The organism is Streptomyces sp. CA189 (assembly GCF_056428985.1).
In genome coordinates, this window is record NZ_JBWJVM010000036.1 from 1 (window position 1) to 82,352 (window position 82,352).

At 70.7% G+C, this 82,352-nt stretch carries 59 protein-coding genes and 1 pseudogene; 27 read left to right on the plus strand and 33 right to left on the minus strand.

Annotated elements, in window-relative coordinates; genetic code table 11:
* Positions 1 to 247 precede the first annotated feature (247 nt).
* The 4 genes from AC061S_RS24820 (at position 248) to AC061S_RS24835 (ending at position 5,688) form a co-directional block, all read left to right on the plus strand.
* Positions 248 to 1,717: an MbnB/TglH/ChrH family RiPP precursor modification enzyme gene (locus AC061S_RS24820; protein ID WP_478688106.1), complete on the plus strand. Its 1,470-nt coding sequence runs from the start codon at positions 248 to 250 to the stop codon at positions 1,715 to 1,717.
* Complete coding sequence (locus AC061S_RS24825) at positions 1,714 to 2,787, plus strand: TIGR04222 domain-containing membrane protein (protein ID WP_478688107.1); 1,074 nt, start codon at positions 1,714 to 1,716, stop codon at positions 2,785 to 2,787. Before AC061S_RS24820 ends, AC061S_RS24825 begins: the two co-directional genes overlap by 4 nt.
* An 84-nt stretch (positions 2,788 to 2,871) precedes the next feature.
* Positions 2,872 to 3,654 (plus strand): TIGR04222 domain-containing membrane protein, encoded by a 783-nt coding sequence (locus AC061S_RS24830; RefSeq protein WP_478688108.1) that lies wholly within the window; start codon positions 2,872 to 2,874, stop codon positions 3,652 to 3,654.
* A gap of 81 nt (positions 3,655 to 3,735) precedes the next feature.
* A complete protein-coding gene (locus AC061S_RS24835; protein WP_478688109.1) occupies positions 3,736 to 5,688 on the plus strand; it encodes an alpha/beta hydrolase in 1,953 nt (650 codons plus the stop codon).
* A gap of 105 nt (positions 5,689 to 5,793) precedes the next feature.
* On the opposite strand, the gene hemQ is transcribed toward AC061S_RS24835, so the two are convergent.
* Both hemQ and hemG read right to left on the minus strand, forming a co-directional pair.
* Positions 5,794 to 6,507: a hydrogen peroxide-dependent heme synthase gene (hemQ, locus tag AC061S_RS24840; RefSeq protein ID WP_274550050.1), complete on the minus strand. Its 714-nt coding sequence runs from the start codon at positions 6,505 to 6,507 to the stop codon at positions 5,794 to 5,796.
* Between the two features lie 4 nt (positions 6,508 to 6,511).
* Complete coding sequence (gene hemG / locus AC061S_RS24845; protein ID WP_478688110.1) at positions 6,512 to 8,005, minus strand: protoporphyrinogen oxidase; 1,494 nt, start codon at positions 8,003 to 8,005, stop codon at positions 6,512 to 6,514.
* A 175-nt stretch (positions 8,006 to 8,180) separates the two neighbouring features.
* Here hemG and AC061S_RS24850 point away from each other — a divergent pair, with 175 nt between their 5' ends.
* Both AC061S_RS24850 and AC061S_RS24855 read left to right on the plus strand, forming a co-directional pair.
* Positions 8,181 to 9,233, plus strand: coding sequence for a DUF4349 domain-containing protein (locus AC061S_RS24850; RefSeq protein WP_478688111.1), 1,053 nt, complete (start codon positions 8,181 to 8,183; stop codon positions 9,231 to 9,233).
* 64 nt (positions 9,234 to 9,297) lie between these two features.
* On the plus strand, positions 9,298 to 10,686 hold the full coding sequence (locus tag AC061S_RS24855) for an FAD-dependent oxidoreductase (RefSeq protein WP_478688112.1): 1,389 nt from the start codon (positions 9,298 to 9,300) through the stop codon (positions 10,684 to 10,686).
* Here the strand turns inward: AC061S_RS24855 and AC061S_RS24860 are convergent.
* From AC061S_RS24860 to hemE, 3 genes are all read right to left on the minus strand, one after another.
* Positions 10,683 to 11,066, minus strand: a complete 384-nt coding sequence (locus AC061S_RS24860; protein WP_478688113.1) for an NADAR domain-containing protein — start codon at positions 11,064 to 11,066, stop codon at positions 10,683 to 10,685. The genes AC061S_RS24855 and AC061S_RS24860 overlap by 4 nt on opposite strands.
* A 343-nt stretch (positions 11,067 to 11,409) precedes the next feature.
* The gene (locus AC061S_RS24865; RefSeq protein ID WP_478688114.1) at positions 11,410 to 11,742 is read right to left on the minus strand and encodes a hypothetical protein; all 333 of its coding nucleotides are present in this window, start codon (positions 11,740 to 11,742) and stop codon (positions 11,410 to 11,412) included.
* 36 nt (positions 11,743 to 11,778) lie between these two features.
* Positions 11,779 to 12,843: a uroporphyrinogen decarboxylase gene (gene hemE / locus AC061S_RS24870; protein WP_478688115.1), complete on the minus strand. Its 1,065-nt coding sequence runs from the start codon at positions 12,841 to 12,843 to the stop codon at positions 11,779 to 11,781.
* 91 nt (positions 12,844 to 12,934) lie between these two features.
* Between hemE and AC061S_RS24875 the strand changes: the two genes are divergently transcribed.
* The 3 genes from AC061S_RS24875 (at position 12,935) to AC061S_RS24885 (ending at position 16,002) form a co-directional block, all read left to right on the plus strand.
* Entirely contained in the window at positions 12,935 to 13,597 is a 663-nt protein-coding gene (locus AC061S_RS24875) for a DUF3000 domain-containing protein (protein ID WP_243331447.1), read from the plus strand.
* Positions 13,598 to 13,893: 296 nt separating this feature from the next.
* Positions 13,894 to 14,556, plus strand: a complete 663-nt coding sequence (locus AC061S_RS24880) for a response regulator transcription factor (RefSeq protein ID WP_214956508.1) — start codon at positions 13,894 to 13,896, stop codon at positions 14,554 to 14,556.
* Between the two features lie 132 nt (positions 14,557 to 14,688).
* Positions 14,689 to 16,002 carry an HRDC domain-containing protein gene (locus tag AC061S_RS24885; protein ID WP_478688116.1) on the plus strand — a complete coding sequence of 438 codons (1,314 nt, stop codon included), beginning with the start codon at positions 14,689 to 14,691 and terminating at the stop codon, positions 16,000 to 16,002.
* 30 nt (positions 16,003 to 16,032) lie between these two features.
* On the opposite strand, the gene AC061S_RS24890 is transcribed toward AC061S_RS24885, so the two are convergent.
* The gene (locus AC061S_RS24890; RefSeq protein WP_478688117.1) at positions 16,033 to 17,217 is read right to left on the minus strand and encodes an alpha/beta fold hydrolase; all 1,185 of its coding nucleotides are present in this window, start codon (positions 17,215 to 17,217) and stop codon (positions 16,033 to 16,035) included.
* 328 nt (positions 17,218 to 17,545) lie between these two features.
* On the opposite strand from AC061S_RS24890, the gene AC061S_RS24895 reads away from it, so the two are divergent.
* The 9 genes from AC061S_RS24895 (at position 17,546) to AC061S_RS24935 (ending at position 34,500) form a co-directional block, all read left to right on the plus strand.
* Complete coding sequence (locus tag AC061S_RS24895; protein WP_112447308.1) at positions 17,546 to 18,772, plus strand: thiolase family protein; 1,227 nt, start codon at positions 17,546 to 17,548, stop codon at positions 18,770 to 18,772.
* A complete protein-coding gene (locus tag AC061S_RS24900; protein WP_478688118.1) occupies positions 18,769 to 20,901 on the plus strand; it encodes a 3-hydroxyacyl-CoA dehydrogenase NAD-binding domain-containing protein in 2,133 nt (710 codons plus the stop codon). Before AC061S_RS24895 ends, AC061S_RS24900 begins: the two co-directional genes overlap by 4 nt.
* A gap of 349 nt (positions 20,902 to 21,250) precedes the next feature.
* Positions 21,251 to 22,312, plus strand: a complete 1,062-nt coding sequence (locus tag AC061S_RS24905) for an LCP family protein (RefSeq protein ID WP_478688119.1) — start codon at positions 21,251 to 21,253, stop codon at positions 22,310 to 22,312.
* Between the two features lie 172 nt (positions 22,313 to 22,484).
* Positions 22,485 to 23,612 carry a PLL family lectin gene (locus AC061S_RS24910; protein WP_478688120.1) on the plus strand — a complete coding sequence of 376 codons (1,128 nt, stop codon included), beginning with the start codon at positions 22,485 to 22,487 and terminating at the stop codon, positions 23,610 to 23,612.
* A 328-nt stretch (positions 23,613 to 23,940) separates the two neighbouring features.
* A complete protein-coding gene (locus tag AC061S_RS24915; protein WP_478688121.1) occupies positions 23,941 to 25,752 on the plus strand; it encodes a stealth family protein in 1,812 nt (603 codons plus the stop codon).
* 11 nt (positions 25,753 to 25,763) lie between these two features.
* Complete coding sequence (locus AC061S_RS24920) at positions 25,764 to 28,502, plus strand: bifunctional glycosyltransferase/CDP-glycerol:glycerophosphate glycerophosphotransferase (RefSeq protein ID WP_478688122.1); 2,739 nt, start codon at positions 25,764 to 25,766, stop codon at positions 28,500 to 28,502.
* 50 nt (positions 28,503 to 28,552) lie between these two features.
* Positions 28,553 to 29,989 carry a glycosyltransferase family 2 protein gene (locus AC061S_RS24925; protein WP_478688123.1) on the plus strand — a complete coding sequence of 479 codons (1,437 nt, stop codon included), beginning with the start codon at positions 28,553 to 28,555 and terminating at the stop codon, positions 29,987 to 29,989.
* A 49-nt stretch (positions 29,990 to 30,038) separates the two neighbouring features.
* Positions 30,039 to 32,780: a bifunctional glycosyltransferase/CDP-glycerol:glycerophosphate glycerophosphotransferase gene (locus tag AC061S_RS24930; RefSeq protein WP_478688124.1), complete on the plus strand. Its 2,742-nt coding sequence runs from the start codon at positions 30,039 to 30,041 to the stop codon at positions 32,778 to 32,780.
* 55 nt (positions 32,781 to 32,835) lie between these two features.
* Positions 32,836 to 34,500 carry a phosphodiester glycosidase family protein gene (locus AC061S_RS24935; RefSeq protein ID WP_478688125.1) on the plus strand — a complete coding sequence of 555 codons (1,665 nt, stop codon included), beginning with the start codon at positions 32,836 to 32,838 and terminating at the stop codon, positions 34,498 to 34,500.
* A 53-nt stretch (positions 34,501 to 34,553) separates the two neighbouring features.
* Here AC061S_RS24935 and AC061S_RS24940 read toward each other — a convergent pair whose 3' ends face one another.
* The 6 genes from AC061S_RS24940 to AC061S_RS24965 form a co-directional block, all read right to left on the minus strand.
* Positions 34,554 to 36,068: an amino acid permease gene (locus tag AC061S_RS24940; protein WP_478688126.1), complete on the minus strand. Its 1,515-nt coding sequence runs from the start codon at positions 36,066 to 36,068 to the stop codon at positions 34,554 to 34,556.
* A 134-nt stretch (positions 36,069 to 36,202) separates the two neighbouring features.
* Positions 36,203 to 38,119: a 1-deoxy-D-xylulose-5-phosphate synthase gene (gene dxs, locus AC061S_RS24945; protein WP_478688127.1), complete on the minus strand. Its 1,917-nt coding sequence runs from the start codon at positions 38,117 to 38,119 to the stop codon at positions 36,203 to 36,205.
* A gap of 252 nt (positions 38,120 to 38,371) precedes the next feature.
* A complete protein-coding gene (locus AC061S_RS24950) occupies positions 38,372 to 39,643 on the minus strand; it encodes a sugar ABC transporter permease (protein WP_478688128.1) in 1,272 nt (423 codons plus the stop codon).
* On the minus strand, positions 39,640 to 40,428 hold the full coding sequence (locus AC061S_RS24955; RefSeq protein ID WP_112447331.1) for an ATP-binding cassette domain-containing protein: 789 nt from the start codon (positions 40,426 to 40,428) through the stop codon (positions 39,640 to 39,642). The genes AC061S_RS24950 and AC061S_RS24955 overlap by 4 nt, the downstream gene beginning before the upstream one ends.
* A 191-nt stretch (positions 40,429 to 40,619) precedes the next feature.
* Positions 40,620 to 41,735 (minus strand): substrate-binding domain-containing protein, encoded by a 1,116-nt coding sequence (locus AC061S_RS24960; RefSeq protein WP_478688129.1) that lies wholly within the window; start codon positions 41,733 to 41,735, stop codon positions 40,620 to 40,622.
* Between the two features lie 118 nt (positions 41,736 to 41,853).
* On the minus strand, positions 41,854 to 43,068 hold the full coding sequence (locus tag AC061S_RS24965) for an ROK family transcriptional regulator (RefSeq protein WP_243331471.1): 1,215 nt from the start codon (positions 43,066 to 43,068) through the stop codon (positions 41,854 to 41,856).
* Between the two features lie 588 nt (positions 43,069 to 43,656).
* Here AC061S_RS24965 and mgtA point away from each other — a divergent pair.
* On the plus strand, positions 43,657 to 46,377 hold the full coding sequence (mgtA, locus tag AC061S_RS24970; protein WP_478688130.1) for a magnesium-translocating P-type ATPase: 2,721 nt from the start codon (positions 43,657 to 43,659) through the stop codon (positions 46,375 to 46,377).
* A gap of 684 nt (positions 46,378 to 47,061) precedes the next feature.
* Here mgtA and AC061S_RS24975 read toward each other — a convergent pair.
* The 5 genes from AC061S_RS24975 to AC061S_RS24995 form a co-directional block, all read right to left on the minus strand.
* Entirely contained in the window at positions 47,062 to 47,988 is a 927-nt protein-coding gene (locus AC061S_RS24975) for a carbohydrate ABC transporter permease (RefSeq protein WP_478688131.1), read from the minus strand.
* Between the two features lie 12 nt (positions 47,989 to 48,000).
* Positions 48,001 to 48,945 carry a carbohydrate ABC transporter permease gene (locus AC061S_RS24980; protein WP_478688132.1) on the minus strand — a complete coding sequence of 315 codons (945 nt, stop codon included), beginning with the start codon at positions 48,943 to 48,945 and terminating at the stop codon, positions 48,001 to 48,003.
* Between the two features lie 43 nt (positions 48,946 to 48,988).
* The gene (ngcE, locus tag AC061S_RS24985; protein ID WP_478688133.1) at positions 48,989 to 50,440 is read right to left on the minus strand and encodes an N-acetylglucosamine/diacetylchitobiose ABC transporter substrate-binding protein; all 1,452 of its coding nucleotides are present in this window, start codon (positions 50,438 to 50,440) and stop codon (positions 48,989 to 48,991) included.
* A gap of 305 nt (positions 50,441 to 50,745) precedes the next feature.
* The gene (gene acnA / locus AC061S_RS24990) at positions 50,746 to 53,460 is read right to left on the minus strand and encodes an aconitate hydratase AcnA (RefSeq protein ID WP_478688134.1); all 2,715 of its coding nucleotides are present in this window, start codon (positions 53,458 to 53,460) and stop codon (positions 50,746 to 50,748) included.
* Positions 53,461 to 53,614: 154 nt separating this feature from the next.
* Positions 53,615 to 54,703 carry a LacI family DNA-binding transcriptional regulator gene (locus AC061S_RS24995; RefSeq protein WP_478688135.1) on the minus strand — a complete coding sequence of 363 codons (1,089 nt, stop codon included), beginning with the start codon at positions 54,701 to 54,703 and terminating at the stop codon, positions 53,615 to 53,617.
* A 92-nt stretch (positions 54,704 to 54,795) separates the two neighbouring features.
* Here AC061S_RS24995 and AC061S_RS25000 point away from each other — a divergent pair, with 92 nt between their 5' ends.
* Positions 54,796 to 56,751 carry an amidohydrolase gene (locus tag AC061S_RS25000; protein ID WP_478688136.1) on the plus strand — a complete coding sequence of 652 codons (1,956 nt, stop codon included), beginning with the start codon at positions 54,796 to 54,798 and terminating at the stop codon, positions 56,749 to 56,751.
* Positions 56,752 to 56,793: 42 nt separating this feature from the next.
* Here the strand turns inward: AC061S_RS25000 and AC061S_RS25005 are convergent, their stop codons facing one another.
* Positions 56,794 to 57,675: a haloalkane dehalogenase gene (locus AC061S_RS25005; RefSeq protein WP_478688137.1), complete on the minus strand. Its 882-nt coding sequence runs from the start codon at positions 57,673 to 57,675 to the stop codon at positions 56,794 to 56,796.
* A 97-nt stretch (positions 57,676 to 57,772) separates the two neighbouring features.
* Here AC061S_RS25005 and AC061S_RS25010 point away from each other — a divergent pair, with 97 nt between their 5' ends.
* A complete protein-coding gene (locus AC061S_RS25010; RefSeq protein WP_478688138.1) occupies positions 57,773 to 58,264 on the plus strand; it encodes a MarR family winged helix-turn-helix transcriptional regulator in 492 nt (163 codons plus the stop codon).
* A gap of 67 nt (positions 58,265 to 58,331) precedes the next feature.
* Positions 58,332 to 59,861, plus strand: coding sequence for a helix-turn-helix domain-containing protein (locus AC061S_RS25015; RefSeq protein ID WP_422519181.1), 1,530 nt, complete (start codon positions 58,332 to 58,334; stop codon positions 59,859 to 59,861).
* Positions 59,862 to 59,951: 90 nt separating this feature from the next.
* Here AC061S_RS25015 and AC061S_RS25020 read toward each other — a convergent pair whose 3' ends face one another.
* Together AC061S_RS25020 and AC061S_RS25025 are read right to left on the minus strand one after the other, a co-directional pair.
* The gene (locus tag AC061S_RS25020) at positions 59,952 to 60,200 is read right to left on the minus strand and encodes a hypothetical protein (protein WP_478688139.1); all 249 of its coding nucleotides are present in this window, start codon (positions 60,198 to 60,200) and stop codon (positions 59,952 to 59,954) included.
* A 58-nt stretch (positions 60,201 to 60,258) separates the two neighbouring features.
* A complete protein-coding gene (locus AC061S_RS25025) occupies positions 60,259 to 60,903 on the minus strand; it encodes an ADP-ribosyltransferase (RefSeq protein WP_478688140.1) in 645 nt (214 codons plus the stop codon).
* A 335-nt stretch (positions 60,904 to 61,238) separates the two neighbouring features.
* On the opposite strand from AC061S_RS25025, the pseudogene AC061S_RS25030 reads away from it, so the two are divergent.
* From AC061S_RS25030 to AC061S_RS25045, 4 genes and pseudogenes are all read left to right on the plus strand, one after another.
* Positions 61,239 to 61,812 (plus strand): annotated as a pseudogene (locus tag AC061S_RS25030) (IS607 family transposase).
* A complete protein-coding gene (gene tnpB, locus AC061S_RS25035) occupies positions 61,809 to 63,317 on the plus strand; it encodes an IS607 family element RNA-guided endonuclease TnpB (protein ID WP_478688141.1) in 1,509 nt (502 codons plus the stop codon). Before AC061S_RS25030 ends, tnpB begins: the two are co-directional and overlap by 4 nt.
* Positions 63,318 to 63,510: 193 nt before the next feature.
* The gene (locus tag AC061S_RS25040) at positions 63,511 to 63,993 is read left to right on the plus strand and encodes an excalibur calcium-binding domain-containing protein (protein WP_478688142.1); all 483 of its coding nucleotides are present in this window, start codon (positions 63,511 to 63,513) and stop codon (positions 63,991 to 63,993) included.
* A 131-nt stretch (positions 63,994 to 64,124) separates the two neighbouring features.
* Entirely contained in the window at positions 64,125 to 65,528 is a 1,404-nt protein-coding gene (locus AC061S_RS25045) for a cytochrome P450 (RefSeq protein ID WP_478688143.1), read from the plus strand.
* A 26-nt stretch (positions 65,529 to 65,554) separates the two neighbouring features.
* On the opposite strand, the gene AC061S_RS25050 is transcribed toward AC061S_RS25045, so the two are convergent.
* Complete coding sequence (locus AC061S_RS25050) at positions 65,555 to 67,006, minus strand: MFS transporter (protein WP_478688156.1); 1,452 nt, start codon at positions 67,004 to 67,006, stop codon at positions 65,555 to 65,557.
* Positions 67,007 to 67,214: 208 nt separating this feature from the next.
* On the opposite strand from AC061S_RS25050, the gene AC061S_RS25055 reads away from it, so the two are divergent.
* Complete coding sequence (locus AC061S_RS25055) at positions 67,215 to 69,305, plus strand: S9 family peptidase (RefSeq protein WP_478688144.1); 2,091 nt, start codon at positions 67,215 to 67,217, stop codon at positions 69,303 to 69,305.
* Between the two features lie 86 nt (positions 69,306 to 69,391).
* On the opposite strand, the gene AC061S_RS25060 is transcribed toward AC061S_RS25055, so the two are convergent.
* From AC061S_RS25060 to AC061S_RS25115, 12 genes are all read right to left on the minus strand, one after another.
* Complete coding sequence (locus tag AC061S_RS25060) at positions 69,392 to 70,417, minus strand: ABC transporter ATP-binding protein (RefSeq protein ID WP_478688145.1); 1,026 nt, start codon at positions 70,415 to 70,417, stop codon at positions 69,392 to 69,394.
* Positions 70,414 to 71,448: an ABC transporter ATP-binding protein gene (locus AC061S_RS25065; RefSeq protein WP_478688146.1), complete on the minus strand. Its 1,035-nt coding sequence runs from the start codon at positions 71,446 to 71,448 to the stop codon at positions 70,414 to 70,416. The genes AC061S_RS25060 and AC061S_RS25065 overlap by 4 nt, the downstream gene beginning before the upstream one ends.
* On the minus strand, positions 71,448 to 72,434 hold the full coding sequence (locus tag AC061S_RS25070; RefSeq protein ID WP_478688147.1) for an ABC transporter permease: 987 nt from the start codon (positions 72,432 to 72,434) through the stop codon (positions 71,448 to 71,450). The genes AC061S_RS25065 and AC061S_RS25070 overlap by 1 nt, the downstream gene beginning before the upstream one ends.
* Positions 72,431 to 73,402, minus strand: coding sequence for an ABC transporter permease (locus tag AC061S_RS25075; RefSeq protein ID WP_478688148.1), 972 nt, complete (start codon positions 73,400 to 73,402; stop codon positions 72,431 to 72,433). Before AC061S_RS25075 ends, AC061S_RS25070 begins: the two co-directional genes overlap by 4 nt.
* 2 nt (positions 73,403 to 73,404) lie before the next feature.
* Positions 73,405 to 75,156: an ABC transporter substrate-binding protein gene (locus AC061S_RS25080; protein WP_478688149.1), complete on the minus strand. Its 1,752-nt coding sequence runs from the start codon at positions 75,154 to 75,156 to the stop codon at positions 73,405 to 73,407.
* A 212-nt stretch (positions 75,157 to 75,368) separates the two neighbouring features.
* On the minus strand, positions 75,369 to 76,079 hold the full coding sequence (locus tag AC061S_RS25085) for a GntR family transcriptional regulator (protein WP_422519208.1): 711 nt from the start codon (positions 76,077 to 76,079) through the stop codon (positions 75,369 to 75,371).
* 56 nt (positions 76,080 to 76,135) lie between these two features.
* Positions 76,136 to 77,140, minus strand: coding sequence for an ornithine cyclodeaminase family protein (locus AC061S_RS25090; RefSeq protein WP_478688150.1), 1,005 nt, complete (start codon positions 77,138 to 77,140; stop codon positions 76,136 to 76,138).
* A complete protein-coding gene (locus AC061S_RS25095; protein ID WP_478688151.1) occupies positions 77,137 to 78,168 on the minus strand; it encodes a proline racemase family protein in 1,032 nt (343 codons plus the stop codon). The genes AC061S_RS25090 and AC061S_RS25095 overlap by 4 nt, the downstream gene beginning before the upstream one ends.
* The gene (locus tag AC061S_RS25100; RefSeq protein ID WP_478688152.1) at positions 78,165 to 79,169 is read right to left on the minus strand and encodes a proline racemase family protein; all 1,005 of its coding nucleotides are present in this window, start codon (positions 79,167 to 79,169) and stop codon (positions 78,165 to 78,167) included. Before AC061S_RS25100 ends, AC061S_RS25095 begins: the two co-directional genes overlap by 4 nt.
* Before the next feature lie 20 nt (positions 79,170 to 79,189).
* Positions 79,190 to 80,119, minus strand: coding sequence for a dihydrodipicolinate synthase family protein (locus AC061S_RS25105; RefSeq protein ID WP_478688153.1), 930 nt, complete (start codon positions 80,117 to 80,119; stop codon positions 79,190 to 79,192).
* Positions 80,120 to 80,206: 87 nt separating this feature from the next.
* Positions 80,207 to 81,643, minus strand: coding sequence for an FAD/NAD(P)-dependent oxidoreductase (locus tag AC061S_RS25110; protein WP_478688154.1), 1,437 nt, complete (start codon positions 81,641 to 81,643; stop codon positions 80,207 to 80,209).
* Positions 81,624 to 81,959: a (2Fe-2S)-binding protein gene (locus AC061S_RS25115; RefSeq protein ID WP_478688155.1), complete on the minus strand. Its 336-nt coding sequence runs from the start codon at positions 81,957 to 81,959 to the stop codon at positions 81,624 to 81,626. The genes AC061S_RS25110 and AC061S_RS25115 overlap by 20 nt, the downstream gene beginning before the upstream one ends.
* Positions 81,960 to 82,352 lie beyond the last annotated feature (393 nt).

An 82,352-nucleotide genomic window follows, 5' to 3' on the forward strand; every position in this document is an offset into this window, starting at 1 on the left:
CGCTGTCGATCGTCCGTCAGTACATTGAGCAGCAGAATCGTCCACTGTGACCTGCGGGTCAGAGCAGTTCTGAGAATCGCTTCACCACCGGGCTGAAGCCCGATGCACTGCGATTAGTCCCGGTAGCCGGGCCGTAGCAGGGCCTGGAACCTCAAATGTTGCTCTGAACGTCCCCCTGGGCGGGTTGGCTCGACTCCGTCGGGGCCATGACATCGGCACACGGACCGATGAGAGGGGGCGAGGGGACATGAAGCCCATGGCACACCTGGGGGTGGGCATCGGCTGGCGGCCGGAGATCGCGGGAGCGGTGGAGGGCCTGCCGGGCTTGGACTGGGTCGAGGTGGTGTCGGAGAACATCTGTCCCGACCATCTGCCGGAGTCCCTGCTGCGGCTGCTCGAACGCGGGGTCCGCGTGGTGCCGCACGGAGTCTCGCTGGGCATCGGCGGCGCGGACCGCCCGGACCCGGCGAAGCTGGCCGCGCTCGGGGAGCGGGCGGTGGCGCTGGGGGCTCCGCTGGTCACCGAGCACATCGCCTTCGTACGGACCTCCTCGGTGGCGCCGGGACCGGTGCTCGAAGCCGGGCACCTGCTGCCCGTGGCTCGGACCCGGGACGCGCTGGACGTGCTCTGCGAGAACGTGCGGATCGCGCAGGACGCGCTGCCGGTGCCGCTCGCGCTGGAGAACATCGCGGCGCTGGTGTCGTGGCCCGGGGAGGAGCTCACCGAGGCGCAGTTCCTGACGGAGCTCGTGGAGCGGACCGGGGTGCGGCTGCTGATCGACGTGGCCAACCTGCACACCAACCGGGTCAACCGGGGGGAGGACCCGCTCGCCGTACTGGACGGGATCCCGCTGGAGGCGCTGGCGTACGTGCACGTCGCCGGGGGCGTGGAGCGGGGTGGGGTGTGGCACGACACGCACGCGCATCCGGTGCCGGCTGCTGTGCTGGAGGTTCTCGCGGAGCTGCGGGCCCGTGTGGACCCGCCGGGGGTGCTGCTGGAGCGGGACGACGACTTTCCGGCGGAGGCCGAGCTGGCGGGTGAGCTCGCCGCGATCCGGGGCGTGCTGGCCGGCCTTGCGGGGGCTGTCCCCTCCCCGCCCTTCCCTCGTTCCCCGGGCGCTGCCCGGACCCGCGCCTCAAACGCCGGCGGGGCTGGGGTGGGGTCCGCCCGGAGCCGCGCCTCAAACGCCGGCAGGGCTGGGGTGGGGTCCGCCCGGAGCCGCGCCTCACACGCCGGCGAGGCTGGATTGGGGGCCGCCCGGAGCCGCGCCTCGCACGCCGGTGGGGCTGGGACGGGGGACGAGCTGGATGGGGCGCGGACGCGGGTCGGGATCGGGCAGGCCGCCTTGTTGTCGGCGCTGGTTGCCGGGACGCCCGTGCCCGAGGGGTTCGACCGGCAGCGGATGCGCGTACAGGCGCGGGCGCTCGCGGCCAAGCGGGCCGGGGTCGTGTCCAAGCTGGCGCCCGAGCTGCCGGGCATCCTGGGCGGGGAGGACGCGTACCGGGAGGCCTTCCTGGGCTACGCCCGGCACCGGCCCATGACCGCCGGATACCGGCGCGACGCGCTGGACTTCGCCGAGCACCTGCTGGTCCGGGACCTGCCGGCCGATCCCGCCGCCCGGCGTCGGCTCACGCTCTGGTGGCGGGACCGGGCCGGGGCCCGGCCGCCGCGCCGGGCCGTGCGCTGGGCCCGCGCCCTGGTGGGGAGGGCGGCGTGACCTTCTTCGACTTCCTCGCCGTGGCCGTCTGGATCGGCGTCATCGCCTCCAGCGTCCTCCTCCTGCGCGGCCTGCGGCGGTCGCGGCCGCCCACGCTGAGCCCCGCCCCCCGCCTGCACGACCTGTCGGAGGCCGCCTTCATGGCCGGCGGACCCGGCGCGGTGGTGGACGCCGCGCTCGTCTCGCTGCTCTGCGACGGGCGCATGCTGGCCGGCGGGCCCGGCATCGTCCAGGTACGGCCCGGGGTGCGGGGCGGCGACCCGGCCCAGCGGGCCGTGCTCCAGGCCTGTCAGGGCGCCCCGTCCGGATGGCTGTACCAGATCCGCTACGCCGCCATGCGGGACCCGGCCGTGCAGGAGACCGGCGACGCGCTGGCCGCCCGCGGGCTGATCGCCACCCCCGGCGGCCGGCACCGCTGGATGCGCCACGGCGTGGCCCAGGCCGTGGTGTGCGGGGTGGTGCTGGTCCTCTCACTGCCGCTGTCCTTCGTCGCCTTCGTGCTCCAGGAGGGGGCCGGATCCGTCGGCGTGCCGTTCGTCGCCGAGGTGCTGCCCGTTCTGCTGGGCGGAATCGTCGTGGGCACCGTCGGCGCCTCCCGGGCCCGGCAGCGGATCACCCCGGCCGGGGCCGCGGCGCTGCGCGCCGTCCGCGCCCACTACGGGGCCGACCAGAGCCCGTACGTCCAGACCTCGCTGTTCGGGCTGCGGGGCCTGAGGGACCCCTACCTGCGCGAGCAGTTGGTGCCCGCGGCCCGCGGGACCCGGCTGGCGGCGGCCCAATCCCGCGGGCGTTCCGGCGGCTCGGGGTCCTCCTGGGGGTCCGGGGCCGAGGCGCTCCCGGTCGTCTGGTGCGCGAGTTCCGACGGCGGCGGGTCCGGCGGGTCGAGCTGCGGCTCCGGCGGGAGCGGCTGCGGGGGCGGCGGATCCAGCGGGTCGAGCTGTTCCGGAGGCTCCAGCGGGTCGAGTTGTTCGAGCGGCTCCAGCGGGTCGAGTTGTTCCAGCGGCTCCAGCGGTTCCAGCGGTTCGAGTTGTAGCAGTTCGTCCAGTTCCAGCTGTAGCAGCAGTTCCTGACCGCCCATCACGGACCCGTCACGAGCTGCTCACACCTCCGCAGAGCCCTGTACCCGCCGGTTCCACATCTTGTAGAACTCGAACATGTTCTGGGTCCTGTTCCTCCTCCTTGCCTGGGCAGGGCTGCTGGTCGCGTGCACCCGCCTCCTGAAGGCCGCCGCCGAACTGGTGGAGCCCCCGGGCACCGCCGCGCGCCACCACCACGACGAGCTGAACCTGTACGAGGCCGCCTACCTGGCCGGCGGCCCGGAGCGGGTGGCCGAGCTGACGCTGCTGTCGATGGAGCGCCAGCGGCGGCTGCTGCTCGCGCACACCGGCTGGGCGACGGTGGTGGACCCGGTGGGCCGCGATCCGCACGAGTGCTCGGTGCTCGGCGCGTTCGGGCCGGACGGGCAGGAGCCGGTGACCTCCGTACGGGCGGTCGCGGCGCGGGATCCGGCCGTACGGGCCCTCGCGGACCGGCTCGGAGAGGCCGGGCTCGCGCTGCGCGACGGGGCCCAGCGGGAGATCGACGCGGGGATCCGGTCGGTCCGGCAGGCCACCGCGCTGGTCCTCGGCATGGCGGTGGCCGCGCTGTGCGTACCCGATCCGGGGACCACGACCACGATGATCCTGTGCTGGTTCGCGCTGCCGCTGATCCTGGCGCTGGGATGCCTGGCCATAGCCCGCGTCGAAGGGCACGCGCAGTCCGCGTGGGCCTCCCCCGCCGGCCGGCGGCTCCTCGTGGAGCTGGGGCGGGAGCGGGGTGTGCGGGGCTCGCTCACCGCGGTGGCGCTGCGGGGGCTGCGCGCGGTCACCGATCCCGAGCTGCGGGCGGCCCTCACGTACGGCAGGCGGGGCCGGATTCCGGGGCAACGGGGGTATTGAGCGCGACACCGGCCGCTGGTCCTGTACAGGAGGCCGCCCGCCGGATCTCATCGGACCGTCCGATGAGATGAGAGGCCCGTCATGCGCCTGCCCCGGGTACCCGCCACGGTCGCGCTGGCCGCCCTCGCGCTGGCCGCTTCCCTGCCGCCGGCCTCCGCCGCCGGGTCTGCCCCCGGACCTGCCGCAGGGGCTGCGGCAGGGGCTGCGGCAGGGGCTGCGGCAGGGGCTGCCGCCCAGGCCTCTCCCCCGGTCCCGCCCCGGCCGCCGTCGGCCGCCCCGGCCCCGCCGGCCCCGCCGGCCGTCGGCCGTGCCACCGAACCGCCCGGCGCCCGGCTCCGGTCGCCGCGCGCCGCCGCGCCCCCGGGACCCGCCGGCGCCGGACCCGCGCCCGGCTCCACCGCCCGGGCGGCCGCCGAGGCCGCCGGCGCCGAGCTCGTGGCCCGGCGGGCCGCGGCCGCCGCCGCGCTCGCGGGGCTGCCGGGACCGGGAGGGACTCCGGCCCCGGGAGGGGCTTCGCCGCCGGATCGTCAGGGTGCCCGCGACGGGCTGGAGTTCGGTCCGTGTCCGGTGGCCGAGGGGCTCGGGCCCGACGCGCGCTGCGGCACGCTCCGGGTCCCGGTCGACTACGCCCGGCCCTACGGTGCTCAGACCGGGATCCTCGTCAGCCGGATCGCCGCCACCGGCGCGGGCGGGGCCCGGCGGCAGGGGGCGCTCGTGTACAACCCCGGCGGACCGGGCGGGAACGGGCTGTTCTTCCCGCTCGTCGCGGGCCTGCCCGAGTGGCGCCGCGTCGGGGCCGCCTACGACCTCGTCGGCTACGCCCCGCGCGGGGTGGGCCGCTCGGAGCACCCGCTCTCCTGCCAGGACCCGGAGCGGTACGCCCCGGCTCCGGCCGAGGCCGTCGGCGCGCGGCCGGACGCCGCCGCCAAGGAGGACCGGATCGCGGCCGCGCGGGCCTACGCCCGCGGCTGCGCGGAGCGGGCCGGGGCCGCCCTCGGCTCGTACACGACCCTGAACAACGTCCGCGACCTGCACGTGCTGCGCGCCGCCCTCGGCGAGGACCGGCTGACCTTCATGGGGGCCTCCTACGGCACCTACCTCGGCGCGGTCTACGCCACCCTCTACCCGGGCCACGTCCGCCGGATGGTCTTCGACTCGGCCGTCGACCCCGATCCGCAGAAGGTCTGGTACCGCAACAACCTCGCCCAGTCCCCCGGCTTCGAGCTCCGCTGGGCCGACTTCCGCGCCTGGGCGGCCCGCCACCACGCCGCGTACGGGCTCGGCTCCACCCCCGGAGCGGTGCAGGCGAGTTACGACCGGGTGCGGGCCGCGCTCGCCCGCGAACCGGCGGGCGGAGTGGTCGGCACCGGGCAGCTGCACTCCGCGTACCTGCGGGCCGCGTACTACGACGAGGTCTGGCCGGGCCGCGCGGCGGCCCTGGCGGCGTTCCTGCGCGGCGATCCGCGCCCGCTCGTCTCGCTCGCCGCCCCGGACCCGGCGGCGGCCGCCGAGGGCGAGAACGCGACGGCCGTGTACACGGCGACCCTGTGCAACGACGCCCCGTGGCCCGCCGACTGGGAGACCTGGGACCGCGACAACACCGAACTGGCCCGCACGGCCCCCTTCGAGACCTGGACCAACGTCTTCCTGAACCTGCCCTGCGCCTTCTGGCCGGTGCGCGAGCGGCAGCGGCCGGTGGACGTGGGGCAACGGCCGGACTCCCCGCTCCCCGGCACGCTGATCGTCGCGGCCGAGCGGGACGGCGCCACCCCGTACGGGGGCGCCCTGGAGCTCCAGCGGCGGCTCGGGCCGCGGGCCGGTCTGGTGACGGAGGAGGGGGCCGGCACCCACGGAGTGGTCGGCGGACGCAACGACTGCGTGGACGCTCACGTGGAGCGGTACTTGCTGACAGGCGACACCCCGGGGCGGAGTGTCACGTGTGCGCCGCATCCGGAGCCCGCACCGGTGTCGCTGGACGACCGGGCAGCGACCGCCCGGGGGCACCCCAGGGCACTGCTGCCGCCAGTCGTCTGAACTTCCGGGCGGGATCTCCGGCTGCGTCGATTCGGGGGCAGGGCCTCCCGATCCCCGGAGGACGCCGGTCAGCGGTCCTCCGGTCCTTCCCCCCAGGGGAGGTCTCTAGGCGAGTCCGGCCACCAGATCGGCGACGGACTTGCGGCGCCCGGTGTAGAAGGGCACCTCTTCACGGACGTGCATGCGGGCCTCGGAGGCGCGCAGGTGACGCATGAGGTCGACGATGCGGTACAGCTCGTCGGCTTCGAAGGCCAGCAGCCACTCGTAGTCGCCGAGCGAGAAGGAGGCGACGGTGTTGGCGCGCACGTCGGGGTAGCCGCGGGCCATCATGCCGTGGTCCTTCAGCATGCGGCGGCGGTCCTCGTCGGGCAGCAGGTACCAGTCGTAGCTGCGCACGAAGGGGTAGACGCTGACGTAGTCGCGCGGCGTCTCGTCGGCCAGGAAGGCCGGGATGTGGGACTTGTTGAACTCGGCCGGGCGGTGCAGGGCCATGTTCGACCAGACCGGCTCGAGCGCGCGGCCCAGCTTGGTGCGGCGGAACAGGTTGTACGCGGTCTGCAGCTCGTCGGAGGTCTCCGCGTGCCACCAGATCATGATGTCCGCGTCGGCGCGCAGGCCGGAGACGTCATAGGTGCCGCGGACGGTGATGTCCTTGGCGGCCAGCTGGTCGAACAGCTCCTGGACCTCGTCGGCGAAGCCGACGCGGTTCTCGGGGAGCACGTCCTTCAGCTTGAAGACGGACCACAGGGTGTAGCGGATGACCTCGTTGAGGTCCTTCGCCTTCTTCCCCGCGTTGGGAATCTTCTCTGGTGCAGTCATGCGTCTATTGTCCCGTGTGCTGATCAGTGGTCGGTGCCAGGGGTGCCCCACCGGTCCCCAACGTGGCGATCACCACGTCTGCGGCCTTGCCCGCGCTGGCGATGCAGGCCGGGATGCCGACCCCGTCGTACACGGCTCCGCACACCGCGAGGCCCGGCAGGGCCGCGACGGCGGAGCGGATCCGGGCCACCCGGCCGAGGTGGCCGACGGGGTACTGGGGCAGGCCGCCGTCCCAGCGGGTGACGGTAGAGGCCGCCGGGCGGACGGTGGGCGCCAGGCCCACGGCCTCGCCGAGGTCGGCGAGGGAGACCTCGACCAGTTCCTCGTCGGAGCGCTTGAGGTCGCCCTCGTCGCCGTGGCGGCCGACGGAGGTGCGCAGCAGGAAGAGGTCGGGATCGCCCCCGGCCCAGGCCCACTTGTTGCTGGAGAAGGTCGAGGCCTTGATCGTCCGGCCGTCCACGGGCGGTACGAGGAACCCGCTCGCGCCGCCGTCGGCGATCCCGGCCGGCAGGTCGGAGCGGTGCAGGGCCATCGTGACCAGGGCCATGGAGGCGTACTCGACCCCGCGCAGCTCGGTGGCGGCGAAGGGCGCGACCCGGTCGAGCAGCCGGGCGGCGGGCCCGGCCTGGACGGCCACGACCACCCCGTCGGCCTCGATGGCCTCGACGCCGCCCGGAACGTCGGCGACCACGCGCCAGCCGGTGGCGGTACGGGTCAGCTCGCGCGCGGGGGCGTCGAGGAGGATCCGGGCTCCGGCCGCCCGGCAGGCCTCGGCGACGGCGACCGGGAGCCTGCCGATGCCGCCGTCGATGCCGGAGAAGACGGGGCCGGTCTGCCCCGCCCGGGCCGCCCGGGCCTGTAGTTCCCGTACGCCCTCGCCCAGGGAGGCGTGGGTACGGGCGGCCTCGAAGAGCTGGGGTACGGCGGCCCGCATCGAGATGCGGTAGGCGTTGCCGGCGTAGACCCCGCCGAGGAGGGGTTCCACGAGCCGGTCGACGACCTCGTGGCCCAGCCGGGCGGCGACGTACTCGCCGAGGGCCACGTCCTCGCCGATCTCCTCCGGCTCCAGGGCGTCTTCGGCCCCGGCCCGGGCCAGGCCCTCGGCGGAGAGCACCCCGGAGGCGGCGAGCGGGCCCATGTCGCCGGGTACGCCCATGACGTGCCCGCCCGGCAGGGGCCGCAGCACGCCGCGGGTCCACAGGCGGGCGGTGGCGGTGGCCGGCGGCTGCAGGGCCTCGCCGAGGCCCACGGCGCGGGCCAGTTCGAGGGCTTCGGGGCGGCGGGCGAGTACGGATTCGGCGCCGAGGTCCACGCGCAGGCCGGCCAGTTCGCCCGAGCGCAGCTTGCCGCCGAGGCGCGGGCCGGCCTCCAGGAGGGTGACGCGCAGGCCCTCGGCGAGCAGCCGGTGGGCCGCCGCGAGGCCCGCGATCCCGCCGCCGATGACGACGACGTGGCCGGCGGTGGCCGGCCGGTCCGTACGCGTGTCCGCTTCATGCATGGACACATCGTCTCAGACCGCTCACCGGGCGATCGCCGAGGCCTGACCGTGACCGCTTCGGGATCACCTCGGGACCATGCGTACGAAACCCGGGACGGGTCCCGGCACGTCGGAACGTCGAGGCACGGATACATGCGCGTCCGACGATTCCGACACTTACCAGGGGGACCCAACGATGCACACCCAGCACAGACGTTACGGGCGGTACGGGCGGCGTTCGGCGACGGCCCTGGCCGCGCTCTCGCTGACGGGGGCTCTCGTCCTCACCGGCTGCGGCTCCGACGGCACCACCTCGGACAAGGCGGCGGTCGCGGAGGGCTCCCAGCGGCAGGACGCCGCCGGACAGGGCGGGGCGGCGGCTCCGGCCCCGGCCGCGTCGGGCGCACCGGCGCCGGGCGCCGACAAGAGCCAGCCGCAGGCTCCCGCCGTACGCACGCAGATCATCCGGACCGCGTCGCTGTCGGTGGAGACGGCCGACGTCCAGAAGGCGACGGCCGGTGCCCGGACGGCGGCGGAGAGCGCGGGCGGGTACGTGGGCAACGAGGCCACCGCGCGCGAACCCGACGGGGCGATGACCTCGACGGTGACCGTGCGGGTGCCGGGCGAGCGCTTCGACGCGGTGCTGGCCGCCCTGGAGGGCAGCGGAAAGCTGCTGGGCCGCAAGGTCGAGGCGCAGGACGTGACGCAGAAGGTCGCGGACGTCGACAGCCGGGTCAAGTCCCAGCAGGCGAGCGTGACCCGGGTGCGCGAGATGATGGAGAAGGCCTCGGGGCTGTCCGAGGTGGTCACGCTGGAGGCCGAACTCAGCAAGCGCCAGGCCGATCTGGAGTCGCTGCTCGCGCAGCAGACGGCGCTCAAGGACCAGACCTCGCTCGGCACGATCACGCTGACGTTCTCGGAGCCGGGGAAGCAGCCCGTCAAGGAGAAGGAGAAGCCGGAGCCGGGCTTCACCGACGCCCTGGCCGGCGGCTGGAAGGTCTTCGCCGCCGCGGTCCTGTACGTGCTGATGGCGCTCGCCGCGGCCTCGCCGTTCCTGCTCAGCGGCGCGTTCCTGCTGCTCGGCTTCCGGCAGTACCGCAAGTGGCGGCCGGCGAAGGAGAAGCCCGGCACGGCGCGGCGCCTTCCCGCGCAGGGCGGGCCGAGGTGGCCGGGGCACACGGCCGCCACTCCGGCGGACCCGGCGGATCCGGCGGACCCGAACGCGACGCCGCCCCAGGTCCAGGACTGACCACCCGTGCGCCCGTAGCGTGGGGCCCGCAGGCACAGGCGGCGGGGAAGGACGGTACGGGCACATGGGGAACGGCACGGAACGGCTGGTGGTGGTCGGCGGTGACGCGGCGGGGATGTCCGCCGCGTCACAGGCCCGGCGGCTCAAGGGCCCGGCGGAGCTGGAGATCACCGCCTTCGAGCGCGGGCACTTCACCTCGTACTCCGCGTGCGGGATCCCGTACTGGATCGGCGGCCTGGTCGACGGCCCGGACGAACTGATCGCCCGGACGCCCGAGGAGCACCGCGCGCGGGACATCGACCTGCGCACGCGCACGGAGGTCGTGGAGCTGGACCTCGCGGGACGGCGGGTGCGGGCCCGGGATCTGGAATCGGGCGCCGAGTACTGGACGGGGTACGACAAGCTCGTCCTCGCCACCGGCGCCCGCCCGGTCCGCCCCCGGCTGCCCGGCATCGGCGCGCACGGGGTGCACGGCGTGCAGACGCTGGACGACGGACAGCGGCTGATGGCGGATCTGGAACGGGCGGCGGGCCGCCGGGCGGTGGTCGTCGGCGCCGGCTACATCGGCGTGGAGATGGCGGAAGCCCTGCTCGGGCGGGGCTTCGAGGTCACCGTGCTGCACCGGGGCGAGCAGCCGATGTCCACGCTGGACCCGGACATGGGCGGCCTGGTGCACAGCGCGATGAACGCCATGGGGATCCGTACGGTCGCCCGCGCCGAGGTGACGGAGATCCTCACCGACGGGGAGGGCCGGGCCCGCGCGGTGGCCACGGCCTCGGGCGAGGAGTACCCGGCGGACGTCGTGGTCCTGGGCATCGGCGTCGAGCCGCGCACGGCCCTGGCCCGCGCGGCGGGCCTGCCACTGGGCGAGTCGGGCGGCCTGCTGACCGACCTCTCCATGCGGGTCCGCGGCCACGAGAACGTCTGGTCGGGCGGCGACTGCGTGGAGGTGCTGGACCTGGTGGCGGGCCGCATGCGGCACATCCCGCTGGGCACGCACGCGAACAAGCACGGCCAGGTCATCGGATCGGGCATCGGCGGCGGCTACGCGACCTTCCCGGGCGTGGTCGGCACCGCCGTGAGCAAGGTCTGCGACCTGGAGATCGCGCGTACGGGGCTGCGCGAGCGGGACGCGCTGGCCGCCGGGCTCCGCTTCGTCACGGCGACGATCCGCTCGACGAACACGGCGGGCTACTACCCGGAGGCGGCGGAGATGACGGTCAAGATGCTGGCGGAACGCCGCACGGGCCGGCTCCTGGGCGTCCAGATCGTCGGCGGCGCGGGCTCCGCGAAGCGGGTGGACATCGCCGCGGTGGCCCTGACGGCCGGTATGACGGTGGACCAGGTCGTCTCCCTGGACCTGGGCTACGCCCCGCCGTTCTCCCCGGTCTGGGACCCGGTGCTGGTGGCCGCCCGCAAGGCGGTCTCCGCGGTGCGGGCGGCGGGGGTCTAGTCGGTCCGGCCCGGGCGCGGGCCCGGGCCCGCCGCGACGAGTTCGGAGCGGATCAGCTCCAGCAGGCGGCCCATCCAGTTCCGGCCGCCGCGGGAGCCCCCGTCGCGCCAGAAGGGGGCGTCGGAGATGCCGGTGTAGAGGATGGCGCCCTCCCCCGTGGCGACCAGCAGCTCCGCGAGTTGCGGGTGCTGCCCGAACTTGGCCCGCAGCAGCGCCGCCATGACGGCGACCCTCCGGGCGGCCCAGTCCGCGCGGCCCGCGGCCGCTCCGCCCAGCTCCCGCACCTCGCGGGCGCTCGCGGCGGCGCGGATCTCGTCGTGGTCGGCCCGGTCGGCGGCGAAGAGGGCCCAGTAGCCGTGCACCACGGTGGGGTTGCTCACTGTTCGTTGAGTAGCGCGCACGAGGTCGGGTTAGCTCGATCGTGTGATGGTCCGCTCTTTGCCTTGCGGGGCCCTGGGCTGGTCGGGTTAACGTGATCGGGCGATCTGGGACGCCGGGTGCGGTGCCAGCGTGCGGGGCCCCTGCTCCACCAGAGTGATGGTTCAGGGCCTCCCCGTCGCCTCTGGCCGTACTCACATGGCCAGGTCGCACAGGGAGCTGGCCTCCCGGGATCGGACCACGTACAAGATGCGTGTCGCCGCCCCGGGGTCGAGTACGCCGGGGACCAGTGCGCTCAAGACCGTTTGGGGCGTGCGGCTGATCGGGCTCACCCCCGCTCAGTCTTCAGGAACGGTAGGTCTCCCCTTCGTACGTGAAGGGGGCGTCGTAGTCGTTGCGCAGCGCGAAGTCTCCGAGCTCGGTCGGCCATCCCCGGGGATACACGGCCTCGTGGAGGACGACCGGGGGCCGCGGAGCGTCGGCCGGTGCGTCCGCGTCCGTGACGGCCCACTGCTGCTCGGCCCTCTCGGTAGCCGCGGACGGCCTCCCGGAGCAGGTCGACGGTCGCGGTCGGCCCGCCAGCCGGGATATCTCGTCGGCGACTTCTACGAGGAAACTCTCGTCGGTCAGCGGCTCGGGGTAGTCGGATATGCGAAACGTCGGCCCGTGCCATGTCATGCACGGCACGGTACCGACGTCGGCGCGGTCTCGGGTCTAGACCGCCGTCTGCGTGTGGACGTAGTCCACCAGGCGGGTCAGGGCGTCCGGGTTCGTCGTCGGGAGGACGCCGTGGCCCAGGTTGAAGATGTGGCCCTCCAGGTCCGCCGCGGCGTCCAGCACCTCGCGGGTCTTGGCCTCCACCGCCTCGGTGGTGGAGAAGAGGACCGCCGGGTCCAGGTTGCCCTGGAGCGCCTTGCCGGGGCCGACCCGGTGCACGGCGTCCTTCAGGGAGACCCGGTAGTCGACGCCCATGACGTCCGCGCCGGCCTCGCCCATGAGGCCGAGCAGCTCGCCCGTGCCCACACCGAAGTGGATGCGCGGGACCCCGTACGAGGCGACGGACTCCAGCACCTTCGCGGAGGCGGGCATCACCGAGCGGCGGTAGTCCGCCGGGGCGAGCGCGCCGACCCAGGAGTCGAAGAGCTGGACCGCGGAGGCGCCGGCCTCGATCTGGACCTTCAGGAAGGCGGAGGTGATCTCGGCGAGGCGGTCCAGCAGGTCGGCCCAGAGCTCCGGGTCCCCGTACATGAGGGCCTTGGTGTGCTCGTGGTTCTTGGACGGGCCGCCCTCGACCAGGTAGCTCGCGAGGGTGAAGGGCGCGCCGGCGAAGCCGATCAACGGCGTGGAGCCGAGTTCACCCGTGAGCATGCCGATCGCCTCGGTGACGTACGAGACGTCCTCCGGGGTGAGGTCGCGCAGCTGTGCGAGGTCCTCGCGGCGGCGGATCGGCTGGGCGACGACCGGGCCGATGCCGGGCTTGATGTCCAGGTCGATGCCGATGGCCTTCAGCGGGACCACGATGTCGGAGAAGAAGATGGCCGCGTCCACGTTGTGGCGCCGGACCGGCTGCAGCGTGATCTCGGTGACCAGGTCGGGCCGCATGCAGGATTCCAGCATCTGCGTGCCCTCGCGCACCTTGCGGTACTCGGGGAGCGAGCGACCCGCCTGCCGCATGAACCACACGGGGGTGTGCGGCACCGGCTCGCGCCGGCACGCCTTCAGGAAGGCGGAATCGTACGTCTGGCTCGGCGTGCCCGTGGGGCGGGTGTTGGCGCTCACGACTCAAATCTTCGCACGTATGAAGAAGTGCCCGGCCCGGCGCGGGTGTCCCTGCGCCGTACGGGCGCTCGTTCCGCCTAGTCTTCCCCGCATGGCTGCGGCTCAGGGACGATTTTCAGATGGCGCTGACGGTACGGACAGCGCGAAGGACAGCTCCGTCCCACTCCCGTTCCGGCGGGCGGTCGACGGCTTGAAGAAAGCGAGGCTGCGGCAGGGGATCGAGATCGATCCCACCAAACCGCCACAGAGACTGGCACCCCACGCGTACGCATTGGAAGCGGCGGTCGTGGACGGCGACGAGGACCTGGCCGACGGCCGGCTCATCCTCTTGCACGACCCGGCCGGGCACGACGCCTGGCAGGGCACCTTCCGGCTGGTGACGCTCGTACGGGCGGAACTGGAGCCGGAGATGGCCGTGGACCCGCTCCTCCCGGAGGTGTGCTGGTCCTGGCTGACGGGGGCGCTGGACGCGCGCGGGCTGACGTACGGGGAGGCGAGCGGGACCGTGACCATGGCCGCCTCGCACTACTTCGGCGGGCTCGGAGAGCGGCGGCCGGCGACACAGATCGAGATCAGGGCCTCCTGGACGCCGCGCGAGGGGGTGGGCGGGGTGCCGGACACCGCCGCACACCTGTCGGCATGGTGCGAACTGCTGTGCCAGATCGCGGGGCTGCCGCCGGTCGGACCGACCGAGACGGTGACCGGCGTGGTCTCGCTGCCCCAGCGGCGCGGTCCGCATCACCCTCAGGGGTAATTCCGCAAGCCCGCGGGCGGCGCCGACCGCGCCGACCCGCACCGACCTGCACCGATCCGTGCCGACCCGGGCCCCGATATCGGGGCCGGATGTCGTTACGGGGCGTCCCTTGCGGGCTTCTGATCACCCTATGATCGATCGTGCGTCCGAATTGCCCGAATTGTTACTCACCAAATCGTGATCATTCCCTAAAGCCGGGCGGGTGACGTGCCGAAGGAGTCATAGACCATCCGCACGGTTCGCACCGGCTTCCTTCCCCGAGCCGGCCGTCCCGCCACTCCCCCCAGGAGGCCTAGGTGTCCGTTCTTCTCGAGCAGCCCGCAAGCCTGGTCGCCTACCGCCCGAACAAGCCGACGGCCATGGTCGTCGTGGCCGACCCGCGCGTGCGTTCCACCGTGACCCGCCATTTGTGGGCCCTCGGAGTTCGCGACGTGATCGAGGCGTCGTCCATCGCGGAGGCCCGTCCACGCATCGGCAGCCCGCGCGACATCTGCGTGGCCGACGTACACCTGCCCGACGGTTCCGGTCTCACCCTGCTCTCCGAGACCCGCGCCGCCGGTTGGCCGAACGGCCTGGCCCTGTCCGCCGCCGACGACATCGGCGCCGTACGCAACGCCCTCGCGGGCGGAGTGAAGGGCTACGTCGTCACCGGCACCCGGACCAACATCGGGCTCCCGTCCCGGCCCGGCGCCGCCCCCATCGGCGCCGCCGCGGCCCGTATGCACCGCCGCCCCCCGGGTGCCCCGAGCCACCCGGGCGGCTACCGAGAGCTCTCCGGCCGCGAGGTCGAGGTCCTGCGCCTCGTCGCGGAGGGCCAGTCCAACAAGGCCATCGGCGTTTCGATGGGCCTGTCCGCCCTGACCGTCAAGTCCCACCTCGCACGGATCGCCCGCAAGCTGGGCACCGGCGACCGGGCCGGGATGGTCGCCGTCGCCCTGCGGACCGGGATCATCCACTGACCCGGCCGATACCCCCGAAGGACCCCGGGAGAACTCCCGGAGAACCCGGGGAAACGTCCGTACTCCCCCTTCGCGCCCGTCGCCGGAACGTTCCGGCGACGGGCGCGTCGTATCCACGGATACCCTTGACCGGTGACCGACGCCCAAGAAACCGCAGCAGACCTGCGCACCACCACCGGGGGCGGCCCCCCGGACGACGAGGTTTCGTCCGACGGGCTGCCGATTCCCTTGCTGGCACCCCGTGAGGGCATCCCTCCGGTGGTCGCCGACGCCGCCGCGCTCGCCGAGGTGGTCGCGGCCTTCGCCGCGGGCACCGGCCCCGTGGCCGTGGACGCCGAGCGCGCCTCCGGCTACCGCTACGGCCAGCGCGCCTACCTCGTACAGCTGCGCCGCGAGGGTGCGGGCTCCGCACTCATCGACCCGGTGGGCTGCCCCGACCTCTCCTCCCTCGGCGAGGCCCTGTCCGGCACCGAGTGGATCCTGCACGCCGCCACCCAGGACCTGCCGTGCCTGCGCGAAATAGGCATGGCGCCCACCTCCCTCTTCGACACCGAGCTGGCCGGCCGCCTCGCCGGCTTCCCGCGGGTCGGCCTCGGCGCGATGGTCGAGGGGGTCCTCGGCTACGTGCTGGAGAAGGGCCACTCCGCCGTCGACTGGTCCACCCGCCCGCTCCCCGAGCCGTGGCTGCGCTACGCCGCGCTCGACGTGGAGCTGCTCGTGGACCTGAGGGACGCGCTGGAGAAGGAGCTGGACCGGCAGGGCAAGCTGGAATGGGCCCACCAGGAGTTCGACGCCATCGCCTCCGCGCCGCCCGCGCCGCCGCGCAAGGATCCGTGGCGCCGTACGTCCGGCATGCACAAGGTGCGCCGACGCCGGCAGATGGCCGTCGTCCGGGAGCTGTGGGAGTCCCGGGACCGGATCGCGCAGCGACGTGACGTGTCACCGGGCAAGGTGCTGGGTGACGCGGCGATCGTCGAGGCCGCCCTCGCCATGCCGCTGACCGTGCAGGCCCTCTCCGCCCTGCCCGGCTACGGGCAGCGCATGGGCCGGCGCCAGCTCGACCAGTGGATGGCCGCCGTGGACCGGGCGAAGGCCCTGCCCGAGGCCGAGCTGCCGCTGCCGGGGGCGACTCCGGCCGGTCCGCCGCCGCCGCGTTCCTGGGCGGACAAGGACCCGGCGGCCGCGGCGCGGCTGGCCGCGGCCCGGACGGCCGTATCGGCGCTGGCGGAGGGGCTGAACCTGCCGCAGGAGAACCTGATCACCCCCGACACGGTCCGCCGGCTGTGCTGGGAGCCGCCCGAGCGCCTGGAGGCCGACGCGGTGGCCGAGGCCCTGGCGGGCTACGGCGCCCGCCCGTGGCAGATCGAACAGGTGACGGACGCCCTGGTCACGGCCCTGGCCGCGACCCCGCCGGCGCCCCCGATCACGCCCGAGACCGAGGACTGACCGGCACGCCGGACCCCGAGGACGGGGCTCTCACTCCAGCGGAGTGAGGGCCCCGTCCTCGTCCCTGTGGAAGCTCCCCTTGCTCTCGCCCTCCACCTTGCCGCGCTTGAGCCAGTGGTCGGACATGGTGTGGATGTCGTTCGCCACGCGTTCCCAGGGCGCCTGGTGCCCCGCGCAGGCCAGCCGGAGCATCAGCTTCTTCTCCTTGGGGATGAGCCGGTACAGCTCCGGGACCGAGAAGTACAGCAGGCCCAGGTTCGACGCGGTGTTCACCACCGAGTCGTGCTCCCCGTACACGATGCACACGGGCACCTTGTCGCCGAGGACGTCGTGCAGCTTCACCGTGGTGGAGTTCCAGCCCCACCAGTACGAGTTCCGGATGCGGCTGAGCCCTTGCGGGGACGGGTCGTCGGGTGACACCGCGGGTCCCCAGTCGACGCCGATCGGGTCGACGGCCATGATCGCCCTCCATACCTCGTCGACCATTCCGGGCTCGCGCTGGTCGGGGCACTTCAGGTCCTTGAGCCACGCCGCGTCGACGCCGTTCTTCGTGCCGACGGTCATCGGGAAGTTGAAGCCCGCTGAGGACACCGGCAGCGGCACCGGCGCGCCGAAGTCGGTCCCGGTTGCGCTCGCGCGGCCGTTCGGCGGGAAGATCGGTGCCAGCAGGAAGAGGCTGCGGACCTTGCCGGGGTTCTGGATGGTGTAGGGCCCGAGCTGCTGGGAGGCCGCCGACCAGCCGATGAGGTCGACCTTGGTGGCGCCGGTCTTGTCGAGGATGAAGTCGACCACCTTGCCGACCTCGTCCCAGTCGCTCTGGGAGTTGTTCAGCTGAGAGGTGTAGATCGGCGGCGTCATGTCCGTGTCCGCGTTCGGGTGGGGCACGAGGAGCTTCCGCTGCGCTTCCGTGGGCTGGACGTTCCTCCAGTCGTCCATCTTCGGGCGGGTCGACAGCCCAGAGCCCTGGAGTTCCATCACGAAGACGTCGTAGTTCTTCTTCGCCAGCGCCTCGGCCCAGCTGTACTTCTTGTACTGCAGGTCGAAGCCCGCCAGCGCCGGGACGCTCCTGCCGTGCAGCATCAGGACGGGCCTGCTCTGCTCTCCGTCGGGCGTGCCGTTGCGCCTGCGCACGAAGAGCTTGACGAGCTCGCCGGTGTTCGCCGGGATGGTCGATTTGTGGTCCACGTAGTAGTCCGTGAGGACAGGTCCCGCCATCGCTGTGCTCCGTTCCGTCGGTCGGGTCCGGGGCGGTGCGCCCGGACCCGAGCCAGAATCCGCAAGGATGTGCGCCCGACGCCGTCGACCCGGCCGGGGAGGCGGATGTCCGACCCGTTCGGGTAGTCCCGGGCGCTCCGATCGGCCGGGCGCACGGCGGGGCGCGAGGGGGCTCACACGGTGCGGGCCGGGTGTGACCTTCGCCGCTCCTCCCAGGGGGGCTGTGCATGCCGGTTACCGGCAAGTAGCATGGAGAGGTGAGCGGGCGCTCAGTCCATGGGAGCGCCCCCGCGCAGCAGTGCACACCCGCACCTGGAGGAGAGCCAACGTGCCTCGTACCGTCAGGGACGTCGTCTTCGTCGACGGCGTCCGCACCCCGTTCGGCAAGGCGGGCCCGAAGGGCATCTACAACGAGACCCGAGCCGACGATCTCGTCGTCAAGGCGATCCGGGAGCTGCTGCGCCGCAACCCGGACCTGGACCCCGCGAAGATCGACGAGGTCGCCATCGCCGCGACCACGCAGATCGGCGACCAGGGCCTGACGCTGGGCCGCACGGCCGGCATTCTCGCGGGCCTCCCGCAGTCCGTCCCGGGCTACTCGATCGACCGCATGTGCGCCGGCGCGCTCACCGCCGTGACCGCCGTCGCGGGCGGCGTGGCCTTCGGTGCGTACGACGTCGCCCTCGCCGGCGGTGTCGAGCACATGGGCCGCCACCCCATGGGCGAGGGCGTGGACCCCAACCCGCGCTTCGTCTCCGAGAAGCTGGTCGACGAGTCCGCCCTGTTCATGGGCATGACCGCCGAGAACCTGCACGACAGGTACCCGACGATCACCAAGCTCCGCGCCGACGAGTACGCCGTGCGCTCGCAGGAGAAGGCCGCCAAGGCGTACGCCGACGGCAAGATCCAGCAGGACCTGGTGCCGATCTCGGTGCGCAACAACAACGAGGCGGCCGGTGAGACGGGCTGGGGCCTGGTCACCGCCGACGAGCCGATGCGTCCGGGGACCACCCTGGAGAACCTGGCGGGCCTCAAGACCCCGTTCCGGGTGCACGGCAACGTCACCGCGGGCAACGCCGCCGGTCTCAACGACGGTGCCACGGCCGCGATCATCGCGTCCGAGGACTTCGCCCGCGAGAACAACCTCCCGGTCAAGATGCGCCTGGTCTCGTACTCCTTCGCGGGTGTCGAGCCGGAGGTCATGGGCTACGGCCCGATCCCGGCCACCGAGAAGGCGCTGGCGCAGGCCGGTCTGACGATCGACGACATCGGCCTCTTCGAGGTCAACGAGGCCTTCGCGGTCCAGGTCCTCGCGTTCCTGGAGCACTACGGCATCGCCGACGACGACGCCCGCGTCAACCAGTACGGCGGGGCCATCGCCTTCGGCCACCCGCTCGCCTCCTCGGGCGTGCGCCTGATGACCCAGCTGGCCCGCCAGTTCGAGGAGCAGCCGGAGGTCCGCTACGGCCTGACCACCATGTGCGTCGGCTTCGGCATGGGCGCCACGGTCGTCTGGGAGAACCCGAACTTCACCGCCGAGGGAGACAGCAAGTGAGCACCACCACCACTGAGCTCCTGAAGGGCGCGGCCGAGCTGTTCCCGGACGAGGTCGTCACGCGCGCGCTCGTACGCCACCTCGACCTGCCCTTCGGCGCCGGGCGCTTCGCGCTCATCACGCTGGACAACGGCCTGGACCACACCAAGCCGACCACCTTCGGCCCGCAGTCCCTCGCCAACCTGAACGCGGCGATCGACCAGGTCGAGCAGGAGGCCCTCGCGGGCTCCATCGTCGGTGCGGGCCTGACCGGCAAGCCGTTCATCTTCGCGGTCGGCGCCGACCTCAAGGGCGTCGAGCTGCTGAAGAAGCACGACGAGGCGCTCGCCATCGGCAAGGGCGGCCACGACGTCTTCAAGCGCCTCGCGGCGCTGGGCGTCCCCACCTTCGCGTACTACAACGGCGCGGCGATGGGCGGCGGTGTCGAGGTCGGTCTGCACTGCACCTACCGCACCGTCTCCAAGGCCATCCCGGCCTTCTCGCTGCCCGAGGTCTTCCTCGGCCTGGTTCCCGGCTGGGGCGGCTGCGCCCTGCTGCCGAACCTGATCGGCGCGGACCGCGCGGTCTCGGTCATCATCGAGAACTCGCTGAACCAGAACCGCCAGCTCAAGGGCAAGCAGGTCTTCGAACTCGGCATCGCGGACGCACTGTTCGAGGGCGCGGACTTCCTGGAGCAGTCGCTCCTGTGGACCGCCCGCGTGCTGAACGGCACCACCGAGGTCGTGCGCGACGAGATCGACCGCGGCGAGGCCTGGGACGCGGCGGTCGCCCGCGGCCGCTTCATCGCCGACTCCAAGGTGCACGGCGCGGCCCCGGCCGCCTACCGCGCACTGGAGATCATCGAGGCTGCCAAGGACGGCGACCTGCAGAAGGGCTTCGACGCCGAGGACACGGCCCTGGCCGACCTCATCATGGGCGGCGAACTGCGCTCCGGCATCTACGCCTTCAACCTGGTCCAGAAGCGCGCCAAGCGCCCGGCCGGCGCCCCGGACAAGAACCTGGCCCGCCAGGTCACCAAGGTCGGCGTCGTCGGCGCGGGCCTGATGGCCTCGCAGCTGGCGCTGCTGTTCCTGCGCCGCCTGGAGGTGCCGGTGGTCCTCACCGACATCGACCAGGCGCGCGTGGACAAGGGTGTGGGCTACGTCCACGCCGAGATCCAGAAGCTGCTGGGCAAGGGCCGCATCAACCAGGACAAGGCCAACCGCCTGACCGCCCTGGTGACGGGCGTCCTGGACAAGGCCGAGGGCTTCGCGGACGCGGACTTCATCATCGAGGCCGTGTTCGAGGAGATGTCCGTCAAGCAGAAGGTGTTCGCGGAGGTCGAGGCGGTCGCCCCGGCGCACGCGATCCTCGCCACCAACACCTCCTCGCTGTCGGTCTCGGAGATGGCTTCCAAGCTCCAGCACCCGGAGCGCGTGGTCGGCTTCCACTTCTTCAACCCCGTCGCGATCCTCCCGCTGCTGGAGATCGTCCGCGGCGAGCAGACCGACGAGGCCTCGCTCGCCACGGCCTTCGGTGTCGCGCGGAAGCTGAAGAAGACCGCGGTCCTCACCAAGGACGCCCCGGCGTTCGTCGTGAACCGCATCCTGACCCGCTTCATGGGCGAGATCCAGAACGTCATCGACGAGGGCACCCCGGTGGTCACCGCCGAGAAGGCCATCGAGCCGCTCGGCCTGCCGATGTCCCCGCTGGTGCTGCTGGAGCTCGTGGGCCCGGCGATCGGCCTGCACGTCTCCGAGACCCTGAACCGCGCCTTCCCGGAGCGCTTCACCGTCTCGCCGAACCTCGCCGCCGTCGTCAAGGCCGGCAAGCGCGGGTTCTACGTCTACGATTCCGGCAAGCCGGAGCTGGACCCCGAGGTCGCCGCCCTCCTCGTGCAGGGCGATGTCGTCCTGACCGAGGAGCAGGTCCGCGACCGCGTCCTGGACGCGGTGGCGCAGGAGATCGGCCTGATGCTGGAGGAGGGTGTCGTGGCCGAGGCCCAGGACATCGACCTCTGCCTCATCACGGGCGCGGGCTGGCCCTTCCACCTGGGCGGCGTCACGCCGTACCTGGACCGCGAGGGCGTCTCCGAGCGGGTCAACGGCAAGAAGTTCCTGGCCCCGGGCCTGGCGAGCGTTCCTGCCTGATCCTTCCGCGCCCCACGCCGGCGCATCCGGATGCCCGTTCGTGGAACCTCCACGGACGGGCATCCGCCCTTCCCTCGGCGGTGCGGATCGCCGGGGGCGGTAGCAGCCGTACCCGGCGGCCAGTTGGCCGGTGACGACGCCTGCCGCCGGTCGCCTCCGTAGGCGCGACAGGGGTACTCCCGTTCGACTTTCGCGTCTGCCTATACTCTTGCCCCGGTGACGCGCCGTGCGGGCGACTCCGGACCCGAACGCGGGTCCACCACACACCAGACCGCCCGCCGCGCCTTCCCCGTGATGGCGGTCACCCTTGCAGGACCGCCAATCTCCGGGACCAGAGGACACCTAAGGTATGACTCAGACGACCGACGCACCGCCGCGTTCCCGCAGGGCTCCCAGCAGGCGAAGCCGCAAGAAGCGGGTGTTCGTCACCATATCGCTGACCCTGCTCGTCCTTCTGCTCATAGCCGGCGGCGTCGGTTGGTGGGGATACAGCCACCTCAACGGCAACATCGACAGCGTCGACCTGGACCAGGCGATCGGCGTCGACAACCGGCCGGCGAAGGTTCCCGACGCCGGGCAGAACATCCTCGTCCTGGGCTCCGACTCGCGCGCCGGCGCCAACGGCGAGCTCGACCACGGTGACGTCAGCGGCTCCCGCTCGGACACCAACATGCTGGTGCACATACCCGAGGGCCGTAAGAAGGCCACCGCCGTCAGCATCCCCCGCGACACCCTCGTCACCCGTCCCGACTGCAAGGACGAGAAGGGCAAGACGGTCGCCGGGGCGAAGCGCGTCATGATCAACGGAGTGATCGGGACCGCCGGACCGGCCTGCCTCGTCAAGACCGTCGAGCAGATGTCGGGCGTCCGCGTCGACAACCTGGTCCAGGTGGACTTCGCCGGCTTCAAGGAGCTGGTGGACGCGCTCGGCGGAGTGACCGTCACCCTGGAGAAGCCCATCAAGGGCGGCCTGGACCTGGCCGCGGGCACGCACCGCCTCAACGGCACCGACTCCCTCAAGTTCGTTCGTACGCGCCACGGTTACGGCGACGGCAGCGACCTCGGACGCATCGACCTGCAGCAGAAGTTCATGCTGGCGATGCTGTCCGAGATCAAGAACCAGGACGCCCTCGGCAACCCGGCCCGGCTCTACAAGCTCGCCGACGCCGGTACCAAGGCGCTGACGACCGACTCCGAGCTCGGCTCCCTCAAGGGTCTGACGGAGTTCGCCCAGAGCATGAAGGGCGTGGACCCCGCCACCATGGAGACGATCATGCTGCCGGTCGACTACGACAAGATCGACAAGTACCGCGTGGTCGCCGTCGAGCCGCAGGCGTCGCAGCTGTGGGAGGCCCTCCGCAAGGACGAGCCGATTCCGGCCTCCGCGAAGAAGTCCCCCGCCAAGGGCTGACAGCCGGCCGAGCCCTCCGCTTCGGGCCGTGCCCCGTCGGCCCGCTCGGGTGGCCGCGCCGTCGTGGACGGCGCCGACGGGCCAGGGAACGTGCGTTCGCTCAGGCTTATGATGTGGAGAATCCCGGAGGCGCCTGCTGGCACCGGGCTGGACTCAGGAGGGAACGGCACAGATGCGCGGCAGAGGTGCGCAGGCGGCGGATCGGCCGTCCCGGTCCGGTGTCGCCGCTCAGGTGCGGCCCGGCAGGCGATCCCTGACGGCGGTGGCCACCGGGACGTGGCTGCTGCGCGGGAACGATGACCGGCTCGCGGTGTACGCGCTCGTCGACGGCGGCGTCAACCGCTGGACGGAGACGGCGGTCGGCAGTGCACGGTGGTCCGAGCCGGCCTTCTTTCCCGCCGAAGGGCTGACCGACCTCGCCGTCGCCCAGGGGGCCAACCACTACGTGCACCTCCTCGGGCGCAAGGAGCTGAGGCAGGCCGGAGGCCCGCCCAAGGTCGAACTCGTCCATGCCGTCCAGTACCAGTCCGGCAGGCCGCTGGTGGACTGGCGCTCCCTGGGCAACCCGTACCGCGACGCGAAGGACGCCGGGACGCTCGGCGTGCCGACCGCCGCCATCGACGGGCGGGGCGTCGTTCACGTCTTCGTCTCCGGTGAGGGCGGCGGGGTCATGATGCGCCGGGACACCAAGCGCTCCTGGGAGGGATGGCGGGACCTGCGCGGCGGCGAGACCGCCGGAGCCCTGGCGGCCGCGGTGAATTCCGCCGGGCTCGTCGAGGTCCTCGCTCCGGGCCGGAGGTCGGTGATGCACTGGATCCAGATGGAGCCGGGCGGCGACCTGCGCCGTACCGAGGACTGCATGCCCGCCCCGGCCCCCGGTTCGGCGGCCTTCCTGGAAACCGCCCCCGGCGTCCTCACCGCGTACTGGACCGAGCAGAGCGGGACGGGCGTCTACGCGCAGCGGCCCGGCGCATGGGCCTTCCCGGTGGGCGGAGCCCCGGGGGACGGATCCCACGCCACGCTCCGGGCGGGCATCGACGGCTACGACTGCACGGTCCTGGCCCACCGGGGACACACGGGCACGGCGCTGCTCGGTCTCTGCGGCACCGGCGCCGAGGCCTCCGGCCTGTGGTGGACCGACACCGGGGTGCCCTGTATCGGTACTCCCGCGTTGGCGCTGGACGGGCACGGACGGGTCGTCATGGCTGCCGTACAAGAGGACCGCAGCATCGTGGTGAGCCGTCAGGGGCTGGAACCCGGTCTGGTCCTGTCCGACTGGGACCGGCTGCCGGAGCACTGAGTCCGTCCGCGCGAAGGCCGGTGACACCCGGCCCGGGGCAGGCCGCACACGGCTCCCGCCCCGCTGAGCACGTGATCTTGAAAAGGTTGTACGGAACGATCAGTGATGATCACCACAGTCCATCCAGCGTTCACTTGGCTTCTTCACCTGGCCTTTAAGTAAACGTTTATGCAAAGCTTTGTCTACTACCCGACGTGCGGGTGTGTCGCAAGGGTGCTGAGCCCGCGAATGTGATGAAGCGAGCTTCTTCCGTTACAGGGAACGGCGTCGTACGACGCGGGCTTCCCTCGAAGGCTGAGCCGCCAGGTATGGACGGGGGAGATCCCTCTTGGGTGGCTCGGGCAATCCCGAAGCCGGTGCGCTGGTTTCGGTGTATCGGTCTACGGTCCCGACCGGAGCGAGGCAGCGTCTGGTTCGCGGTGTGCCGTCACCCGTCCGCCGGGCCGTGAAGTCCTCGCTCGATGCCGCCGACACCATGCGATCGGCAACCGTCGTCTGGGCGATGGGCGGCAAGCGCAAGGCGCCCCGTCACAGTGCGGCCTACAACCAGCGCGTCATCCGTGTGGGACGCCGCCACATGCGTGCGCTGAGCGTCGAGGGCGTGACGGACTGGGCCGCTCGCGCGCGCAATCTGAACATCGTCGTCTCCGTTCTGGAGGCGGCCGGCATCGAGTACTTCTGCGTGCGGGGCACGGCCAGTGGGCTGCCCACCGTGGCGGTACCCGCCGAGTTCCGCTCGGTCGTGGAAGAACTGCTCCAGCTGGCGTTCGAGCAGGCCCCCGGCTACGTGGGCCCGACGGGCGGCAACGAGGCCCGCATGGAGCCCGGCAGCGACGAACGGTCATGGCGGCACCTGCGCAAGCACAAGGTGCTGCGGGTCGCCTGGTACGTGTGCGACCCGACGCAGCAGCTCGTCTTCGGCGCGGCCACCGGATGCGACGTGGAGATGTGGTCCGAGCAGGACGGGGAGCTGCGAGCCCCCCGCCCCAATCGGGTCATCACGGCCGTTCCGGCCAGCACCCCCCGCAAATCGGCGCCGCAGCGGCTCTTCAGCCCCATACCCCCGGCCTACCACACGGGCGACGCCCGGACCCTCGCCGAGTTCGCCGTACGGCTCCCCGAAGACCACGCGTTCCCGATCGACGTCGTCTACACCTGGGTCGACGACTCCGACCCCGTCTGGCGGCAGTCCCGGGACCGCGCGCGCCAGCTGGTCTCCCCGGGCGGGCTGCACGAGCAGGCGGCGAACGACTCGCGGTACACCAGCCGCGACGAGCTGCGCTACTCGCTGCGGTCGATCCACCAGAACGCTCCCTGGGTGCGCAACATCTACCTCGTGACGGCCGGCCAGACCCCGTCCTGGCTGGACACGCGGCACCCGAACCTCCACGTGGTGGACCACCGGGAGATCTTCTCCGACTTCACCGCCCTGCCCACGTTCAACTCGCATGCCATCGAGAGCCAGCTGCACCATATTCCAGGACTCTCGGAATGCTTCCTCTACCTGAACGACGACGTGTTCTTCGGCCGCCCGGTGACCCCCGAGCGCTTCTTCCACCCGAACGGCATCTCTAAATTCTTCACCTCGCCTGCGCTGATACCCGGCGGCGCGGTTTCTCCTTCTGATCTCCCTGTCGACGCCGCGGGAAAGAACAGTCGGTGGCTCATCGCGCAGAAGTTTGGACTTGCCATTTCTCAGAAGATGAAGCACACGCCGCATGCGCTGAGGAAAACCGTCCTGAGGGAAATCGAAGAGGAGTTTCCGCAGGAGTACGCCACCACCCAGCACTCGCGTTTCCGATCTCCGCGAGACGTTCCGATCGCCTCGTCCCTGCACCACTATTTCGCATACCACTCCGCGCGCGCGACCCTGGGTGACATTCAGTACCGCTACATCGACCTCTCGGCCGACCTGGCCCAAAGGCGGCTGAACACCCTCCTCGCCAACCGGAACATGGACACCTTCTGCCTGAACGACACGGTGACCTCGGCCGACCCGCAGGCGCAGGGGGAAATGCTGCAGCGTTTCCTTGACGCTTATTTTCCGGTGCCCAGCCCTTACGAGATCACCGAGCACGAAGATGCTCCTGAACTGGGCGGTTCGCCGGAGAACATGCTCGATGCCGCTGAACGCGAGTGAGTCCTGCCGACATGAATTCCTATGACGTCAGCCTCGTGGTGCCGGTCTACAACGTGGAGCAGTACCTCCAGGAATGCCTGGACTCCATCGAGGCGCAGACGGTGTTCGAGCGCTGCGAGGTCCTGCTCGTCGACAACGGCAGCACGGACGGCTCCTACGGCCTCTGCGCCGAGTTCGCCCGCCGGCATGCCAACGTGACCGCACTCGTGCGCCATGGCGGTGGCGCGGGAGCGGCCCGGAACCTCGGCATGGACTGGGCCACCGGTGCACGCATCACGTTCTGCGACTCCGACGACCTGCTCCCGCCCACGGCCATCGAGCGCATGCTGGACGCCTCGCTTTCGACCGGCGCCCAGGTCGTCATCGGCGCGATGGAGACCTTCCCGAAGAAGACCAACTGGCAGTGGAAGGACCACTTCGGGAACGGCGACCGGGTCTTCGGCAGCATTGCCGAGATGCCTGAACTCGTACACAGCGCCAGTGCCTGCAACAAGCTCTTCGACCTGTCCTACTTGCGGTCCCACGGCATCAGATTCGCAGAGGGCGTCCACTTCGAGGACGCCTACGTCGGCGTTTCCGCGCTCGTTCTCGCCACCCGCCTCGCGCTGGTCGACACGTGTGTCTACAAATACCGCAAGCGCGCCGCGGGGAACTCGACCATGGACGCGATCTGGACGCGGCGGCAGAACTACTGGGACCACCTGTATCTGGTGGAATATCTACACCGCCTGGGAGAGACCCTACCGGATTCCACCCGCGCCGTGTTGAACCTCTTTCTCGTACGGAGCTATCAGGGATTCGCGCTCAGGGCGCCGGAGCTCTTCCAGGGACCAGAACTGGAAGAGCTCTATTCTCGATGCCGGGCGGTCTACTGGAACGTCTCTCCCGAGGTGGTCGCCCGAGCCACTGCCGACGGACGGCACCGGGTGGCCTATTTCGCGTTCATGACCGGCGATTTCGGCCTCTTCGCCGATCGGGCGGCCGTTCTCCACACCGTCTCGGCGCGCGACGGCCGTCCGTACTTCGCCGCCGGTGTTCCGGAGCAGCTGTTCCCCGTGGTGGAAGCCACGCCCTTCACCGCCCATCTCGAGCACGTCCGCGAGGTGCCCGGCACCGGCATGCTGCGGATCTCCGGACGGTTCGAGGTCTGCGGCATGCCCCTGGTCCGGCCCCTGCCCGGGGGCCTCGGCCTGCGCGTGCGGGGAAGTCGCCTCAGCGTGTCCGCCACGCAGGTCCGCCGGCGGGACATGAAGAACATCCGGCCCGACACGGAGTGGGGCGGCTTCACCGCCGACCTGCCCCTGGAATCCCTGCGGCACGGGATGCACGACCTCGATTTCGTCCTCGACACCGGGGACGGCCAGGTGGTCACCCCGTGCCTGGTCGCCGCGGGCTTCCTGCGCGGGGCGCGGGTCGTCGAACACCGCGGGGTGCGGGTAGTGCCGCACTGGAGGGGAAAGAACCGGGCCGTCCTGATGGTCTCCAGCGCGCCGCGGGGGTCCGGCAAGCGGAGCATCCGCAACGGGCTCCTCGTCAAGGACGCCAAGCACGTGCTGCGCAGGCGTCCCTTCTGGAAGCAGCGCCTCGCGCGGCTGCTCACGAAGCCGCTGTTCCTCGGCCGGAACATCTGGCTGTTCGGTGAGCGGGGCGACACGGCGCAGGACAACAGCTCGCACCTCTTCAGGCACGCGCGCACCGACGGGAAGCGGCGCGGGGCGTACTACCTCATCCGGGCCGGCAGCCCCGACCGCGCGCACCTGGCAGGCCTGGGGCACGTCGTCGCCCACAGCTCCTGGAAGCACAAGCTGCTGATGCTGCACGCATCGGTACTGATCAACGCCTATGACGTCGACACCTACATGCTGCCCGACGGATGGGACCGGACCCGCTATCTCAAGCATCTGAACTGGCGCGTGGGTGCCCGCCGGGTGTTCCTCCAGCACGGCGTGACGGACAAGGACGTCAGCAAGGGTCTGCACCGCAACCGCACCGGCGTCGACCTCATCCTCGCCGTCAGCCGGCACGAGGGCCGGTTCCTCTCGGAGGAACTCGGGTACGAGGGCCAGGTGGCCGTCTCCGGCTTCCCCCGCTTCGACGCGCTGGTTCCCGACCGCGGCGGGCGCCGGATCCTGTTCATGCCGACCTGGCGCGCCTATCTCACCGTCCCCTCGTACAGCCGCGCGGGGGGCGGGCGCGAGGAGCAGCAGGCCGTGCGCGAACGGTTCCTCGCCTCCAGCTACCGGAATTTCATGGTCCGCTTTCTGAACGACCCCGGTCTGCTGGCCGCATTGGAGCAATTCGGCTACACGCTGGACTTCCTTCCGCATTACGAGATGCGCGGGATGGTCGGCGAGATGGCGCCCGCGGAACAGCACCGGGTTAGAATCGTGGACCAGAACGAGGTCACGGTGCAGGACGCGATGAGGAGATGTGATCTGTTCATCACGGACTGGTCTTCCACCGCGTTCGACGTCGCATACCTCGGGACCCCTTTGGTGTATGCACAGTTCGACGCCGATGAATATTGGGGCGGGCATTACCAGAAGGGGTACTTCGACGCGCGGCGAGATGGATTCGGACCGGTCGGCGAATCCGTCGGGGAAGTGGTGCGCGAAGTGATTCGCTATATGCAGGTCGGCTGCGAAAGGGAGCCCCAGTACCTGCGGAGAGTGGAGTCATTCTTCGAGCACCAGGACCGGAGGAACAACGTGAGGGCATCGGAAGCGATCGAGCGGCTCGTCCAAAACTGAACTATTCATGCTGCCCGTAAGGAGGAAGTATGTCCCAAGGTAACCCCGACGTGACAATCGTCGTGCCCTTCCGTGATGTCGAGAAGTTCTTCTCAGAATTTCTGGCGTCGGTGGCCGCACAGACGGCTTTCTCACGGGCCCGCGTCATTCTCGTCGACAACGGAAGCACCGACACCTCGGTGGGCATCGCACATGAATTCATGAGCAGCCACGCCAATGTCGAACTGGTGTCGCAGCCTCAGGGCAGGGCCGGCGATGCGCGCAACATGGGTATGGACATGGCCACGACGCCGTACATCGTCTTCTGGGACGCTGACGACGTCGTTCCCGCTCGGTCCCTCGAGGTTCTGCGGAACACCATCGCCAAAACCAGGGCCACGGTGGTCGTGGGCCGCGACAAGCGCATTCCGAGGCCGCTCACGTCGCCCTGGCACAAGTACTTCGGCAAGACCGTCAAAACGGTGGGCAGCGTCGTCGACGTACCCGATCTGATCCACTCGGCATCCTGCTGGAACAAGATCTTCGATCTCGACCTGCTCCGCTCCCGGGGCATCCGGTTCGGCACCGGCACGGCCTTCGAGGACGCGTACGTCTCCATCCCCGCGCTGCTCGCGTCGGAGCGCATCTCGCTGGTCGACGCCCCCGTCTACGAGTACCGCACCCGCGGTGACGGCACGTCCGTCATGGACACCATCTGGGACCTCCCGCAGAACTACGTGGACCATCTGGTGATGCTGGAGTACCTCGGCGGGATGCGCGGGGCGCTCTCGCCCTACCAGCAGGAGACGCTGGAACGATTCCTCATCCGCAGCATGCAGGGCTTTCTCCTGCGGGCTCCGCTGGTCTTCAACGAATCGGATTGCCGACACCTCTTCGAACGCTGTCGCGCGCTCTACTGGGGCATCACGTCCCAGCAGATCGCACTCAGCACGAACGACACCAGGCACCGGCTTCCCTATCTCGCACTGCACTTCGGGGACTTCGACCTCTTCAGTCGGCCGGCTTCCGTCCTCGGAACGCTTTTCGGCCGCGAGGGCGACCTCTACGTCGACTACCCGGGAACTTCCTGGTCCTTGCCCCTCACCAAGATCACGTCGATTTCCGCCCGCATCGAGGAAACGTACGACGCGGACAGGGACGTTGCCGTCATCAACGGTCGGTTCTCGGTCAACGGCCTGCCCGACGAGTCGCTGGAGAAGCTTGAGCTGAAGGTCTGGTTCGAACGGAGCGGAAAGACCATTCCGGCGGTCAACCACGGGCAGTCCCGCAACGCGGCAGGCCAGTCCGGAGGGACCTTCAGCGTGACCGCCGACCTTCGGGAGTTCCCGGCGGGGTCCTTCCCGATCCGGCTCGTGTTCTGCACCGAGGGCAGGGACGTCTCACGGCCCTGTGCCGTGCACCCGGCACTGTCTCAGCAGTCACGCGCCGCGAGGGTCACGGCCAACGGCGCCGGCTCCCAGCTCGTCATCGAGTCCAACCGACTCTGATCAGGATCACTCCAGAAATGGGGTATGTAGCAAGAAACAGGAGTCTTACGTGTTTGATCCCGTCTACGACGTTGCCATCGTCGTACCCATATACAACGTGGAGAGGTACCTCCAGGACTGCTTGGACTCGCTGGCGCAGCAGACGATCTTCGGCCGCACCCAGGTCATCCTGGTCGACAACGGCAGCGAGGACGGTTCCTTCGCGATCGCGGCCGCGTTCGCCGCGGAGTACCAGAACGTATGGGCCTTCATCCACGCCGAGGGGAAGGCCGGCGGCGCCCGCAATGCCGGAATGGACCTGGCCAGCGCCCGGTACATCACCTTCTGCGACTCCGACGACGTGCTGCCCCACGACGCGCTCGAAACCATGTGGCAGACCATGGTCAAGGAGGGCGTGCCGCTCGCCATCGGCCGGATGGAGACCTTCCCGAAGCCGACCAACTGGCCCTGGCTCCGCTACCTGGAGAAGAACGCCCAGGTCCATCCCGGGATCGAGAACATCCCGGAGATGATCCACGCCGGGAGCGCGTGCCACAAGCTGTTCGACGTCGAGTTCCTCCGGGCCAACAACATCCGGTTCCGTGAGGGCGTGCACTTCGAGGACGCGTTCTTCGTGGTCCCGGCCATGCTGCTCGCGGACCGCATCGCGACGGTCCCCAAAACGGTGTACAAGTACCGCAAGCGGGCTACGGCGGACTCCACGATGGACAAGCTGTGGGACCGCAAGGCGAACTACTGGGACCACCTCCTCCTGGAGGAGTACCTGATGACGCTGCGCCCCCGCCTGTCGGGGCACCGCCAGGAGGTGCTCAACCGGTTCCTGGTGCGCAGCTACCAGGGCTTCGCGCTCCGCGCGCCCCAGGTCATGGACGAGGCGGAGCTGTTCCACCTCTTCGAGCGGGCCCGCGCGGTCTACACCCAGCTGACCCCCGACTCGGTCCTCGCCTCCACCATCGACACCCGCCACCGGTTGCCGTTCCTGGCCATGTACATGAACTGGTTCGAGCTCTTCGCCCGCCCGGAGCAGGTGGTCAGCGGGGTCTACGGCCGCGGTGGGGACCTCTATCTCGACCTCTCCGTGCCGAGTGCGCTGATCCCGCTGGCCAAGGTCTCCTCCTCCAGCGTGCACGTGGAGCACATCCAGGCCGACCACGCCTCCAACGGGGTCCTCGTCGCCGGCCGGTTCGTCCTCAACGGCCTTCCGATGAACAGCCCCATGCGCAATCCCATCAAACTGTGGGTGGAGAAGAGCGGCCAGCTGGTGGAGGCCCGTCAGGTCCCGCGCGGCGACCTGAAGGCCACCCGCGAGGACCTGGAGTGGGGCGGATTCGAGGCGGTCATCCCCGTGGGGGCCGTGAAGACCGGCGAGTTCCCCCTGAAGCTGGTGTTCTGCACCTCCGGACGTGACGTCTCGCGCCCCTGCATGATCACCGTCGCGATGCTGCGCGGGGCCCGCGGGATGAAGGTCGCCGGCCGCTGGGTCCTGCCGCTGTCGAAGGGCAAGGACAACGCCGTCCTGGTCGTCCGGGAGGCGCAGGGCGCCGGGGGCGACAAGGCCTGGGAGGACTACCTCGAAGGCCTGGACCGCGACCAGAAGAAGCGCAAGGCCCCCTTCTGGCGCGCCCGTTCCATCAAGCGCGCCACCGCCTCGTACTTCCGGCGCAAGGAGGTCTGGCTCATCGGCGAGCGCAAGGACACCGCGCAGGACAACGGCTTCCACCTCTTCACCTACCTGCGCACGCACGAGCGCCGCCGCAAGGTCTACTACATCATCGACAAGGACAGCGCGGACCACGCGAAGCTCAAGGGCCTGGGCAACGTGGTGGCGCACAGTTCTTGGAAGCACAAGCTGCTCATGCTCCACGCGACACTGCTGATCAACGCCTACGACATCGATTCGTACATGCTCCCCGACGGATGGGACCGTACGAAGTACCTCAAGCACCTCAACTGGCGGGTGGGGGCCCGCAGGGCCTTCCTCCAGCACGGGGTAGCCGACGAGGACCTCAGCCAGGCCCTGCACCGCAACCGGGCCGGCGTGGACCTGTTGCTCACGTCGGGCGAGCGGGAGGCCGGCTACTTCGCCGACCACATGCACTACGGGGACAAGGTCAAGCTGCTCGGCCTCCCTCGTTTCGACGCGTTGCAGCCCGACCGCGGCCGTCGCCGGATCCTGCTGATGCCCACGTGGCGCAAGTACCTGACGATCCCCTCCTACCTCCAGCAGGAGGGGGCCGACCAGGACGCCGTGGACGAGATCTTCCGGGTGTCGACCTACCGGGAGTTCATGGTGCGGCTGCTGCGCGACCCGCGGCTCATGAAGGCGCTGGAGTACTACGACTACGTCCTCGACTTCCTGCCGCACTACGAGATGCGGAACATGATCGACGGGGTCGTGCCGGACCACCACCGCGTGCAGCGCCTGGATCAGACGAAGATCAGCGTCCAGACCGCCCTGCGCCAGTGCGACCTGTTCATCACGGACTGGTCCTCCGTCCACTTCGACGTGGCCTACCTCGGCACGCCGCTCATCTACGCCCGGTTCGACCCGGACGAGTACTGGGCGAAGCACGCCCGGAAGGGGTATTTCGAGGCGGAGCACGACGGGTTCGGGCCGGTGTGCGGCGACGTGGACCAAGTGGTGAACGAAGTGATCCGCTACCTCGGCAACAACTGTGTGCGCGAGCCGGAGTACGACTACCGGGCAAGGTCGTTCTTCGCCTTCGAGGACAGGAACAACTGCGCCCGGGCGACGGCCGCACTCGTAGAACTCGCAGCCTCGGACCGGTGACGCACCGAGCCGCTCCCGTCACCAGTGCTGGGCCGGAACGACAGGGGAGCACGTCTTGAGGGCCTCGTTCGGTACACGGTCCCTGCTGATCGGCCTGTTCGTGGCCGTGGTGGGGATCGTGGCCGCGCTGCTGGTGTTCCCGGATCCGGATCCGCCGGCCGCGAAGTCCACCGCCTACGGCAGCCACATGCCGCTCGGGTCCGATGAGCTGACGACACAGGCGAGTTCGAAGCGGACGCTGGCGCCCGGCGTCAGCTACCAGACGTTCGTCCAGGGCACCGCGTCGGACCGGTGGACCGTCTGGGTGAAGCGCAACGGGGTCGAGACCTTCGGCAGCAAGAGCGCGGCGGAAGCACTGGTCACCGCGCTGGACGCCGCCGACTTCCACGCGACCCTCGCCACGTTCGTCTCCCCCGCGTCCTCCGACACCCCCAGCGCGCTGATCGGCTACGGAGTGCGCGTCGGCTCCTTCTCCCCCGAGGACAAAGCCTCTGGGGAGGAGCTCGCGGACCGGATACGGGACGCGGGGTTCGGCGCCCGGGTCGTCTACACCGCCCTGGACGGCAAGCAGAGCACCGGGCCGTGGAGGGTGCACGTCGTCCGTGTCGCCCCGACGGCCGACGTCGACATCAAGGCGGTTCACGGCAAGGACATCGCCACGTCGGAGACGGTGCGCAAGATGGCGGTGTCGAGCGGGGCTCTCGCGGCCGTCAACGGTTCGGAGTTCGACATCCGCACCTTGCCCGGATTCTCCGGTTACGAAGGAGTGCCGCAGGGGCTGTACGTGAAGGACGGCGTCATCTTGAGTGCCGCCAACAACGGGCGTACGGCCCTGTTGCTCCAGAGCACCGACGCCCGCGTACGGATCACCGAGACCGCGTCCGCCCTCAAGGTCACGTCGCCCGGCGGCGAAGCCCACGCCATCGACGGAGTCAACCGCGTGGCCGGACGCGTCGCGGGGTGCGGTGGGGTGGGAGGGGACCTGTTCGGTCTCGACGGGACCTGGAGCCCGACGCACAAGCCGTGGCGCAACCAGCTGTGTCTGGACGACGACGAGATCGTCATGTTCCGTCCGGAGTGGGGTCGTTCGACCCCGGCTCCGAGTTCGGGAGCAGCCGAGAGCGTGGAAGCCGTCGTGAACGGCAAAGGGGTGGTGACGGACGTGCGTTCACCTGCGGGCGGCACCATCCCCGCCGGATCCCGTGTGCTCCAGGGCATCGGCGCCGGGGCCGAGTGGCTGAAGGCGGAGGCGCCGGAAGGCACCACGCTCAAGTTCGACCAGTCGGTCAAGGACGCCGCGGGGGGTGCGGTGACCGGCCGCGGCCTTTCGGCGGTGGCGGGCGGTGGCCCGGCCTTGGTGAGGGACGGGGAGATCTTCGTGAACACCGCGGCCAACGGTCTGACGCGGTTCACCGGGGAGCCGAACCTCACGCTGGTCCAGCGTCATCCCCGCACGATGGCGGGTGTCACCGCATCCGGCGATCTGCTCCTGGTGACCGTCGACGGACGGGCTGTCGACGGCAGCATCGGTGTCACCTGGCCGGAGGCCGCAGCCGTGATGAAGTGGCTGGGAGCCTCCGACGCGGTCGGGTTGGGCAGTGGCGGCGACGCGGCGATGGTGGTCGACGGGGATCTCGCCAATCAGCCCATGGACGACTGGGGTTCCAAGTCGAACGAACGCAAGCTCAGCAACGCGGTGGTCGTGGTGCCCCGGGGCTGAGGCCCGGGGCCCCACGGCCACCGCAGGGTCGGCGCCGAGGTCCTCCGCCGACGTCAGCGGCCCTCGCGCGCCGGGTTCGGGGTCATGCCCTCGCCCCGGCCCAGCCGGCTGTGCTGCTTCCCGTAGAGGTAGTAGACGGCGATGCCGACGACCATCCAGATCCCGAAGCGCAGCCAGGTCTCGGCCGGCAGGTTCAGCATCAGCCAGACCGACGCGGCGATCGACAGGACGGGCACCAGCGGCACCCACGGGGTGCGGAAGGCCCGGTGCAGGTCGGGCCGGGTGCGGCGCAGGACCATCACGCCGAGCGCGACGACGACGAAGGCGAAGAGGGTGCCGATGTTCACCAGGGTCGCCAGCTCGTTGATGCTGGTGAATCCGGCGACGATCGCGATGACCACGCCGAGCAGGATGGTCGGCCGGTAGGGCGTACGGAACTTCGGGTGGGTCCGCGAGAAGAACCGCGGCAGCAGTCCGTCGCGGCTCATCGCGAAGAACACCCGGGTCTGGCCGAGCAGCAGGATCATGCACACGGTGGTCAGGCCCACGGCCGCGCCGAAGCTGATGATGCCTCCGTAGACCGGATGGCCGGCGGATTTGAAGGCGTCGGCCAGCGGGGCGCTGACGGAGAGCTCCTTGTAGTTCTGCATGCCGGTCACCACGATCGAGACCGCCACGTAGAGCACGGTGCAGATGATCAGCGAGCCGAGGATGCCACGGGGCATGTCCCGCTGCGGGAGCTTGGTCTCCTCGGCGGCGGTGGCCACCACGTCGAAGCCGATGAAGGCGAAGAAGACCACGGAGGCGGCGGTGAAGATGCCCATGACGCCGAAGTTGGTGGGCTCGTAGCCGAAGAGGAGCTGGACGAGCGGGGCATCCAGTCCGGAGCCGCCCGTCTGGGGTTCGGCCGGCGGGATGAACGGCGTGTAGTTGGACTTCGTGATGAAGAACGCGCCCGCGATGATCACGATGAGCACCACCGTGACCTTGATCGCGACGACCACCGCGGTGATCCGCGCGGACAGCTTCACCCCGACGACCAGGATCGCGGTGAGGACCAGGACCAGGACGAAGGCGAGCAGGTCGAAGCTGCCGCCCGGAACGTCGGGTCCTTGGAGCGAGGCGGGCAGGTGGAGGCCGGCGTTGTCCATGAGCGAGCGGACGTACCCGGACCAGCCGACGGCGACGACCGCGGTGCCGAGCGCGAACTCCAGCACGAGGTCCCAGCCGATGATCCAGGCGGGCAGCTCGCCGATGGAGGCGTACGAGAAGGTGTACGCGGATCCGGCCACCGGGACGGTCGAGGCGAACTCGGCGTAGCACAGGGCGGCCAGCGCGCACACGATGCCGGCGGCGACGAACGCGAGGGCCGTGGAAGGTCCGGCGGTCTCCTTGGCGACCTTGCCCGTGAGGACGAAGATGCCGGTGCCGATGATCACGCCGACGCCGAAGACGGTCAGGTCCCAGGAGGAGAGCGACTTCTTGAGCGCGTGTTCCGGCTCTTCCGTGTCCAGGATCGACTGCTCGACCGATTTGGTACGGAAGGGGCCCTTCAGGTTCCTACTCACCGACGCACCTCCGCGGGAGGGACCGCATCCAAACGAAACGGGCCGGAAGGCCCACCCTCCCAGGGTTAACCTCCCGGCCCGTGACGTGCAACCGCAGATGATCAGCCGCAGTCCGGACGCGGCCGGGGCTCCGCTCAGTCGACGGCGGCGGCCGGCTCGTTGTCGTAGCGCCCGTCCAGCTTGGCCACCAGGCCGGTGACCTGCCGCGCGATGTCCGGAGCGGTCAGACCGATCTCGGCCATGACCTCCTTGCGCGTGGCGTGGTCCAGGAAGCGCTGCGGAATGCCGAAGTCCCGCAGGGGTACGTCGACCCCCGCGTCCCGCAGTGCCTGCGCGACGGCGGAGCCGACGCCGCCGGCACGGCTGTTGTCCTCGACGGTGACGACCACGCGGTGGCGGTCGGCGAGCGGGGCCAGGGCCTCGTCCACGGGCTTGACCCAGCGGGGGTCGACCACGGTCGTGGAGATGCCCTGCTTGTCGAGCAGATCGGCGATCTCCAGGCACATCGGGGCGAGCGCGCCGACCGAGACGAGCAGTACGTCCGGACGGGTGACCTCGTCGGCCGGACGGCGCAGCACGTCCATGCCGCCGATCCTGCCGACGGCCGGGACGGCCGGGCCGACGACGCCCTTGGAGAAGCGCACCACGGTCGGCGCGTCCTTCACCAGGACGGCCTCGTTCAGCTGCGCCCGCAGCTGCTCCGCGTCGCGCGGGGCGGCCAGGCGCAGGCCCGGGACCACCTGCAGGATGGACATGTCCCACATGCCGTTGTGGGAGGCGCCGTCGGTGCCGGTGACCCCGGCGCGGTCCAGGACGAAGGTGACCCCGCACTTGTGCAGGGCCACGTCCATCAGGACCTGGTCGAAGGCGCGGTTGAGGAAGGTCGCGTACACCGCGAAGACCGGGTGGGCGCCGCCGGAGGCCAGGCCGGCCGCCGAGGTGGCGCCGTGCTGCTCGGCGATGCCGACGTCGAAGATCCGGTCCGGGTAGGCGTCGGCGAACTTCTTCAGGCCCACCGGCTGGAGCATGGCCGCGGTGATGGCGACGATGTCCTTGCGCTCCCTGCCGAGCTTGACCATCTCGTCGGCGAAGACGGAGGTCCAGCTGGCGGCGTCCGTGGAGACGGGCAGGCCGGTGTCCGGGTGGATGACGCCGACCGCGTGGAAGCGGTCCGCCTCGTCCTGGACGGCCGGCTCGTAGCCCCGGCCCTTCTGGGTGAGGCAGTGCACGATGACCGGTCCGCTGAAGCGCTTGGCGCGCTGCAGGGCCGATTCCAGGGCCTCGATGTCGTGGCCGTCGATGGGCCCGATGTACTTCAGGCCGAGGTCCTCGAACATGCCCTGCGGGGCGATGAAGTCCTTGAGGCCCTTCTTGGCCCCGTGCAGGGTCTCGTAGAGGGGCTTCCCGACGACCGGGGTGCGCTCCAGGAGGTCCTTGCCGCGGGCCAGGAAGCGCTCGTAGCCGTCCGTGGTGCGCAGGGTGGCCAGGTGGTTCGCGAGGCCGCCGATGGTGGGGCCGTACGAGCGCTCGTTGTCGTTGACGACGATCACCAGGGGGCGGTCCTTGGCGGCGGCGATGTTATTCAGCGCCTCCCAGGCCATACCGCCGGTGAGGGCCCCGTCGCCGATGACCGCGGCGACGTGGTGGTCCTCCCTGCCGAGCACCTCGTTGGCCTTCGCGAAGCCGTCGGCCCAGCCCAGCACGGTGGACGCGTGCGAGTTCTCGATCACGTCGTGCTCGGACTCGGCGCGCGAGGGGTAGCCCGACAGGCCGCCCTTGGTGCGCAGGCCGGCGAAGTCCTGGCGGCCGGTGAGCAGCTTGTGCACGTAGGCCTGGTGGCCGGTGTCGAAGAGGACCTTGTCCTTGGGCGAGTCGAAGACCCTGTGCAGAGCGATCGTCAGCTCGACGACACCGAGGTTGGGGCCGAGGTGCCCGCCGGTCTTGGAGACGGCGTCGACGAGGAAGGTCCTGATCTCTGCGGCGAGCCTGTCGAGCTCCTCCTGGCTGAGCCGGTCCAGATCGCGCGGTCCCTTGATGCGGGTCAGCAGCACCCGTGCCTCCTTGCAGTCGCTTGCTGGTCCGCCGAGTCTAATCTTCGCCAGTTGGGCGTAAGTGAAGCGCGGTCCCGGTCAGGTCACACCTTTGTCATACCTGTACACATCAGTACGGAGTCACACCCCCCAAAAGGGGGTATTCCCGCACATCCGTACGTACACGCCTACGCGCAGGTGCCCGGTGCCACATCAAGTGGCACCGGGCACTGTGACGGTTCTTACCGCCGCATCAGGTTCCGCGCACGCCGGTCAGGCGCGCCCGGCCGTCTTCTGCGTCTTGCGGGTGATCGAGTCGATCACCACGGTGGCGAGGAGGACCGCGCCGGTGATCATGTACTGGATCGGCGTCGCGATTCCCTCCAGGGCCAGACCGTACTGGATGGAGGTGATGACCATGACGCCGAGGAGGGCGTTCCAGGTCCGGCCGCGGCCGCCGAAGAGGCTGGTGCCGCCGATGACGGCCGCCGCGATCACGTTCATCAGCAGGTCGCCGGCGCCGGCGCTCTGGTTCGCCGCCGCGATCTTGGAGGCCCAGAAGAGGCCGCCGATCGCCGCGAAGGTGCCCGCGATCGCGAAGACCGTGATCCGGACCCGGTTGACGTTGATGCCCGCGCGCCGGGAGGCCTCGACGCTGCCGCCGAGGGCGAAGACCTGGCGGCCGAAGGTGGTGCGCCGCAGGAGGAAGTCCGTGGCGACCAGGGCCAGCAGGAAGAGCACGATCGCCAGCGGCAGGCCCTTGTACTGGTTGAACACCATGGCCGGACCGAAGGTGAACACCGCGAGGAGCCCGGTGCGCAGCAGGATCTCGCCGAGGGGCCGGGAGGGGACCCCTGCGGCCGCGCGGCGCCGGTTGTCGGAGAACGTGGCGAGGAAGTAGCCCACCACGGCGAGGGCGGCGAGCCCGTAGCCGACGGCCACGTCCGAGAAGAAGTACGTGGTCAGCTGCCCGACCACGCCGTCGGAGTCGAGGTTGATCGTGCCGTTGCTGCCGAGGATCTGCAGCATGGCGCCGGACCAGAAGAGCAGGCCCGAAAGGGTGACGGCGAAGGCCGGGGCGCCGATCTTGGCGAAGAAGAAGCCGTGGAGGGAGCCGATCAGGGCGCCTCCGGCGATCGCCGCGAGGATGGCCAGCCATTCGTTGACGCCGTTGGTGACCGAGAGGACGGCCACGATCGCGCCCGAGACGCCGCTGACCGAGCCGACCGAGAGGTCGATCTCGCCGAGCAGCAGGACGAAGATGATGCCGACCGCCATCATGCCGGTGGCCGTCATCGTGATCGCGATGTTGGTGAGGTTCTCGGCGCCGAGGAAGTTCGAGTTCAGGCCCTGGAAGATGCTCCAGATGATGATCAGGCCGAGGACGACGGGCACGGAGCCCAGGTCGCCGGCCTTGAGCTTGCGGCCGAACTCGTGCACGTACCCGGCGAGGCCCTGCTCGCGGACGAGCAGGCGGGGGTCCACGGCCGGGATGGCGTCGTGGGCGGCGGCCGGGTTGACGGGGTCTATGTGCTGGGTGCTCACTTGCGGGCCTCCCCGGTGCGGGCCGCCCGGCGGGTCACGGCGTTGTCCGTGGCCCCGGTGATGGCGGAGATGATCTCTTCCTGCGACGTGTCCTTCACGGAGAAGACGCCGTTGTTGCGGCCCAGCCGCAGGACGGCCACCTTGTCGGCCACGGCCTTCACATCGGCCATGTTGTGGCTGATGAGGATGACGGCGTGACCGCGCTCGCGCAGCCGCTCGACCAGGTCGAGCACCTGTGCGGTCTGCTCGACGCCGAGGGCGGCGGTGGGCTCGTCGAGGATCACGAGCTGGGGCTCGCCCAGCATGGAGCGGGCGATCGCCACGGTCTGGCGCTGGCCGCCGGAGAGCGAGGCGATGGGGATGCGGACGCTGGGTATCCGGATGGACAGGGTGGTCAGGAGCTCGCGCGCGCGCCGCTCCATCTCCACCTCGTCGAGGATGCCGCGCCGCTTGAGCTCGCGTCCCAGGAAGAGGTTGCCGACCACATCGATGTTGTCGCACAGCGCGAGGTCCTGGTAGACCGTCGCGATGCCCAGGTTCTGGGCGTCGTGGGGCTTGGTGATCGAGACCGGGCGGCCCTCCCACTCGATGACTCCGTCATCGATGGGGTGCACGCCGGCGATCGTCTTGACCAGCGTGGACTTACCGGCGCCGTTGTCGCCGACGAGGGCGACCACCTCGCCGGAGTGGATCTCGAGTTCTACGTCGGTGAGGGCCTGAACGGCGCCGAACCGCTTCGAGACCCCTCGCAACGCCAGTACGGGCGCAGCGGACACATGAACCATCTCCTTGCCGCCTGACCGGCGGGGATGTCGTGCAAAAGAGCAGGACCACGGGGGATTTGAGAGAAACGAATCTGCTGGAACGAATCCGCTCGAGCGAAACGTTTCTGTCCGGCGCCCCGCCAGTGGCGGGATGGAGGCGGGAGCGCCGGACAGGCATGGGGGCCGCTCGGCGGACCGAGCGGCGGGGGGCCTTACTTCAGGCCGATGGCGGCGCAGGCGGCCGCGTACTTGTCGGTGCAGATCTCGTCGACCGTGTAGACGTTGTCGCGGACGACGGTGTCCTTGACGTTCGCCTTGGTCAGCGAGACGACCGGGATCAGCAGGGACGGGACGCCCTTGGTGGTGGGGCTGTCGACCTTGGCGGTGGCGGTGGTCGCGATCGACTCGCCCTTGGCGAGGGCCACGGCCATCTTCGCGGCGGCCTCGGCCTCGGGGGCGTACGGCTTGTAGACGCTCATGAACTGCTCGCCCGCCACGATCCGCTGCACACCGGCGAGTTCGGCGTCCTGGCCCGTGACCGGGGGCAGGGGGGTCACGCCGGCCGCCTTGAGGGCGGTGATGATGCCGCCGGCCATGCCGTCATTGGCGGAGTAGACGCCGATGACCTTCTCCTTGCCGAGCGCCGAGAGCGCGGCCGCCATGTTGGTGTTGGCGTTCTCCGGCTTCCACTCGACGGTGTCGTACTCCTTGCCGACGTTCACGTTGCCGTCGAGGACGGAGTGCGCGCCCTTCTTGAACAGCGCGGCGTTCGGGTCGGTGACGGAGCCGTTCATCATGACGATCTGGCCGTCCTTGGCCTTGTCGCCCAGGGCCTCCAGGAGTGCCTTGCCCTGGACCTTGCCGACCTCTTCGTTGTCGAAGGAGGTGTAGGCGTCGATCGGGCCCTCGGCGAGGCGGTCGTAGGCCACGACCGGGATGCCGGCCTCCTTGGCCTTCTTGACCGAGCCGGCGATCGCCTTGGAGTCCACCGCGTCGATGATCAGGACGTTCACCTTGTTGGTGATCATCGTGTCGACCTGGGAGTTCTGCGTGGTCGCGTCCTGCTTGGCGTTGGCGTAGACGACCTCGCCCTTGCCCGCGGTCAGGTCCTTGACCGCCTTCTCGATGAGCGGCTTGTCGAACTTCTCGTAACGCGCGGTCTGGTTCTCCGGCAGGAGCAGACCGACCTTGATCGCGCCGCCCTTGACAGCGCCGGTGGCGTTGTCCTTCTTGTCCCCGGACTCCTTCGCGCTGCCGCAAGCGGCGAGCGAGACGGCCATGGTGCCGGCGGCAACGGCGACGGCGACTCTGCGCATACGCGTGTTCATTACTTGAACCTCCCTGACGAGGCCGCAGCACTGCGGCCGAGGTGGATGTGAGTCAACCCCGGCCGCGAGTTTGTCGTCAAGGAGTGAATGCTTAACGAGATGACAACGACGCCATTCGTTATCTAACTGAAGACAAGACGGCGGGAGCTCGCACTCCACTTCCATTTTCTGCCAAAAGCGTCGAATCGCCCATCTCGCTCAGTACGAGGGCCAGCGCGCCCAGCACCTCGGCCCGCCCGCCCAGGGACCCCGTGAGCACCGACAACTGCCGGGCGGCACTGGGGATCGCGTACCTCCCCACGGATTCACGGATGGGGGCCAGGACCAGTTCACCGGCGTCCGCGAGCGAGCCGCCCAGGACCACCCGGCTCGGGTTCAGGAGATTGCACAGACTGGCCACGCCGCTGCCGATGTGGCGGCCCACGTCCGTGATGACCCGACGGCAGCCGGGGTCCCCGTCCCGGGCCAGTTCCACGACCCGTTCCATCGTCAACTCCGGTCCGTGGCTGCTCTGCAGGAGCGGCAGCACGTACCGGGCGGCGGCGAAGGTCTCCAGGCAGCCGCGGTTGCCGCAGCGGCAGACCGGACCCGATTCGTCGAGCGTGATGTGCCCGATCTCGCCGGCCGTGCCGCCGGGTCCCCGGTAGATCTGCCCGTTGATCACCAGGCCGGCGCCCACACCGCTCGCGACCTTGATGTACGCGAGGTCCTTGACCCCGCGCCCGCTCCCCCAGACCAGCTCCCCCAGCGCCCCGAGGTTCGCGTCGTTGTCCACGTACACCGGGACGCCCAGGCGCTGCGAGAGCTCGCGCCGCGGGTTGATCCCGGCCCAGCCCGGCAGGATCGCGGTGGAGCCGAGGGTGCCGGACTCCAGGTCGATGGGGCCCGGTACGCCGAGCCCGACGCCGATGACCTTGTCACGGCCGATCCCGATGCCCTCGACGAGCCGTCCGACCAGGGCCTCCGCCCGGTCGAAGCCGTCGACCCAGGAGGCGTCCACGTCCAGCGGCTCGGACTCCTCGGCCAGCACCTGGTGGGCCAGGTTCCCGACGGCCACCCGCAGGTGGGTGTGGCCGAAGTCGACGCCGATCACGATGCCGGCGTCACCGCTGAGCGAGACGCTGCGCGCCCGCCTGCCACCGGCGGAGGTGTCCGTGACCTCGACGGTCCCGGCCTCCTTGAGCTCCCGGACGATATTGGAGACCGTGGCCGCCGACAGTCCGGTGCTCCGGGCGATCTCCGCCTGGGTCAGCGAACCCGCGAGCCGTACCGCCCGTACGACGCGCTCCAGATTGGCGCGATGCAGTGAAGACTGCGATCCGGGAGTCTGCACGACTCATCCACTCCTGCCCATAAGCAACGGCAAGCCGTCGCCCCCCGGCCGGGACCGTCAGCGGCTGCATGCTCCGGCTGACACGAGACCCCGGCGTCTCTCCAACTTGTGAACCTTAAGTCGAGCCTTTGCGCCTCGCGACGTCAAGAGGCCGCCGCAGTACGAATCGGCCACTACCGGTCATAAGTATGAGAGAAACCTCCATCCTGATCGTGCTACGGTCGCCGTGGCGCTGGTCATCACGGTCTTCACGGCCGGATCGGGCGCCCTCTGTCATGCAAGCGCTACGCAAGGAGGTGTTCGGGATGAGTCCCGATCGAAGTCCTTGCAGCGCTCTCTTCGGCTGAGCTCCCTGAGCGGCCGGTCTCTCTTCGAGTGTGCACGCCCGCGGCCCCGCGCCGCCTCCGTGCGTTTCTGCATTCATCTTCGTAACCCCTTCCGCACGCCCTGACGCTTCCGTCAGGCGCGCGTCATCCATGCCCACCGGCGTGTCCCGAGGCCTTACGTGCCACCCCACGCCGACCCATGATCACTCCACGTGACCGCGCGGCTTCGCGCTGCCCGGACACCGTGGAGGGAGGTTTCGCCATGACCATGCTCACCCCCCGTACCCCCACGAAGCTCGCACCCCCGGGCCGGGCCCGCCGCGAGCGCAAGGCCGCCGAACTGGAGGCCCGCACCCGGGCCGTCGGCGAGCGGCTCGCCGGGATCAGCGCCCGCCCGGGCGTCCAGGTCCTGCAGGAGGTGGACGCCTCCCGCAACGGCCTCACCCACGCGGAGGCCGCGCTGCGCCTGGAGCGCCACGGGTCCAACGTCGTCGCCCAGGAACGCGCCCCGCGCTGGTACGTCCAGCTGGCGAAGGCCTACGCGAACCCCTTCATCGCCGTCCTGGTCTTCCTGGCGGCCGTCATGTACTGGCAGGACCCCGCCGACCCGGGCGTCGTCATCCTCTCGGTGATGGTCGGGATCAGCGGCCTGCTCCGCTTCTGGCAGGAGTACCGCTCGGGCCGGGCGGCCGACGCGCTCAAGCAGCTCGTCACCACCACCTGCGCGGTGCAGCGCCGGGCCGGCAGCGGCTCCGGACCCACCTCCTTCGAGATCCCGATGGACCAGGTGGTCCCGGGCGACGTGGTCAAGCTGGGCGCCGGCGACCTGATCCCGGCCGACCTGCGGATCATCACCGCCAAGGACCTGATGGTCGGCCAGGCCGCCCTGTCCGGCGAGTCCCTGCCGGTCGCCAAGGCCGACACCCGGACCGACGACCTCGGCCAGAGCGAGACCACCGACCCCGTCGAGGCCGACAACCTCTGCCTGATGGGCACCTCGGTGACCTCCGGCACCGCCACCGGACTCGTCGTCGCCACGGGCTCCGACACCTACTTCGGCTCGATGGCCGGCTCCCTGGTCGGCGAGCGCCCGGAGACCAACTTCGACACCGGGGTGCGCAAGGTCAGCTTCCTGCTGATCCGCTTCATGCTGGTGATGGTCCCGATCGTCTTCATGATCAACGGCTTCACCAAGGGCGACTGGGAGGCCGCCCTCCTCCTCGGCATCGCCGTCGCGGTCGGCCTGACCCCCGAGATGCTGCCGATGGTCGTCTCCGCCAACCTGGCGCGCGGCGCGGTGGCCATGTCCAAGCGCAAGGTGGTCGTCAAGCGGCTCAACGCCATCCAGAACCTGGGCGCGATGGACGTGCTCTGCACGGACAAGACCGGCACCCTCACCGAGGACCGGATCGTCCTGGACCGCTACCTCGACGTGCACGGCGACGAGGACAACGAGGTCCTGGAGTACGGCTACCTCAACGCGCACTTCCAGACGGGCCTGAAGAACCTGATGGACCAGGCGGTCATCGACCGCGTGGGCGAGGCCGAGGAGGTTGTCGTCGATGCTCGGTTCTCGATGGTCGACGAGATCCCCTTCGACTTCGCCCGGCGCCGGATGTCCGTGGTCCTGAACCGCAACAGCATCGTGGGCGGCTCCGGCCGGCCCGAGCACGTCATGATCACCAAGGGCGCCGTCGAGGAAGTCCTCGCCCTGTGCACCCACATGACGGACCGCGGGCAGAAGGTCGAGCTGACCGAACAGCTCCGGTGGCACGTCTCGCGCATCGCCGAGGACAACAACCGCAAGGGCCTGCGCGTCCTGGCCGTCGCCACCCGCACGATGAGCGCCCCCCGCGACACCTACACCGTCGCCGACGAGGACCAGCTGACCCTGGTCGGCTTCCTGGCCTTCCTCGACCCGCCGAAGGCCGACGCCACCCGGGCCCTGCAGGGCCTCGCCGACAAGGGCATCGCGGTCAAGGTGGTCACCGGCGACAACGAGCTCGTCGCCGCCCGGGTCTGCGCCGATGTCGGCCTCACCGTCGGCCATGTGGTCAACGGCACCGAGATCGACGTCCTCGACGACGCGGAACTGCGCGCGCTGGCCGCCCGTACGACGGTCTTCGCCAAGGTCAACCCGGTGCAGAAGGCCCGGATCGTACGGGCCCTGCAGGCCGACGGCCACACGGTCGGCTTCCTCGGGGACGGCATCAACGACGCGGCCGCGCTGCGCGACGCGGACGTCGGCATCTCGGTGGACACCGCCGTGGACATCGCCAAGGAGTCCGCCGACATCATCCTGCTGGAGAAGGACCTGACCGTCCTGGAGCAGGGCGTGATCCAGGGCCGGACCACCTTCGGCAACACGATCAAGTACATCAAGATGACGGCCAGTTCCAACTTCGGCAACGTCTTCTCGGTGCTGGTGGCGAGCGCCTTCATCCCGTTCCAGCCGATGCTGGCGATCATGCTGCTCGTCCAGAACCTGGTCTACGACATCGCCCAGCTGGCCACCCCGTGGGACCGGATGGACGAGGAGTACCTGCGCAAGCCCCGCAACTGGGACGCGAAGGGCATCGGCCGCTTCATGCTCTGCATCGGCCCGATCAGCTCGATCTTCGACATCGCGATGTTCGTCGTCATGTGGAACGTGTTCGCCGCCAACACCGAGGCGCACGCGGCGCTCTTCCAGTCCGGCTGGTTCATCGAGGGCCTGCTCTCGCAGACCCTGGTCGTCCACATGATCCGCACCCGCAAGATCCCCTTCATCCAGTCCCGGGCGTCCTGGCCGGTGATGGTGATGACCGTCCTCGCCGTGCTGACCGGGCTCTTCCTGCCCTTCTCCCCGCTGGCGGCCTCGCTGGGCTTCGTACCCCTGCCGGCGAGCTACTTCCCGTGGCTGATCGGCGTCCTGCTGGCGTACTGCACGCTCACGCAGCTGCTGAAGACCGTGTACATCCGCAAGTTCGGCACCTGGCTCTGAGGAGCCTAGCGGGGACGTGAGTGTGGACCTTCTGCTGTGCTCACTGGGCGGCGCGCGGACCGCTAACCGAGCGGCGGCGCCGAGGTAGCCGTCGCCCTCTGCTTCTAGGCCGTGTGCCTGGAGGCGGAGGATGCCCCCGTGTGCACGCCACCGGCTGTCGACGCGCTCGGCCGGCGGGACTCCCTGTTGGCGTCGAGCAGCAGCCAGGCCGGCCCGAAGGCCGGCCTGGTTACGGTGCCCATACTGCTGCCCCAAGGGGGCGTATGCGGGAGGAAGTTGTCAGCAACCTCTCGCTGGACCGTTCCTTTTCGCTGCGCGGAAGTGAACTCCGAGCAGTGGCACGCCCCGAACGGTCTTGGGCGCACTGGGTTCCGGCTTTCGCGGCCCGGTCGGCGACACGCATCATGTGCGTGGTCCGTTCCGGGAGGTCCGGTTCCCTCACGATCTGGCCAAGTGGGCACGGCCAAAGGCGACGGGGAGGCCCTAAACCATCACTCCGGTGGAGCAGGGGCCCCGCACGCTGGCACCGCACCCGGTGTCCCAGTTCGCATGAACGACGCTACACGGCCGGGCACCAGCCCCCACAAGCCGCTAACCCGACAACCACCCAATCGAGTTAACGGTCGGCGGTCAGCGGGTCGGCCGTGCCCCGACCTGTCGGCGTCCGCAGCATGAGAGGCAGCGCTACTTGAGCGTGGCGGAGGTCAGGCCCGCCTGGATCTGCCGCTGGAAGGACAGGTAGACCACCAGCATCGGGATCATCGCGATGGTCACGCCGGCGAACAGCACCGGCAGGTCCGTCTCGTAGCCCATCTGGTATTGCAGCTGAATCAGGCCCTGGGTGAGCATGTAGCGCTCGGGGTCCGATCCGGTCTGCGGCTGCATCAGCACGGACGGCAGGATGTACTGGTTCCACTGCCCCAGGATGTTGAATATCCCGACGCTGATCAGGCCGGGCTTGGCCATCGGCAGCATCACCTGGAAGAAGATCCGGGTGTGGGAGGCCCCGTCGATCACCGCCGCCTCGTGCACGGCCGTCGGCAGCGTCCGGAAGAACGAGTGCATGAAGAAGACGGTGAACGGCATCGAGTACGCCACGTACACCAGGATCAGACCCTGGTACGAGTTGAGCATGTCCAGCCGCTTCACCATGAAGAACAGCGGGACGAGCGCCAGGAAGACCGGGAACATGGCCCCGCTGACGAAGAAGTAGTAGATCGGCCGGTTGCCCTGGAAGGGGTAGCGGGCCAGGACGTACGCGGCCATCGAGCCGAGCAGCATCGTCATCGGGACCGAGAACACCATCACGATCAGCGTGTTGGCGAAATAGTCCCCGATGCCCTTGTCCCAGGCGCGCCCGAAGGCGTCGAACTCCCAGTGGGCCGGCCAGCTCAGGGCCGAACTGCCGATCTGCACGTCGGTCTTGAAGGAGCCGAGCACCAGCCAGATCAGCGGCAGGACGATCAGTATCCCCCACACGGCGAGGAAGCCGTGCGAGAAGACGTTGAGTACCATGCCGTCGGAACCACTCTTGCTCCCGCGGGGCTGCCCGGTGGCGGCGGAGCGCTTCTCGGCCGCCGCCTCGCCCGGTGCTTTGATCACAGTGGTCATCGTGGTCTCCCGCTAGAACTCGACGTGCTCGCGGCGAGTGGCCCGCAGCGTGATGGCGGAGAGGATCAGGGTGAGGACGAGCATCACGACCCCCATGGCACAGGCGTAGCCCGCATTGCCGAAGTAGAGGAAGTTACGCATCAGCACCGTCGCCATGACCTCGCTGTGGTGGTCCGGTCCGCCGCCGAACTGGCCCGAGGTCATGGTCGACACGAGGACGAACATGTCCATCGCGGCGATGCCCAGATAGACCGCGGAGGTCTGCACAGAATCCCACAGCAGGGGCAGCGTGACCTTGAAGAAGGTCTGGGCGCGCCCCGCGCCGTCGAGCAGTGCGGCTTCGTAGATGTCCTTGGGCACGGACTGCATGGCCGCCGAGAACAGGACGAGGTAGAAACCGACCCCGTGCCAGACGACGACGAGCAGCAGGCACCAGAGGACGAAGTTGGGCTCGTTGAGCCATTCGATGGGGTGGGCCGGGTCGACCAGGCCCAGTTTGGTGAGGAAACCGTTCAGCAGGCCCCCCTCGTCACTGCGGTACACGGCTCCGAAGAGCACCGCGAGGATGGCGAGGGAGAGCACCTGCGGGAAGAAGTAGATCACCTTGTAGAGGGCGGAGCCCGCCACTCCCTGGACTCCGCCGGCTCCGCTGCGCCCGCCGGCGTTCAGCATGAAGGCGAAGAACAGGGCGATGAAGATGGTGACCGTCGGGACGAACACCAGGAGCAGCAGATTGTTCAGCAGCGCGCCGCCGAAGACCTCGTCCTTCAGCAAGGCCGAGTAGTTGTCCAGCCCGACGAAGTCGAAAGTCGGTGACTGACCCGTCCAGTTGGTGAAGGAATAGCCGAACGTCTGAATGTACGGCCAGATGACAAAGGTCAGGTACAGCGCAAGGGGCAGGATGAGGAAGCCGGCGATGAAGCCGCCCCGCCCCTTGCTGTTCGCTACATGGCTCATGGTGTCCGTCCCTGGTGTTTCCGGGTGCCCGGTGGACGCGGTGTCAGCTGCGCTTGTTGTTCTTGGCGTTCGGGTCCTCGGTCGCCTTGTTTACCGCAGCCTGGGCCCGCTTGATCCATTCCTTGGGCTGGATGCGCTTGGCCATCAGCTCATTGGACGCGTTCTCCAGCTCGGTGCCCATCGCGCTGTACCAGTCGGAGTACCGGTAGTTGAACGTGTTGTCCCCGGCCCCCTTGAGGGCGGCGACGGCCGACTGGGTGCCCGGGCGGAGCTTGACCGTCGGGTCCACGCCGTCCTTGAGGACGGTGAGGGAGTTGGCCTGCTGGGCGAAGAGGGTCGACCACTCGCGGGACAGCATCGAGCGGAGGAACTCCAGGCCGCCGGCCTTGTTGGCGGCCTTCTCCGGGACGATGAAGGGCTCGCCGGCCCCGGCGCGGATGGCCTCGAAGGGCAGCTTCGAGTCGGGCAGCACCGGCATCGGCAGGAACTGCATGTCGAAGTCGTCCGGGGTCTGCTTGAGCTGCTCGTTCTCCAGCCAGGAGCCCGAGGTGATGAAGGCGGCCTTGTACTGGTTCCACTGGGTCTGGGACTCGGTGTGCGTCAGGCCGTTGGTGCCCGGCATGAGCAGGTCCTTCTCGACCAGCTCGTAGATCGCCTCGACGGCCTCCAGCGCGACCGGGTTGTCCGCGAAGGCGTTCGGCTCCAGGTTGTCGATCGCCTTCATGGCATCCAGGCCGCCCTTCTTGGCGATCAGGTCCATGATGGCGACGTTGATGTAGTACGGGTACTTGCCCTGGTGGGCCAGACCGCCGATGCCGGCCGCCTTGGCCTTCTGACAGATGTCCATGAACTCGGCCCAGGTCTTCGGCGCGGTCCAGCCCTTCTCCTTGAAGAGCTTGCCCGAGTACCACAGGCCCCAGACGGTGTAGACGTACTGCAGCGCGACGAACTTGCCGCCGACCATGCCGCTTTCGACGGTCCCGGGCATCAGCGTGTCCCGGACCTTCTTGCTCGGGTCGTCGAGCGACGGGGCGTCGAGCACCACGGCGAGGTCGGCGAGCTGGTTGCCCTTCACGAGCACGTCCAGCTTGATCTGCTGGGCGCCCGAGTCGTCGACGACGTCCGGCGGGTTGCCGCCGTTGAAGCGCGGCTGCAGCTTGGCGGTGATCTCCTGGGTGGAGAGGTGCGAGGAAGTGGTGCCCCACTTCTTGTCGAACGCGGCTTCCCAGGCCTTGGCGTACTCGTCGCCGTAACCGCCCTTGAAGACGACCACGTCGAGCTTGCCGCCCTTGGCGACGCCGAACGGGTTCTCCTTGGTGACGGCCACCTTGGACTCGTTGCCCTTGCTCGTCTCGTCGGAGCCGGAGGCGCACGCGGACAGGAAGCTCATCGTCGGTACGGCGATCAGGCCGAGTGCCGCGGAGCGCTTGATCAGGTCCCGGCGGCCGAAGCCCTCACCGTTGCTGTTCTCGCCGTGGGCGGAGGTGGATCCCATGCTCAAGTCCTCGCCTTCGTCAGGAGTGTGAAGGAGGAAGGAAAGTGCGACTGCTGCCGCCCAGCGGACATCACCGCAGGTCCCCGCCGTCCCCCCGTCCGGAGCCGCTCGTTTCGCGGTGAGCCGGACGGGCACAGGTATAGTCCACTTCCGCTCCTGTGAGCAAGATCATGTACCGGTATGGGCCCCTCCTTTTCCGAGTTGAGACCTCACCGTCACCTGAGCCGGACCGTCGGAGCCGCCCGCAGAAACGGAAGGGCCGTACCCCCTTAACGGAGGTACGGCCCTTTGGTGCCGGTTTGCGCTTAGCCGCGGATGAGGTTGCGGAGCACGTACTGCATGATGCCGCCGTTGCGGTAGTAGTCGGCCTCACCCGGGGTGTCGATGCGGACGACCGCGTCGAACTCCACGCCGGTGTCGGTGGCGACCTTGACCGTGCGCGGGGTGGTGCCGTTGTTCAGCTCCTCCACACCGGTGAAGGAGAAGGTCTCCTCGCCGGTGAGGCCCAGGGAGGCCGCCGTGGCGCCCTCGGGGAACTGCAGGGGCAGGACGCCCATGCCGATCAGGTTGGAGCGGTGGATGCGCTCGTAGGACTCCGCGATGACGGCCTTGACGCCGAGCAGGGCGGTGCCCTTGGCGGCCCAGTCGCGGGAGGAGCCCGAGCCGTACTCCTTGCCCGCCAGGATGACCAGCGGGATGTCGGCGGCCTGGTAGTTCTGCGAGGCGTCGTAGATGAAGGAGACCGGCGCGCCCTCGACGGTGAAGTCGCGGGTGAAGCCGCCCTCGGTGCCCGCCGCGATCTGGTTGCGGAGGCGAATGTTGGCGAACGTACCGCGGATCATGACCTCGTGGTTGCCGCGGCGGGAACCGTACGAGTTGAAGTCGCGGCGCTCGACGCCGTGCTCCGTGAGGTACTTGCCGGCCGGGGTGTCGGCCTTGATCGCGCCGGCCGGGGAGATGTGGTCGGTGGTGACCGAGTCGCCCAGCTTCGCCAGGACACGGGCGCCCGAGATGTCCGAGACCGGGGTGGTCTCCATCGTCATGCCCTCGAAGTAGGGGGGCTTGCGCACGTAGGTGGACTGCGGGTCCCACTCGAAGGTGTTGCCGGTCGGGATCGACAGCGCCTGCCACTGCGCGTCGCCCGCGAAGACGTCCTGGTAGGACTTGTTGAACATGTCTTCGCCGATCGCGTTCGCGACGACGTCGTTGACCTCGGCCTCGGAGGGCCAGATGTCCTTCAGGAAGACCGGGTTGCCCTCGGTGTCGGTGCCGATGGCGTCCTTGGCGATGTCCACCTTCATGGAGCCCGCGATGGCGTACGCGACGACCAGCGGCGGGGAGGCCAGGTAGTTCATCTTGACGTCGGGGTTGATGCGGCCCTCGAAGTTGCGGTTACCCGAGAGGACCGAGGTGACCGCGAGGTCGTGCTCGTTGATCGCCTTCGAGATCTCCTCGTCCAGCGGACCGGAGTTGCCGATGCAGGTGGTGCAGCCGTACCCGACGAGGTTGAAGCCCATCTTGTCGAGGTACGGGGTCAGGCCGGCCTTGTCGAAGTAGTCGGTGACGACCTTCGAGCCCGGGGCGAGGGTGGTCTTGACCCACGGCTTGCGGGTCAGGCCCTTCTCGGTGGCCTTCTTGGCCACGAGCGCCGCGGCGACCATGACGTAGGGGTTCGAGGTGTTGGTGCACGAGGTGATCGCGGCGACCGTGACGGCGCCGTGGTCGATCTCGAAGGAGGTGCCGTCGGCCAGGGTGACCAGGGTCGGGCGGCTCGGCACGCCGTTGGAGGCGGCCGGGGAGTCGGAGGCCGGGAAGGACTCCTTGCCTGCCTCATCGTCGTCCTCGACGTAGTTGCGCACGTCCAGTGCGAACTGCTGCGAGGCGTTCGCGAGGACGATGCGGTCCTGCGGGCGCTTCGGGCCGGCGATGGAGGGGACGACCGTGGAGAGGTCGAGCTCCAGCTTCTCGGAGAAGTCGGGCTCGGCGGCCGGGTCCAGCCACAGGCCCTGGGCCTTGGCGTAGGCCTCGACGAGCGCGACCTGCTGGGCGTCGCGGCCGGTCAGACGCAGGTACTTCAGCGTCTCCTCGTCGATCGGGAAGATCGCGGCGGTGGAGCCGAACTCCGGAGACATGTTGCCGATGGTGGCGCGGTTCGCGAGGGAGGTGGCGGCGACGCCCTCACCGTAGAACTCGACGAACTTGCCGACGACGCCGTGCTTGCGGAGCATCTCGGTGATGGTCAGCACGAGGTCGGTGGCGGTGGTGCCGGCCGGCAGCTCGCCGGTCAGCTTGAAGCCCACGACGCGCGGGATCAGCATGGAGACCGGCTGGCCGAGCATCGCGGCCTCGGCCTCGATGCCGCCGACGCCCCAGCCCAGTACGCCCAGGCCGTTGACCATCGTGGTGTGCGAGTCGGTGCCGACGAGGGTGTCGGGGTACGCCTGGCCGTTGCGCACCATGACGGTCCGGGCCAGGTGCTCGATGTTGACCTGGTGGACGATGCCGGTGCCCGGCGGGACGACCTTGAAGTCGTCGAAAGCGGTCTGGCCCCAGCGCAGGAACTGGTAGCGCTCCTTGTTGCGGCCGTACTCCAGCTCGACGTTCTGCGCGAAGGCGTCCTTCGTGCCGAACTTGTCGGCGATGACCGAGTGGTCGATGACCATCTCGGCCGGCGAGAGCGGGTTGATCTTCGCCGGGTCGCCGCCGAGGGCCTTCACGGCCTCGCGCATGGTGGCGAGGTCCACGACGCAGGGGACGCCGGTGAAGTCCTGCATGATCACGCGGGCCGGCGTGAACTGGATCTCCTCGCTGGGCTGGGCCTGCGAGTCCCAGTTTCCGAGCGACCGGATGTGGTCGGCGGTGATGTTCGCGCCGTCCTCGGTACGGAGCAGGTTCTCCAGCAGGACCTTCAGGCTGTAGGGAAGGCGGGCGGAGCCCTCGACCTTGTCCAGCTTGAAGATCTCGTACGACTCGTCGCCCACCTGCAGCGTGCTGCGGGCGTCGAAGCTGTTCGCCGACACGACAGTCTCCTTCATGCATGAATTCGCGCGTATTGCCGCAATCCTGCCGCGAGGCACTCTGGCCTTTCCGCTAAGGTGAGGCTAAGTTAGGTAACCCTTACCAGCGGGGCGGCTGCGGCACGTCCGGGGCAGATATCTCGATGTCGAGATAACTCTAGTACATGCCAGGGGGGCGGGACGAGGCACGCACCCTCAGCCCCGCCGGTACCGTCAGCCGCCCAGTGGATTCCGCATGTCCGGATTCGATGAGCTTGACCAGGGACGAAACCGCCGATTCGGCGATCCGCTCCGGATCGAAGGTGACGGTCGTCACGGACGGTTCGTTCTCGGCGTACGCCGGGTCCTCACTGGCGCAGACCAGCAGCAGGCCGTTCTCCCCCGCGCCTGTGCCCGCTGCGGCGCCGGGTATGCCGATCCCGTGGCGCGCGGCGGCGGCCAGCACCTGCCGGCCCCCCGGGTCGTATATGCAGTAGACGGCGTCAGGCCGGTCCTGCCGGTCCGGCCCCGCGAAGGCAGAGTCGAAGGCGTGCCCGGCCTCGTCATTGGGGTCGAAGGGGATCACGAGCGGAGCGCGGTGCCGCTCGGCGCACCAGTGTTCATAGGCTGATGTGACGGCCCCGGTGTAGAACTCCCGGCCGTAGCCCGCGTGCAGCGCGATCCGCCGGGCCCCGGAGGCCGCCAGGTGGTCCAGTACCTCTCGGGTGGTGGCGGTGTGGTCGTTGTCCACCCATACGTCGCCCGGCCGCGGATCGGCCGGGGGCCCGTCGAAGACCACCGGCAGCCCCCGCGCCCGCAGCGCGCGCAGCACCGGATCGTCGGCCGGACTGTCGAGCAGCAGCATCCCGTCCACCGCCAGGGTGTGCCACAGCGGCTCGGCGCCGCGGTCGGCGGGCAGCGTGGTCAGGGCGTAGCCGTGGGCGTGCGCCGCCGAGGTGGCGGCGATGAGCAGCCGGGCGTAGTAGGCGATCCGGGCGAAGTCCCAGGCGAACCCGGCGTACGTGGTCACCGCGATGCCCAGGCTGCGGTTGTGCGGTCCGCGCCGGGCTCCGTAGCCGAGGGCCCCGGCCACCTCGCGCACCCGGCGGCGGGTGGACTCGCCGAGGCGGCCGGTGCCGTTGAGCGCGTGCGAGACGGTCGCGGTGGAGACCTCGGCGGCGCGGGCGATGTCGGCGAGGGTCGGACCGGGCACGGGCGCGGGCGGCGGCATCGGGACGGGGCCGGAGGCGTGAAGGGGGGCGGGCACGGCGCCATCGTACGGATTTCGTCGCCGGAGGCGGCTTCTGGTTAAGCCCTTAATCAAACAGCGTCCTGGCCACGCCAACGTTTGGAGTGTGCATGCAGTCTTCTCCTTCCCCCCGGTCCCCGCTGTCCCCCGGCTCCCTCCTGTCCCGCCGGGGGCTCCTCGCGGCCGCCGGTGCCGCGGGCGCGGCCGGTCTGCTGGGCGCGGGGCCCGCCGCGGCCGCCTCCGCCCCTTCCGTTGGCGGGCGGAACTCGGCCGCGCTGGTGATCCGCAACGCCTCCGTGTTCACCGGGACCGGCCGCCGGGGTCCCGTGCAGGCCGTCGCGGTCGGCCGGGACGGGAAGATCCTGGCCACCGGGACCGACGCCGCGCTGCGCCGGTACCTCGGCCGGGACACCGAGGTGGTCGACGCCCGCGGCAACACCGTGATGAGCGGCATCCACGACGGCCACGTCCACCCGCTCGGGGCCGGCGAACGCTCGCTCTCCCCGTCGCTGGAGAGCGCGGAGACCACCCCGGCCGAGCTCCTGGAGATCCTGACCGGCTTCCTCGCCGACACCGGCGGCGCGGGCGCCGAGCCCGACGGCTGGCTGGTGGTGGAGGACTGGAACCCGGTCGGGCTGCTCCCCGTGGGCACCGCTCCGCACCACTCGATGCTGGACGCGCTCCCGACCCGGCGGCCGATCGTCCTGATCGGCGGCGACGGGCACAACTGCTGGGCCAACCAGCGGGCCCTGGACATCGCCGGGATCACGGCGGCCACGCCCGACCCGGTCGGCGGCAAGGTGGTCAAGGGCGCGGACGGGAAGCCGACGGGCGTCCTCAAGGACGACGCCCAGGGGCTGGTGAGGCAGCTGATACCCGAGCACACCCGCGCCGAACTGGTCGCGGCGTGCGCCGAGGTGCTGGGGCTGGCGGCCGCGTCCGGGATCACCACGATGATGGACGCCCTGGTGGGGCGCAACGAACTGGAGCTGTACCAGGCCCTCTCCGCGGCGGGCCGGCTGCCGCAGCGGATCGTCCCCGCGATCCGGCTGGACGCGGACCAGGCCAAGGATCCGGCGGGCTCGCTGGCCTACGCGCGGGGCCTGCGGCGGGAGTTCGAGGGCGTGCACGGGCTCCGCTTCGGGATGATCAAGGTGTTCCTGGACGGGGTCATCGAGTACCCGGCGCAGACCGCCGCCCTGCTGGAGCCCTACCTCGACGGGAACGGCAAGCCGACCGCGAACCGGGGCGAGCTCTACACCTCGGCGGCGGACTACGGCCGGCTCAGCGCCGCCTTCAACCGGGCGGGCTGGCAGATGCACGCCCACGGGCTCGGAGACCGGGCGGTTCGTACCGCTCTGGACGGGTACGAGTACGCCCGCAAGGTGACGGGGCAGCGGGACGCCCGCAACGCGGTGGCGCACCTTCAGGTCGTGGACCCCGCGGACCTGCGGCGCTTCGCGCGGCTGGGGGTCGCGGCGTGCATGCAGCTCCAGTGGGCCACCCGGGACACCTGGACGGTGGACGCGCTGCTCCCCTACATCGGGCCCGAGCGGCACCGGTGGCTGTACCCGGCGCGCAGCCTGGAGAAGGCGGGCGCGCGGCTGGCGGGCGGTTCGGACTGGCCGGTGGACGCCCTCCAGGTGTGGAACCAGCTCCGGACGGCGATCGACCGGCAGGGCGCGGAGGGGGCCGGCGAGCTGTACCGGGAGCAGGAGGCGCTGAGCCGGGACACCACGCTGCGGATGCACACGTCGGGGACGGCGTGGCAGCTCCGCCAGGAGGAGCTGACCGGCACCGTGGAGCCGGGCAAGGCGGCGGACCTGGTGGTTCTGGACCGCGACGTGACGCGCTGTCCGGTGGCCGACATCAGCGGGACGGGCGTACGGATGACCCTGGTCGGCGGCCGTGTGGTGCACGACGCGGATGCGGCGTCGGGCCGGGCGGCTTCGGCCCGGCTGGCCCGCGCCGCGGCGGCGGGCGCGCGCCCGGCCTCGTACGCGTCGGTCCACGGCGGTGGCGGTGGCGGTGGCGGCAAGGGCCGGCACCACGCCTGCGGGCACTGAGGGGGCGCCGCCCGGCTCCGCCCGGAGCCGCCCCGCCGCCGCTCAGCCCGCAAGGCCGTGGCGCGCGGCCCAGGCCGTGACGGCGGCGGCGATCTCCTGGGGCCGGTCCTCCGGGCAGAGGTGGGCGGCGGCTCCGCAGTACTCGCTCTCCAGCGCGGAGATGTTCTCCTCGCTCCACGCGAACAGTTCGGGGCCGACCATGAGGGCGGGCGAGCCGTCGAAGTGGAGCAGGAGCTTGGGCACCTGCGGGCTGGCTGCCAGCCAGGCGTCGTACTCCTCGACCCGGGCGACCACGTCCGCCGGTTCGCCGCCGATCGGCAGGGAGCGGGCCCACCGGAGCAGGGGGAGCCGGCTCTCGGGGGTCGGGTAGGGGGCGGCGTAGACGGCGTGGTCGGCCTCGCCCATCGGGTTCAGCACCGTCTTGCCGATGCTGTCCTCGATGAAGAGGTTCCGCTCCAGGATCATCTCCTCCCCCACGCCCGGGGTGCGGATCGCCTCGAACCGGGCACGGGCGGCGGGCGGGTACTCCTCCCAGGCCATCGGCCGCAGGATCGTCTCCATGAAGGCGAGGCCGCGGACCCGCTCCGGGCGGCGGGCGGCCAGGTCGAAGGCGAGCGCCCCGCCCCAGTCCTGGCCGACGAGGACGAACTCGTCGAGGCCGAGGGCGTCGAACCAGGCGTCGAGGTAGCGGGCGTGGTCGGCGAAGCGGTACGCGCCGCCGGGCTTGCCGGAGCGGCCCATCCCGATGAGGTCGGGGGCGAGGACGCGGCCCCTGCCCCCGCCCCGGCCCCCGATCCGGGGCAGTACTCCGCGCCACAGGTGGGAGGAGGTCGGGTTGCCGTGCAGGAAGACGAAGGGGACGCCCTCGGGGGCGCCCTGCTCCTCGTAGTACATCGTCGAATCGAGTACGTCGATGACGGGCATGGGAACCATCCGCTTCATGTCGTTCGGGCCACTAACGTTCGCGGCACGAACGAACTTAAATCGTTAGTGCCCCGAACGCAAGGGGTACGATCCCGACATGACCACGGAAGAGGACCAGGGCACCTCCGCCCTCCCGGCGCGACTGCGCGAACTGCCCAGCCGGCTGCTCTCACAGGCCTCGGCCCACGCCACCCGCCTCGCCACCGAGGGACTGAGTGGGGCAGATGCCCGCAGATGGCATTACGCGACCCTGGTCGCCCTGGAGGAGTTCGGACCCGCGAGCCAGGCGACCCTGAGCGGCCGTACCGACATCCACCGCAGCGACCTGGTCTCCGTCATCAACGAACTCGCCGAACGCGAGCTGGTCGAGCGGACCCCCGACCCCGCCGACCGGCGGCGCAACGTCATCACCCTCACGGCCGCCGGCCGGCGCCGGCTGCGCAAGCTGGACCAACTGCTCGCCGCGGCCCAGGAGGAGCTTCTGTCCCCTTTGTCCGAAGCGGAGCGGGAGCAGCTCGTCGGGCTGCTCGGCCGGCTCGTCGCGCACCACGCACGCGGCGGCCCCACTATGGGAGCTGACGACCGGTAAGCCCCATTGACACCCGTCTGCCCCACCCAGCGCGAGCGGCATCTCATATCTGAGATACGGTGCATCCATGGCAGACGACTACCTCGTACGCATCGGCAAGCTCATCCGTGACGCCCGGCAGCACCGGGGCTGGACACAGAGTCAGCTCGCGGACGCCCTCGGCACCAGCCAGAGCGCCGTGAACCGGATCGAGCGCGGCAACCAGAACATCAGCCTTGAGATGATCGCGCGCATCGGGGAAGCCCTCGACAGCGAAATCGTCTCTCTGGGCTACGCCGGTCCGATGCACCTGCGCGTGGTCGGCGGTCGCCGTCTGTCCGGCGCCATCGACGTCAAGACGAGCAAGAACGCGTGCGTGGCCCTGCTGTGCGCCTCGCTGCTCAACAAGGGCCGTACGGTCCTTCGCCGGGTCGCCCGCATCGAGGAGGTCTACCGCCTCCTGGAGGTGCTGAACTCCATCGGCGTCCGCACCCGCTGGATCAACGACGGCGTCGACCTGGAACTCGTACCGCCGGCCCGCCTCGACATGGACGCCATGGACGCGGACGCGGCCCGCCGCACCCGCAGCATCATCATGTTCCTCGGTCCCCTCCTGCACCGGATGGACCACTTCAAGCTGCCCTACGCGGGCGGCTGCGACCTCGGCACCCGCACCATCGAGCCGCACATGATCGCCCTGCGCCGCTTCGGCCTGGACATCACCGCGACCGAGGGCATCTACCACGCCCAGGTCGAGGCCGGGATCTCCCCGGACCGCCCCATCGTGCTGACCGAGCGCGGGGACACCGTCACCGAGAACGCGCTGCTGGCGGCCGCCCGGCACGACGGCACCACCGTCATCCGCAACGCCTCCTCCAACTACATGGTCCAGGACCTGTGCTTCTTCCTGGAGGCGCTCGGCGTCCGGGTCGACGGCGTCGGCACCACGACCCTGACGGTCCACGGCATCCCGAACATCGACGTGGACGTGGACTACTCCCCCTCCGAGGACCCGGTCGAGGCGATGAGCCTGCTGGCCGCGGCCGTGGTCACGGAATCCGAGCTGACGATCCGCCGGGTCCCGATCGAGTTCATGGAGATCGAGCTCGCGGTCCTGGAGGAGATGGGCCTCGACCACGACCGCTCGCCCGAGTACACCGCCGACAACGGCCGCACCCGACTGGTGGACCTCACCGTCCGCCCGTCGAAGCTCGAAGCGCCGATCGACAAGATCCACCCGATGCCCTTCCCCGGGCTGAACATCGACAACGTCCCCTTCTTCGCCGCCATCGCGGCCGTGGCCCAGGGCCAGACCCTGATCCACGACTGGGTGTACGACAACCGCGCGATCTACCTCACGGACCTCAACCGCCTCGGCGGCCGCCTCCAGCTCCTGGACCCCCACCGCGTCCTGGTCGAGGGCCCCACCCGCTGGCGCGCCGCGGAGATGATGTGCCCGCCGGCCCTGCGCCCGGCGGTGGTCGTCCTCCTGGCGATGATGGCGGCCGAGGGCACCTCGGTCCTGCGCAACGTCTACGTCATCAACCGCGGCTACGAGGAACTGGCGGAACGCCTCAACTCGGTGGGCGCACAGATCGAGATCTTCCGGGACATTTAGCCCGCCCCCGCCCCCGCCCCCGCACATGACCGCGGCCCCGCCGCTCTCCGGTGAGAGCGGCGGGGCCGCGCGCGCGTGCGGGACCGGCCACTAGGCGTCGCCGTAGTCGCCGTTCCAGCCGGCCGGGGCGATGGCGTCGTACGGCCGGCACGGGCTGCAGCGGCCCGCCAGTACGGCCTGGCCTGCCCAGGCCGGGCCCAGTTCGGCGGTGACGGAGCTGTCGTCGATGCAATTCGGGCAGTTGCCCGCCAGGGCCGCGCCCGCCGTGGGCAGCGCGAGGCCCAGGGCGGCCACGGACAGGAGCAGGGCTGTGGCGGCGGCGCGCCTGATGGGCTTCATGTGCGGGATGCTCTCAGGCGCGGCGGGCCGGAGGACAGGGTTCCGACAATGCCGCAGGTCAGCCCGGGTAGTTGGTGCGCCAGGGCTCGTAGTGCGGGTTGTCCTGGCACTCGTTCATGATCTCGATCTTCTTCACCGTGTCGACCCGGCAGACGGCGACGATGAACGAGCGCTCGATGCCACCCGGGAAGGCCACCTCGACCTGGGAGGCGTACTTGTGGGTGTCGCCGATGGTCTGGTTGACGTCGACCCCGCCCGGGGCGTCGATGTAGTAGTTCCAGCCGCTCTTCCAGGACTTGTACAGATCGTGGTTGTAAGTGGTGGAGACATACGGGGAGGGCTGGTTGATCAGGACGTAACTCTCGATGTCGTACTGGCCGTTGAGGGTGTCCTTGGGCAGGAAGCCCTCCTCGAAGACCACCGACGGCGGGCGGCCGTCCGAGCGGTAGAGCTGCTTGCAGTTGATCCGCCAGGACGGCGAGGGGGTGATGCGCTCCACCTCCACGCGCTCGTCGGCGGCGGCGAAGAGGTGGTCCCGGACCCGGGGACAGGAGTTCGCGGGAGCGGCCGCGTGGAGCGATCCGGGTGTGGCGGCGGGCGCGGAGGCGGGCGCGGACGCGGACGCGGAGGCCGGGGGCAGCAGGGCGGCGGCGAGGGCGGTCGCGAGCACGGCGGCCCGACGGCGCAGGGCAGAGATGATCATCCACCCACCCTCGCGCCCTCGCGGTGCCCGCACGGGCATCCTCACTCGATGGTGAGCGTGTCGTCGATCGCGTCGACTGCCTTGATATTGCATCGAGTTGATGGAGTAACGATCCTTCGCCGGGCACCGGTCCCGCGCACCCGCAATCCGCTTCGGGACCTGCCCGGGACCGCCCCGGGACGGACCCCCGGGCCCTGGTTCCCGGTTCGGCGTACACGCGGCGTTGATCAACGCATTCTGCGTCGGTTCGCCTCGACAACGGCCATGGGGGACTGAACAGCAGTTCCTATTTCTTTCAGTGGATATTTAATATCCTCAGTGAATAGCCTGGTGTCGTGAAGCTTTCCGAGTGGGCAGTGCGCAACGGCGTGCATTACCAGACCGCGTTGGGCGAAAGAAGGCCGGATGCCGGTCCCGGTCGTCCAGACGCCGTCGGGTACATGGCTCGTGACCGAGCCCGCCCCGCGGGTCGCTGGGCGGGTCGTGGCTTACTGCCGCGTCTCGTCCGGTGACCAGAAAGCGGACTTGGAGCGCCAGGTCGCCCGGACCGTACAGGGTGCAACATCCCAGGGCCTCGCGGTCGCTGACGTGGTGACGGAGGTCGGCTCCGGGATGAACGGGCGCCGCCGCAAACTTCGCGGGCTGCTCGCCGACCCGGGTGTGGGCACGATCGTGATCGAGCACCGCGACCGCCTCGCCCGGTTCGGCATCGAGTACCTCGAAGCCGCCCTCACGGCCTCGGGGCGACGCCTGGTCGTCCTTGACCCGGCAGAGAGCGCCGACGACCTCGTACGGGATATCACCGAGGTCCTGACCTCGATGTGCGCACGCTTGTACGGCCGCCGCTCCGCGAGGAATCGCGCGGCCCTGGCCATTGCCGCCGCCACCGGCCCGGAGACGGCCGGATGAAGAAGTTCAAGCCGCGGCCGGGGTTCGCCGTCCTTGCGCACAAGCTCGCGCTGGACCCGAACGCCACGACCAACCGCCATCTGCACTCGCACGGAGGTGCGGCGCGGACCACGTACAACTGGGCGGTCGCGTACATCACCGCGGTGTGGTGGCAGCGCAAGGCCGAGCAGTCGTACGGCATCCCCGAGGACCAGCTCACCGAGTGGCGGTCGTGGTCGCTGCCCTCGCTGCGGAAGGCGTTCAACGAGGACAAACACACCAACCCGCATTTCGCCGACTGGTGGGAGGAGAACTCCAAAGAGGCGTACAACACGGGCCTGGCCAACGCTTCGGCGGCGTTCGACAACTACGCGAAGTCGAAGTGCGGCAAGCGCAAAGGCCCGAAGATGGGTATCCCCCGCTTCAAGTTGAAACGGAAAGCACGCCTGACCTGCCGGTTCACCACGGGCACGATCCGCATCGAGCCTGACGGCAGGCACGTCACCCTGCCCAGAATCGGCACCGTCCGCATCCACGAGAACCGAGCTGACCTGCGAGCCCTCATCGAGGCGGGGAACATGCGGGTCCTGTCCGCGACCGCATGCCTGGACCGGGGTCGCTGGTTTGTGTCCCTCCAGGTCGAGCAGAAGCACCAGCTGGTGAAAGTGGCCCGTCCGGACGCGGCGGTCGGTATCGACCTCGGCATCAAAGCGCTGGCCGTCCTCGCGGACAGTGATGGCGTTCTCAGCGAGGAACCCAACCCACGCCACCTCGACCGCGCACAGAAAAAGCTGTGCCGCGCCAGCCGGATCGTCTCCCGTCGTCAGGGCCCCGACCGGCAGACCGGGCAGCAGGCGTCGAAGCGCTGGGAGAAGGCCAACCAAGCTCGGAACAAGATCCATCACCGGGTCGCGAATCTCCGCGAGGACACCCTCCACAAGATGACGGCCCGCCTCGCCTCCGAGTACGGCACGATCGTCGTCGAAGACCTCAACGTCGCCGGTATGGGCCGCAACCGCCGTCTGTCCCGCCGCGTTGCGGATGCCGCGTTCGGCGAGATTCGACGCCAGCTCACCTATAAAACCCGTCGGCACGGCACGCGACTCGTCGTCGCCGACCGCTGGTATCCCTCGTCGAAGACCTGCTCACGTTGCGGTGTGGTGAAAGCCAAGCTGCCCCTCAGCGTTCGTGTCTTCGAGTGTGACAACTGCGGCCTCGTCCTTGACCGGGACGCGAACGCGGGACACAACCTGGTCGCCCTCGCGACCCGTACGACAGGTACCGGAGTGGCCGGAGACCTGGACCCGCCAAGGCGGAGTCGAAACCCCGTGGAGCCGACCGCAAGACCCGCACCACCCGCCCGCGCCGCAAGGCCGGGCCGGGGCGGGCAGGTGGCACAATCCCCAACCCCCAGGCTGGGAAGGAAACGGGAGACCGTCAACAAGCCACCAGGATGCAACTCACGCTCTGGTGACAGCGTTACGGACCATCCCGGCGGAAACGCCGGGATGGCTGAGATCACTTGATGATCAAAGCAACGGTCATATGTTCCAGCGAAACAAAAAACAAACACGCACCGTGGACGCAGGGGTGTCGCCATGACGGCGATGGCGGGGCGCGGTCGTCCTGTCCCTGGCCGGCTGCGGGGGCACGGCCGCTGCGGGTTCCGACAAGCCCGGCTCGACGCCCGCGCCGGGCGCGTCCTCCTCGGGCCCCGCGATGCCCAATCTCGTCGGCAAGAACTCCTTCGAGGCCCAGCTCCTCGTCAAGAAGCTGTCCACCAAGCCGGTCGAGGTCCGCAGCGCCTACTCCGACGTCGAGCTGTCCAAGCTCCACACGATGTGGCTGGTCTGCTTCCAGACCCCGGCGGCCGGGGCCCCGTTGGCGCCCGACACCGCTGCCGAGATCTCGCTCACCCACCCGGGCACCCCGTGCCCCGAGCAGGCCGGAGCCGCCCTGCGGCCCGTCAGCACCCCGACTCCCACCAAGACCCCGGGCTCCACCAAGACCCCGGCCCCCGGCGCGACGGGCAAGGCGAAGCCGCCGGCGTCCTCCCCGACCCCGGCCCCCGCTCCCAAGGACGTCTCCTACAAGAACTGCACCGAGGCGAAGGCCGCCGGCGCCGCCCCGATCCGGCGCGGCCAGCCCGGCTACGGCAAGCACCTCGACCGGGACAACGACGGCATCGCCTGCGACAGGTAGGAGAGGGAGGGCCGGGGAGAAGAGGCTCCGGGCGCTGCGGCGATATTCGGCCTGATGCCCCGGCAGCCCTCGCCTCCGGTGGGTGATCGCCCTCAGAATCGCCTTGTCGGCACAGTTCTGAGGGCGGAAACATGGCAGCAGCGCAAGAATCGCGGACAGGGACCAGCGTCGGTACGGGGATTCCCCGGCTGGAGGGCGCCCCCCTGCTCGGGTCGCTCGCCGACCTGAGGTCGGACGCCCTCGCCACGTATCAGCGGGCGCAGCACCGGCACGGCGACATCGTCCGGATCACGGCCGGTCCGCCGGGGCTGCGCACCGAGCTGCACTGCGTGTTCTCGGCGGAGGGCGCGCAGCAGGTACTGGCCTCGCAGGCGGCCAACTTCCGCAAGGACAACGCCCTGTACCAGGAGGTCCGCAACGCCTTCGGCAACGGCCTGCTCACCAGCCAGGACGAGGACTACCTGCGCCAGCGGCGGCTGGTCCAGCCGCTGTTCACCAAGCGCCGGGTCGACGGGTACGCGGAGGCCGTGGCGACCGAGACCGCTTCCACCCTCGCCGCCTGGGAGGCGGCCCCGGACGGGGTCGTCGACGTCGCCGACGAGATGATGACCCTGGCGCTGCGCGCCGTCGCCCGGATCCTCTTCGGCACCGACGTGGACGCCACCGCCGATGTCGTGGACCGGTGCTTTCCGGTCATCACCGCCTATGTGATGCGCCGCGGCTACTCCCCCGTCAACGTCCCCCGCGACTGGCCCACTCCGGGCAACAAGCGGGCGGCCACCGCGATGGACGAGCTGTACGCGGTGTGCGACGGGATCATCGCCGAGCGCCGCGGTGCGGGTGAAGGGGCGGGTGAGGGGGACGGCGAGGACCTGCTGTCGCTGCTCGCCGCCGCGACCAGCGCGGACGACGGGGAGTTCGACGCCACCGAGCTGCGCGAACAGGTCCTGATCTTCCTGCTCGCCGGGCACGAGACGACCGCCACCTCGCTCGCCTTCTCGCTCCACCTGCTGGGCCGCCATCCCGAGTTCCAGGACCGGGCCCGCGCCGAGATCGCCGCGGTCCTGGGCGACCGTACGCCCGGGGCCGCCGACCTCGACCGGCTCCCGTACCTGACGCAGGTGCTCAAGGAGGCCATGCGGCTCTACCCGGCGGCCCCGGTCCTCGGCCGCCGCTCGGTCGCCGCGGCCGAGGTCGACGGGCACACCATCCCGGCCGGCGCCGATGTGATCGTCGCGCCCTGGGTGACCCACCGCCACCCCGACTACTGGCCGGACCCGGAGCGTTTCGACCCCGACCGGTTCACCCCGGAGGCCGAGGCGGCCCGGCCGCGTTACGCCTGGCTGCCCTTCGGCGGCGGCCCGCGCGCCTGCATCGGACAGCACTTCTCGATGCTGGAGTCGGTGATCGCGCTGGCGATGCTGCTGCGGGCCTACGAGTTCGAGGCGGTGGACACCGAGATCTCCGTCGTCGCCGGGATCACCCTGCGCACCACCAGTCCGGCACGCTGCCGGATCCGTCGCTTGGGGTCCTGAGGGTCAGGCCCCCGGCGGCCTGAGGGTCAGGCCCCCGGCGCTGGTGTGTGGTTGCCCTGGAGGCGGGCGAGGTCCGAGGGCCGCACCTGGATGACGAAGAGTGCGATCAGCGCCGTGACCAGGGTGAACACGGCCGCCGCCACGAACGCGGCGCTGACGCCCGAGGTGAGGACCTGGTCGCTCCAGGGCTTCGGGTACTGCTTGGTCTTGGCGAAGAAGAGTTTCTGTTCGGGTGTGGCCGTGCGCAGGAAGGAGCCCAGCTGGTCCCTGGCCTCGTTGCGGCTGGCCGTGCCGAACACGGTGACCAGGATGGACAGGCCCAGCGAACCGCCCACCTGCTGCATCGCGTTCAGCAGTCCGGAGGCCGCGCCCGATTCCCGGTCGGGGACGTTCGAGAGGGCCATCAGGGTCAGGGACACGAACTGCATGCCCATGCCGGCGGCGAACAGCAGCATCGGGCCCAGGATGCTGCCCAGGTACGTCGAGTGGATGTCGGTCTGCGTGAGCCAGGCCAGGCCGGCGGCCGAGAGCAGGGATCCGGCCACCATGAACGGTTTGGGCCCGTACTTCGGCAGCCCCTGGGAGGTGATCCCGGCCGTCACCGCGACCATCGCGCTGACCGGCAGGAAGGCGAGTCCGGCGCCCAGCGGGCTGAAGCCCAGCACGTTCTGCACGAACAGGGTCAGGAAGAAGAACATGCCGAAGATCGCGCAGGCGAAGAAGAGCATGATCGCGTACGTGCCGGCCCGGTTGCGGTCGAGGAACATGTGCAGCGGGGTGATGGGCTGGGGCGAGCGCCGTTCGTTGACGATGAAGAGCGTCAGCAGGACCACGGCCGCCGCGAAGGAGCCGAGCGTCAGCCCGTCCCGCCAGCCGTCCTGGGAGGCGCGGATGAAGCCGTAGACCAGGGCCACCATGCCGAGGGTGGAGAGCAGGGCGCCGGCGAAGTCGAAGTGTCCCGGGTGGCGTGTGGACTCGCGGATCACCTTCGGGGTGACGAGGGCGATCAGCAGGGCGATCGGGACGTTGACGAAGAGCACCCAGCGCCAGTTCAGCCACTCCACGAGCACGCCGCCGGCCAGCAGGCCGATCGCGCCGCCGCCGGCCGAGACGCCGGCGAACACGCCGAAGGCCCGGTTGCGCTCGGGGCCTTCGCGGAAGGTGGTGGTGATCAGCGCGAGGGCGGTCGGCGAGGCGATGGCGCCGCCGACGCCCTGGAGGGCGCGGGCCGCCATCAACTGGCCGGCGTTCTGGGCGAATCCGCCCAGCAGGGAGGCCAGGCCGAAGAGCAGGACGCCGAAGATGAAGACGCGCCGCCGGCCGAGGATGTCGCCGGCACGGCCTCCGAGGAGCAGCAGGCCGCCGAAGGTGAGGGTGTAGGCGTTGACGACCCAGGACAGACTCTCGGTGGAGAAGTTGAGGGCGGTCTGGATGTGCGGCAGCGCGATGTTCACGATGGTGATGTCGAGAACAACCATGAGCTGGCACGACGCGATCACGAGCAGAGCGAGTCCGTGACCTCCGCCGTTGCCTTGGACCTTGCCGTCGGTCCCGGTGCTGGTACTGCTCGGCGTAGCGTTCGGGTCCACTTTTTCGACGCTAAACCTGTACCAGGGGTGTCACCACTCGAACGGCCTAGGCTATGTGGCATATGTTATGTGGTATTTCACATGACACACTGATTCCATGGATCGCATGGATGACTTCCTCAGGCTCTCCGCGAGCACCGCCCGGTTCACCTACGGCGCCCCGCGCGCCTTCTCCTTCGGGGACGAAGGCCGGCTCCTCTGGTTCCTCCGCTCCACCGGCCCCACCGATCCCTTCGACGGCCTCTGGGTCCTGGACACCGCCACCGGCGCCGAAACCCGGCTCGCCGACCCCCGCGAACTGTCCCCCGAACCCGCGCCGCTGCCCGTCGTCGAGCGCCGGCTGCGCGAACGCTCGCGGCTCGTCGCCGCCGGGATCGGCTCGTACGCGCTCTCCGGCGACGGGCGCACCGCGGTGTTCGCGCTCTACGGGCGCCTGTACGAGGTCACCCTCGCGGCCGACGCCGGACAGCCCGCGCAGCCCAAGGAGCTCCCCACCGCCGGGCCCGTCTTCGATCCGCGCCCGAGCCCCGACGCCTCGCGCATCGCCTACGTCACCGGCGACGCCCTCCACACCGTCCCCGGCGGCCGGGTCAGCCCCGACGACGGAGCCCGCTGGGGCGTCGCGGAGTTCGCCGCCGCCGAGGAGCTCGACCGGCACCGGGGGCACTGGTGGTCCCCCGACGGGGAACGGCTGCTCGCCGCCCGGGTCGACGAATCCGCCCTCCAGCGGCGCTGGTTCGCCGACCCGGCGCACCCGGAGCTGCCGGCCGAGGACTTCGCGTACCCCGAGGCGGGCGGCCCCAACGCCGACGTGCGGTTCTGGGTGCTCGGACCGGGCGGCCCGGACGCCGCCGTGCGGCTCGACTGGGACAACGAGACCCATCCGTACGTCTCCGACGCGGCATGGGAGAGCGACTCCGAGATCCTGCTCACCGTGCAGGACCGGCTCCAGCAGAACGTCCTGCTGCTCTCCGCCGACCCGGACACCGGGCGGACCCGGGAGCTGTCGCGCACCACGCACCCCCAGTGGGTGGACCCGATGCTCCCCGGCACCCCGGCGCGCCTCGCCGACGGCCGGATGCTCACCTCGGCCGACACCCCCGGCGGGGTCTCCCGCGCCCTCGCGCTGGACGGCGTCCTCCTCACCGGGGACGGGCTCCAGGTCCGCAAGGTGGCCGGCACCCACGGGAGCCGCCTGCTGATCGAGGCCGGGCGGCGCGACCCCGCCGAGCAGCAGGTGCTCCTGCTGGATCCGGACACGGGCGGGCTGACCCCGCTCGCGGACGGGCCCGGGGTGCACTCCGTCCAGGCCGGCGCCGGGGCGCTGCTGCTGACCTCCGCCGACGCCGACGGGATCCGCCGGGTCCTGCGGACCGCCGACGGGCGGGAGTTCGCTCCCGCGGACCTGTCGCAGCCGCTGCCGTACCGGGTGGTCCCGGTGCTGGAGCGGGTCACCGAGCACGGGGTGCCCACCGCCCTGGTGCTGCCGCGCGGGCACGTCCCCGGCACCCGGCTGCCCGTCCTGATGGACAGCTACGGCGGCCCCGGCATGCAGGACGTCAGCGCCGAGCCGCGCCGCTGGCAGCACCGGCAGTGGTGGGCCGACCAGGGCTTCGCCGTGGTCACCGTCGACAACCGCGGCACCGCGCACGTCTCCCCGCGGTTCACCCACGCCATGTACCGGGGCTTCTCCGAGGTCACCCTGGAGGACCAGGTCGCCGCCCTGCGGGCGCTCGGGGCGCGCCACGCCGACCTCGACCTCGCCCGGGTCGGCATCCGCGGCTGGTCGTACGGCGGGTACCTCTCCGCGATGGCGGTGCTGCGCCGCCCGGACGTCTTCCACGCGGCGGCGGCCGGGGCGGCGCCGACCGACTTCCGGCAGTACGACACGGCGTACACGGAGCGGTACCTGGGTCTGCCCCAGGAGCACCCGGAGGTGTACGAGCGGGACAGCCTGCTCGCCGACGCGGCGGGGCTGCGCCGGCCGCTGCTGCTGGTCACCGGGTTGGCCGACGACAACGTCCACCCCTCGCACACCCTGCGGCTCTCGCAGGCCCTGACCGACGCGGGGCGCCCGCACCAGCTCCTCGCGCTGCCGGGCGTCACGCACATGACCCCGGGCGGGGCGCGGGAGAAGATCATGGCGCTGGAGCTGGAGTTCTTCCGCAGGGAGCTCGGCCTGGTCTGAGACGCGGAAGGGCCCCGGAGCGAGATCATCGCTCCGGGGCCCTCCCCGTCGCCCGGGTTCCCCGCCGGTCACCCGGGCGCCCGCGGCTACGCCAGGTGGCAGGCCACCTCACGGGAGGCGACCGTCCGCAGCAGCGGCCGTTCGGTGCGGCAGATCTCCTGCGCCACGGGGCACCTGGGGTGGAAGGTGCAGCCGGGGGGCGGGGCGGCCGGACTCGGCGGGTCGCCGAGCAGCACGATCCGCTCGCGCCGCCGCTCCGCCGCCGGGTCGGGCAGCGGTACGGCGGACAACAGCGCCCTGGTGTACGGGTGCTGGGGGTTCTCGTAGAGCGACTTCTTGTCGCCCATTTCCACGATCCGGCCGAGGTACATGACGGCGACCCGGTCGCTGACCCGTTTGACGACCGAGAGGTCGTGCGCGATGAACACGTAGGCCAGGCCCAGTTCGGCGCGCAGCCGCTCCATCAGGTTGACGATCTGTGCCTGGACGGAGACGTCGAGCGCCGAGACCGGTTCGTCGGCGATGATCAGCCGGGGGCTGGTGGCGAGCGACCGGGCGATGCCGATGCGCTGCGCCTGGCCGCCGGAGAACTCGTGCGGGTAGCGGTCGATGTGCTCCGGGATCAGTCCGACGAGCTCCATCAGCTCGGCGGCCCGGCGGCGGGCGTCCGCCGCGCTCGAACCCTGGACCAGCAGCGGGTCGGAGATGATCCGGGCCACCGTCTGGCGGGGGTTGAGGGAGGAGTGCGGGTCCTGGAAGACCATCTGGAGGTTCCGGCGCAGGGGGCGCAGGGCGCTCTGGGAGAGCCGGCTGATGTCCTTGCCGTCGAACTCGACGCTTCCGGAGGTCGGTTCCAGCAGCCGGACCAGCATCCGCCCGGTGGTGGACTTGCCGCAGCCCGATTCCCCTACGAGGCCCAGGGTCCGGCCCGCCTCCAGGTCGAAGGAGACTCCGTCGACGGCACGCACGGGAGCCCCCCGGCGCCCGGTCGCGGTCCGTTTGCCGGGGAAGGACATCGTGAGGTCGCGGACGCGCAGCAGCGGGGGCGGGGCCTCGCCGCGGGCCGGCGGGACCCGGTCGGTGCGGGGGCCCGTCTGGTTCGCCGTGGTCATCGGGTCACCTCCCGGACGGCGCCGGCGAAGTGGCAGGCCGCCTCGCGGCCGGCCTCGCCGTACGGCCGGAGTTCGGGCCGCACCGTGGCGCAGCGCTCCCGTTCCCCGTCGTCGGCCGCGGCGGCCACGGGGCAGCGCGGGGCGAAGGCGCACCCCGGGGCCGGGGCGAGGAGGGAGGGCGGGGAGCCGGGGATGGCCCGCAGCGGCTCGTCGTCGGCGTCGTCCAGCCGGGGCAGGGAGTCGAGGAGCCCCCGGGTGTACGGGTGCGCTGGTTCGGTGAACAGGTCGTCCACCGGGGCCTGTTCGGCGGCCCGGCCGCCGTACATGACGAGTACCTCGTGGGCGACCCGGGCGACCACGCCCAGATCGTGGGTGATCATGACGACGCCGAGTCCGCGCTCCTGCTGGAGCCCGGCGATCAGCTCCAGGATCTGTGCCTGCACGGTGACGTCGAGGGCGGTGGTGGGCTCGTCGGCGATGAGCAGGTCGGGTTCGCAGGCCAGTGCCATGGCGATCATCGCGCGCTGGCGCATGCCGCCGGAGAACTGGTGCGGGTACTCCCCCGCCCGGCGGGCGGGTTCGGGGATGCCGACCTCGCCGAGCATGTCGACGGCGCGCCGTTTCGCGGCGGCCCGGCCGGCCCGGAAGTGGACCCGGAAGTGCTCGGCGATCTGCTCGCCGACCGTGTAGTAGGGGTGCAGGCTGGACAGCGGGTCCTGGAAGATCATGGCCATCTTGCGGCCGCGCAGCTTGGAGAGCTCCTTCTCGGACTTGGTGGTCAGCTCCTGTCCGTCGAGGGCGATGGAGCCGCCGATCTCGGCGCCCCGGTGCAGGCCCATGACGGCGAGGGAGGTGACGGACTTGCCCGAGCCGGACTCGCCGACGATGCCGAGCGTGCGGCCGGCCTCGACGGTGAAGCCGAGGGAGTCGACGGCGCGTACGGTGCCGCGCGGGGTGGTGAACGTGACCTGCAGGTCGCGGACTTGGAGCAGCGGGGCCGCGGGGGCCGCGGCTTCGGGAGGAGGAGCCATCAGTACCTCACCCTCGGGTCGATGACGGCGTACAGGACGTCGACGGCGAGGTTCGCGACGACGATGAAGAAGGCGGCCAGCAGGGTGACCCCGAGCACCACGGGCTGGTCCGAGCTGACCAGGGCCCCGTAGAACAGCCGCCCGATGCCCGGGAGTCCGAAGATGGACTCGGTGATGACGGCTCCGGCGAGCAGGCCGCCGAGGTCCATGCCGAAGATGGTGAGGATCGGGGTCATCCCGGAGCGCAGTCCGTGTTTGACCACGACGGTGCGCTCGGGCATGCCCTTGGCGCGGGCGGTGCGGATGTACGGCTCGGCCATCGCCTCGATCATCGAACCGCGGCTCTGGCGGGCGTACATGGCGGCGTAGAGCAGGGCGAGCGCGGTCCAGGGCAGGAGCAGGTTGCTCGCCCAGGCCAGGGGGTTGTCGGTGAAGGCCTGGTAGGTGGGGTAGGGCAGGAGCCTGGCGATCCGGATGACTCCGTAGATGAGCATCACGGAGGTGAAGTACACGGGCAGGGAGGCGGCGGCGACCGCGCCGACCATGAGGACCTTGTCCGTGGCCGTGTCCTTGCGCAGGGCGGCGGTGACTCCCGCACCCAGCCCGAGGACGAGCCAGAGGGCTGCGGCGCCGACGGCGAGGGAGGCGGAGACCGGGAGCCGGTCCATGAGCAGGTCCCACACGGGCAGGGAGTTCTCGTAGGAGTAGCCCAGGCAGGGGAAGTCGCACTGCACGGCGTACTGGCCGGTGCCGAGGGTGCGTCCGGTGAAGATCCCGGTGAGGAAGTCGCCGAACTGCCGCCACAGCGGCTGGTCGAGGCCGAGGTACGCGCGTACGTCGGCCAGTCGCTCGGCGCTGCAGGTCTTGCCGCAGGCGGCCGCGGCCGGGTCGGAGGGGAGCACGTAGAAGATGAGGAAGGTGACGGCGGCGATGGCCAGGAGGACGCCGGCGAGGGCGAGCAGCCGGCGCGCGAGGTAGAGGATCACGTGCGGCCGCCCCTCGGGTCGAGGATGTCGCGCAGGGCGTCGCCGAGCAGGGTGAAGGCGAGGACCGCGAGGAAGAGGAAGAGGCTCGGGATGACGAAGTACATGGGGTCGGTCTCGTAGAAGGCCACCGACTCGGCGATCATCTGGCCCCAGGAGGGGGTGGGCGGGCGGACGCCCACGCCGAGGTAGCTGAGCGCGGCCTCGGTGCTGATCATGCCGGGGATGAGCAGGGTGGTGTAGGCGATGACGGGGCCGGAGACCCCCGGGAGGATGTCGCGGGTCAGGATCCGCCAGGAGCTCGCCCCGCCGACGCGGGCGGCGTCCACGTACTCGCGGTGTTTGAGCGAGAGGGCCTGGCCGCGGACGACGCGGGCGACGCCGGGCCAGCCGAAGACGCCGATGACCACGGTCATCAGGACGATGCGGTTGACGTCCTTGGCCACCGACAGCATCGCGATCATGAAGATGAGGGACGGGAAGGACATCGTCAGGTCCATCAGGCGGGACAGGACGGCGTCGGTGCGGCCGCCGAAGTAGCCGGCGGCGATTCCGGCGGCGGTGCCCGTCACGACCACGATCGCGGTGGCGGCGAAGGCGATGAGCAGCGAGACCTGGGCACCGTGGACGACGCGGGCGAACAGGTCGCGGCCGGTGACGGGTTCCACGCCGAGCCAGTGCTCGGGGCTGATCCCGCCGAAGGAGCCGAGCGGCTGGCCGCCGAGGTAGGGGTCGATGGCGGACTTGTCGAACTCGTCCGGGGACCAGCCGCCGAGGGCGCCCAGCCAGGGGGCGGTGACGGCCATCAGGACGAAGAGGAGGACGACGCAGAGGCTGACGCGGACGGCGGGGCGGCGGCGGAGTTCCCGCCGGGCGAGCTGCCAGGGGCTGCTGCCCGGGGGGGTCTCCTTGACCGCCGCCGTGTCCGCCGCCTCCGGGGAGCCGGGGTCGGCGGCGAGGGCGGCGGTCATGATCAGCCCTGGCCCTGGCTCTTGGCCGGGTCCTTGAGGCCGATGGTGGCGTAGTCGAGCTGGCCGACCCAGACGGGGTGGCCGAAGGCGCCGGCGATGTTGGTGCCGACGAGCAGCGGCTTGCGCTCCAGCAGGACCGGGACGGCCGGGGACTTCTTCATGATCTCGGCGTCGAGGTCGATCCAGGCCTGGTTGGCCTGCTTGGGGTCGGCCATGGCGTGGATCTCGTCGATCCGCTTGATCGTCGCCTCGTCCTTGAACTGCGCGTAGTTGCCCGAGTTGCCCTTGGCCTTGATGGTGCGGCCGTCGAAGACGAAGGGCAGGAAGGTGGAGCCGGAGGGGTAGTCGGGGCACCAGCCGCTGAGGACCAGGTCGGGGGCGGTGGTGGTGTCGCCGATGACGTCGTAGTAGGCGCCCGGGTCGACGGTGTCGATGACCACCTCGACGCCCGCGCGGGCCAGGCCCTGCTGGATGGCCTCCGCCTTGCCCTTGTCCCCGGTGGAGACGGCCAGGGAGACCTTCAGGGTCTCCTTGCCCGCGGCCTTGAGCAGCTCCTTGGCCTTGGCCGGGTCGCCGGACGGCGCGATCTTCAGGGTGTCGGCCTGCTTGCCGCCGGAGAGGGCCGGCGGCAGGTAGGCGGTGGCGACCTCGTTGAGCGCCGGACCGCCGCCCGCGGTGACCACGGCCTCCTTGTCGAGGGCGTACTGCATGGCCTCGCGGACCTTCGGGTCGTCGAAGGGGGCGCGGGAGTTGTTCATCTGGAGCATCTCGGTACAGCCCTGGGACTCGGCCAGCAGCCGCGACTTGATCTCCGGCTTGGGCAGCACCTTGGGGGCGCTCTCGGGGCGCATGTCGGACCACTGGACGGAGGAGGCGTCGGCGCCCTCCCCGGCGATGATCCGGTCGTCGATCTGGCCGCCCTTGAGGCCCATGACGACCACGAACTTGTCGGGGTAGGCCTTGCGGACGGTGTCGGTCTTGGCGTCCCAGTGCTCGTTGCGGACCAGGACGAGCTTCTTGTCGCGGTCGTACGACTCGATCTTGTACGGGCCGGAGGAGAACGGGCGGGCGTCGTACTGCGTGCCCTTCTCCTGCGACTCGGGGACCGGGGCGAAGGTGGGGAGGGTCGCGGTCGCGGAGAACTCGGCGACGGGCCGCTTCAGTTCGAAGATGATCGTGCGGTCGTCGGGGGTCTTCACGGAGTCGAGGTGCTTGCCCTGGAGCGGGCCCTTGTAGCCCTCGGCGCCGGCGAGGTACTGGGCCGCGTAGTCGGGGCCGCCGGTGAGGTCGGGGGCCATGGAGCGCTCGACGTTGTACTTGATGTCCTGCGCCTTGATGGGCGAGCCGTCCTCGTACTTCACGCCCTCCTTCAGGGTGAAGGTCCAGGTGCGGCCGCCGTTGGAGGAGGTGCCGAGGTCGGTGGCGAGGTCGGGGACGAGCTCGCTGCCGCCCTTGCCGGGCTCGGCCTTGAAGGTGACCAGGGTGCGGTAGAGGAGGCGGGTGCCGAAGTCCATCGTCGGCATGACCCAGTTGCGGGCCGGGTCGAGGTGGGCGAAGTCCTGGTTGGACAGGACGGTGAGGGTGCCGCCCTTGACGGGGGTGCCGCCGAGGATCTTCCCGTCGTTGGCGGAGGCGGGGTTGGAGGCGCTGCCGCCTCCAGCGGAGCCCTTCTTGGGGTCGGAGCAGCCCGAGGCGCCGAGTGCGAGTGCGGCCACCAGGGCGGTGGCGAGGGCGAGTTGGGTGCGCTTGGTCATGGGTCACTCCAGTGAAGGGCCGCGCTCTATGATGTGACCGGTAACATAGTAATGTGAAATTGTACTGACAAGGGGTTGGACCCACCGTTATCCAGCCGTGTCCAAATCAGGGCGGGCGGAGGGGCGTTGGGCATGCCGAAACGCCGGGCGCGCTGCTGCGCCGCCCGGCGTCGGAGGGTGGGACCGGCGGCCCGGGGCCAGGTCGTCCCGACCTAGAGGCCCGAGCCCAGGCGGCCCTTGGTGCGGCCCACCGGTTCGTCGCGGCCCTGGGCCCAGAGGGAGCGGACGTGGCCCAGGTGGCGGGTCATGCAGGCTTCGGCCGCCTCCGCGTCGCCGGTGAGCATCAGGTCCAGGAGCTCGATGTGCTCCTCGGCGGAGGAGACCAGCTTGCCGGCCTCGTCCAGGCCCGTCAGCCCGTACAGCCGGGAGCGCTTGCGCAGGTCGCCGACGGTCTCCACCAGGCGGTCGTTGCCCGAGAGCCCGAGGAGGGTCAGGTGGAAGCGGCGGTCGGCCTCCAGGTAGCCGATGAGGTTGTGCTCGCGCGCGCTGGTGACGATCTCCTGCGCGATGGGGCGCAGGGCCTCCAGCGCCTCGGGCGTGGCGATCTTCGTGATCCGGCCGATGGTCGGGACCTCGATCATCGTGCGCAGCTCGGTGTACTGGTCCAGATCGCGCTCGCTGACCTCCGTGATCCGGAAGCCCTTGTTGCGGACCGGCTCCACCAGGCCCTCGCGGGCCAGGTCGAGCATGGCCTCGCGCACCGGGGTGGCCGAGACGCCGAGCTCGGCCGCGAGGCCGGGAGCGGAGTAGACGCTCCCGGGGCGCAGTTCACCCGCTATCAGAGCGGCTCGGAGGGCGTGTCCGACCTGGTCGCGGAGCCGTTCCTGAGCCTTGATGAGACTGTGCTGCTTCAGGTCACCCATTGCATTTCCTCCGAGACCGCTCACACCATCGGCGCGCGAAGGAACAGCGTACAATGTCACGTTGTGCTGTTCCCCCCGGCGGCCTCGAACCAGGCGACCGCCACAGCGAGATCTTCCCAGGCCATGCCCACACTCTTGAAGAGCTGTGGACAACTTCCCGCCCCGGCGCCCGGCATCCGGCCCGCGACCAGGTCGGCCAGGGTGCCGCTGATATGACCGGGTCCGATCATCCCCCAGCTACCGCTGGGGGGACCCCCAGCTTCCGCCTCCGGCACCAGCAGGTCCCCCGCCTCCCGCAGGGCCGCCGCACGCGACTCCACGTAGACGGCCGCACGCCGGACCAGCGCCGTGTCCACCTCGCGCGCGTCCGGCTCGTGCGAGCCGACGGCGACGACCGTCGCGCCCGGCCCGATCAGCCGGCCGTCGAAGAGGGGCTCGCGCGCCGTCGTACAGCAGACGACCAGGTCGGCGTCGGCCACCTCCGCCGCGACCCCCGGGCGGGCCGGGACGCCCAGGTCCCGGGCGTGCGCCGCGAGCTTCTCCGCGGCCTCCGGGGAGCGGGCCACGACGACCACCTCCGCCAGCGGCCGGATCGCCAGCACCGCTTCGAGGTGCCCGTACGCCTGCGGGCCCGAGCCGAAGAGCAGCAGCCGCAGCGGCCGCCCGGCCGGCGCCAGGTGGCGCAGCGCGAGGGCCGAGACGGCCGGGGTGCGCAGGGCCGTCAGCGCGGCCCCGTCGAACAGGGCCAGCGGGCGCAGGGTCGGCCCGTCCAGGAGGAGGTAGGAACCGGTGATCCGGGGCAGCCCCAGGGCCGGGTTCCCGGGCGCCACCCCGGCGATCTTCACGCCCGCGTACGCCCCGGCGGCGGCCGGCATCAGCAGCAGCTCCCCGCCGCCGGGCACCTCCAGGGAGCTGCGCGGCGGGCAGGTCTCGGGGTCGAGCCCGGCCCGCAGTACGCCGGCCAGCGCGTCCGCGGCGGCGGCCGGGCCCAGCAGCCCGGCCGTCCCCTCCGCCGAGAACTGCGGGATCCCGGCGGAGGGGGCACCGAGCGGCCGGGTCACAGGGAGAACCCGGTGGCGAGCGCGTCGTGCCGGTCGACGGAGAAGGCGTGCTCGCCTGTGCGGTACGCCGCGCCGGTGACCTCGGTGACCAGCCCGGCCTCCGAGGCGGCGGCGACCCGGCCGGTGAACACCGTGCCGACCACCGACTCGTGCAGCAGATCGTCCCCCGGCCCCAGCCGCCCGTCCTGCGCCAGCAGCGCGAGCCGCGCCGAGGTGCCCGAGCCGCAGGGCGAGCGGTCGATCTGCCCGTCGGCGAAGACCGTGACGTTGCGCTGGTGCGGCCCGAACGGGGTGTCGGGGAGCTCCTCGTACAGGGTCACCCCGTACACCCCGGAGAGCAGCGGCCCGTCCGGGTGCCAGGTCCCGGGGTGGGTGGCGAGGGCGGCCCGGATCTCCTTCCCGGCCCGCACGAGCTCGGGCAGCGAGGCCGGGGTCACGTCCAGGCCGAGGTCCCGGGCGGGCAGGGAGGCGTAGCAGGCCCCGGCGTGCGCGATGTCCACCTCGGCCATGCCCAGGGTGGTGGCGACGGGCACCTTGCGGGCGCTGGTGCGGGCCGGGACGTTGCGGAAGGTGACCCCGGTGGTGCGGCCCCCGGCGCGGTGCACGGTCGCGCCGACCCGCCCCGAGGGCACGTCGATCCGCACCTGGACGTCCCCGTCGTCCGGGGCGGCGACCCGGCCGGTGTCCACGGCCCAGGCGCCGAGCGCCATGGTGCCGTGGCCGCAGGCGGTGGAGTAGCCGTCCTTGTGCCAGAACAGCACCCCGAAGTGGGCCCCGTCGTCGTCGGGCGGGACCACGAAGCCCCCGTACATCCCGGCGTGCCCGCGCGGCTCCTGCACGAGGAGCCGCCGTACGTCGTCCAGGGCGCCGCGCCGGGGAGCCGTGCCCGATCCCCCCGGTCCGATGGCGGTGGCGCAGCGCTCGGCGACGGTGTCCCCGGGCACGGGCGGCATTCCCGCGTCGGCGGTGTCGACGATACGGAAGGGCTCGCCGGCGGTGTGGTAGTCCACGGTTCGTACGACGGTCACAGCAGGAACCCTCCGGGGAACGGGTCGGACGGGTCGAGGAAGTACTGGGCGGTGCCGGTGATCCAGGCCCGCCCGGTGACGGTGGGCACGAGGGCCGGGCGGCCCCCCACCGTGGTCTCGCCGATGAGGCGGCCGGTGAACTCGGTGCCGATGAAGGACTCGTTGGTGAAGTCCGTGTCCAGCGCCAGCAGCCCCCGGGCGTGCAGCTGCGCCATGCGGGCGCTGGTACCCGTACCGCAGGGCGAGCGGTCGAACCAGCCGGGGTGGATGGCCATCGCGTGCCGGGAGCGGCGGGCGTCGGAGCCCGGAGCCGCGAGGTAGACGTGCTTGACCCCGGCGATGGAGGGGTTCTCGGGGTGGACGGGGCGGTCCGCGGAGGCGTTGACCGCCTTCATGACGGCCAGTCCGGCGGCGAGCAGGTCGTCCCCGCGCTCCCGCTCGAAGGGCAGGCCCAGCGCGTCGAGTTCGACGAAGGCGTAGAAGTTGCCGCCGTACGCGAGGTCGTAGCTGACCGTGCCGTATCCGGGGACCTCCACCTTGAGGTCGAGCCCGACGCAGAAGGCCGGGACGTTGGTGAAGGTGGCGGCGGTGGCCGCCCCGTCCTCGACCCGGACGTCGACGCTGACCAGCCCGGCCGGGGTGTCGAGCCGGACGGTGGTGACCGGCTCGACTACGGGCACCATGCCGGTCTCCACCAGGACGGTGGCGACCCCGATGGTGCCGTGCCCGCACATGGGGAGCAGGCCCGACACCTCGATGTAGAGGACGCCGAAGTCGGCGTCGGGGCGGGTCGGGGGCTGCAGGATGGCGCCGCTCATCGCGGAGTGGCCGCGCGGCTCGAACATGAGCAGGGTCCGGACGTGGTCCAGGTGCTCCATGAAGTGGAGCCGCTTGTCGGCCATGGTGGCGCCGGGGATCACCCCGACTCCCCCGGTGATCACCCGGGTGGGCATGCCCTCGGTGTGCGAGTCCACCGCGTGGTAGATGTGGCGCGTGCGCATCAGGTCCCCCTCGGACGGGATTAGTTGAGGCCCTCGGCGAGGGCCTTCTCGGTGGCGGCGCGGACGCCGGCCTCGATCTCGCCGGTGAGCGGGAAGCGGGGCGGGCGGGTCGGGCCGCCGGGACGGCCGGCCAGGTCCATGGAGAGCTTGATGGCCTGGACGAACTCGGTCTTGGAGTCCCAGCGCAGCAGCGAGTGCAGGGACTTGTAGAGCGGCAGGGCGGTGTCGACGTCTCCCGCGACGGCGGCGCGGTAGAGGGTGGCGCAGGCCTGCGGGAGCGCGTTGGGGTAGCCGGCGATCCAGCCGACCGCGCCGGCCAGGGCCAGTTCGAGCAGCACGTCGTCGGCGCCGATCAACAGATCCAGCCCCGGGGCGAGTTCGGCGATCTCGTAGGCGCGCCGCACGTCGCCGCTGAACTCCTTGACGGCGACGATGGAGCCGTCGGCGTGCAGCCGGGCCAGCAGGGCCGGGACGAGGTCCACCTTGGTGTCGATGGGGTTGTTGTACGCGACCACGGGCACCCCGGCGCGGGCGACCTCGGCGTAGTGGGCGCGCACGGCTTCCGCGTCGGCCCGGAAGGCGTTGGGCGGCAGCAGGAGCACGGACCCGGCGCCGGCCTCGGCGGCCTGCTCGGCCCAGCGGCGGGATTCGGCGCTGCCGTAGGCGGCGACTCCGGGCATCACGCGGGCACCGTCGCCGGCGGCCTCGACGGCGGTACGGACGACGCGGGCGCGCTCCTCGTCGGTGAGGGTCTGGTACTCGCCGAGGGAGCCGTTGGGGACGACACCGTCGCAGCCGTTGGCGATCAGCCAGGCGACGTGTTCGGCGTAGGCGTCGTAGTCGACGCTCAGGTCTTCCCGCAGGGGCAGGGTGGTGGCGACCATGATGCCGTGCCAGGGGCGGGTGCGGGTGTCCGTACCGGTGGGCGCGGGGGTGTGCGCGTGGGTCATGAGAGTGCTCCCTAGGGTGATGTGTGACATTTTACTAGTGGGTATGACGTGGCCACAAGAGGCGTGGCCGCCCTGTCGGCAGTCCCGTCAGGGAAGTTCGGAGGGAAGCGCCTCACCGGGAGGCGGCTCCGCGGGAAGGCCCGCGAGATGGCGGAGGGGGACCGGGCAGGACAGCGGCCTGCGGTCGGGGGTCGGGTCTGCCCCGGCGAGGGCGGCCACGGCCGGGCCGCACATCCGGCCCTGGCACCAGCCCATGCCGGCCCGGGTGAGGAGTTTGACCGTACGGGCGTCCCGTGCCCCCAGGTCTTCGACGGCCTCCCGGATCCGGCCCGCCGGGACCTCCTCGCAGCGGCACACGTCGGTGTCCTCGCGCAGCCAGCCGGTCCAGCCGTCGCCCGGGCGGTGGGCGCCGGCCATCGCGGCGGCGAACGCGCGCAGCCTCGTACGGGTCCGGGCCAGGCGCGCCGGAACCGGCCGACCCGCGACCGAATGGGCTGCGATCTCCCCTTCGGCCAGGGCCAGCTGGGCCCCACCGATGCCGCCGGTCTCCCCGGCGGACCAGACCCCGGGGACCGAGGTGCGCTGCTCCGCGTCCAGTTCCAGGGCGACGGTGGCGTCCGGGCTCGGGCGGGTGGCGCAGCCGAGGCCGGTGGCCAGCTCCAACTGGGGCACGAGCCCGTGGCCGACGGCCACCGCGTCGCAGGGGATGCGGCGGGCGGTGCCGGGGAGCGGGCGCCAGTCCCGGTCGAGGCGGGTCACGGTGACGGCCTCGACCCGGTCGGCGCCGTGGGCCTCGGTGACGGCGTGCCGGGTGAGCAGGCGCACCCCGTGGCGAACCAGCGCCCCGCCGTACGTGGCGCCTTCGGCGAGCTTGCCGGGGTTGCGGAGCAGAGCGGGGACGTGGTGCGCGTAGCCGGTGTACGCGGCCGCCTCCACGACCGCGGGCACCCGGGCTCCGGCGGCGGCGAGCGAGCCGGCCACGGCGAGCAGCAGCGGCCCGCTCCCTGCGACGACGACCCGGCTGCCCGGGAGCACCAGCCCGCCCTTGAGCATGGCCTGCGCCCCGCCGGCCCCGACGACCCCGGGCAGGGTCCAGCCAGGGAAGGGCAGCTGGCGCTCGTACGCCCCGGTGGCGAGCAGGACGGCCCCGGCGCGGACCGTGGCGGGGGCCTCGTCGGGGCCCGCGATGGCGTGCAGGGTCCAGGCGGAGCCGCCGCTGTCCGGGGTCACCGTCCAGACGTGATGGTAGGGCAGGTACCTGATCCGGCCGGCCGATACATGGGCGCGCAGGGCGGCTTCACGCTCAGCGAAGGCGGACCATCCGTGGTGCAGGGCCTCGGGGCGGGCCGCGCCGAGCCCGGGCGCGGGGTGGCGGTAGTACTGCCCGCCGGGCCGCTCCCCCGCATCCAGCAGGGTGACGCGCAGGCCCAGGCCGGCGGCCGTCACCGCGGCGGCGAGGCCGGCGGGGCCGGCGCCGACGACGGCGAGGTCGGCGGACGGGGTATCAGACGGCGAGGTCGTCATGTCCGGTCCCTTCCTGGGTGGTGACGTGGTCGCCCGGGCGGGCGGGGACGAGGCACGCGCGCTGGTTCGGGCGGCCGTTGACGGTGACGAGGCAGTCGTAGCAGCTTCCGATGCCGCAGAACGCTCCGCGGGGGGCGGCGGATTCGCGGGTGGTGCGCCAGGCGAGGATGCCGGCGGACCAGAGGACGGCGGCGATGCTCTGTCCGGCTTGGGCCGGGAGTTCGCGGTCGTCGAAGCGGAGGCTCCAGGTTTCCGCAGCAGCCCCGCCCACCAGGTCGCGGGGCGACCTTCGCCGGCCCCTCGTAGCTTCGCTCATCACTTCCGTCCTCCTCGTTTCCTCTGACTCGGCTCACCGCGGTCGCCCTGCGGGGCGAAGTCCCCTACCCGCCCTTCCACCGTTCCCCGGGCCAGCCCGGACCCGCGCCTCAAACGCCGGCGAGGCTAAATGCGGGCTACCGGGCTGCGCCCGGACCCCCTGGGGCTCCGCCCCAGACCCCGGTCCTCAAACGCCGGACGGCTGAAAAGAACAACCCCGGCCGGAGTCGGGACCTGCGCGCCGCGGCCGGGGACGGGGGCGGGGTGGGGTGTCGGCCGGGACGTAAAGCGTGATTTGTGGCGCAGCAACACCCACCCACTGCCGAAGCTGCGCACAGGGCGCCTAAATCATGCAGTCCAGGCCGACACCCCACCCCGCCCCCGGCACCGGCCC

What these genes read in the sequence shown, in the direction of transcription:
- mgtA (WP_478688130.1), top strand. Translation starts at nt 43,657, where the DNA reads ATGACCATGCTCACCCCCCGTACCCCCACGAAGCTCGCACCCCCGGGC.
- AC061S_RS24905 (WP_478688119.1), top strand. Translation starts at nt 21,251, where the DNA reads ATGACTCAGACGACCGACGCACCGCCGCGTTCCCGCAGGGCTCCCAGC.
- AC061S_RS25040 (WP_478688142.1), top strand. Translation starts at nt 63,511, where the DNA reads ATGCCCAATCTCGTCGGCAAGAACTCCTTCGAGGCCCAGCTCCTCGTC.
- AC061S_RS24855 (WP_478688112.1), top strand. Translation starts at nt 9,298, where the DNA reads ATGGGGAACGGCACGGAACGGCTGGTGGTGGTCGGCGGTGACGCGGCG.
- AC061S_RS24955 (WP_112447331.1), bottom strand. Translation starts at nt 40,428, where the DNA reads ATGGTTCATGTGTCCGCTGCGCCCGTACTGGCGTTGCGAGGGGTCTCG.
- AC061S_RS24875 (WP_243331447.1), top strand. Translation starts at nt 12,935, where the DNA reads ATGGCTGCGGCTCAGGGACGATTTTCAGATGGCGCTGACGGTACGGAC.
- AC061S_RS24960 (WP_478688129.1), bottom strand. Translation starts at nt 41,735, where the DNA reads ATGAACACGCGTATGCGCAGAGTCGCCGTCGCCGTTGCCGCCGGCACC.
- AC061S_RS25080 (WP_478688149.1), bottom strand. Translation starts at nt 75,156, where the DNA reads ATGACCAAGCGCACCCAACTCGCCCTCGCCACCGCCCTGGTGGCCGCA.
- tnpB (WP_478688141.1), top strand. Translation starts at nt 61,809, where the DNA reads ATGAAGAAGTTCAAGCCGCGGCCGGGGTTCGCCGTCCTTGCGCACAAG.
- hemQ (WP_274550050.1), bottom strand. Translation starts at nt 6,507, where the DNA reads ATGACTGCACCAGAGAAGATTCCCAACGCGGGGAAGAAGGCGAAGGAC.
- AC061S_RS24975 (WP_478688131.1), bottom strand. Translation starts at nt 47,988, where the DNA reads ATGACCACTGTGATCAAAGCACCGGGCGAGGCGGCGGCCGAGAAGCGC.
- AC061S_RS25060 (WP_478688145.1), bottom strand. Translation starts at nt 70,417, where the DNA reads ATGACCACGGCGAACCAGACGGGCCCCCGCACCGACCGGGTCCCGCCG.
- AC061S_RS25010 (WP_478688138.1), top strand. Translation starts at nt 57,773, where the DNA reads ATGACCACGGAAGAGGACCAGGGCACCTCCGCCCTCCCGGCGCGACTG.
- AC061S_RS25115 (WP_478688155.1), bottom strand. Translation starts at nt 81,959, where the DNA reads ATGAGCGAAGCTACGAGGGGCCGGCGAAGGTCGCCCCGCGACCTGGTG.
- AC061S_RS24835 (WP_478688109.1), top strand. Translation starts at nt 3,736, where the DNA reads ATGCGCCTGCCCCGGGTACCCGCCACGGTCGCGCTGGCCGCCCTCGCG.
- AC061S_RS25075 (WP_478688148.1), bottom strand. Translation starts at nt 73,402, where the DNA reads ATGACCGCCGCCCTCGCCGCCGACCCCGGCTCCCCGGAGGCGGCGGAC.
- AC061S_RS25025 (WP_478688140.1), bottom strand. Translation starts at nt 60,903, where the DNA reads ATGATCATCTCTGCCCTGCGCCGTCGGGCCGCCGTGCTCGCGACCGCC.
- AC061S_RS24920 (WP_478688122.1), top strand. Translation starts at nt 25,764, where the DNA reads ATGAATTCCTATGACGTCAGCCTCGTGGTGCCGGTCTACAACGTGGAG.
- AC061S_RS25065 (WP_478688146.1), bottom strand. Translation starts at nt 71,448, where the DNA reads ATGGCTCCTCCTCCCGAAGCCGCGGCCCCCGCGGCCCCGCTGCTCCAA.
- AC061S_RS25005 (WP_478688137.1), bottom strand. Translation starts at nt 57,675, where the DNA reads ATGCCCGTCATCGACGTACTCGATTCGACGATGTACTACGAGGAGCAG.
- AC061S_RS25015 (WP_422519181.1), top strand. Translation starts at nt 58,332, where the DNA reads ATGGCAGACGACTACCTCGTACGCATCGGCAAGCTCATCCGTGACGCC.
- AC061S_RS25020 (WP_478688139.1), bottom strand. Translation starts at nt 60,200, where the DNA reads ATGAAGCCCATCAGGCGCGCCGCCGCCACAGCCCTGCTCCTGTCCGTG.
- hemG (WP_478688110.1), bottom strand. Translation starts at nt 8,005, where the DNA reads ATGCATGAAGCGGACACGCGTACGGACCGGCCGGCCACCGCCGGCCAC.
- AC061S_RS24980 (WP_478688132.1), bottom strand. Translation starts at nt 48,945, where the DNA reads ATGAGCCATGTAGCGAACAGCAAGGGGCGGGGCGGCTTCATCGCCGGC.
- AC061S_RS25110 (WP_478688154.1), bottom strand. Translation starts at nt 81,643, where the DNA reads ATGACGACCTCGCCGTCTGATACCCCGTCCGCCGACCTCGCCGTCGTC.
- AC061S_RS25045 (WP_478688143.1), top strand. Translation starts at nt 64,125, where the DNA reads ATGGCAGCAGCGCAAGAATCGCGGACAGGGACCAGCGTCGGTACGGGG.
- AC061S_RS25050 (WP_478688156.1), bottom strand. Translation starts at nt 67,006, where the DNA reads ATGGTTGTTCTCGACATCACCATCGTGAACATCGCGCTGCCGCACATC.
- AC061S_RS24890 (WP_478688117.1), bottom strand. Translation starts at nt 17,217, where the DNA reads ATGGCGGGACCTGTCCTCACGGACTACTACGTGGACCACAAATCGACC.
- AC061S_RS24910 (WP_478688120.1), top strand. Translation starts at nt 22,485, where the DNA reads ATGCGCGGCAGAGGTGCGCAGGCGGCGGATCGGCCGTCCCGGTCCGGT.
- AC061S_RS24850 (WP_478688111.1), top strand. Translation starts at nt 8,181, where the DNA reads ATGCACACCCAGCACAGACGTTACGGGCGGTACGGGCGGCGTTCGGCG.
- AC061S_RS25055 (WP_478688144.1), top strand. Translation starts at nt 67,215, where the DNA reads ATGGATCGCATGGATGACTTCCTCAGGCTCTCCGCGAGCACCGCCCGG.
- AC061S_RS25085 (WP_422519208.1), bottom strand. Translation starts at nt 76,079, where the DNA reads ATGGGTGACCTGAAGCAGCACAGTCTCATCAAGGCTCAGGAACGGCTC.
- AC061S_RS25000 (WP_478688136.1), top strand. Translation starts at nt 54,796, where the DNA reads ATGCAGTCTTCTCCTTCCCCCCGGTCCCCGCTGTCCCCCGGCTCCCTC.
- AC061S_RS25105 (WP_478688153.1), bottom strand. Translation starts at nt 80,119, where the DNA reads ATGACCCACGCGCACACCCCCGCGCCCACCGGTACGGACACCCGCACC.
- AC061S_RS24865 (WP_478688114.1), bottom strand. Translation starts at nt 11,742, where the DNA reads ATGACATGGCACGGGCCGACGTTTCGCATATCCGACTACCCCGAGCCG.
- AC061S_RS24830 (WP_478688108.1), top strand. Translation starts at nt 2,872, where the DNA reads ATGTTCTGGGTCCTGTTCCTCCTCCTTGCCTGGGCAGGGCTGCTGGTC.
- AC061S_RS25100 (WP_478688152.1), bottom strand. Translation starts at nt 79,169, where the DNA reads ATGCGCACGCGCCACATCTACCACGCGGTGGACTCGCACACCGAGGGC.
- ngcE (WP_478688133.1), bottom strand. Translation starts at nt 50,440, where the DNA reads ATGGGATCCACCTCCGCCCACGGCGAGAACAGCAACGGTGAGGGCTTC.
- AC061S_RS24820 (WP_478688106.1), top strand. Translation starts at nt 248, where the DNA reads ATGAAGCCCATGGCACACCTGGGGGTGGGCATCGGCTGGCGGCCGGAG.